Source organism: Thiomonas islandica (assembly GCF_055383445.1).
In genome coordinates, this window is record NZ_AP042391.1 from 397,969 (window position 1) to 508,596 (window position 110,628).

Here is a 110,628-nt window from a genome sequence, read left to right on the forward strand (position 1 = left end):
CCATGCGCTTGCCCGGCGGGGCGGTGACTCCGGCGATGAAACCGACCACCGGCTTTTTCATGTGCTCCTTGCACCACAGCGCGGCATCGGCTTCGTCGGAGCCACCGATCTCGCCGATCATGATCACCGCGTCGGTGTCGGGGTCGTCATTGAAGGCCTGCATGATGTCGATGTGTTTGAGGCCGTTGATCGGATCGCCGCCGATGCCCACTGCGCTGCTCTGCCCGAGCCCCAGTTCGGTGACCTGCGCGACGGCCTCATAAGTCAGCGTGCCCGAGCGCGAGACGATGCCGATGCGCCCCTTGCGGTGGATGTGACCGGGCATGATGCCGATCTTGATCTCGTCGGGCGTGATCAGCCCGGGGCAGTTCGGCCCGAGCAGCAGGGTCTTTTTTCCGCCAGCGGCTTCCTTGGCCTTCATGCGGTTGCGCACCAGCAGCATGTCCTTGACCGGAATGCCCTCGGTGATGCAGACGACCAGATCGAGATCGGCCTGCACCGCCTCCCAGATCGCGTCGGCTGCGCCTGCCGGGGGCACATAGATCACCGACACGGTCGCCCCGGTGGCCGCTTTGGCTTCGGCCACGGTGCCGTAGATCGGAATGCCCTCGAAATCCTCGCCGGCCTTTTTCGGGTTCACACCGGCGACGAAGCAGTTCTTGCCGTTGGCGTAGTCGCAGCACATGCGGGTGTGAAACTGTCCAGTCTTGCCGGTGATGCCCTGGGTGATGACTTTGGTGTTTTTGTCGATCAGGATGGCCATGTTGTCCTCGTGTTCTGTGGGAGTACGGCTCAGGACTGCGCAGCGCGAACTGCGGCCTGCGCCGCCTCGCCCATGGTGTCGGCACTGATGATGGGCAGCCCGGAATCGGCCAGCATTTTGCGGCCGATGTCCTCGTTGGTGCCCTTCATGCGCACCACCAGCGGCACCTTCAGTCCCACCGCCCGGCTGGCGGCGATCACGCCTTCGGCGATGGTGTCGCAGCGCATGATCCCGCCGAAGATGTTGACCAGGATCGCCTTGACATGCGGGTTGCGCAGCATGATCTTGAACGCCTCGGTCACTTTCTCGGTGGTGGCGCCACCGCCTACGTCCAGAAAGTTGGCAGGCTCGCCGCCGAACAGCTTGATCGTGTCCATCGTTGCCATCGCCAGCCCGGCGCCGTTGACCAGGCAGCCGATATTGCCGTCGAGCTGGATGTAGGCGAGGTCATACTTGTGCGCCTCGACCTCGGCCGGGTCCTCCTCGTCCAGATCGCGCAGCGCCTCGATGTCGGGGTGACGCAACAGCGCGTTGTCGTCGATATTGAATTTGGCATCCAGCGCCTTGATGCCGCCGTTGCCTTCCAAAATCAGCGGGTTGATCTCGACCAGAGAGGCATCGGTGTCCATGTAGCACTGGTAGAGCCGCTTGAACACTTCGACCGCCTGCGGCTGCGAGGCCAGCGGGATGCCGATGCCGGCGGCCAGTTCCTGCGCCTGCACGTCCTGCAGCCCGATGAGCGGATCGACGAACACCTTGAGGATTTTCTCCGGCGTCTTCGCGGCGACGTCCTCGATGTCCATGCCGCCCTCGCTCGAGGCCATGACGGCGACCTTCTGCGTCGCGCGGTCGGTGAGCACGGCGACGTAATACTCCTTGCGAATGTCGGCGCCGTCCTCGATCAGCAGCCGCCGCACCTTCTGCCCCTGCGGCCCGGTTTGATGGGTGATCAGCTGCATGCCCAGAATCTGTCCGGCGAGCTGCCGCACTTCGTCGAGCGAACGCGCGAGCTTGACGCCGCCGCCCTTGCCGCGCCCTCCGGCATGAATCTGCGCCTTGACCACCCACACCGGCCCGCCGAGCTCCTGCGCAACGGCCACGGCCTCGTCGAGCGTGAACGCCGGCTTGCCGCGAGGCACCGGCACGCCGTGTTCGCGCAACAGTTGCTTGGCCTGATATTCGTGGATTTTCATGTCGTCTCGTCCTCGATTTGGGGAATGGGGATTTTGCCTGTGGCGCGCTGCGGCGCCGCGGACTGCGCCCATCGTGGATAGAACCGGGCAACCGCCTGGCCGTCGAGCCGCAGAGCGTGGCAACGGTTGAGCTGATAGGGCATCTGCGGCGGGCGATCTGGTTCGTTCAGTGGGAGTGAGATCTGCACCATCCCGGCCAAGCCCTGAATGGCCGCGGTCGGCAGCACCTGCGTCAGTTCGGTGAGATGGGTGCAGCCGAGCACGCCGCCGAGGCGCTCGCGCACCGCGGCACGGAAGCCGCGCAGCAGATTGAGGCCAACCAGCCGCTGATAGGCATCCTCGTGATCGCCGCAGGTCGCATAGGGACTGGCCAGAGTGTGCGAGCGCGCAGCAACGATGTCGAGCGCGCTGTCGATGGTCACCACCAGCAACAGGTCATGTACCGGAGTTCCCGCGGGTCGCAACTGCTCGGACAGGGTCATGTCGCGGGTTTTCACATCGCGCAGTTGCGCCTGCAGATCCCACAGCCCGTCGTCGCGTGCATAGCACTCGATCTCGATGCTGCGGCGGTGAACGAGACGGCGGATAGGCGCAGGGGAATCGGCAGAGAGTTCGCGCATGAAACGGAGTTTTTTTGATATGGCGCAAGAATCAGTGTAGCAAGCGCGCTGCGCTGCAGCAAATCAGGCATCGACGTCTAGCTCATCCTCAGGAGCCGCCACACCGCGCAGCACGGCGCGCACCGTGTCACTGCTGAAGCCGCGCTGGGTGAGAAAGCGCGCTTGGCGCGCCCGCTCGGCGACATCCCTTGGCAGGGCGTGGAATTTGCGTGCCCAGGCGGCCTGCGCCCGCGCCAGCTCGTCGCCCGCCATCGCCTGCAATGCCGCCGCGGCAGTTTCAGCGTCCAGACCATGACTGCCGAGTTCCTGCGCGATGCGCAGATTGCCGTAGCGCTGCCGGCGTCTGTGGATCAGTGACTGGGCAAACCGCTCGCTGCTGAGCAAGCGGGCCCGCTCCAGCTCGTCGAGCAGCGCGTCGATCGTCTCCGGCTGGTCGCAGTCGCGTGCCAACTTGCGGCGCAGTTCGAGGCGGCTGTACTCGCGCTGCGCCAGATAGCGCAGCGCGCGAGCGCGCAGCGAAGGTTGCGGGCGGGGCATGGGCATGGCGCAATACGCCGGCCGGGCTCTGCCGCACCGCGCGTCAGTCCTGCATGTCGTCCGCCGTGCTGGCGGCCAGGGTTTCGTTGGCCTGCGGCACCCCCAGATTGACGCGGATCTTGTTCTCGATCTCGCGCGCGACCTCGGGATTGGCCTTGAGAAATTCCCGCGCATTGTCCTTGCCCTGGCCAATCTTCTCGCCGTTGTATGCGTACCAGGCGCCGGACTTTTCGACCACTTTGGCCAGGACGCCCAGGTCGATGATCTCGCCCTCGCGCGACACACCTTCGCCGTAGAGAATGTCGAATTCGGCCTGCTTGAACGGCGGTGCGACCTTGTTCTTGACCACCTTGACCTTGGTCTCGGAGCCGATGACCTCCTCACCCTTTTTGATCGAGCCGACGCGACGGATGTCCAGCCGCACCGAGGAGTAGAACTTGAGCGCGTTGCCGCCGGTGGTGGTTTCCGGGTTGCCGAACATCACGCCGATTTTCATGCGGATCTGGTTGATGAAAATCACCAGGCAGTTGGTGCGTTTGATATTGGCAGTGAGCTTGCGCAAGGCCTGGCTCATCAGTCGCGCCTGCAGTCCGGGCAGCGCGTCTCCCATCTCGCCCTCGATCTCGGCCTTGGGCGTGAGCGCGGCGACAGAATCGACCACGATCATGTCCACCGAGCCGGAGCGCACCAGCGCATCGACGATTTCCAGCGCCTGCTCGCCGGTGTCCGGCTGCGAGATCAGCAGATCGGGCAGGTTCACACCGAGCTTGGAAGCATATTGCACGTCTAGCGCATGTTCGGCGTCGATGAACGCGCAGGTGCCGCCGAGCTTTTGCATTTCGGCGATGACCTGAAGGGTCAGCGTGGTCTTGCCCGACGACTCGGGCCCGTAGATTTCCACCACCCGGCCGCGCGGCAAGCCGCCCACACCCAGCGCAATGTCCAGACCCAGCGAGCCGGTGGACACCACCTGAATGTCGCGCTGCGCCTCGCCGTCGTCCATGCGCATGATGGTGCCCTTGCCAAACTGCTTTTCGATCTGCGACAGCGCGGCGGCAAGCGCCTTGGCTTTTTCCGGATTCACAACGGTTTTTCCCTGTTCCATGATGCGAGGCGATGAGCGACGGATGGCGGCACTGTAGCACGACTGGTCAAAAAAACAGATGTCGGGCACAGGGCGACGGCAAAAAAGGGGAGCCGAAGCTCCCCTGTGGACTGCGGGTTGCGGGCGTTCAAAAACTATAGCCGATCGCCAGGGTATAGATCACCGGGTTGAATTTGATCGTGGTCTTTGCCTGGCTGGTGATGACCGAACGATCTGGGGTGTACGAGGTCGAGGTCAGGTCGCTGCGCACATCGGCATAGGCGATGGTGCCCACCACCGACCAGCGCGAGTTGAAGCGGTAGATCATGCCGGCGTGAGCGGCGAGCGCCCAGTCGCTCGACAGATGGATGTCGGTCGGCCCCTGCAGATTGGTCAACGGCGGCAGTGCCTTGGTGTTGCGAAACCAGGTGTAGTTCAGCCCCAGGCCGACAAAGGGATCCCAGGTCGCCTCCTTGCCGCGGATGTGATAGTTGATGAAAGCGGTGGGCGAGTAGACATCGACATCGGTCAGACCCACTCGCGCCAACCTCCCCCAACCGCTGCCTTCGGCGTAGGTGCGCACCCGGGGCGGGTAGCCAAGCGCGAGTTCGAAGCTCCACGGCCCCGGCAGATTGCGCACATAGCCCAGACCCAGGGTGGTGGCATTGCCCACCGCGAGGTTGAGGTTGGGCGGCGTGTTGTAGCCGCTCAGATCAGGCAGGCTGGAGTGGTTGTTCAGATAGGCGGCGCCAAGGTAGATGATGTTTTTCGGAAACTCGTCGGCATGCGCTGCGGCAGGCAAGGCCAGGCAGCCCAGAGCCAGTGCGCTGGCAAGCGCGGTGCGGTGCAGTGTGGTCATCTCGGATCTCCTGTGCGCTTATTGCGAAATCCAGCCAAACCCCTTCATGGCCTGCAGGGTAGCGTTTGCAATCACCTGGTAGCCGGCGGGCGTGGGGTGCAGGGTGTCGGCAAACAACCAGCTGCCCAGATTGGCCGCGCTTGCGCCTGCGACGGTGTAGGGTGTGTTCACATTGCACAGCAGGGAGCTGGTGGTTGCCGGGTTGCACCACGGGGTGGTGACGTTGGTGAAGCCGAACTGCGCGGGGTTGGTGATTTCCTGGTTGAGCAGGCTGTAGCCGTCGAGCACCTTGACCGGCTGGCCTTGCAGGTCGTTGAGCAAGCGCTGGTTGAACAGTTGCACCAGGTTGGACAGCAGGTAGCACGGTGTCGAGGTCACGGTGTTGTCGCACACATACCCGGACGGCGGGCTCTGCGGCGGATTGGCCGCGGTGTAAGGCAGGCCGCGACCAAACGGCGTCAGCGACGAATCCGGCAGGGTGTAGACCAGCACATATTTCGCACCCTTGCTGGTGATGAGGTTGACCTGGGCCGCCAGGGCATCGGCGGTCTGCGCGATGGTTTGCTGCGCTTTGGTCACTGCCGCGGTCGTGGCATTTTGCTGCGCCGAGGCAGAGATGGCAGCAAGCTGTGCCTGCGTGAGGTTAGGGTTCTGCTGCAGCGCACTGGTCACGGCCTGGGTCACCGCCTGGGTCACCGAGGCGCTCACAGTCGCCAGCGCGGCGAGAATATCGTTGTTCCCTGCCAGCACGGTCACCAGCTGGTTGCCGTTGAAACTTCCGCCGAACTGGGTGAGGTAGTTCTGTACCTGCTGGGTCACCGGCAGGGTGAGCGCACCGCCGCTGTGGCCGATGCCGTTGGCGTCGCTGACCCGGGAGCCGCCCTGGGCGAAGTTAGTGCAGTTGGCCAGACCGGATGACGGCGGGGCGCTAAAGGCGCAATATGCCGGGGTGGTCGTCACCCCGGTCGCGCCAAAATATTGCGTGCCATAGCCGATCAAGTTGGGTGTCAGGCTCAGGTTCAGGCTCTTGGCCAGGACATTGGTCCAGTTGCCGGTGGGCGCGCCGTTGACGGTGAATTGGCCGCCGGCGGGGTACGGCAGGCCGGTAAACGGAATGTTTGCGGCCGTGCCGGGGCCGTAGACACTCAAGGCCGCCAGGGTGTATGCCCCATCATCCGACAGACTGTCGCCGAATACAACGACCTGCTTGAATCCTCCGTTGGGCGGCGTGTTCGGCGCGGTGCTCTTGGCATTGACACTGCTGACCGTCGCCAGTGTGGGCGGCGAGGGGTTGCCTCCCCCGCCGCAACCGGCCAAACCCAGCGCACTGGCCAGCGCCAGCACAATCCAGACACGTTTGTGCATGAACATCTCCTCGAACGTTGTGACGCGCCTGCTAACAGGCCGTTGAAAAACTACTGCGGTGGGCCATCTGCGGCGTTGCACGGTGCTCGCTCCCTCGCCTATCTATTTGATATGTCTCGGTCGCTGCGCGCCGTGCGCCTTGCATCTGGCCATCCTCGCGACGTTTTTCAACGGCCTGCTAAGCCACAGGCTGGCCGGCCCCAAAAAAGAACGACCGTTCGCTTCAGCATAGCCGAGGGAAAATCGCCTCACAAGTGCGGGTTAACGCGGGGATGCCGGTTTTCACTGCAGCAACGCATGTGCGGTGCAGCGCGGCCCTCACGCCCCTGCCGCGCCGGAACCCCGCGCCGCGCGGCCCAGACGGTCGCGCAGCGCCAGCCAGGAGGGCGCTGGCGGCAGGGCTTCGACCCAGATCTGGTCGAGTCCAGCCTGATCGAGCGCCCGCAGCTGTGCATACAGCCCTTGCGCATACGCTGCCGGATCGTCTGGCATCTGCACCCACAGCGCGGTCTGCCCCGCCGGGGGCGCCTGCCGCGCGAGCACACCGATGCGCGCTGGCGTGGCGTGAGCCCGCTGCAACGCGCTGCAGATTTGCTCCCACGAACGCAGCAGCAGCGGGGTGCGCGGCGCGTAATGCGCGGGCAGCGCTCCGGCGACCCGCGGCGCGTCATCGGCTGCGCGCAGCAATTGGTCGGGCGCGATCCCCAGCACTGTAGCCAGCTCGATGGCCTGCAGCAGACCCGGGCGCAACAAGCGCGCCGGCTGCGCGGTGCAGTCGACGATGCTGCTTTCGATGCCCAGGGCGCAAGCGCCCCCGTCGAGCACCAGCAGATCGTCACCGAGTTCGGCGTGCACATGCGCCGCGGTGGTCGGGCTGATGCGGCCGAAGCGGTTGGCCGAGGGGGCTGCCAGCCCGCCTTGCCCGCCCTTGAAAATCGCCAGCACCGCCTGCGCGACCGGATGGGCGGGACAGCGCAGGCCGATGGTGTCCTGCCCCCCGGCGCAAGCTTCGGCCACGCCGCGCCGGCGCGGCAGGATCAGCGTGAGCGGCCCGGGCCAGAACGCAGCGGCGAGCCGGCGCGCGGCCTGCGGCACCTCGGAGGCCCAGCGCAACAGGTCGGCGTCGCGGTGCAGATGCACGATCACCGGATGGTCTGCCGGCCGACCCTTGGCCGCGTAGATTTTGGCCACCGCCTCGGGATTGTCGGCGTCTGCAGCCAGGCCGTAGACCGTCTCGGTCGGCAGGCCGACGAGTTCGCCCGCCTCCAGCCGCCGAACCGCTTCGATGATCTCGCGGGGACGCACCTGGGCGTCGGTGTTCACTTGCGCCATTTTTATCAGAACGGCTCCAACCCCAGCACGCCGCACAGGTGCAGCGCGATGCGGCGTGCCTCGGCCTCGGTTTCTGCGGTGCAGGTGAGATGCCCCATCTTGCGGCCAGGACGTGGGGCGTGCTTGCCGTAGAGGTGCAGATGCGCGCCGGCTTGGGCGAGCACCGCAGCCCAGTCCGGCTCGCGCTGCCGGCCCGCGGCATCGAACCACAGATCGCCGAGCAGGTTGAGCATGACCGCAGCGCTGTGCTGCCGCGGCGGCAGGAGTGGCGCGTTCACCAGCGCGCGCCACTGCAGCTCGAACTGCGACACAGTGCAGGAATCGATGGTGTGATGGCCGGAGTTGTGCGGACGCGGCGCGATTTCGTTGGTCAGCAGTCGGCCGTCGCGCAGCACGAAAAATTCCACGCACAGCACACCCACGTAATCCAGCCCCTGCGCCACACGGCCCGCGGCATGCTGCGCCGCCTGCGCGATGTCCGGTGTAACCTGTGGCCCGGGCGAAAAACTGGCGAATAAAATACCGTTGCGGTGCAGGTTCTGCTGCGGCGCGAACTGCACCACGCTGCCGTCGCGGCCGCGCGCCAGCACCACCGACAGTTCAAACGCCAGATCGAGCTTTTTCTCCAGCACACAGTCCACCCCGCCCAGCGCGGCCCAGGCCGCGGGCAGGTCGGCTGCGCTGTGCACCGTCAGCTGCCCCTTGCCGTCGTAGCCCAGCCGCGCGGTCTTGAGAATGCCCGGAAACAGACCGGAGTCGATTACGCCGGCGTCGCTGCCCGCTGTCAGCACCGCATGCGGCGCGCAGGGCACGCCCAGCCGCTGGAACAGCGCCTTTTCCTGCACCCGGTCCTGGCACACCGCCACGGCCTGTGGCGCGGGTGCGAGCGGCACGTGCGACTGCAGCCAGTGCATCGACTGCACCGGGATGTTCTCGAACTCCACGGTCACCGCGGCGCAGTCGCGGGCGAGCTGTTCGAGCGCCAGCGGATCGTCATAGCGCGCGGCCAGATGGATGCCGGTGACCTGCGCCGCGGGCGCGGCCTCGTCCGCCTCGAGCACCGCCACGCCGTAGCCCGCGCTCTGCGCCGCCTGCGCAAACATGCGCCCCAATTGCCCGCCGCCGAGCACGCCCAGCGTGGCGCCGGGCGCGATGAAGGTCGCCGGCGTGCTCATGCCGTGTTGCCCACCCGCATCGCCCGCGCCGCGGCGGTCTGCTCGGCGCGAAAGGCGTCGAGCCGATCGCGCAGATCCGGGTCGTGCGCCGCGAACATGGCCACGGCAAACAGCGCGGCGTTCGCCGCCCCGGCCTCGCCGATGGCAAACGTGGCCACTGGAATGCCCTTGGGCATCTGCACGATGGACAGCAGCGAATCCTCGCCGCGCAGGTATTTGCTCGGCACCGGCACACCGAGCACCGGAACCAAAGTTTTGGCCGCGAGCATGCCCGGCAGATGCGCCGCGCCACCCGCCCCGGCAATGATGGCGCGCAGACCCCGGGCCTGCGCCTGCTCGGCGTAGGCGTACAGGTCGTCGGGCATGCGGTGCGCCGAGACCACCCGGCATTCGTGCGCCACCCCGAAAAGCGTGAGCATGTCCGCCGCGTGGCGCATCACCTCCCAGTCGCTTTGCGACCCCATCACCACGCCGACTGCGGTCATCTGCCCTCTCCTGTGCCGTTCGATCAGCGGTCGATTTTAAGAAGCGTCCGGGCATGCTCTGCCGTTATGCTCCACCTCAACCGCTTGTCGCGCGCCACGATACCCCCCTTGGTATGGCGCCGAACGTCCTTATCTGCCTTGTTTTCCGGAGCCCAACATGATTGATGTCACCGTCGCCAATTTCGAAACCGAAGTCATCGAAGCCTCGAACACCGTCCCCGTGCTGGTCGACCTGTGGGCGCCGTGGTGCGGCCCGTGCCGCGCGCTCGGTCCGATTCTCGAAAAGCTCGAAGTCGCGTACGCCGGGCGGTTCAAGCTGGTGAAGATCAACACCGAGGAAGAGCAGGAACTGGCCGCCGCGTTCGGTGTGCGCAGTATTCCGATGGTGATGCTGCTCAAGAACGGCCAGCCGGTCGACGGTTTCGTCGGCGCCTTGCCGGAGGGGCAGATCCGCGCCTTCCTCGACAAGCATCTGCCAGAAACCGCCCCGCAAGCCGATGCCGCGGAAGGCGCCGATGCCGACACGCCAGCCGGCCCGGCACTGCCGACGCTGGAGAAGCTGCAGCAGGATCTGGCCACCAACCCGGCCAACGACACTGCGCGCAAGGCGTATGTCGAGCTGCTGCTCAAGGACGGTCGCACCGCGGACGCCAAGCTCGCATTCGAACCGCTGGCCGGCAAGGCCGCAGGCGATGCACGCATCCAGGCCCTGGCCGACTGGCTGGCGGCTGCGCAGGCTGCGACCGACCTGCCCCCGGTCGACACGCTGCAGGCGCGCATCGCCGCGAACAAGCGTGATTTCGACGCCCGCTACGCCCTGGCGCAGCAACACATGGCCGCGCAGCGCTGGACTGAGGCGCTGGACGAACTGCTCGAGATTCTGATGCGCGACAAGAACTGGAGCGAAGATCGCGCACGCAAGACCTATGTCAACATTCTCGAACTGATGACCCCGGCAGACGCGCCCAAGCCCGCGCCGGGGCAGCCGCCGGTAACCGACCCCACGGTGGAGAGCTACCGCCGCCGTCTGAGTATGACCGTGCTGAGCTGACACAAAAACGTCGACCGCAGGTCGGCGTTTTTTTGCACACCCGAACCGCGTTCACAGCACGATCTGCGTCCCCAGCAGCTTGAGAAACTGCGCCAGCCACGCCGGGTGTGCAGGCCAGGCCGGGGCGGTTACCAGATTGCCCTGCGTCACCGCCTGATCGACGGCAATGTCGGCATAGTCGCCGCCAGCTGCGCGCACCTCCGGGCCGCAGGCCGGGTAGGCCGAGCATTGGCGACCTCTGAGCACCCCGGCAGCCGCCAGTACCTGCGCGCCGTGGCACACCGCGGCCACCGGCTTGTCGGCGTCGAAAAAGTGACGCACCATCTCGAGCACCCGCGGGTTGAGCCGCAGGTATTCGGGCGCCCGCCCGCCGGGGATCAGCAGCGCGTCGTAGTCCTCGGCCTTGACCTCGTCGAAGGTGGCGTTGAGCGTGAAGTTGTGGCCGGGCTTTTCGGAATAGGTCTGCGCGCCCTCGAAATCGTGGATCGCGGTTTTCACCTGCTCGCCGGCCTTCTTGTCCGGGCAGACCGCATGCACGGTATGGCCCACCGCCATAAGAGTCTGGAACGGCACCATGGTTTCGTAGTCTTCGGCGTAATCGCCTGCCAGCAGCAGGATGCGTTTTGCAGCCATGTCAAGTCTCCGTTATCGCCGCACATGCGGCAGGCACATTGTGGGACGGCGCCTGGGCAAAACTCAACCCTGCGGGCGCGGATTCCTACAATCGGCTTTTCCGCGCTAGTGCCTGCCCATGACCACCGCCCTGCTGCAATCCTCCCTGCATTCGCTGCCGCTGCTGTCGCGCGGCAAGGTACGCGAGAACTATGCCGTCGGCAGTGACCGGCTGCTGATGGTCGCCACCGACCGCATCTCGGCGTTCGACGTCATCATGGCCGAGCCGATTCCCGGCAAAGGCGAGATCCTCACCCGCATGGCGCGGTTCTGGTTCGGGCTGCTGCACGACGTGGTGCCGAACCATCTGCTCGATGTCGATCCCGAGACCGTCGTCGCGCCCGACGAGCGCGCGCAGGTGCGCGGCCGCGCGATGGTGGTCAAGCGCCTGCGGCCGCTGCCGGTCGAGGCGGTGGTGCGCGGGTATCTGGCCGGCTCCGGCTGGAAGGACTATCAGGCCAGCGGCGCGGTGTGCGGCGTCAAGCTCCCCGCGGGGCTCAAGCTCGCGAGCAAGCTGCCCGCGCCGATTTTCACCCCGGCCACCAAGGCGGCGCTCGGCGCGCACGACGAGAACATCAGCTTCGACCGCATGACGCAACTGATCGGCAGCGCGCTTGCCGAGCGCGTGCGCGATCTCAGCCTCACCCTCTACCAGCGCGCCGCCGACTATGCCGCAGCGCGCGGCATCCTGATCGCCGATACCAAGTTCGAATTCGGCCTCGATGCGCACGACACGCTCACGCTGATGGACGAGGTGCTCACCCCCGATTCCTCGCGCTTCTGGCCGGTGGATGGCTGGGCCGAGGGCAGCTCGCCGCCGAGCTTCGACAAGCAGTTCCTGCGCGACTGGCTCGAGACCGTCCCGGGCTGGAACAAGCAGCCGCCACCTCCGGCGCTGCCGGCCGAGGTCGTCGCGCAGACCGCGGCGCGCTACCGCGAGGCGCTCGCGCGACTCACGGCCTGAGCGCGTACGCCGCGACCACCCCGGCGAAGATCGACAACCCCAGGTAGTGATTGAGCCGGAAGGCGCGAAAGCACCGCACCGGATCGCGCGCGCGGATCAGGGTGTAGTGATACCCCGCCTGCGCGGCTGCGCCGGCCACGCCGACAACATACGGCCAGCCCAGGTGCAGCGCCCAGCCCACCGCGGCCCAGATGGCGATGAACGCGGCGTAGCTGGCCATCACCGCAGCGACGTCGGCATGGCCGAAGGTGATCGCCGAGGTCTTGATGCCGACCTTGAGGTCGTCCTCGCGGTCGACCATCGCGTACTCGGTGTCATACGCCAGCACCCAGAACAGATTGCCGAGCAGCAGCACCCAGGCCAGCAGCGGCACCTCGCCGCGTGCTGCGGCAAACGCCATCGGGATGCCGAAACTGAACGCCACGCCGAGATACGCCTGCGGCAACGCCAGCCAGCGCTTGGTCCACGGGTAGGCGATGGCGATCAGCAGCGCGGCGACCGACATCTGGATGGTCAGCGCATTGGTGGTGAGCACCAGGCCGAACGCCACCAGCGCCAGCGCCGCGCCGACGGCGAGCGCCTCGCGGGTCGAGAGCTTGCCCGAGGTCACCGGCCGCTGCGCGGTGCGGCGCACGGCGCGGTCGAAGTCCTGGTCGGCCACGTCGTTGACCGCGCAGCCGGCCGAGCGCATCAGAAAGGTGCCGGCGGTAAAGACGACGACCAGCCACCAGTTCGGGCGGCCGTCGCTCGCCATCCACAGCGCCGACAGGCTCGGCCAGAGCAGCAAGAGAGAGCCGACCGGCTTATCCCAACGGATCAAGTCCAGCCATAGACGCAGACGTTCCATGCGCGAATGATCGCATGCGCTCGGCAGTCGGCCGCGTCGCGGGCATGCACGTGCACGCAAGGCGGCGGCCCGCTGCGCCTTCAGCCGCCGTAGCCCTGCGGGTTGTTCTGCTGCCAGCGCCAAGCGTCGGCGCACATCTGCGCCAGCCCCCGCCTGGCGCTCCAGCCGAGTAGTTCGCGCGCCAGCGCCGGGTCGGCCCAGCACGCGGCGATGTCGCCGGGGCGACGTGCGACGATCTCGTACGGGATCGCGCGGCCGCTACTGTCGCTGAACGCCCGCACCATCTGCAGCACTGAATAGCCCTGCCCGGTGCCGAGGTTGACGGTCAACATGCCGGGATGCGCGAGCAGCCGGCGCAGCGCGGCCACATGCCCTTCGGCCAGATCCATCACATGGATGTAGTCGCGCACACCGCTGCCGTCGACCGTGGGCCAGTCGCCGCCGAACACGCGCAGCTTGTCCAGGCGGCCGACCGCCACCTGCGTGATGTATGGCATGAGGTTGTTCGGGATACCGCGCGGGTCTTCGCCAATCAGCCCGCTTTCGTGCGCGCCTACCGGGTTGAAGTAGCGCAGCCGGGCAATGCGCCAGTGCGGCTCGGCGCGGTGCAGATCGGCGAGGATTTCCTCGATGATCAGTTTGCTGCGGCCGTAGGGGTTGGTCGCGCTGAGCGGAAAATCCTCGCGGATCGGCACCGAAGCCGGGTCGCCGTACACCGTGGCCGAGGAAGAAAAGATGATGTTGCGCACGCCTGCGCGCTGCATCGCCTGCAGCAGCGTGACCGTGCCGCCGACATTGTTGTCGTAATACAGCAGCGGTTTGTCCACCGACTCGCCGACGGCCTTGAGCCCGGCGAAATGGATCACCGCGTCGATGCGCTGCTGCGCAAACACCGCGTCGAGCCGCGCCGCGTCGCGAATGTCGGCCTGCACCAGCGCCGGGCGCTGGCCGGTGATGCGCCCCACCCGCACCAGTGACTCGGCGCTACTGTTGCACAGATTGTCATAGACCAGCGGGGTATAGCCCGCCTCGATCAGCGCCACACAGGTGTGCGAGCCGATGTACCCGGCACCGCCGGTGACGAGAATGGTGGGATTGGTGGACATGCGATCAGGATCGAAGTGGAAGAATCGTGTTTGCATTTTGCCTTGCCCGTCCGCCGTGATCGATTTGGCACGCCGAGTCCCGAGGCCGTCGCCAAAGCCTAACCTCCCACTCCCATATCGCAGCAGTCATGCCCCACCATGGGATGGGACAGGTTGCAAGGATGCAGCGCAAACCGCTGCATGCCGGATCGATAAGCCCTAGGATGCAGTCCCATGGACCTGCATGACCTGCCCGCACCCTCTACCTGGATCGTCCGCCATGCGCACCTGCTGCGCCCGGGCGGCAGCGTGCTCGACGTGGCCTGCGGCAGCGGGCGCCATGTGCGCTGGCTTCATCAACGCGGCTTTTCGCTGTTCGCCGTGGACCGCAACGCCCAGGCGCTGGCCCCGCTGCGCGATATTGCGCAAGTGCAGGTGGCCGATCTGGAATCCGGCCCCTGGCCGTATGCACGGCAGACTTTCGACGCAGTGATCGTGACCAACTACCTCTGGCGCGCGCTGCTGCCGCGGATCGTGCAGGCGGTGGCGCCGGGCGGCGTGCTGCTTTACGAAACCTTCGGCCTCGGCCAGGCCAGCCTGGGCAAGCCGTCGAATCCTGATTTTCTGCTGCGCCCCGGCGAACTGCTCGACGCGGTGCGGCCGACGCTGCGCGTGCTGGCCTATGAAGACGGTTTCGTGCCCGCGCCGCAGCCGGCCTATGTACAGCGCATCGCCGCAGTGCGCGAGGCCGCAGGCGCCAGCGCGGCAGACCGATACAATCTGCCGATCTGAATCGCAGCACTCGCAGAACAATGTCCTCCCCCACCCCGGTCATCCGCGGCAGCATCGTCGCGCTGGTGACACCCATGCATCCTGACGGCAGCGTGGACTTCGCCGCCCTGCGCAAGCTGGTCGACTGGCACATCGAACAAGGCACGGACTGCATCAGCCCGGTCGGTACCACGGGCGAGTCGCCCACCCTTCCGGTCGACGAGCACATCGAGGTCGTGCGGGTGGTGGTCGAGCAGGCGGCCGGGCGGGTGCCGGTGATGGCCGGGGCCGGGGCCAACTCCACCCGCGAGGCCATCGAACTGTCGCAGCGCTGCCAGGAAGTCGGCGCCGACTGCGTGCTCAGCGTCGTGCCGTATTACAACCGGCCCACGCAGGAGGGCATGGTGGCGCATTTCAGCGCCATCGCCGCAGCGATCGACATCCCGGTGGTGCTCTACAACGTGCCGGGCCGCACCGTCGCCGATATGAGCGTGGACACCGCGCTGCGGCTGGCGCAGGTGCCCGGCATCATGGGCATCAAGGAAGCAACCGGCAACATCGATCGCGCCGCGCAGCTCATCAGACGCGCGCCCGAAGGGTTTTCCATCTACTCCGGCGATGACCCGACCGCCGTGGCGCTGATGCTGCTGGGCGGCCATGGCAACATCAGCGTGACCGCCAACGTGGTGCCGCGCCACATGCACGACCTGTGCACTGCGGCAATGGCTGGCAACGCCGCACTGGCGCGCGAGCTGCACTTTGCACTGATCGACCTCAACCAGGCGCTGTTCAGCGAGCCCAACCCTATTCCAGTGAAGGAGGCGCTGCGTCTGATGGGCCGCATCGACGCCGGTCTACGCCTGCCCCTGACCCCGCTGCAGCCGGTGCATCTGGCCTCCCTGCGCGCCGCGATGCAGGCCCTGGGCCTGCCCATCGTCTGCTGAACCCCGACCACACGAAACCTCTTGCGTATGAATCCTTCCACATCCTGGCGACTGAGCGCCCTGGCCCTGCTTCTGGGCGCCGCGGGTTTCCTGGGCGGCTGTTCCTCGCTGAGCACTGTGGTGCAAAGCAAGAGCGTCGACTACGAAAGTGCCAAGCAAGGCAATCCGCTCGAAGTGCCACCCGATCTGACCCAGCTTGCCCGACAGGAGCGCTATGTCATTCCCGGCAGTCCGAATGCTCCTGTCAGTGCAATGGCCTATGAACGCGGCGTGCAGACCGCCGAGCAGATGGCCAAAACCAATGCAGTGCTGCCGCAGTTTCCGGGCATGCACATCGAACAGGCCGGCGGGCAGCGCTGGCTGGTGGTGAATGCCCCGCCCGACCAGCTGTGGGACAAGGTCAAGTCCTTCTGGCAGGAAAACGGCTTCTATCTGACCCAGGCCGACCCGGCCACCGGGGTGATGGAAACCGACTGGGCGGAAAACCGCGCCAAGCTGCCGCAGGACTTCATTCGCAAATACTTGGGCAAGGTATTCGACAGCCTGTACGACACCGGCACGCGCGACCGCTTCCGCACCGTGTTCGAACGCACGCCAGACGGCAAGGGTACGCAGATCTACATCACCCACCAGACCATGAAGGAGGTCTACAACTCCAACGACAAGTCGACCACCGCCTGGGAGCCCGCCACGCCCGACCCAGGACTGGACACCATTTTCCTGCGCAAGCTGATGGTGTCTCTGGGCATGAACGAGGAAGCAGCCAAGCAAAGGCTGGCGCAGCCACAGCAGCTCGCGCCGCCGGTGCCGGCCAAGCTGATCGACAACGGCCTGGCGCTGGAGTTGCAGGAAGGGTTCGACAACGCCTGGCGCAAGGTCAGCCTAGCGATCAATACCGCGGGCTTTACCGTGCTCGACCGCAACCGCGCCGCAGGCCAGTTCGATGTGCGCTATATCAGCGCCGAAGAGGCGCTCAAGGCCGCGCAGGACAGCACCGGATTTTTCGGCAGATTGTTCGGCAAGAAACAATCCGAACCCAAGCCGGCCGACTACCGCATTGCCCTGCAGTCCTCCGGCACGCAAACCCTGGTGTCGGTGCAGTCAGCCGACGGCAAACCGCTGCAGACCGACGACGCACGCAAGATCCTGCAGATCCTGCAGCAGCAGATTCAGTGAGAAGTTTGAAGATGCCGTCGCGAGCGGCCTGCCGCCCAGGTGCACGGCGCGCAGGGTCGAGACAGATCGACCAGACCCGAGCACCGCGCTTTACGGCCAGCGGGCCGCGCAGCAGAAAAATTCACAACCTCTGAAACTTCGCTGCGCCGGTTTCGCGCCGACTGGCAGATGGGCAACAAAAAAGCCGACTCGCGTCGGCTTTTTTGCATCTGCAAAGCGCAGATTACTTCTTGGCAGCGCTGGCGCCAGACGCCGGGGCAGCCGGGGCCGAAGCCGCAGCAGGAGCCGAAGCCGCAGCAGGAGCCGAAGCCGCAGCAGGAGCGGCGGGAGCCGAAGCCGCAGCGGGAGCGGCAGGAGCCGAGGCAGCAGCAGGTGCCGAAGCGGCGGGAGCAGCTTCTTCCTTCTTGCCGCAAGCGGCCAGGGCGAGAGCGGCGATCATCGATGCCAGCAGAATGGACTTTTTCATTACTTTCCTCTAAGCGTCAGTCAAATGGGCGGAGCCCGAAAAAATTCCTTACCGTCCTGATCGAACCTAACTGCAACCAGATCCGGTTTGCATATCAAGCTCACCACATAGTATAAGGGGGCTTCGGGTAATCCCCGTGTTGCAAATCGGCGCAGCAAAAGTCAACTGTGGTTTATTTGTCACAATCCCAGGGTCGTCGCAGGAAAGGCAGGCGTTGCCTGCTGCCAGGCCTGTTCGAACCGCTGGTACAAGGCCTGTAGCCGCGTGGGGCTGCGCACCCATTCGCCCGACATCCAGGTGGCAGTGTGGGCGTAGAGCGCGGCCTGCGGAGTCCAGAGCATTTCCTCGAGCCCCTGCGCTTGCCTCTGGGCAAGCTGCCGGCACTCGATCCGGTGGGAAAAGTCGCGACGCCAGGCCGAAAAGCGTGCCTGATTCTGGCGCACGTCGCTCCAGTCGATCGCCAGCATGCGCAGTGCGGCCGGCCGCCTGGGGTCGCGCAAGCCCCACTGTTGCAGTTGCCGGATGAATCGCGATTGCTGCAAAGGCCAGGCGGAAAAATCGGCGCTGAACCATGACATGACCGGGCTTTGATCGCACACAAGCGCAAGCATCGCGGCATGTGCTTGGCTGCGCGTGTCAAACGGCGCGTCCGGTGCGGTGCCAGGCGACGGCTCAATCCGCATGTCGTCCTCGGCGCGCAGGCGGCGCAGGCTCGGCCCGCTCACCGGGCTGCAGCCATCCCAGCTGGCACCACTGGACCAGCGCGGCAAGCTCGGCTCTGCTCGCCTGCGCGATCTCTTCGGCGCCAAGCCGTTGGCGATCGGCCAGACGGCGCAGCAGGTTGGAAGATGCCAGTTCCGCCGGTACGGCTTCGCCGTTGAAGAACACCGCGTTTGCGGTGTAGAGCATGCGACTGCGTCGGTCCAGCCGGCAGCCGTGTTGCCGGCAGCTGCGCCGCAGGCTGGCCGCACTCTGATCGGCGCTGTCGAACCAAACCTGCGGCTTTGGCGTGGTGAGATGGCTGCCCAGCACCGACTCGAACAGGGCGGCGTCGGGCTTGAGCCGGGCAAACGCCTGCGCGGCGAATGTCACCATCTCGGGCGGCAGCAAGGCCGGGGCGGCGCCTTGCCGCAGCGGCGGATCGACATAGATCGGCCCATCGGGCTGCGTTTCTGCCAGTTGCCAAAGCACTTCCCTGAGCAGTTCGCCCTGCGGCGGCGCCCGAAAGCCGATGGAATAGGTCATGCAATCGCCGCCCACGGCAATGCCGTCGTGCCCCCAGCCAGGCGGCAGGTAGAGCATGTCGCCGGGTTCGAGGATCATGTCCTCCTCCGGGGTGAAATGCGCCAGCAGCTTGACCGGCTTGCGCGGCTGCAAGGTCGGGTCGGTCACGGGGCCGATGCGCCAGCGCCTGCGGCCGGCGGCCTGCAGCAAAAACACGTCATAGGCATCCTGATGCGGCCCGACCCCGCCACCGTCGCTGGCCCAGGAGATCATCAGATCGTCCAGGCGCGCATCCGGGATGAAGCGAAATCGCGACAACAACGCGCTGGCCGCGTCCACATGCAGGTTCACCCCCTGCACCAGAAGGGTCCAGTTGCGCTGCTCAACCGGGGGAAGCTGCCGGCGCGAGAACGGACCATGCTCGAGCTGCCAGCGCCGCCCGTGGCGTTGCAGCAGGCGCGATTCGACCTCCTCCCGCCCGGCCAGCGCAAACAGCTGGGCCCGGCTGAGCAGCGGGGTGAAGCCAGCAAACGCCTGGCGCAGCAGCAGGGGCTTGCGCTGCCAGACTTCGCGCAAAAAGCGCGCAACGGTGAAATGCCCCCAATCGATGTGTGCAATTGACATGCTGGTCATGTTTCAATGTGGTGAACTGTTCCGCTCTGAGCCGAGTGATTCCCCTTTCCGAACCCCTGCGAGCATACCCATGAAAATCACCGAAGGCCTTGTCGCCACCCTGTCCTGGCGCATGACGGACTCGCAAGGCGAGTTGATCGACCAAAATCTCGAAGGCGACGACTTTTTCGTCGGCGGCGACGATCTGCTGCCGCGCATGGCCGAGCAGATGATCGGCAAGGGGCCCGGCGACAAGGGCGACATCTACCTGCAGCCCGAAGACGCCTTCGGCGACTACGAACCCGATCTGCTGCTGGTCGAAGACCGCAAGCTGTTCCCGCCCGATCTGGAGGAGGGCATGCTGTTCGAGCAGTTGCCCGAGGGCTGCTCGCCCGGCCAGGCCGATGTGTTCTACACCGTGACCGAGATCCACGACGACAAGGTGCTGCTCGACGGCAACCATCCCCTGGCCGGATTGGCGCTGCGCATCGAATACACGGTGCTCGACGTGCGCGAGCCCGACCCGGACGAAATCGAGGCCAGAAGCGCCCTGCTCGACAGCGCCGATGCTGGGCTGTTCCTTGCGGGCGACAAATAGGCCCGTTTCAGCGCGTATCGTCCTGCGCGAGTTCGCGCTGCTTTCTGGCCTGCTTGCGCGCACGCCATTCCAGGCGCAGATGCAGGCTCCAGCCTAGACGGGTGACGAGATAGCCGCAAAGCGCCAGAATCAGCGCCAGCAGCGGCACGCCGACGAACAGTGGCGTGCCCAGGTTCCAGGCCCACTGCGCCAGCGCCACGGTCGAATCCCACAGGTGCAGCCAGTCGAAATCCGGCGGCGCGCTCAGGGGTTGCAACCTGTGTGACGGACTCACCGACGTGCCCAGCTTGTACGCCAGCAGATACAGCGGCACGATGGTGACCGGGTTGCTGTAGAGCGTGACCACCAGCGCGATTGGCACATTGCAGCGCATCAGCATCGCCAACGCGCCTGCGGTGAGCATCTGGAACGGCCCGGGAATCAGCCCGCCAATCATCCCCGCAGCAACCGCCAGCGCAACGCTGCGGCGGTTCAGGCTCCACAGCGCCGGATGACCGATGTGCCGGGTGAACGGCCGCAGCCAGCGATTGTGCTGCATCGCCTCGAACTTGCGCACCAGCAGCTTGGCCCAGCGTCTTGCCATATTGGTGCTCCGCGTGCGTGTTCAGTGCGCGCCGGTCGATCCGAAGCCGCCGCTGCCGCGCGTAGTGGCGGCAAAATCGTCCACCACCTGCCAGCTTGCCTGCACCACCGGGACGATGACCATCTGCGCGATGCGCTCCATCGGCTGCACGGTGTAGGGCTGGGTGCCGCGGTTCCAGCAGCTCACCATCAGCGGGCCTTGGTAGTCGGAATCGATCAGCCCGACCAGATTACCCAGCACCACGCCGTGCTTGTGGCCTAGGCCGGAGCGCGGCAACAGCATGGCGCACAGTTTGGGGTCAGCGATGTGCATCGCCAGCCCCGTGGGAATGAGCTCGGCCTGCCCAGGCTGCAGCACCAGCGGCGCATCGATGCAGGCGCGCAAATCCATGCCGGCGCTGCCCGGGCTCGCATAAGCGGGAAGCTGGTCGCGCAGGCGCGCATCGAGCAGGCGGACAGCGATGGTCGTCATGATTGCATCCTTTTGCGCAAACGGGAGCCGCAGAGTCCTCTCATGCCGCAGGCGGTGTCTGCAGCGGGTTGTCCGCAGCGCAGAGCCGCTGCGCGATCTCGGCGATCAGCTTGCGCGCCAGGTCGATCTTGCGGCCTGCGCCCAGCGGGTGATGCCCGATGGCGTCAAACAGCATCAGCGCGTTGTCGTCCCGGCCGAAGGTATCGGGGCCCAGATTGCCCACCAGCAGCGGCACCTTCTTGCGCGCGCGCTTGGCTGCGGCATGCGCGATCAGGTCTTCGCTCTCGGCGGCAAAACCCACGCAATATGGCGGCTGCGGCAGCGCAGCCACGCTGGAGAGGATGTCGGGGTTGGTCTGCAGCGCGATCGTGGGCGGCTGCGCGCCCGGGGATTTTTTCTGCTTGTGCGGCGCGACCTGTGCGGGCCGCCAGTCGGCCACCGCGGCGGTGGCGATGAACACTTGCGCCTGCGCGACCTGCGCCATGACCGCGTCGAACATCTGCTGCGCGGTTTCCACGTCGATGCGCTGCACGCCGAACGGCGTGGGCAGCGCAGTCGGACCGCTGACCAGCAGCACCTGCGCGCCCGCTTCGCGCGCGGCGCGCGCCACGGCATAGCCCATCTTGCCGCTGGAGCGGTTGGTCAGGCCGCGCACCGGGTCGATCGGCTCGAAAGTCGGCCCGGCGGTCACCAGTACAGTGCGGCCTCGCAGGCTTTGCGGCATGAGTGCGGCGACAATGTCCTGCAGCAGGTCTGCCGGCTCGACCAGCCGACCTTCGCCCACGTCGCCGCAGGCTTGCTCGCCGGATGCCGGGCCACAGATGCGCGCGCCGTCGGCGCGCAGGGTGGCGACATTGCGCTGCGTGGCCGGATGCCACCACATTTCGCGGTTCATCGCCGGGGCGAACAGCACCGGCTTGCCCGCAGCGAGCAGCAAGGTGGACAGCAGATCGTCGGCAAGGCCCTGCGCCGCACGCGCCAGGGTATGCGCGGTGGCCGGTGCGACCACGATGAGATCGGCCGCGCGCGCCAGCTCGATGTGCGCCATAGCGTTGGGCACGCGCGCATCCCACAAATCGGTGTACACCGGCCTACCCGACAGCGCCTGGAAGGTGGCAGCGCCGACGAAGCGGCTGGCTGATGCGCTCAACACCACCTGCACCTGGGCGCCTTCCTTGACCAGCAGCCGACACAGTTCGGCCGCCTTGTACGCCGCCACCCCGCCGGTGACGGCGAGCAGGATCGAGCGGCCTTGCAGGTCCATCGCGCGGGCCCGCCTTGGTTCAGGCGCCCAGACGCTGCCGCAGCAGACTGTGCGCCTGCGCCAGCGCCGCGTCGATCTGCGCGGGCTGGGTGCCGCCGGCCATGGCGAAGTCCGGCCGACCACCGCCCTTGCCGCCCACGGCCTGCGCCGCGGCGCTGACCAGATCGCCCGCCCTGATGCTGCCGGTGCGGTCTGCGCTCACCCCGGCAGCGAGCTGCACCTTGCCGTCCTCGGCACTGGCCAGCAGCACCACCGCGGTCTTGAGCCTGGACTTGATGCGATCGACCGCCTCGCGCAAACCCTTGGCATCCAGACCATCCACACGGGCGAGCAGCACCTTGGTGCCCGCGATGTCGATGGCCTGCGACAGCAGCGCATCGCCTTGTGCTGCAGCCTGCTGCGCCTTGAGCTGGGCCATTTCGCGTTCGAGCTGGCGCTGCTGTTCCAGCAGTTGTTCCACCTTGGCAACCGATTCCTCTGCCGGCGCCTTGAGCGTGCGCGCCAGCTTGTGCAGCAGCGCGTCTTGCTGTTGTACGAAACGCAGTGCATTCAGCCCGGTGACCGCCTCGACCCGGCGAATGCCCGCAGCCACGCCCCCCTCGAACACGATCTTGAACAGCCCGATGTCGCCGGTGCGCGCCACATGCGTGCCGCCGCACAGCTCGCGCGAGTTGCCGATGTCGAGCACCCGCACGCTGTCGCCGTATTTCTCGTTGAACAGCATCATCGCGCCCAGATTCCTGGCCTGATCGATCGGCATGACCCGCGCCTCGGTGGGCTGGTTGCGCAGGATCTGCTCGTTGACCATCTGCTCCACGCGGCGGATCTCGTCGTCGCTCATCGGCGCGTCATGTGCAAAGTCAAAGCGGGTCTTGTCGGCATCGACCAGCGAACCCTTTTGCTGCACATGCTCGCCAAGCACGACACGAAGCGCCTTGTGCATGAGGTGGGTCGCGCTGTGGTTGCGCATCACAGCCTGACGGCGCGCGGCGTCCACCTGCGCGGCCACCACTTCGCCGACCTTGAGCGTGCCCGACTCCAGCGTGCCGTGATGACCAAACACCTCGGCCTGCACTTTCTGCGTGTCGTGCACCACAAAGCGCAGCGCGCAGGAGTCGCCCTCGAACAGCACGCCGCTGTCGCCGACCTGACCGCCGGACTCGGCGTAAAACGGTGTGCGATCGAGCACGACCACGCCGCTCTGCCCGGTCTGCATGGCCGGCACCGAAGCGCCATCGACATACAGCGCCACCACCCGCGCTTCTTTGACCAGCAGATGGTCATAGCCCTCGAAACGGGTCTTGTCCCCGGTGTAGTCGAGCGCGGCCTGCATCTTGAACTTGCCCGCAGCGCGCGCCTGCTCACGCTGTCGGTTCATTGCGGCGTCGAACGCGGCTTCGTCCACCTCCACCCCGTGTTCGCGGCAGACGTCCTGCGTGAGGTCGAGGGGAAAGCCGTAGGTGTCGTGCAATTTGAACGCCAGCTCACCGTCGAGGATCTTGACAGCGCGCGATTGCAGCGCGACCAGCTCGGTATCGAGGATGGACATGCCGTGTTCGATGGTCTCGAAAAAGCGGGTTTCCTCGGCCTGCAGCACCTCGGCCACGCGGCCCTGCGCCTGCGCCAGCTCGGGATAGGCTGCACCCATCTGCGCGACCAGATCCGGTACCAGCCGGTGAAAGAACGGGGCGCGCACGCCGAGCTTGTAGCCATGCCGGATGGCGCGGCGCACAATGCGACGCAGCACATAGCCGCGGCCCTCGTTGCCCGGAATCACGCCGTCGACGATAAGAAAGCTGCAGGCGCGGATGTGGTCGGCGATGACCTTGAGCGAGGCGTGCGCCAGATCGCTGCAGCCGGTCTCGCGCGCGGCGGCGCGGATCAGCGCCCGGAACAGGTCGATGTCGTAATTGCTGTGCACGCCCTGCAGCACCGCGGCGATACGCTCCAGCCCCATGCCGGTGTCGACGCAGGGCTTGGGCAGCGGCTTTTGCCGGTAAATGGCGAGCTTGTAGCCGCTGCCGTCCTTATTGATCTGGCCGATGCCGCCGTCGCGCTCGACCTCTGCCTTGCGTGCCTGCGCCTGCGCCTCGGTGTCGAAGCGTTCGTCGCCGGCGTGGAAGCGCTCGAACTGCATGAACACCAGGTTCCAGATCTCGATGTAGCGGTCGCCGTCGGCCTCGGGTGAGCCCGGTGGCCCGCCCCAGACCTCGGGGCCGTGGTCGTAGAAGATTTCGCTGCACGGGCCGCAGGGGCCGGTGTCGGCCATCTGCCAGAAGTTGTCCGAGGCGTAGCGCGCGCCCTTGTTGTCGCCAATGCGCACGATGCGCTCGCGCGGCACGCCGACTTCGCTCGCCCAGATGTCGTAAGCCTCGTCGTCCTCGGCATAGACCGTGACCCAGAGCTTGTCCGCCGGGAGTTTGTAGACCGTGGTCAGCAGCTCCCAGGCATACCGGATCGCCTCACGCTTGAAATAGTCGCCGAAGCTGAAATTGCCCAGCATCTCGAAAAAGGTGTGATGCCGTGCGGTGTAGCCGACGTTTTCCAGATCGTTATGCTTGCCGCCGGCGCGCACGCAGCGCTGCGCCGTGGTGGCGCGGGTGTAGGGACGCTGATCCTGGCCGAGAAACACGTCCTTGAACTGCACCATGCCGGAGTTGGTAAACAGCAGCGTGGGGTCGTTGCTTGGCACCAGAGACGACGACGCCACGCGGGTGGAGCCTTTCGACTCGAAATAGGCCAGAAATTTTTCGCGGATGTCGGAGACGTTCATGGGGGAGTCGGTGGCTGGTGCGCTGGCGCGAAACTGGCTCTGGCGCGCCGCAGTGCAAAGGGCTAGATTTTAGGGCTTGCGCGGCTGCTGCACCGCGCGCTCACCTTTGCTGTTCACACCCACCATGACCGCCATGAACCGGCCCGCCAATCCCCTCTGCCTGCTCAAAGACCCCTCCCTGCTCAAGACGCTGGCCTACATCGACGGCACCTGGATCGATTCCGCCCGCCGCTTTGCGGTCACCGACCCGGCGACCAACGCCGAACTGGCACGGGTGCCCGCACTGGAGCCGATGCACGCGCAGCTGGCGATCGACGCCGCAGACGCCGCCTGGCCCGCCTGGCGTGCGCGCACGGCCAAGGAGCGCGCCGCCATTCTGCGCAGGTGGTTCGACTTGCTGGTGGCCAACGCGGACGATCTGGCCCGACTGATGACCGCCGAGCAGGGCAAACCGCTGGCAGAAGCCAAGGGCGAGGTGCTCTACGGTGCCAGCTTCGTCGAATGGTTCGCCGAAGAGGCCAAGCGCGTCTACGGCGAGACCATCCCCAGCCCCGATGCCACCAAGCGCCTGCTGGTGCTCAAGCAGCCCGTGGGCGTGTGCGCCGCGATCACGCCGTGGAATTTCCCGCTGGCGATGATCACCCGCAAGGTGGCTCCGGCGCTGGCCGCAGGCTGCCCAGTGGTCATCAAGCCGGCCGAGCAGACCCCGCTGACCGCGCTGGCCGCTGCCGAACTGGCGCACCGCGCCGGCATGCCGCGCGGCGTGCTCAATGTGTTGACCGCAGACGTGCAGGGCTCGATCGAGATCGGCAAGCTGCTGTGCGCATCAAAGGTGGTGCGGCACCTGTCGTTCACCGGATCGACCGAGGTCGGGCGCATCCTGATGGCGCAATCGGCGCCGACCATCAAGAAACTGTCGCTCGAACTCGGCGGCAACGCGCCGTTCATCGTGTTCGACGACGCCGATCTCGACTCGGCGATCGCCGGCGCGATGGCGAGCAAGTACCGCAATTCCGGCCAGACCTGCGTCTGCGCCAACCGGCTGTATGTGCAGGACGGTATCTACGACCGCTTCGTCGACCGTCTGGCGCAGGCCGTCAGCAGCCTGAAAGTGGGCGATGGCTTCGAGGAAGGTGTCAACCTCGGCCCACTGATCGACGACCAGGCGCTGGCCAAGGTAGAAAAGCACATCAGCGACGCCACCGCCAAAGGCGCGCGCATGGTGGTGGGCGGCAAGCGCATCGACAGCAGCCCCAACGCCGGCCGGTTCTTCCAGCCCACGGTGCTGGCCGATGTGACTGCAGACATGCTGTGCGCCAGAGAAGAAACCTTCGGCCCGGTCGCCCCGGTGTTCCGCTTCAAGACCGAGCAAGAGGCCATCGCCGCAGCCAACGCCACCGAATTCGGTCTAGCTGCCTATTTCTTCAGCCGCGACGTGGGCCGCATTTTCCGCGTGACCGAGGCGCTGGAATACGGCATGGTGGGCATCAACACCGGTCTGATGTCCAACGAGGTTGCACCCTTCGGTGGCGTCAAGCAATCCGGCCTCGGCCGCGAAGGTTCGCGCCACGGCATCGATGAGTATGTGGAGATGAAATATCTCTGCCTCGGCGATCTGGACAAATAACAGGCCGTTGAAAAACGTCGCGAGGATGGCCAGATGCAAGGCGCACGGCGCGCAGCGACCGAGACATATCAAATAGATAGGCGAGGCAGCGAGCACCGTGCAACGCCGCAGATGGCTCACCGCAGTAGTTTTTCAACGGCCTGATAACGCAGCCTCAGTCCAGCCCGGCAAGTACCCGCACATGCTCGGCCACGCTGCGGCCCAGGGCGCTGAGGTTGTAGCCGCCTTCCAGGCACGAGACGATGCGGCCTTCGCACTGGGCTTGGGCAAAGTCCACCAGCGCGCGGGTGATCCAGGCATAGTCGGCTTCGACCAGGCCCATCTGGCCCAGGTCGTCTTCGCGGTGGGCGTCGAAACCGGCGCTGATGAACAGCATCTGCGGGGCAAAATCGCGCAGGCGCGGCAGCCATTGTTCTGCGACGATACGGCGCACCGCATCGCCCTTGGTGTAAGCAGGCACCGGCACGTTGAGCATGTTCGGCTCGGCGCCCAGGCCGGTGTAGGGATAGAACGGGTGCTGGAAAAAACTGACCATCAGCGCCCGCGTGTCGCCGCGAAAGATGTCCGCGGTGCCGTTGCCGTGGTGAACGTCGAAATCGACGATGGCCACGCGCTCAAGGCCGCGCACATCCAAGGCATGCCGGGCGGCGATCGCCACGTTGCCGAGAAAGCAAAAACCCATGGCCCGGTCGCGGGTGGCATGATGACCGGGCGGGCGGATGGAGCAGAAGGCGTTGTGCAGATGGCCGTCGATCACGGCGTCAGTGGCGCTGATCGCTGCACCGGCGGCCCGCAGCGCGGCCTGCCAGGTGTGCGGATTCATCAGGGTGTCGGAATCGATCCACTCGTAGCCCTCGTCGAAATCGCCGCGCTGCTCGAGTGTGCTGACGTAGAGCGCGGAGTGCGCACGTTCCAGGGCCTCGCGCGTCGCCAGCGGCACGTCGTCATGGCGCTCCAGCCACGGGGCGATCTGCGCGGCGATCAGCCGGTCTTCGATCGCGGCGAGGCGCTGCGGACATTCGGGGTGGCCTGCGCCCATTTCGTGCAGGCTGCAGTCGGCATGGGTGTAGAAGCCGGTGATCATGGTGGGTCTTGTCTCCTACGTCATGCCCCCGAAACCAGGGGGATCAGGTCGCCCTCGTAGCATAGTGCGCTGACACCCCTTCGCCTGCGCGCACGTGAAACCCGACATCCTGCCCAGTCTGATCGACCAGCTCGACACCATCATCCAGGGCAAGCGCCCGCAACTGGAACTCGCCGTGTGCTGCTTGCTCGCCAGCGGCCATCTGCTGATCGAGGATCTGCCCGGCGTGGGCAAGACGACGCTGGCGCATGCGCTTGCCGCGGCGCTGCGCCTGCACTATGCCCGCGCCCAGTTCACCGCCGATCTGATGCCGGGCGATCTGCTGGGCGTCTCGGTGTTCGACCGCAACCGCAGCGAGTTCGTGTTCCACCCGGGTCCGGTGTTCTCGCAGGTGCTGCTGGCTGATGAGATCAACCGCGCCGGCCCGAAGGTGCAGAGTGCGCTGCTCGAAGCGATGGAGGAGCGCCAAGTCAGCGTGGACGGCCTGACACGCAGGCTGCCCGAGCCGTTTTTCGTCATCGCCACGCAGAACCCGTTCGATCAGCTCGGCACCTACGCTTTGCCCGAGTCGCAGCTCGACCGCTTCCTGCTGTGCATCTCACTGGGCTATCCCAGCCGCGCCGCCGAGCGCGCGCTGCTCGAAGGCCGCGACCGGCGGGAGCTGATCGCCGAACTGCGCCCCGTGCTCAGCCCCGAGGGGCTGATCGCGCTGCAGCGGCAGGCGCAGTCGGTCCACGCCGCCCCGGCGCTGCTCGACTATCTGCAGGAATTGTTGGCGCAGACGCGCAATGGCCGCTGGTTCGTCGAGGGCCTGAGCCCGCGTGCCGGTCTGGGGCTGCTGCGCGCAGCGCGCGCCTGGGCATTGCTGCAGCAGCGCGATTACCTGATTCCGGACGATGTGCAGCAGGTCCTTCCCGCAGTTGCCGGGCACCGACTGCGCACCCTGGACAGCCCGGTGGTCAACCGCGTGGCCTCGCTGCAGGCGGTGCAGTCGCTGCTGCAGCAGGTGCCGGTATAGGTCTGCCACGCCGCCGCCATGTCCACCTCGGTCGATTCCACCGTGCCTGGGCGGGCTGCTGCTGCGTCGGCGCGCACCGGCAATGCCTGGTCGCGGCGCTTCGATGCCTGGGCCGCATCGCGCCACCCCGCCGGTGCCAGCACACGGCTGACGCATCGCAATGTCTACATCCTGCCCACCCGCGTCGGCTGGTTCTTTGGCGTCTTGCTGCTGGTGTTACTCGTACTGAGCATCAACTACCAGCTCAACCTCGGCTACCTGCTGACCTTCCTGCTCGCCGGCAGCGGCATGATGGCCATGCATGTCACCCACAACAATCTGCGCGGCCTGCATCTCACCGCCCGGCCACCCGAAGTGCTGGTGCATCAGGGCCAGAGTGCGCGGCTGGGTCTGCTGCTGCAAGGGGGCACGCGCGAGCGCTGGGGACTGGCGCTGCGGCCCGATGGCGCGGTGCTGCGTCCGCCCACGCCCGGCGCCCCGCGAGGCAGGCGCGCCAAGGCGGCAGTCGTGCCCTCCCCCTGGCTCTACACCGACTGCCCGCGCGAGGACGACACTCTGGTGACGCTGAGCTGGACGCCGCCGCAGCGCGGCCTGCTGCCCTGGCCTTTGCTCACCATCGAGAGCAACTACCCGCTGGGCGTGTGGACTGCGTGGAGCCGCTGGCGGCCGCAGGGCGAGCTGCTGGTGCTGCCGGCAGTGGAATACCCTGCGCCGCCATTGCCGCCCGCCCGCCCCACTCCCGGCAGCGGCCCAGCGCTGGCGCGCGGCGGCAGTGAAACCGACGGCGTGCGTGCCTACCGCAGCGGTGACTCCATGCGCCATGTGCTTTGGAAAAAATTTGCCCGCAGCGATGAACTGGTCAGCCGCGACACCGCGCAGCCGCAGGCACAGGCCGAGCTGTGGCTGGACTTCGCCGCCCTGCCAGCGGCCCTCGACACCGAGGCGCGGCTGTCGCGGCTGTGCGCCTGGGTGCTGGCCGCAGACCGCGCCGGTCTGCCCTATGGCCTGATACTGGGCAACCAGCGCATCGCCCCGACCACCGGCGCCGCGCACCGCCAGCGCTGTCTGCGCCTGCTGGCGCTGCACCCCGGCCCGTTGCGGGCGGGCAGCCGCACATGAACACCGTGCCCGTGTCGCGCCGCGCGCTGCAGGCCCGCCTGCAGCAGCGCATCGATGCGCTGCCGCGCGATGCCCGCGACACCTTGTTTCTGCTCGCGGTGTCGCTGCTGCTGATGCTGCCGCTGTTCCTGCACCTGCCGCTGTGGACCAGTGCCCTGGTGGTCGCGCTGCTGGCGTGGCGGGCAGTGCTGGCCTGGCGCGGCGCGCCACTGCCGCGGCGCTGGGTGCTGGCGTTGATTTTGTTCGCATCCGCCGCGCTCACGCTGTGGGAATTTCACACCGTGGTCGGGCGCAATGCCGGGGTTGCGCTGCTGTGCGTGCTGCTCGGTCTCAAGTCGCTGGAAATGCGCTCGCGGCGTGATGCGCATGTTCTGTTCTTTCTCGGCTTTTTCACCATCGCAGCCAATTTTCTGTTCTCGCAGTCGCTCAGCACCGCGCTGGTCATGGTGCTGGCGACCTGGGGGATGCTCGCCGCGTTGGTCAACGCCAATCTGCCCGCCGGGCGCCCGCCACTGCGCCAGCCGCTGTTGACCGCACTGCGCATGATGGCGCTGGGTACTCCGGCAATGATTGCGCTGTTCATGGTGTTCCCGCGTTTTTCCGCGCCGCTGTGGGCGCTGCCGCAAAGCAGCGCGCAGGTGATCACCGGTCTGTCGGGCAGTATGTCGCCGGGACAGATCGCCGAACTCGCGCGCGATGATTCGGTGGCCTTCCGCGTGGTGTTCGACAGCCCGCGCCCACCCGACCGGCTGCTGTACTGGCGCGGCCCGGTGCTGTCCCGCCTCGAGGACGGCGTGTGGCTGCCCGACCCGCACCAGCGCGACCGCGCCACCCTCACCCCGCCGACCGAGTTGCGGTTCAGCGGCCCGCCAGTGCGCTACACCGTCACCCTACAGCCCACGCAGCAACCCTTCGTCTTCGCCCTGGACGCCCCGATGGCCGCGCCCCGGATCGACGGCTATCGAGTGCAATGGCTGCCCGATCTGCAACTGGTCACCGGTCGGCCGCTCGACCATCTGACGCGCTATACCGTCGAGTCATCCCCGCAGTTCCGTTACGGCCCGCAGCAGTTCACTGCGGCGCTGCGCGCGGACGAGGCGCTGCCCGCCGGATACGACCCGCGCAGTGTCACGCTGGGGCGCAAGCTTGCCGCGCAGGCCCGCGCTGCCGGGCAGGACGGCAGTTTCGTCGCGCAGGCGCTGCTGTCCATGTTCCGCAGCCAGCCCTTTCGCTACACCCTCAACCCCGGCACCTATGGCCGCCGCGACGGCGTGGACCAGTTTCTGTTCGACCGCCGTGCGGGGTTTTGCGAGCACTACGCGCAGGCCTTTGTCGTGGTCATGCGCGCAGCCGGCATTCCGGCACGCATCGTCACCGGCTATCAGGGCGGGCGCTACAACCCGATCGACGGCACCTGGGTGGTGCGCCAGAGCGATGCCCACGCTTGGGCCGAATACTGGCTGCCAGAGCGTGGCTGGGTCCGCGCCGATCCCACCGCCGCGGTCGACCCGGCGCGCATCGACCGCAGCGGCGCCACACTGGCCGGGCGCGAGCCGCTGCTCGGCATGGCCGCACTCGGCCCGCGCGACGCCGCGTTCATCCTGCAACTGCGCAACCGCTGGGACGCGCTGAACAACGCCTGGAACCAATGGGTGTTGAACTACGGCAGCAACCGCCAGCAGGATCTGCTACGCAAGCTCGGTCTGCAGCAGCCCGACACGGCCACCCTGGCCGCACTGGCGATTGCCGCGCTGGTGGTGGCCACTGCGGTGCTTGGTGCGCTGCTGGCGCTGGAACGCCGCCGGACCGATCCGTGGACGCAGACCTACGCCCTGCTGCGAGTGAAGCTGCAACAGGCCGGGATCGACAGCACTGGATCGACCCCGCCGCGCGCGCTGGCGCGCCGTCTGCAGAGCCTGCGCCCGGATGCGAGCGCACTGCCGCCGCAGTCGGTGCAGACCGCGATTGCGCTACTGCTGCAGCTCGAACGCTGGCGCTACGCGGCAGACCGCACCCCGCACCAGCGCAAGGCGCGCTGGGCCGAGCTGCGCAGCGCGGTGCGGGCCTGGCGTGCCTGATGAGGCAGCTGCGCCAGCCCCGGCGACGATTCACCCGGACACACAAAAGCCCGTCGCAAGACGGGCTGTGCAGCACGGGGCTTGCGCGGACATCAGGCGAATGCCGCGAGCGACTTGCGCATCTTTTTCATTGCCGCCGCCTCGATCTGGCGGATACGCTCGGCCGATACGCCATACTCCGCTGCAAGGTCGTGCAGCGTCTTACCCCCGCTGCCGTCGTCGGCCACGTTGAGCCAGCGCTGCTCGACGATGGCCCGGCTGCGCGGATCGAGCTGGTCGAGCGCAGCCTCCAAACCTTCGACCTGCAGCCGGTCGTGGCTGCGCGCCTCGAGCACGGCCATCGGCTCCTGAGTGGTGTCGGCCAGATACGCGATCGGCGCGAAGTTTTCTTCTCCGTCCTCGACCGTGGGATCGAGCGCAATATCGGCACCGCCCATGCGGCTTTCCATCTCGATCACATCCTCACGCTTGACCGACAGCTGCCGCGCCATGTCGTCGATCTGCGCGTCGTTCATGCCACCGCTGGCGGTTTTCATCGAGCGCAGGTTGAAGAACAGCTTGCGCTGCGCTTTGGTGGTCGCCACCTTGACCAGCCGCCAGTTGCGCAGGATGTATTCGTGGATCTCGGCTTTGATCCAGTGCAGGGCGTAGCTCACCAGCCGCACGCCGTGCGCGGGATCGAAGCGTTTGACCGCTTTCATCAGGCCGATATTGCCCTCCTGGATCAGGTCGGCATGCGGCAGGCCATAGCCTAGGTATTGTCGCGCGGTGGACACCACCAGTCTCAGGTGCGACAGCACCAGCTTGGCAGCCGCGTCCTTGTCGCCCTGCTCGCGCCAGCGGCGCGCCAGGCGGGTTTCTTCCTCGGCGCTGAGCATCGGCAGGCGGTTGACTGCGCTGATGTAAGCATCGAGATTGCCCAGGCTGGGCAGGGTGAGCGGAAATGCGCCATCGACCTGAGCCGGGCGCAGGGCAAACGCGGCGGACGGTGTTTGGGTCATGGTTGAATTCCTTTCTCGAATCATGGTCAATTTTAGCACTCCCGGGTGGAGAGTGCTAAAGCCAAAAAGTTCCGCAAACCGCAGGACGACCTGCCGATGTCGCGCGATTTTTCGCGCACAAAGCGGGTCTGTCAGCCCATGATGCCACCAGAATCTGAAACTAGGGTTAGACTTGCGTCAATGTCTCGCATTGTGCGTCCTATCCTGATTCTGCTGCTCGCCCTGCTGCCGCTGCGCGGCTGGGCGCAGGCGGGCATGGTCGTGAGCGATTGCACCGCTGGCGTCGCAGCAGCAGTGGTGCAGCAACAGGAACATGCGTCTGCACCGGCCGACATGGACGCGATGGACATGGGGCACACCGCCTGCCACGACCCGGCCGGCGGTAACTGTTCCGCGCACGATCACCAGCACTGCGTGATCTGCCATTTGGCCGTCGGCCAGCCACCGGGCGTCAGCCTGCTGCTGGCCAGCGCGGTGCAACATCCTTGCCCGCAGGCGGCAAACACCGCCTGGCACAGCGCCGACCCGCGCACCCTGCAGCGTCCTCCCAGAGCCTGACCCGCGTTCGATCTCCGGTCGCAGCGCCTCCAACCGGCGGTGCTGCATCTCGCTTTGCCGCGCGTGGTCGCGGCTCGAATGAGGTGTCCTCTGATGTCCAACAACCCCCTTGCGTGCCCGCCAGCGCTGCGGCTGGGCGCGCTGGCAACTTGTGCCCTGCTGGCGGCATGCGCGCCACTGCAAACCCGGCAGACGCTGCGGGCTGCCAATCAGCTGACCGAACCCCACACTGGCGTTGCGCTGCAGCTTGCACGCGATGAGGCCGAGCGCGCGCAGGCGCAGGCGCGCATCGATACGCTGCTGTCCAAGCCGCTCGGCGCGGACGATGCGGTGCGCGTCGCGCTGCTGGGCAGCCCGGCGCTGCAAGCGCTGCTGGCGCAGGCGCAGGCCGACTCCGCCGCCTCGACGCAAAGCGCGCGGCTGGCCAATCCACGGTTGGCCTTCGAGCGCCTGTTAATCGGCGGTGGCGGGGTCGAGATCACGCGCTCGCTGAGCCTCGGCCTGCTCGACCTGCTCACGCAACCGACACGCGCGCGCCTGGACGCCGCGCGGCAGCAGCAAATCCGCCTGCAACTGGCGCGCGCCGTGCTGCAGACCGCCACACAGGCGCGACTGGCCTGGGTGCGCGCGGTCGCCGCGCAGGAGATCGCCGCGTACGCGCGCGACGCGCACGACGCCGCGCAGGCGACAGCGACGCTGGCTACGCGGATGCAACAGGCCGGCAACTTCACCAAGCTCGACGCAGCGCAGCAGGCGCTGTTTGCCGCAGACACCCGACTGCGGCTCGAGCGCGCCGAGCTTGCCGCGCAACAGGCGCGCGAGGCGCTGGTGCGCGCGCTGGGCCTGTCGCCCGCGCAGGCGGCGTACCTGACCCTGCCCAAGCAGCTTCCGCCGCTGCCGAAGACCCTGCCCACCAGTACCGCGCCGCTGCAGAGCGCAATCGACGCACGGCTCGACGTGCAGCTCGCCCGGGACGAGGCAATCGCCGCGGCGCAAGCGGCAGGCCTGGTGCGCGCGAGCAGTGTGGTCGAGCATGTCGAGCTTGGCGGCGTGCGCAAGACCTTCAGCGACGCCGCGGCGCAAAACGGCGCCGAGCTCAGCCTGCCGCTGCCGATCTTCGACCTTGGCGATGCGCGCCGCAGCGCGGCGGCGGATGCAGCGCTTGCCGCACGCGAGCGCGCCGTGGCGGTGGCCCGCAACGCCACCTCACAGCTGCGCGCCGCTGACGCGCAGCGCCGCAGCGCCTGGGAGCAGGCGCGGCTGCTCGGCGAGCAGGTCGTGCCGCTGGCGCAGACCGTCCTCGACGAAAGCCAGCTTCGCTACAACGGCATGCTGATCGGCACCTTCCAGCTCGTCGCCGCGGCGCAGACGCAGGTGCAGGCGGTGCGTGCGGCGATCGCCGCGCAGCGCGACTACTGGCTCAGCGACGCCGCCTGGCAGGCCGCGCAGCTCGGCGTCGATGCCGATCCGCCGCCTGCGCCCGAGGCCGCCGCAGCCGCCCCGGCCACCGCCGGTCATTGACCCCTCACTCTCGAAGGATGATCGACATGAACACCCGACGTCGTTTCCTCGGCGCGGCGGCGCTGCTTGCCGCCGGCGCCGCCAGCCGCTCGGCGCTGGCTGCCGCGCCTGAGCCGCACAGCCGCAGCAGCGCCGACACCGCCGCGCCGCTGCACCCCACTGCCGGCCGCCCGTACAACCCGGTGGTCACGCTCAACGGCTGGAGCCTGCCGTTTCGCATGAAGGATGGAGTGAAGGAATTTCACCTCGTCGCCGAGCCGGTGCTGCGCGAAATCGCCCCCGGCATGACCGCCAGACTCTGGGGCTACAACGGATCGAGCCCCGGGCCGACGATCGAGGCGGTCGAGGGCGACCGCGTGCGCCTCTTCGTCACCAACAAGCTGCCCGAGCACACGACCATCCACTGGCACGGCATCGTCCTGCCCAACGGCATGGACGGCGTGGGCGGGCTAACGCAGCCGCAGATCGCGCCCGGCCAAACCTTCGTCTACGAGTTCGAGCTGCGCAAAAGCGGCACCTTCATGTACCACCCGCACGCCGACGAAATGGTGCAAATGGCGATGGGGATGATGGGCCTGTTCATCGTCCACCCCAAAAACCCGCGGCAGATGGCGGTCGATCGCGACTATGCGTTCCTCATCAATGCCTACGACATCGACCCCGGCGCGAGCGTACCGCGGGTCAACACCATGCTCGACTTCAACCTGTGGACCTGGAACAGCCGCGCCTTCCCCGGCATCGCCCCGCTGGTGGCGCGCACCGGCGAGCGCGTGCGCATCCGCATGGGCAACCTCACCATGACCAACCACCCCATCCACCTGCACGGCCATGTGTTCGAAGTGGCCGGCACCGACGGCGGCTGGGTGCCCAAGAGCGCGCGCTGGCCCGAAGTGACGGTCGACATTGCCGTGGGGCAGATGCGCGCCATCGAGTTCATCGCCGACAACCCTGGCGACTGGGCCTTCCACTGCCACAAATCGCACCACACCATGAACGCGATGGGGCATAGCGTGCCGACGATGATCGGCGTGCCGCAGGACGACCTCACCCCGGCGCTGCAAAAACTGCTGCCCGATTACATGGCGATGGGCAGCAAAGGCATGGCCGAGATGGGCGATATGGAAATGCCGCTGCCCGACAACACCCTGCCGATGATGACCGGCCGCGGCCCTTACGGCCCGATCGAGATGGGCGGCATGTTCACCATCTTCAAAGTGCGCGACGACCTTCCCCGCGGCGACGACGCCGACGCCAGCTGGTACCGCATGCCGCCTGGCACGCAGGCGCATGCCGTAAGCACCGGCCTGCCGCCGGCGGCGAGTGACCCGAGAGAACCGCAGGCCGCAAGCGGCCAGACGCTGCAGGTGCGCAAGCCCAGGCACGACCACGCGCATTGACCCGTTTTTCACCACGAGCGAAGGAGCAAACCATGAACACCTCGACCAAACCGCTGATCAGCCTGTGCGCGCTGCTGCTTGCCGCAGCGCTTGCCAGCCCCGTGCGCGCCGCGGGCAGCCACGCCGACCACGACCATGCGACACCCGAGGGTATGGCGCAGCACATGCAAATGCTGCAGGACGCAGGCAACTCGTCTGCCGAGGCGCATCAGGCCGAAGGACTGGTGCGCAAGATCGACGCCGCGCAGGGCAAGATCACGCTGCGCCACGGCGCGATCGGCGACATGCCAGCGATGACCATGATCTACCGCGTCAAGGACAAGGCGATGCTCGACGGTCTCAAACCCGGCGACACCGTGCTGTTCAGCGCGGAAAAGATCGACGGCTACGACACCATCACCTCGATCTCGCGCAAGCCTTGACGGCGCGAGGGGACGATCGCACAGCGGCTCGCCCCCTCCCCGCCTCCCCACGCGGCGGGGGAGGCGCCGCCGCTGCCGGCAACGCGCTTTTCAGCGCAGGCGGCTTGACCGCCGCAGCCGGCCGCAGCGCGTGAAGCGCTCGCGCAGCGCCTGCGCGAGCGGCACCGGGTCGACCCGCGCGGACGGCGTCTGCCCGCCGCGGTAGAGCTGCGCCTGCAACGCCTTTGCTGCGGCGTGCAGCGTGGCGTCGTCCGGCGCGTGCGAGGCAAGCCAGGCGACAAGCGTCGGCTGCGGTGCGCCCACCGGCAGCGCCAGCCAGGCGCGGCGCAGCGCGTCGGCGCTGGTGGCCGCCCGCAGCGCATCGAGCCCGTGCGCAAGCCTCCGCCTGCACCGCAGGCAAAGGATGAGCGTGCGCAGCGCAGCGAGCAGCACAAGCAGCGCGAGCACGCTGCCGGTGGCGATTGCGATCCGTCTGGGCCGCGGGTCGTCCACCTCGACCGTCGGCAACCGCAGCGACAGCGCCGCCGGCAGCAGCTGCTGCGGGTCGAGGTAGTCGAGCCGCAGCAGCGGCGGCTGCAGCAGGCCGCCATGCCTCGGCTGAAAGAACAGAGTCACGTCCCACACCGGCGCGACGGCGTCTGCCGACTCGCCACGGCGCAGCTCGACCGCGGCGATCGGCACGCGCGCTTGCAGCCGCTCGCGCCAGCGCTGCGCCAACTGCTGCAGTTGCGCATGGTCGAGGCCGGCAGCGCGCAGGCGCAACCGCCACACCCCGGTCTGCCCGAGCGCCAGGCGCTGCGGCGCCTGCACGATCTGCACCTGGGGCCGGCCGACCAACCCCTGCGCCGGCCACCACTGCGGCAGCGGCGCGACCGTGAACGCAAGCCTGGGCGGCGCGTACACCCGCAGCGCGCCAAAGGCATGCGCGCGCACGAGACCGAAGTCCACCGTCAGCTCGCCAGCCTGCAGCGGCAGCGCGCGCCAGGCGAACACCTGCACGAGTTGCGGTGTGCCTTCGAGGGTCTCGCGGCGCGTGTCACCCGGTAGCGGCTCGAGCAGCGCCTGCGCGCTGTGCGCCTGCGGCGGCTCCCACACCAGATTGCCACCACCTGCCACCTGCAGCTCGACGCGCACCGGCTGCAAGCGCAGCGGCTGCGACGGGACGAGCCGGGTACGCCATTGCAGCGGCGCCTCGCCGGGTGCGGCGGCGGCCACCTGCACCGTTTGCGCCGGACAGACCCGATCACCGAGCTGCACCGCCGGCAGACGCAGCGCCCCGGCGCGCAGCGGGACGAGTTCTAGGCGCAGCGACTGCTCGCGATGCCCGCGCGCGTCGCTGCCGCTTGCGCCTTGCTGGCCCTGCAGCAGCCAGTCCGGGGCGAACTGCGCCGCAGTGAACGCTGGCAGCGGCTGCACGGCGTCGCGCGCGGTGATGGTCCATGCGAGCGAGTGGCCGAGCACGGCAGGCGTAGGTGCGAGCGTGCACTGCAGGCTTTGCGCCCAGACCGGCGCAGCGAGCAGCCAGAGGCCGAGCGCGCAGGCGCAGCCAAGGCGATGGCGTATTACCGCCATCATCACGGTGCTCCGGCGGCGGTATCGCGGGCGGCGCGCGTGTCGATCTCGGCGCGGCGCTGCCACAGCAGGCTGGTGGCGTCTTGTAGCAGTTGCGCACGCTTTTCCGCCGCGTCCCAGTCGAGTGCGGGCGGCTGCCAGGCGCTGGCCGCACCCTGCGGCTGCGCGCTCTGTGCGAGCCTGCCCTGCGCCGGCAGCGTCGCCTCGGCTTGCAGCGGGGCGGAGCCTTCAGGCGGCGGCTTGCGCCGCAGTTGCGACGGGGTGTCCGAGGTCTGCTGGCCAAAACGCGAGTGATGGATCGCCGGGGCGCGTTTGGCGATGCCGGTCAGCGCCTCGCTCGGATGTTCGATTTCGTCCTGCCGCCGCGCCAGGCGGGCGTTGCGCAGCGCGCGGGCGTCGTGCGGGCGAATGCGCAACGCCGCATCGTAGGCCTGCACCGCCTCGCGCGTCTTGCCCGGCAGGTGCATCAGCGCATTGCCAAGGTTGTAAAACGCCACGAAGCGCTGCGCCGGCGTGTCGGCAAGCAGCAGTGCGCGCTCGAACGCCTGCGCCGCCTGCTGGTCAGCACCGCGGCGGTACGCGGCGTCGCCTTCGCCAATGCGCGCATCGAAACCGGGCAAGGCGGCGTAGAGCGCCTGAGCGCGGGTGAAATCGCCGGCCTGCCAGGCCGCCCAGGCCGCCTGCGGCGTGGCCTGCGCTGCGTGCGCGGGCTGCGGCGAAGCCAGCGCGCCGAGCAGCGCCAGGACGAGCATCGAGGCCGCAGCGCGTGGCGCGCAGACAAGCGTCGAGCGCGCAAGCATGAGCAGTAGCGCAGGCACGAGGAACAGGCCGAACAGCTCGCGCCACTGCGTTTGCGGCCCGCGCCTGGGCGAGGCAGCCGCCAGCTGCGCGAGGCGCGCATCGATCCCGCCCCAGACGCTGCGACCGGTCTGCCCCGGCGGTGCCGTGCGCATCGCCCCGCCGCTGGCCTCGGCAAGGACGCGCAGCGCCTTGGCACGATCGGCGTCCAGCCCGGGCAGCGCGAGCACGAACAGCGGCTGCTGCGCCGCGCGCAGCGCCTGCCCCAGCGTCAGCGCCTGCGGCGCGGCAAGCGGCGGCGTGTCACCGGCAGCAAGCAGCAGCAGCGCCCGTCGTGCGCCCTCGCCCTGCTCGCCAAGCCGCTGCTGCGCAAGCTGGAGCAGTGCGGCAAGCGACGCGCCGGGGCCCTCGCCGCCGAACAGCGCCGGCTGCGCGAGCGCAGCGAAGTGGCGGAACATCGCCGCGTCATCGGTTGGCGGCAGCAGTTGCACGAGCTGTCGCGGCGCGTCCTCGCGCGGCGCCCCGAAGGCAATCAGCCCGAGGCGCGCGCCGTGCAGCCGCGGCCACAGCGCGTCGATCAGCAGCCGGCCCTGTTCGAGCGCACTCGGCCCGGCCTGCGGCTGCGCGGCGCGCGCGCCAGCGTCGAGCAGCACCATGAGCGAGGCGCGATCCGCGCCGGGCATGCCGGCGGCGTCTCCCTCGATCGCCTGCCGCGGCCCGCCAGCGGCGCAGGCGAGCAGCAGCCACAGCATCGCATCGAAAGCAAGCGCACGCCAGCGCGCCGCGGCCGGCATCATGCGCGCGGCGTAGCGCAGCAGATCGGCATCCGCATAAGCGAGCGCGAGCGCGCGCTGCCGCCGTGCCTTCACGCGCCGCCACAGCGCAAGCGCGATCGGCACGAGCAGCAGCGCAAACGCCCAGGGCCGCGCCCAGTTCCAAGGCGGCAACCACGGCAGCCAATCGCTCATGCCGCGCCCTCCCGCCGGCGCGGGGCAGGCCTGCCGCCGCCGAGCGCGATCACTTCGGCGAGCAGCCAAAGCGCCGCGCCGAGCAGCAGCGGCGCAAGAAACAGCGGCTGCACCGCGCGGCGCGTCGGCGGCGGATGCAGCCGGGGGTTGAGCGCGCCGATGTCGCGTACCGCGGCCTGCTGCGCGCCGGCGCTGGCCGCAAAGTAGAACTTGCCGCCGGTGGCCTGCGCGATCAGCCGCATGTCAGGCTGCGGCCCGGCGTAAGCGGACACGGTGTAGGGCTGGCCGGGATCGGGTGTGCCGCCGACCTCGACGCAGTAGATCTTGACGCCCAGATGCCGCGCCAGCGCCACCGCCTCGGCCGGGCTGATGCGGCCGACGTTGCTGTCGCCGCCGTCGGAGTAGAGGATGAGGATCGGCCGCAGGCCTCGGCGCGGCTGCACCTGCCGCAGCGCCAGCGCGACCGCGTCGCCCAGCGCCGTGTCCTGCCCGAGTTGGCCGACGCTCGACAGCGCGGCCATGTCGCCGACCAGGCGGGCGTCGAAGGTCGGCGGCAGCAGCGTTGCGGCATGGCTGCCGAAGGCGATCAGCGCGAAGCGGTCGCCACGGCGCGCGCGGGCGAAATCGGCCAGCACCCGCTGCGCCACCGCCAGGCGGCTCGCCGGCTTGCCGTCCCAGCGTAGATCATGCAGGCTCATCGTCAGCGAGGTGTCGAGCAGCACAACGATGTCGCGGCCCAGCGGTGCCGGCGCGATCCAGCCGCCGAACTGCTGCGGCTGCGCCAGCGCGACGATGCCAGCAGCCAAGGCCAGCGCGCGCAGCAGCGCCGGCAGCCACGGTGTGCGCGGCGGCGGTGGCGCGTGCAGCAGGCCGTGCAGATCGGGGTGCAGCAGCTCGACGCCGGGTGCTGCCGGCGCACAGCCGCCACGCCAGGCCGCGCGAAGCGGCAGCAGAGCCAAGGGCAGCGCAAGCAGCACCATCGGCTGCGCCCAGTGCAAGGTGGACGCGGCGGCGCCGAGTTCGGCCAGCACGCTCATGCCTGCGCTCGCCCCGGGCGCGTCGGCTTGGCACCCGCATGCCGTGCCGCGCGCAACACCGCCGCGGCGCGCACCGGCTGCCACCACGCCGTGCGCAGCGCCTGCGCGCTGGCCGCGGCAAGCTCGCTGGCGAGCTGCTGCAACTGCATCCGCGCCTGCGCATCGCTCAGCGGTGCAAACCGCAGCGCATCCAGCCGCGCGCGTAGTTCCAGCGGCCAGTCCGTCTCGGGCAGCAGCGCGCGCAGGCATGCGGCAAGCTCGGCGGCAGCGGACGCCGTCTTGCCCCCCGACTGCAGCGCCTGCTTTGCCGCGGCACGCAGCGCACGCCAGCCACGGCTGCGGCGCAGCCACAGCAGCATCCATCCCACGAAAATGGCAACGAACGCTGCGACGAGCCACACGGCAGGCTGTGTCCACCACGGCGACGGCGGGGCCGGCGGCGGCGGCGCAGGCGGCAGGATGTCAGCCAGTGCAGCGATGCGGTCCATGCCTTCAGCCCAGCCCGAGCGCCAGCAGCAGCGCCGTCTCGTCCTGCCCGACGCTGGCCTCGATCGTCCTGATCCCACGCGCCCGCCAGCGCGCCAGCAGCGTGGCGCGGCGCTGCTGCGCATGCTGCGCGAACGTCGCCCGCGCCGAGGCCGTATCCGGCAATATGCCGCCGCGCCGCTGCGCCAGATCGTGCATCCGCACCGCAGCCAGCGGCAGGCCTTCGGGCAGCGCGCGCTCGACCAGGTCCTGCACGAGCACGATCCGCAGCTCGGCGCGGCTGCGCAGCGTCCACAGCGCGGCGTCGATGTCCGGCGCATCGCAGCCCGCGCCATCGGTGACGAACAGCACGCGCGAGCCCTCCGGCAGGCGACCCACCAGCCGCTGCGCCCAGGCCACGAACGCGGCGAGGTCGGCGTCGCGCGCTAGGTCACCGGCGGGTGCGACCCGCTCCTGCTGCAGCGCAATCGCCAGCCGCCGCAGTGCAGCCAGCCCGCGGCCGAGATCGACCGTCTGCGGCGACTCGCGCCACAGGGTGAGCGCCATCGCCCCCGCCGCGCCGTCCGCGGCCAGGGCCTGCGCTGCGCCAGCGAGCAGCACCACACGCGCAGCCTGCTCAGCTTTGGTGCGCAGCCGGGTGCCAAAGCGCATGCCCGCGCGCAGATCGAGCAGCGCATGCCAGGCGGGGGCGTGCTCGTCTCGGTACAGCTTGACGAAGGGCTTGCCGGTGCGCGCAAGCAGACGCCAGTGCAGATCGCGCAAATCGTCCCCGGCCTGGTAGAGGCGGCTTTCCAGGTAGTCCAGTCCGCGCCCACGCCAGACCGCGGTTTGGTCGCCAGCGGCGCGCAGGCCGACCGGCCGCGCCTGCGGCGTCACGCGTCGCCCGCGCGCCAGAGCGATCAGCGCGCGCGCCTCCCCCGCGCGCAGCAGCGGACGCGGCGCCTCGCCCGCCGCCGGCAGCGGCAGATCGAGTCGCACGGCAAAAGACGGCAGCGCCACGCCTGCCTCCGCGCTCAAGGCCAGACGGTTGCCGCCAGCAGCTCGGCGATCAGCGCGTCGGCATCGATTTCCTGCAAGGCAGCGTCGAGCGACAGCACGATGCGGTGGCGCAGCACATCGGGCGCAAGCGCGATCACATCGTCCGGCAGCACGAAGTCGCGCCCGCGCAGATATGCCAGCGCCCGCGCCGCATGCGCCAGCGCCAGCACCGCCCGCGGCGAGGCCCCGGCAGCCACCGTGCCTTCCAGCCGGGGCACGCGCTGCTGCGGTGCGCGCGTGGCGCGCACCAGCTCGACGATCGCGCGCTGCAGGCTCTCGGCCACATGCACCTGCAGCACCTCCTGCCGCGCGGCCAGCACCGCGCTCGGGTCGATCGCCGGCGTTGGCTGCGGCGGTGCGCCGGCGCGCACCGCATCGCCGGCCTGCAGATGCAGCTGCAGGATGCGCAGTTCCTCGTCGGCTGCGGGATAGTCCAGCCGCACATGCAGCAAAAAGCGATCGAGCTGCGCCTCGGGCAGCGGGTAAGTGCCGGCCTGCTCGAGCGGGTTTTGCGTCGCCAACACCAGGAACAGCGGCGGCAGCGCGTGCGTGACGCCGCCGACGGTGACCTGTCGCTCCTGCATCGCCTCGAGCAGCGCCGACTGCACCTTGGCTGGGGCGCGGTTGATCTCGTCGGCAAGCACGATGTCGTGGAACAACGGGCCGCGCACAAAGCGCACGCTGCCGTCGGCCGGATTGAACACCTCGGTGCCGGTGAGGTCGCCGGGCAGCAGATCGGGGGTGAATTGCACCCGCTGGAAGCTGGCATGCACGCGGCCGGCCAGCGCCTTCACCGCCGTGGTCTTGGCCAGGCCCGGCAGACCTTCGAGCAGCAGATGCCCGCCGGTGAGCAAGCCGACGACCAGCCGGTCGAGCAAGGCGGTCTGGCCGACGATGTCGTTGCCGAGCTGCGCGCGCAGCGCGGCCGTCTCGGTCTGATGCGGGAAGGTCATGATGGGCAGGGAGGGCGTCTGTTCTGACGCGCACCGCGATATGTGCGCATTCGAATACATTCATATTAGAGGCGCCGCCTTGTCCATCCCAGGGAACAAACCCGGATAATCGCTTCACCACATCCCGTCTTGCACGCCATGAACTCCCTGCCCCCCATCCCGCCGGAGCAAAGCCTGATCGACTATCCGAGCGACTTCCCGATCAAGATCATGGGCGCAAATGTCGATGGCTTTGCCAATGCCATTGCCGAAGTGGTGTTGCAGCACGCTCCCGACTTCGACCCCGCCAGCATGGAACTGCGCTCGTCCAGCGGCCGCAACTATCTGAGCTGCACCTGCACCATCCGCGCCACCAGCCGCGCCCAGCTCGACGCACTGTACCGGGCGCTCACTGCGCATCCGATGGTCAAGGTCGTGCTGTGAGCGCGACCAGGCCCGGGCTGCTCCCCGGTTGAATTGCAGACTGCGAAGATGACAAAATCCACTTGCCAAACAATCTAACGATCGTTAGATTGTTTGGCATGAACGCACGGGAACTGAAAAATCATCTCTACGAACAGGTCGCCCGCATCGGGCGGGCCGTGTCCAGCCCCAAGCGGCTGGAGTTGCTCGAAATCCTGGCGCAAGGGGAGAAGTCGGTGGAGGCGCTGGCACGCGAGGCGGCGATTGACGTCAAGCTCGCCAGTGCGCATTTGCGCGTGCTCAAGGGTGCGCAGCTGGTGCAGGTGCGACAAGACGGCAAGAGCCGCCTCTACCGCATCAGCGGCGCCGACGTGGCGGCACTCTGGGTAGCACTGCGCAGCGTGGCCGAAGCGCATGTGGCCGATCTGCAAATGGTGATGCAGCGGCTGTTTTCCGGCCCGGAGCGCCTCACGCCAGAGAGCAGTCAAAGTCTGCTCGACAAGGTGCGGTCCGGGAACGCGGTGCTGATCGACGTGCGCCCCGAGGCGGAATACCGGACCGCGCACCTACCCGAGGCCCGCTCGCTGCCTTTGGCCGAGCTGCAGGCACGGTTGCGCGAACTGCCGCACGACAAAGAGATCGTCGCCTATTGCCGCGGGCCGTTTTGCGTGATGTCCGACGCCGCGGTCAAGCTGTTGCTGCAGCACGGTTTTCGTGCACGCAAGATCGCCGAGGGTGTACTGGAATGGCAGGCGGCCGGGCTACCGCTGGCGCGGGGCGGTTCGCACTGAAGCGATGCGCGTTCCAGACATTTCGACTTCGGCGACTGCGCACGAACGCGCAATCCCCCCGCTGGAGCCTTATCAGCAAGGCATCCGCATCAACCTGCACCAGTTCATCTGGCAAGCGGTGCAGGTGGGTTTTGTCGGCCTGGTCATCGGCATGGAACGCAATGTGCTACCGGTGGTGGCACAGCAGGATTTCGGCGTGCCCAAGTCCTCGTTCGTATACCTGATGAGCTTTGTCATCTCCTTCGGGCTGGTCAAGGGTATGCTCAATGTCGTCGCCGGGCGGCTGTCCGAGCACATCGGGCGCAAGCCGGTGCTGGTGATGGGGTGGCTGGCGGCCATTCCCATTCCGCTTTTGATCGATTTCGCGCCGAACTGGTGGTGGGTGGTCGCGGCCAATGTGTTTCTTGGCATCCACCAGGGATTTGCCTGGAGCATGACCGTCACCAGCAAGGTCGATATCACGCGCGCCGAACAGCGGGGTCTGGCCACGGGGATCAATGAATTCGCGGGTTATGCAGCGGTGGGCACTGCAGGCGTGGTCACTGGCTATTTGGCGCAGCGCTTCGGCGCACGCGAGGCCCTGCTCGGCTTTGCCCTGCTGGTGATTGCCGCAGGACTCGGCACCGCGCTGCTCTTTGTGCGCGAAACCCTGCCCTGGGCGCAAGCCGAGAGCAGACGACACGCCGACGGCACGCATCGGGGTTTGAAACCACGGTTTGCCCACGGCCTGTCGGTGCACCCCACCGCGATGCAGGTGTTCGCCTTCGTCTCCTTCGGCCACCCGACGTTTTCCGCGCTGTGTCAGGCCGGGGTCGCGAACAAGGTGGCCGATACCCTGCTGTGGGTGCTGTGGCCGCTCTACCTGCACAGTCACGGCCTGAGCGTGGTGCACATCGGCTGGATCACCGGGGTCTACGGGCTGAGCTGGGGCGCTTCACAACTGTGGACCGGGCCGCTGTCCGATCGCATCGGCCGCAAGCCCACCATCGTTGCCGGGCTGTGGTTGCTGGCCGCCGGTGTCGGTGCGGTCGCACTGGTGACGGGGATGGTGGCGCAGCTCATTGCCGCCGTGATCATGGGCGTGGGCATGGCGCTGCTCTACCCCAACCTGATTGCCGCAGTGGCAGACATTGCGCACCCGAACTGGCGCAGCTCGGCGCTCGGCGCATATCGCTATTGGCGCGACACCGGCTACGCGCTGGGCGCGCTGGTGCTGGGCGCCATTGCCCAGGTCGCCGGGCTGATCGCCCCGACGTTCTGGTTCACCGCGGCGCTGCTGCTGGTGTCTGGCTTGTGGGTGTTGGTGCGGGCACAAGAGACGCTCCCCGGCGCGCAGCCGCCCAGCGCTGCCTGACTGCGCAGCGGTCGCGGTGCGGTGCTGTTCACATGGGCGCAGACCGCGCGGAGATATCGCTACCGGCATGCAGCGGTTTACCCCTCCCAGCCTTCCTCACCGTGAGGAGGGAAGGCAGCCGCACTCGCTGCGCTTCTAGGCAATGTGAGCGTTTTGGCGGACACCGTCCATGCATCGGCGTGCCGTATCCATAGAATTCAGCGGCAATCATCACGCGCTCGATCGCCCCCCGCTGATGCCCCATTCCCCCACAGCGCGCCGCACCGAGACGAGCTGGCCGATTTTTCTCGCTTTTTTGCGCCTGGGACTCACCGCATTCGGCGGGCCGATTGCGCATCTGGAATTCTTCCGCCGTGAGTTCGTCGAGCGGCGCGGCTGGCTCTCGACGCAGGCTTACGGAGATCTGGTCGCGCTGTGCCAGTTTCTGCCCGGCCCGGCGAGTTCGCAGGTCGGTATCGGGCTCGGCCTGATGCGCGGCGGTCTGCGCGGTGCGTTGGCTGCCTGGCTGGGTTTGACCCTGCCCTCGGCGCTGGCGATGACGGTCTTTGCCCTACTGCTCACCCATGTTGCCGGACTGGCGCAAGGCACCTGGCTGCATGGCCTCAAACTGGTTGCCGTCGCGGTGGTGGCGCAGGCCCTGTGGGGCATGGGCCGCAGCCTGTGCCCGGACAGGGAGCGCGCCAGTCTCGCCGTGGCGGCCGCAATGCTGGTCGCGCTGATGCCCGGCGTGACCGGGCAGCTGGCGGTCATCCTGCTGGGCGCGGTGGTCGGGCGCTGGTTACTGCGTGCGCCAGTAGAAGCGGTACATGCGCCGCTGCAGGTGCCGCTGCGCCATCGCAGCGCGGTGGCCTTGCTTGCGGCGTTCGCTGCGCTGCTGGTCGGCCTGCCACTGCTCGCCGCGGCGCTGCATCAGCCGGGGCTGACACTGTTTGCAGGGATGTACCAGTCCGGGGCGCTGGTGCTCGGCGGCGGACATGTGGTGCTGCCGCTGCTGCAGGCCAGGGTGGTTCCGGCGGGCATGGACAACTCCACCTTTCTCGCGGGCTATGGTGCGGCGCAGGCAGTGCCCGGGCCGCTATTCACCTTTGCCGCCTTTCTCGGCGCTGCGGCGCACGACGGGCCCGGCGGCTGGCTGGGCGCGGGTGTGGCGCTGATCGGCATTTTCCTGCCGGGCTTTTTGCTGGTGGCCGGCGCGCTGCCGCTATGGGCCGGGCTGCGCCACCTTCGGGCCATGCGCAGCGCGCTGCAGGGCATCAACGCGGCGGTCGTGGGCCTGCTTCTCGCGGCGTTCTTCGACCCGGTGTGGACCGCGTCCATCCACACCCCGCGCGACTTCGCTCTGGCCTTGGCTGCGCTGTTGCTGCTGCAGGTATGGAAAGTGCCGCCGTGGGCCGTGGTGATCGGCGGCGGGGTGCTCACCGGGCTGCTGGGCTGAGGCGCGGCGCGGTCACTCGCCCACCAGCGCCCGCGCAAACGCCTTGGCATCGAAAGGCTGCAGATCCTCCAGCCCTTCGCCGACGCCGATGAAATAGACGGGAACCGGGCGCTCGCGGGCAATCGCGGCGATCACCCCGCCCTTGGCGCTGCCGTCGAGCTTGGTGATGACCAGCCCGGTCAGGCCCAGTGCGTCGTCGAACGCGCGCACCTGCGCCAGCGCGTTCTGGCCGTTGTTGGCGTCGATCACCAGCAGGATGTCATGCGGCGCGCCGTCCATGGCCTTGGCCACCACGCGCTTGACCTTTTTCAGCTCCTCCATCAGGTGAAGCTGGGTGGGTAGCCGCCCGGCGGTGTCGACGATGACCACGTCCATACCGCGCGCCTTGCCGGCGCTCACTGCATCGAACGCCACCGCTGCCGGATCGCCCCCCTCCTGCGCAATCACCTGCACCTGATTGCGCTGCCCCCAAGCGACGAGCTGCTCGCGTGCCGCGGCGCGAAAGGTGTCGCCAGCGCCGAGCAGCACCCTGGCATTCGCCTGCAGCAGATGCTGGGTGAGTTTGCCGATGGTGGTGGTCTTGCCCGCGCCGTTGACGCCCACCATCATCAGCACGGTGGGCTGCTGGCGGCCGATGTCCAGCGGCTTTTGCAAGGGCATGAGCAGGTCGGCCAGCGCGTCGGCCAGCAGCGCGCGCACCTGCTGCGGCGTCTCGGCCCGCGCGGCCTTCACGCGCTTGCGCAGATCGGCCAACAGCGCGGTGGTCGCCGGCATGCCGGTGTCGGCCATGATCAGTGCGGATTCGAGCTCCTCATACAGCGCTTCGTCGATCTTGCTACCGCCGAACAGCCCGGCGATGCCCGAACCGGTCTTGCGCAGTCCAGAGCGCAGGCGGTTGAACCAGCCGGCGCCGGACAGCTCCTGGACGACCACCGGCTCGCTCGGCGCCGAAACGGGCGCAGCCTGCGGTGCGGCTGCCTCGGCAGCGGCTGCAGGCGCGCTTGCCACATCGGGCGCCGACGCGGACCGCGCTTCGGGCGCGGCGGTTTCCGGGACGGACTTGCGTTTGAAAAAACGAAACATGGGGGGCGATCGAAAAAAAGAGACCGCGGTCTCCCGTGGAGTGGGAGCCGCCTCCCTACAATTTACCTGCCCATGAACAGATCCTCCTGTGGCCGTCCGGCCAAAACCCCGCAAACCCACTCCCGCCTTGCGCCTGCCGGTGAAGTGCGCATCATCGGCGGACTGTGGAAACGCAGCAAACTCGCCGTGCCCAGTGTGCCCGGGCTGCGCCCCACTCCCGCCCGGGTACGCGAGACCGTGTTCAACTGGCTCGGACAGACGCTTTTAGGGCGGCGCGTGCTCGATCTGTACGCCGGCAGCGGGGCGCTCGGCCTGGAAGCTGCCTCGCGCGGCGCGGCCTCGGTGCTGCTGGTCGAGCAGCATCCGCGCTGCACCGCAGCCATCTCTGCCACAGCGCAACGACTCCAGGCCAAGCAAGTGCAGGTGCGCACCGCCGACGCCCTGGCCGCGGCGCATGCACTGGCACGGCTGGGCGAGCACTTCGATGTGGTGTTCATCGACCCCCCGTACGCCAGCGCGCAACAGCTCCAGGCGCTGCAGGCGGCGCTGCCGCTGCTGGATGCCGAGGGACTGGTCTATGTGGAAACCGACGACCCGGCGCTGTTCGACCTGCTCGATCCCGGCACCTGGGCGGTCTGGCGGCGCGCCCGCGCAGGCCAGGTGCACTTTGCTTTGCTGCGGCGCAACAGCGCGGGTACACCGATAAAGCAAAACGCCTAAACTGCGGCTTTCCGCTGTGCGCCCGCCACCATGCTGCTTGCCATCTACCCCGGCACCTTCGACCCGCTGACCCGCGGCCACGAGGATTTGGTGCGCCGCGCCAGCAAGCTGTGCGACCGGCTGGTGGTGGCGATCGCCGCCGGGCATCACAAAAACGCCATGTTCACGCTGGACGAACGGCTGGACATCGCCCGCGAGGTGCTCTCGCCTTACCCCAACGTCGAGGTCAGCGGCTTCACCGGGCTGCTGCGCGATTTTGTGGTGGGACGCGGTGCGCAGGTGGTGGTACGCGGCCTGCGTGCAGTCAGCGACTTCGAATACGAATTCCAGATGGCCGGAATGAACCGCCAGCTCATGCCCGACGTGGAAACTCTGTTCCTCACTCCGGCGGATCAGTATCAGTTCATCTCCGGGACGTTCGTGCGGGAAATCGCCATGCTTGGTGGCGACGTGAGCAAATTCGTGGTGCCATTGGTCATGGAGCGCCTGCAGGCCAAGGTGGCCCAGCGGCGCACGAACTGAAGACCGGAATCGATCATGGCGCTGTGGATCACCGACGATTGCATCAACTGCGATGTGTGCGAGCCCGAATGCCCGAACGAGGCGATTTTCATGGGCCCGGAAATCTATGAAATCGACCCGGACCGCTGCACCGAATGCGTCGGGCATTTCGACACTCCGCAGTGCGTGCAGGTCTGCCCGGTGAACTGCATCCCGGTGCGCCCAGATCGCGTGGAAAGCCGCGAGCAACTGCTGGCCAAACATCACTGCCTGACCGCAGCCAAAAGTTTGACCTCCTAGGGTCTGCGCTCAGCGCGCCGCAGCACTGGCCGGCGGTGCAGCCATTGCCTTGCGCCGGGCGGCAGGCAGGTGATGATGCCGTCTGCGCACGGTCTGCGCGGCTTGTGCCTGACGTGTGGCCAGGCGCTGCAGGCGCAGTGCATCGCGTTGCGCCCGCAGCGCGTCGGCTTGTTCCCGGCGTTGCCGGGCCTGCTCTGCGGCGCGCTGTGCCTGACGCGCGGCGAGCAGTGCATCCAGACGACGTTGCTGCTCCAGCGCCTGCTCCCGCTGCTGCGGGGTGCGCGCATCCTGCGTGTCCACCGGCTTGCCGGTTGCGCAAGGTTGGTGGGAATAACTGTTGCCGCAGCGCCAGACCGGCGGCTCCTGCGACGGCGCGATCTGCGCCATCGCGCTTCCCATTGGGCACAGAGCCCATGCAATCCACAGCGTGCGCTTGAATCCCTGCATGGTTATTTCCCGGAGTTGTCGGCCCGGCTGGCGGTGCGGCGACTGCGGTGCAGCCGCATCATCGCCGCCTCGAACTCGCCGGCGAGCAGTAGCGGCAGCACCGCGCGCGCCTCGTCCATTGCCTGCTCGATCAGGACCAGCTCGGACTGCGGCGGCTTGCCCAGCACAAAGCCGACCACCGCCGAGCGATCGCCCGGATGGCCGATGCCGATGCGCATCCGCCAGAAATTGGGCGTGCCCAGATGAGCGATGAGATCGCGCAGGCCGTTGTGTCCGGCATGGCCGCCGCCCAACTTGAGCTTGGCCTGACCTGGCGGCAGGTCGAGCTCGTCATGCGCCACCAGGATGTGCTCGGGGGCGATCTTGTAAAAACGCGCCAGCGCACCGACCGACTGGCCAGAGCGGTTCATGTAGGTGCCGGGCTCGAGCAGCCACAGTTCGCGGCCGTGCAGCCGCACGCGGGCGACCTCGCCGAAGAATCCGCGCTCGGGCTTCAAGCGCACGCCTGCGGCCGCGGCAATCTGATCGACGAACCAGAATCCGGCGTTGTGCCGGTCCAGGGCGTGTTCTGGCCCCGGGTTGCCCAGACCGACGAGGAGCTGAATCATGCCATCGATTCCTCGGCGCAGCCGCCTCACTCGCGGCGCGGCTGGCGTTGCAGCAGGCCGCCCAGCGCCTCGCGCGGGGTGAGCTTGCCGTCGAGCAGTCGGCTGACCGCCTCGGTGATCGGCATGGACACGCGGTGCGCGCGGGCGAGCTGCAGCGCAGTGTGCGCAGTGTGCACGCCTTCGGCCACATGGCCCAGGCCAGCGACGATGCGATCCAGACTCTGCCCCTGCGCCAGCGCCAGGCCGACACGGCGGTTGCGCGACAGCTCACCGGTGGCGGTGAGCACCAGATCGCCCAGGCCGCTCAGCCCCATGAAGGTCTCGGCCTGCCCGCCCAGCGCCACACCCAGACGCGAGAGCTCGGCCAGGCCACGGGTGATCAGTGCGGCGCGTGCGTTATGCCCCAGACCCATGCCGTCGCTCACCCCGGTGGCAATCGCCAGCACGTTTTTCACCGCGCCGCCCACCTCCACGCCAATGACATCGGGCGTGGCGTAGATGCGCATCGCGCCGTGGTGCAGCGCCGCCACCGCAAAGCTGCGCAGCGCCGCATCTGCGCTGGCCAGCGCGAGCGCCACCGGCAGGCCGCGCGCCACCTCTTGCGCAAAGCTCGGGCCCGACAGCGCGCCGATGGCCGGGGCGGCGTCCATCCCCGCGAACACCGCGTCGAGCACCGCATGCGGCAGCAGCCCGCTGCCCTGCTCGAAACCCTTGCACAGCCACAGCACATGCTGCACCCGCGCGCCTTTGGGCTTGTCGGCGTTGAAAATGCGCACCGCCTGCGCCGTGGCGCGCAGGGCCGATGTCGGCACCGCAAGCAGCAGCAGACCGTGCGGCCCGGCAGCATGGCGCAGCGCGGCGTCCAGATCCGCCGTAGGACTCAGGCGCGGCGGCAGGCTGATGTCGGGCAGATAGGCGGCATTGACCCGCTCGGCCTGCAACCGCTGCATCTGCGCCGCGTCGCGTCCCCACAGCACTACGGGATGGTGTGACGCGATCTGGCAGGCGATGCCCGTTCCCCAGGCACCGGCGCCCAGCACAGCGATGGAGCAGGCAACAGACTGCGCCATGAGCAGCCCGCGTGGTTCAGTTCAGCTGACCCGGCGCCTGGTTGGCCGCTTGCAGTTGCTGTGCCTGCTGCTGCTCGTACATCGCCTGGAAGTTGATCTCGGCCAAATGCACCGGCGGGAAGCCCGCGCGGGTGATGGCATCGGCCAGGTTGGCGCGCAGGTAAGGATAGACCGTCTGCGGGCAGGCGATGCCCAGCAGCATGTCGGCATGCTCCTGCGGAATATTGCGCAGCTCGAAAATGCCGGCCTGCTTGCCCTCGACCAGAAACAGCACCCGCTCCTGCATGCGCGCTGTGATGGTGGCCGCCACGGTGATTTCGAACAGGCCTTCGACCACCGGCTTGGCCTCGACGCTCATCTGCACGTCCACGGTGGGTTGCTGCTGCTCGAGCAGGATTTGCGGCGAATTGGGCTGCTCCAGCGACAGATCCTTCAGATAGCAACGCTGCAGCATGAAAACCGGATCGGTGGACTGGGTGCTCTCGGGTGTGGCGCTCATCAAGGCTCTCCATGGAAAAAAGCCCGCAGGGTGCGGGCATCGATTGATTGCAGCGGATTCTAGGCCGGTCGTGTGACACGGCCTGCGCGACCGGGTTGGAGCCGATGGTGCGGTGCCGCCCGGACCGCGCTCAGGCGGCGCCGCGCAGCAGTTCCGTCAAGCCGCCCCTGGCGTCGAGCGCGTACAGATCGTCGCAGCCGCCGACATGGGTATCGCCGATGAAAATCTGTGGCACGGTGCGTCGTCCGGTGGATTCCATCATCTGGTGGCGTTGCTCCGGATCGAGGTCGATCCGGATTTCCTCGATCGCAGTGACCCCGCGCTTTTGCAGTAGCGCCTTGGCGCGGATGCAGTACGGGCACACCGCCGTGGTGTACATGCGAACCTTGTTCATTGCGGGCTCATCCTTTTTCCACCGGCAAGCCGGCCTCGCGCCAGGCGCGCATGCCCCCGGCGATCGCCGCAGCGTTCACATAGCCCTGCTTGCGCAATTGCGCGGCTGCACGCTTGGCCCGCATGCCCGAGGCACACATCACCAGCACCGGCGTGTTCTTGTCCTTGGGCAGTTCGCCCAGGCGCTTGTCGAGCTGGCCCAGCGGGATGCTCTTGCTGCCCACCGCATGACCGGCCTGGTATTCGGCAGGCTCGCACACGTCGATCATCACGCCCTTTTCGCGGTTGATCTTGAGCACCGCCTGCGCGGCACTCACCCCGTCGGCCCCGCTGCTGCCGCCGTAAGAGCTCCACAACAGCATGCCGCCAGAGGTCAGGGCAATCAGAATGAGCGCCCAGTTGTCGATGATGAACTGCACTTGGTTTTCTCCTTGGAATCCCGAATTTTAAAAGACCCATGCACAGATGTTGATCTGTGGTTTTCGTCCCCGCTGGTTCGCTGCGGTCATTGCTGCACCGCAACGTGACGACCATCCTCGACTACTATTCTGCCTGGGCAGCATCTTGCCGCATTCCGACAAAGAATTTCGCATCCCGAGATCTCCATGCACAAACTCGTCCTGCTTCGCCACGGTGAATCCACTTGGAACCAGCAAAACCGCTTCACCGGCTGGACCGATGTGGATCTGACCGAGCAAGGCATCCGTGAAGCCCGTGCCGCCGGGCGGCTGCTCAAGGAACTGGGCTACGGCTTCGACCTGACCTATACCTCTGTGCTCAAGCGCGCGATCCGCACCTTGTGGCTTACCCTGGACGAGCTCGACGCCATGTGGCTGCCGACCGTGCACACCTGGCGGCTCAACGAGCGGCATTACGGCGCGCTGCAGGGGTTGAACAAGGCCGAGACCGCGGCCAAGTACGGCGACGAGCAGGTGCACATCTGGCGGCGCAGCTACGACATCCCGCCGCCGCCGCTGGACGAGGCGCACCGCAGGGAACTGGCTGCCGACCCGCGTTACGCCCGCGTACCGCTGGCCGAGCTGCCACTGACCGAATGCCTGAAAGACACCATCGCGCGTGTGCTGCCGTTCTGGCACGAGGCACTGGCGCCGGCGATCAAGGCGGGCAAACGCACGCTGGTGGTCTCGCACGGCAATTCGATGCGCGCCATCATGAAATACTTGGAGAACATCTCCGACGAGGACATCACCCAGGTCAACATCCCCAACGGCATTCCGCTGGTCTACGAACTCGACGCCGAACTGCAGCCGCTGCAGCGCTACTACCTCAGTGCCACCGGGGCCAAGACCTGATCGCACGGCAAGCCGGTCGTCCCGCGCGCGCCCGGGTGATGTCCTGCGCTGCCGACGCGGTCTTGACGGGCCCGCCTATACTGCGCGCACTTTGCAGATACTCCGCTTGACCCACCATGGCCAGTAAATTCCGAGTCGCAGCCTGGATCGCCATTGGTGCCATCACTGGCATCATGGCCACCCTGCAAGTGCAGGCGTTGGCGCGCGGCGCCGTCTCGCCGCTCCCGCTGGAGGAGCTGCAACAGTTTGCCGCGGTGTATGGCCTGATCAAGGCCGATTATTTCGAGCCGGTCGAGGGCAAGAAGCTGATTGAGAATGCCATCAACGGCATGGTCAACAACCTCGATCCACATTCGGAATACCTGGACAAGAAAGCATTCAAGGACTTCAAGGAAAGCACCAGCGGCAAGTTCGTCGGCGTTGGCATCGAGATCGCCTCTGAAGACGGCCTGGTCAAGGTGGTCTCGCCGATCGAGGGGTCCCCGGCGGCGCGGGCCGGCATTCACGCTGGCGACCTGATCACCCGCATCGACAACACTGCGGTCAAGGGCCTGAGCCTGAACGAGGCAGTCAAGCTCATGCGCGGCAAGCCCGGCACCAAGGTCACGCTCACAGTGCTGCGCAAGGCGGAAAACCGCGTCCTTACCTTCACCATCACCCGCGAGCTGATCCAGGTGCAGAGCGTCAAGGGCAAGATGATCGCTCCGGGCTACGGCTGGGTGCGCATCACCCAGTTCCAATCGGACACGCTCAACAGCTTTGTCAACAAGATCAACGCGCTGTACAAGGAAGACCCGAACATGAAGGGTCTGGTGCTTGACCTGCGCAACGACCCAGGCGGGCTGCTCGAGAGCGCGGTCGGCGTGGCATCCGTATTCCTGCCCCCTGACGCGGTGATCGTCTCCACCCGCGGCCAGATGCCCGAGGCGAATGCGACCTACCGCAACACCCCGAGCGATTACCTCAGCCGCCCGGGCGACAACCCGCTCGACACCCTGCCCGCCGCAGTGAAGACGGTCAAGCTGGTGGTGCTGGTCAACGGCGGCTCGGCCTCGGCCTCCGAGATCGTCACTGGCGCGCTGCAGGACTACAAGCGCGCCGTGGTCATGGGCACGCTGACCTTCGGCAAGGGCTCTGTGCAGACCGTGCTGCCGTTAGGCCCGGACACCGCGCTCAAGCTCACCACCGCGCGCTACTACACCCCCAACGGCCAGTCGATCCAAGGCAAGGGCATCACCCCGAACTACGAGGTCGATCCGCTGGAAAGCGGCGACCCGTACGCCGCGCTGCGCATGCGCGAGATCGACTACAAGAACCAGATCGGCACCGGCAGCGAATCGGCCGACGCCAAGCGGGTCGAGGAGGAGGTGCGCAAGCAGGACGAGGCGCGCCGCCTGCTCGAGGCCGAGCTGCAGAAAGACCCGAACAAGTTTCCCAAGCTGCCTGAATACGGCAGCAAAGAAGACTGGCAGCTCACCCAGGCGCTGAACTACCTCGAAGGCAAGCCGGTGATCACGGCCAAGCACGCGTCAATCGCGGCCCAGACCAAGGCGCCGACGTCGTCAGCAGCAGCCAGCAGCCCCGGGCCGGACAGCAGCAGCGCAGTCAAGAGCAAGTAAGCAGACCCAACCGCCACCACCGCGCGGCCCGCCTGACATGCCGCTCGACGACGCCCAGCTGCTGCGCTACTCAAGGCACATCCTGCTCGACGAAATCGGCATCGAGGGCCAGGAACGCATCTGCGCCGGACATGCGCTAATCCTTGGCGCTGGCGGGTTGGGCTCACCCGTAGCGCTCTACCTGGCCAGCGCCGGCGTGGGCCGCATCACCCTGGTCGACGACGACACGGTCGATCTGACCAATCTGCAGCGGCAGATCGCGCACACCGAGGCCAGGGTCGGCCAGCGCAAGGTGGATTCGGCCCGCGAGGCGATGCGGCAGATCAATCCGCAGGTCGATGTGCAGGTCGTTGCCGAGCGCGCAGACGCTGCGTTGCTCGATGCACTGGTCGCTGCTGCTGATGTCGCCGTCGACTGCAGCGACAATTTCGCCACACGGCATGCGCTGAACCGCGCCTGCGTGGCGCACGGCGTGCCGCTGGTCAGCGGCGCGGCGATCCGCCTGTCCGGGCAGGTCAGCGTGTTCGATCCCCGGCCCGATGCCCAGGGACAGCCTGGCCCGTGCTATGCCTGCCTGTTTCCACCGGACATCCCGGTCGAGGAGGTGCGCTGCGCCACTATGGGGGTGCTTGCACCGCTGGTGGGCATCGTCGGCAGCCTGCAGGCCACCGAGGCGCTCAAGCTCCTGGCCGATACCGGCACCTCGCTGCGCGGCAGGCTGCTGCTGATCGACGCCCTTGACAGCAGCTTCCAGACCATCGCCCTGCAGCGTCATCCGCACTGCCCGGTGTGCGGTGAGCCTGCACAGCGCGGTGCATCGCCGGGCTCGACAGGCACATGACATCGGGCCTGTTCAACCCGGCTGGCTGCATCTAGACTGAAAAAATTTGTCATTCAGGCGGCAGACTGATGCTGCCACGCATTCCAGCAGGAGCACAGCATGGGCGCACACCCTGCCTTTACCCGTACCGACACGGTGGGACATTTCATCGGCGGCCGGCGCATACCGGGCGCCGTACAACGCCGCCAGCCGGTGTTCAACCCGACCACCGGTGCGGTGGCGCGCGAAGTGGTCCTGGGCGAGGCGGCGGATGTGCATGCAGCGGTCGCCGCAGCGCAAGACGCCTTTGCGCAATGGGCCGACACCCCGCCGCTACGCCGCGCGCGGGTGCTGTTCAAGTTTCTGGAACTGATGCACCGGCACCGCGACACCCTGGCGGCCATGATCACCGCAGAGCATGGCAAGGTGTTCTCCGACGCGCAGGGCGAGGTCACGCGCGGCATCGAGATCATCGAGTTCGCCTGCGGCATTCCACAACTGCTCAAGGGCGACTACACCGAGCAGGTCTCCACCGGCATCGACAACTGGACACTGCGCCAGCCGCTCGGCGTGGTCGCCGGCGTGACCCCGTTCAACTTTCCGTGCATGGTGCCACTGTGGATGTTTCCACTGGCGATCGCCGCGGGCAATACCTTCGTGCTCAAACCCAGCCCGCTGGATCCCTCGCCCAGCCTGCTGCTGGCCGAACTCCTTCAGCAGGCCGGTCTGCCGGACGGCGTGTTCAACGTGGTGCAGGGCGACCAGGCCGCAGTACAGGCGTTGCTGGAGCACCCCAAAGTCAAGGCGATCAGCTTCGTCGGCTCGACCCCGGTGGCACAGCACATCGCGCTGGAAGCCGCACGACACGGCAAGCGCGTGCAGGCGCTGGGCGGGGCGAAAAATCACATGGTGGTGATGCCCGACGCCGACATGGACCAGGTGGTTGACGCGCTCATCGGCAGCGCCTTTGGCTCGGCTGGCGAGCGCTGCATGGCCATCTCCGTGGGCGTGCTGGTCGCAGACGTGGCCGACCGCATCATGCCTGCGCTGGTCGAGCGCACTAGGGCACTGAAAGTGAACGACGGCATGGAGCCCGACGCCGAAATGGGCCCGGTCATCACCGCTGCGGCGCGCGAGCGCATCAGCGCGCTGATCGACTCCGGCGTGCAGCAGGGCGCAACGCTGCGGGTCGACGGCCGCGGGAAGACGGTGCCGGGCCATGCACAGGGTTTCTGGCTGGGCGGTACGTTGTTCGACCATGTCACGCCGCAGATGCGCATCTATCAGGAGGAAATCTTCGGCCCAGTGCTCAGCTGCGTGCGCGTACCCGACTTCGCCAGCGCGCTCGACCTGGTCAACACCCATGCCTACGGCAACGGTGTGGCCTGCTTCACCCGCGACGGCCACACCGCACGCGAATTCGGCCGCCGCGTGCAAGCCGGCATGGTGGGCATCAACGTGCCGATTCCGGTGCCGATGGCCTGGCACGGCTTCGGCGGCTGGAAGACCAGCCTGTTCGGCGACATGCATGCCTACGGCGAGGAAGGCGTGCGCTTCTACACCAAGCAAAAAAGCATCATGCAGCGCTGGCCGCAGAACACACCCAAGGGCGCCGAGTTTGTCATGCCGACGGCGAAATAGAGCCTGATTACACGGCCGCTGTGCTGCGGACGCAGCGGCGGCCACACCCTCCACAGCCACCTGCGCACTGCGGTGCAGGATGATATGGTCAACCGGTCGCCGTCACAGCGCCTCAGCGCTGTAGCGCACGCGCAGAGTGTGCGTTTCTCCGGGCCGCAGGGTCAGCGTGTCGTCGGCCGCGTTGGCCGATTCCACACACAACATCCGGCGCCAGCCCTGCGCAGTGAAATCCCCCATCGCCGCGGCCTTGTCGGCCCAAGGCGTCCACACCACGGTGGACGCACTACCCTGCTTGTCGATGCGAATGCGCCGTTGCAGCAGCGGATCCTGGATGACGCAGGCGCTTTCCGTGCCGACATACACGCGGTCGGTCTCGGCAGCAAAGCGCAGCGGCCCCTGCTGCCACCTGCGCGCAAACCCCTCGGTCTTGTCGAGGTAGGCGCAGCCATCCAGACCTTGCAGTTCCACCTCGGCGATGTCGCCGACCTGGAAATAGGTGTGCAGCGCCTCGCTCAGCGGCAGGGCCTGCGCGGTGGCATTGTGCGTGGTCAGTTCCATTTCCAGCACATTGCCCACGCTGATGCGCAGGATGACCGGCGTGTCGTGCGGCCACTGGGCCAGCAAGGCCGCCGCCGGTCGCAGCCGCAGGTCGATCTGCGTGGCACCATGTGCCACCGAGGTCTCAACCACATCCCACGGCACGGTGCGGGCAAAGCCATGCGCAGGAAAACTGCTTTCGCTGGGATGGGCGCCAAACCACGGCCAGCACACTGGCACGCCGCCACGGATGGACTTGCCCGGGCAGTAGCGGGCCGCCCCCGACACCCAAACCACCGGCTCGGGCTGCGCCTTGGGACGAAAGGTGATCAGATGTGCGCCCTGCAGGCAAATGCTGGCGATGCCCGCAGGATTGTCGATGTCTACAAATACCAGGCCGGACGGGCTGGCGCGGAACTGCAGCTGTCCGGCAATGGCATGGCGCTGGAGCGCGGCGAGATCGTGCATGAGCGTGCGAAGCGACGAGGTGGTCGGTCCGGGCAACGTTTTGCCCGGGACGTCCGGATATTGCGCAAAGGCGCCGCATGCGGTTAGCAGCAGGTCTGTGCCGCTGCGCACGAATCCGGTCACCATCTTACGCAATGCGCCGCAGGCGGTTCGTTCTCGGCCGAGCGGCTAACATTGGCTGCCTGTCTTGCCAGCCCCTTCCCGGGCCGCGCCAAACCGTCAAGGGCCGTTAGCTCAGTTGGTCAGAGCAGAGGACTCATAATCCTTTGGTCGTTGGTTCAAGTCCAACACGGCCTACCAAAAAACATCATTGCGTTTCATTGCCTTAGACAATTTTTTGCCCGCTCTCCTGCGCCCCTTTGACTCAAAATTGTCGGCGTGTGCAAACGTGAGCAACAACAGGGCACTTCGAATTAGCCGGTTTTTGAGCTGGTCTGGCCATGATGACGCCGCAATCGAGCCCAGCTCGGGGCCCATGAAGGGCAGCGCAAGGCTCTTTGTGTCCCCTGGTGCAATGGCTTGCGCTGACCAGTAGTCCGCGAGCATGCCTTTATTCGGTCACGCTGGATTTGCGCAGTTTTCGGTAGAGGGTGCGCTCGCTGATGCCCAGCAACTGCGCCGCTCGGCTGCGGTGGCCACCGCAGCGCTGCAAGGTGGCAAGGACTTCACCCGTGCTATGGGCTTCGCGCCTGCGCGGGCCCAGGTTCGCGCGCGCGGCAGGTTGCATCGAGACCGCCTTCGGCTGCGCTGCTTCAGCGAGCGACGGACGCGTGGCCGCTGAGGTGAACGTTTGCGGCCCGCTCGGCAGGCGGCTTTGTATGTCGTGGCTGGTTTGCGGCAGCAAGATGTCGTTAGCGTCGATCAAGCCGTTGTGATTGGCCGCAGCGGCTGCGGCGGCGGCGCGCGCCAGCACGTTGCGCAGTTCGCGCACATTGCCGGGGAAGTTGTAGTCCGTGAGCTTGGCCAAGGCCTCGGTAGTAATCTGCCAGCGCGGCGAGCCGCAGGCGCAACTCGGCACCAGTTTTGGCTTGCCGCCCAGGCGGTTACGGGACTGGGTCGCCACGGGCGTGGCGGTGACAGTTTGGGTATCCCCGGCCCCACCGTTACGCGCCAGGTCCCCCGAGGCGGCAAGCAACGCTTGATGCGATCTGGCTTGTGGCAAGGCCATGCGCGACAGCAGGTGTTCGGCGAGCAGGCCGATATCTTCGCGGCGCTCGCGCAGCGGCGGCAGGTTGACGAGAAACACCGAAAGCCTGAAGTACAAGTCGCTACGGAACTGCCCGTCCTGCACCATGCGGGCTAGGCTGCGGTTGGTGGCGGCCACCACGCGCACATCGGCTTGCAGCAGGGTGTTGCCGCCGACGCGGCGGAACTCGCCCGACTCTAGCGCGCGTAGCAGCTTGCATTGCTGCGGCAGAGTCAGTTCGCCAATTTCGTCCAAGAACAGGGTGCCGCCGTTGGCCTGCTCGAACAGGCCAACCCGGCGGCCGCTGGCACCGGTAAAGGCGCCGTTCTCGTGGCCGAACAGCTCGGACTCAAACAGCGACTCGGGGATGGTGGTGCAGTCGAGCACGACGAAGCGCGCATTGGCGCGGGGCGAAGCCTCGTGCAGGACCCTCGCCGCAAGTTCCTTGCCGGTACCGCTCTCGCCTTCAATCAGCACCGGCTCGTCGGTCTGCGCCGCCACGCAAAGCTGCCGCTTGACTTGCAGAAAGGTTGGCGAGCGCCCCAGCATCGGGGAGCTTGCATCCAGCAGCCCTTGTTGCATGGGTTCGAGGCGGTGGATTTCCTCTCCGAGCAGCAACTGGCCCTGCGCGTCGATCACCGGGTAGCCCTTGAGGAGCACATGCTCGGGTTGGCCCTGGGCGTCGAAGTGCAAATGCAGGGTTTCGTCGGGCTCGCGCGTGCGCATCACCTGCAAGTGAGGGCAATGCTCACCCTTTATATGGCAGGGCACGGCGGAGCGATGCGAGAGTTCGTGGCATTTGCGCCCGGTGATTTCGTTGTCGCGCAAGCCATAGGCCAGCTTGTAGGCACGGTTGGCCGCCACCACGGTGTAGTTGCGGTCGATTATCACGAACGGTTTTTCGCGCGCGTCGATCAGTGACTGGGTGTTCAAGTCCATCGTTTGTCTCCTCTGCCGCTCGGGCTCCGTCAGTGCGGAAACCGTGTCTCGGTTTGTGTGGATGCCATTGTGGCACTGTCATGACAAGGTTAGTCTGTCAGCCTGCCAAACATGAAACAAAATGTGACAATCCTATAAAAAACAACAACTTACGCTTGGCACGCCGCTTGCATTCAGAAGAGCTGATAGGTCGTGCAAGCGCGTTTTCTGGCAACGGGAGACGCAATCGCAATGCCGGTCAAACCTGACACCCGGCTACCCCGCTGGCCGAGGTCCATAAACTTAAACGGAGGATGACATGCATTCGGATTCATTGGACAAACCCGCATCGAACCCGTCTCGCCGCCGCTTCATGCGTGATACCACTCTAGCTACGGCCGCCGCCGCAGCCACCGGCCTCGGCGCCGCCTTGCCGCAAACCGCCATGGCCGCGCCCATGATTGGTGGCGGCAACTGGCTGCCCGTTCCCAAGGCCAAAGGCCCGCGCGTGGTCGTGGTGGGTGGCGGCACCGCCGGCCTGACGCTGGCCAAGTATTTGAAAAAGGAAAACCCCAAGTTCGACGTCGTGCTGCTGGAAAAACGCAGCCAGTATCAGAGTTGCTTCTGCAGCAACCTCTGGTATGCCGACGTGGTGAACATGGAGTACTTGGCTAACTACAGCTATATCGACGCCGCACAGAACAACGGCTACACCTACTACAACTGCACCGTCACCGGACTCGACCAGACAGCCAAGCGGGTGTACACGAATATGGGGCAGTTGCAATACGACTTTCTCGCCATTTGCCCCGGCATCGACTATGACTTTACCCGTTTCGGCATTCCTGCCGACGACTACGACACCCAGTTCGCCATTCGCCAGATGTATCCGGGCGGATGGATTCAGCCCACCGAACAGATCTCGGTGCGCAACAAGATCCAGGGTTTCGCCGGGGGAACGTTCGTGATCACCGTGCCTACGGGCAACTATCGGTGCCTGCCGTCGCCCTACGAGCGCACCTGCATCGTCGCCGGTTGGATGAAAAAGACTGGCGTAAAGGGCAAGGTGCTGCTGATCGACCCGAACCCCGACATCATCATCAAGGCCAAGGGCTTTCACGCGGCTTTCGACGAGCTCTACAAAGACATCGTCGAGTATCGGCCTAGCAGCACCATCCGCGGTGTCGATCCGTGGAAGAAGATCATCAAGACCGAGACCGACGACATCAAGTTCGACGATGCCACGCTTTATCCAGGTGTGCAGGGCGGCTACATCATTCAGCAAATGGGATTGGTATCGCCCAACAGCACCCAGCGCGAAGCGAATATCGACCCCTTCCACTACAACATCAAGGGCGATCATTACGTCTACGCTTGCGGTGACGTGCGGCCCATGCCCTATTCCAAGAGCGGCAACACCGCCAACACCGAAGCGCATTACGTCGCCAAGGTCATCGCCTCACGCGCCAAGGACAAGGACGCCAAGATTTCCTGGGAGAGTCCCGAGACCCTGTGCTACTCCATGGTGGATCTGCAGCCCAACAAGGCCATCTACGTGGACGCCCATTACAACCCCAAGACCTTCGGCTTCGCCAACGTAAAGGAGGACGATACCCGCAGCAAGGCCAATGCCGCGGCCTATCTGGCCTGGGGCAAGGGACTCTACACCGACATGTTCACCTGATGCATGTGCAGCCCGTGCGGCATGCCGCACGGGCTGCATGGCAACGATCGTGAGCGGTACGGTGCAGTGGCAAGCTCGCCGTATCGTCTCTTCGGGGGTCGATGTCTCCTCTCCCCCTTTTTTATTCCTAGGACTTTTCCAAGCATGCAACGTCGTCGATTCATTCAAATCTGCTCAACCGCAGCCGCTGGCTGTACAGCGCTGGATCTAACGACCCTGAGCCTGCCAGCATGGGCCGCGGAGATGCCCGATACAGCTGACATCCCGCACCCCAAAGTCCTCCTGACGGACACCCAAGGTCAGCCCCTCAAGGCCAGCAGCCTGGGCACGACCGAGGCTTATGTTTTCACCTACCCCTACGCCAGCACACCCTGCTTCCTCATCCGCCTGAAGGCTGCGGCCCAGCCCACCAAGCTTGATGCCAGCGGCCAAAGCTACGACTGGCCCGGCGGCGTGGGCGCCGACAAGACCGTGGTGGCCTATTCCGCCATCTGCGCCCACCAGCTCTCCTACCCCGAGAAAGACAGCAGCGTGATTGCCTACGACCCGGGCAAGAGCGAAGTGGCCGGCAAAGCCGGCATGATCGTGTGCTGTGCCCACCAGAGCGTGTACGACCCGGCCGAAGGCGCCAAGGTCATGGGCGGCCCGGCCCCCAATCCGCTCGCAGCCATCACCCTAGAGCACGACGCGGCAGCTGACACCCTCACCGCCACGGGCGTCATGGGCCATCCCATGTTCATGCACTTCTTCAAGCTCTACCGCCTGCATCTCATGCGCCAATACGGCGCGGCCAAATTCCAGCAACTCGCTGCCCCCCAAGCCGTGGCAGTGCCGCTGAGCCAGTACTCGGCCTACGTCGCGCACTGCTGAGACGAGCCTCCCAGCAGCACCCGCTTCACCCGCCCACCCACAACAGGAGACGCCACCCACATAGCCCCAGGATAATCTGCAACCCCCAACCCATCGGCACATGACGTGAGGCGGCTCGAACCCTCGAAACCGAATCGCAAGAAGCAAGTAGCAGATTGTGTCGGAAGTGACTGGATTTGCGAAGAGATTGCGCAACGGTAGACGAGATCCAGATCATCTTGGGCACGGCGGGCGGCGCCGTGCTCGCGCGGGTCATCGAGCGCACCCTGCCACGGGTGCGCGCCCTGGTGGCCGCCGCCGGCAATGGCGGCCCCAAGCAGCCCGTGCCGCAACCTGCCGCCCTGCCCGGCGTGATCGCAGTGGCGGCGGTAGACGCCGACGGGCAACCCTATGCCCGAGGTAGCCGGGGCCAGGCCATCGCCCTGGCCGCGCCTGGGGTGGACGTCTGGCTACCGGTCTCGGGTGGACGTTATGTCACCGGCACCTCCGACGCCACCCCCTTCGTCAGCGCAGCGCTGGCTTGGCACATTGCCAACGGTCAACCCGCCACCGTGGCCGCCTTGTGCGCACGGGCACGCGCCCCCCCCCGAGGGACGAGACGACGCCACCGGCTGCGGGCTGCTGCGCTGGCCGGCACCCCCCTGAACCCTGGATCGTCATGGACCGCCCCATGCCACGGATTGAAGAAAAATCGGCGCCGATACGACTCAGTCACGAATGCCCCACACGAGGCATTCCGTGAGAAACCCCAACCTCGAAAGGAGAAGCGAATGAAACACCAACCATCCCCCATTCACTCCGTCCTGCTGGCCGCCCTGCTGCTCGGCGGCTCATTGGTGGCCAGCGCCGCCGAAAACACCGGCGGCCAACCCAATCCGCCCGCCACGCCCACCTGGACCGTGGGAGCGACGCCCGCCCCGAGCAATCTCACCATCAAGAATAAAAGCACGCCGCGCGACCGGGTCGCTGCGCCCGAGTCTAATGGAATCGAGGACCGGAAAGTTGCGCCCGTTCCAGCACGGCCCAAGAAACCCGTTCCGGTTCCAGATCCGGCGGATTGCAGGTATGTAAAACCTTATCCGACTTGCTAAATCAGCCGTAAGCCGGCGTACCGAAGGAGAACACAGCGCTCACTCCGGGCGCCGCTGAAGCGCCCGGGGTTTTCCTGAAGCCTCCCGCCTGCGGCGGGTTGACCACGATGCCGAGGAGATCGCGTCATGAACCGAGTGCATTTCAAACGTCGGGCCCTGGCAACGCTCGTCGGTGCCCTGCTCGGCGCTGCCGCCGCGCAAGCTTGGGCCGCGCCGACGATTGTGTCCATCGCGCACACCGGCCCCGTGCCGGGCACGCCCACCCTCACCGCGCAAATGGCGTGCACGTCCAACAACGTGATGCTGACCGCCTACTATCAAAAGCAGATCGCCAGCGGCTGGGGGCCGACCACTTACCTCGATAAGTTCTACTGCAAGCCGCCGGCCAACACCGGCGGGGTCCTCACCGTGACCAAGAGCAAAACCTTCATCCCCGTCAGTCCCGGGGAGAAATTCTGCTTCAGGGTGCAACAGAGCGGCGCGATGTCGCCTTGGGTCGTGCATCAGTTTTAAGGGGGCGCGACGATGCGGAAAGGGGCTTTGCTCTACCTTGCCATGGGCACTTGGCTCACGGGCTGTGCCACCGCGCCACAGCTCGGCGGGGATATGTCGATCTCGAATGCCAACACATCGCAGTGGCGGCGGTAGACGCCGACGGGCAACCCTATGCCCGAGGTAGCCGGGGCCCGGCCATCGCCCTGGCCGCGCCTGGGGTGGACGTCTGGCTACCGGTCTCGGGTGGACGTTATGTCACCGGCACCTCCGACGCCACCCCCTTCGTCAGCGCAGCGCTGGCTTGGCACATTGCCAACGGTCAACCCGCCACCGTTGCAGGCGTGTGGCCAGTCTCACTGAAGCATCTCCTTGTAATGCCCATCGTGCAGCCATGCAGTGTGTTGCGAATCAGCGGGTAAAACGACAGACCCGACCGGACGTACGCAGGCAACGTCCGCCTGTTTGCCCAGAACCGTGCGCGTGACCCGCACGGGCCGTCCAAATTGTGGATTTTTCACGCCAACTCTCCTGAGCGTTGGTAGACAAGGATTTACAAAAGGCCCATGTCACAAGCATCATGAATGGCCTATCCTCGAAGCATCATGTCTGCCACGTCGATCGCCGTTTCTGCATCCACTCCGTCCAGAGCCCTGCCGGGACTTGCGCATGCCTTGGCGCAGGCCGAAATGTTGCCGCGCACGCTGGTCGAGCAGATTCATCAGCGCGCGCAGGAAAGTCGCAGCAGCTTCATCGCCACGCTGATCGGCAGCGGGTCGATGAATGCCGCCGATCTGGCGCACTGGGTCAGCAGGACGTTTTCGCTGCCTTTGCTCGATCTGGATGCATTCGACCCGACCCGTCTAGCCACCGGTGCGATCGACGGCAAAATCATCCAGACCTACAAGGTCCTGCCGCTGCTCAAGCGTGGCAACCGGTTGGTGGTTGCCACCGCCGATCCTGCTGATCAGGAGGCAGAAGACAAGATCAAGTTCCAGTCGCAAGCGCAGATCGAGCTGGTGGTCGTCGAGTACGACAAGCTCATGCGCATCATCGAACAGGCCGGACAGTCGGCCAACGCCCAGATTTCCGCGCTGGTGGGCGAAGAGTTCGATCTGGGCGACCTCAGCGACGCCACCGAACCAACCGAGACCAAGGATCTGGCCAGTGAGGTCGACGACGCGCCAGTGGTGCGCTTTCTGCAGAAAATGCTGATCGACGCGATCAACATGCGCGCATCTGACTTGCATTTCGAGCCGTTCGAGCATTTCTACCGCATCCGCTTCCGTGTGGACGGCGAATTGCGTGAAATCGCGCAACCGCCGGCCTCGATCAAGGAAAAGCTCGCCTCGCGTATCAAGGTGATCTCCAAGCTGGACATCGCCGAACGTCGCGTGCCGCAGGACGGCCGCATGAAACTGCGCATCAGCCCGGAAAAATCGATCGACTTTCGGGTCAGCACCCTGCCCACGCTGTACGGTGAAAAAATCGTCATGCGGATTCTCGATTCCTCGGCGGCCAAGCTGGGGATCGACGCGTTGGGCTATGAGCCCGAGGAGCGCGACAAGCTGCTGCGCGCGATTCATCGCCCCTACGGCATGATCCTGGTCACCGGCCCGACCGGCAGTGGCAAGACTGTCTCGCTGTACACCTGCCTGAATCTGCTCAACCAGCCCGGGGTCAATATTTCCACGGCCGAAGATCCCGCGGAAATCAACCTGCCCGGGATCAACCAGGTCAATGTCAACGAGAAGGCTGGCCTGACCTTCGCCAATGCCCTGCGCGCGTTCCTGCGCCAGGATCCGGACATCATCATGGTTGGCGAAATCCGCGATCTGGAGACCGCCGACATCGCGATCAAGGCCGCACAGACCGGTCACCTGGTGCTGTCCACGTTGCACACCAACGATGCCCCGACCACGCTGACCCGGCTCATGAACATGGGTGTACCTGCGTTCAACATCGCCTCCAGCGTCATCCTCATCACGGCGCAGCGTCTGGCGCGCAAGCTGTGCACGCAGTGCAAGACGCCGGTCGATCTGCCGGCGCAGACTTTGCTCGAAGCCGGCTTCCGCGAGGAATACCTTGACGGCAGCTGGAAACCCTACAAGGCGGGCAAGTGCAACGCCTGCGGCGGCACCGGCTACAAAGGGCGGGTCGGCATCTATCAGGTCATGCCGATTTCCGAAGAGATCCAGCGCATCATCCTGAATCACGGCACCGCCATGGACATCGCCGAGCAGGCGCGCAAGGAAGGCGTGCGCTCACTGCGGGAGTCTGGGCTGATCAAGGTGAAGCAGGGAGTCACTTCCCTGGAAGAAATCATCGCCGTGACCAACGAGTAAAACGGGGGAAGCAGCATGGCTAGGACCGCATCGCAAACAGCGAAGGAAGCGCTGTTCCAGTGGGAAGGCAAGGATCGGCAGGGCAAAGTGCAACGCGGTGAACTGCGCGCTGTCAGTGAGGCCATCGTCTCGGCCTCGCTGCGCCGACAGGGCATTCTGGTCACCAAGGTCAAGAAGCGCCGGCTAAGCAGCGGCAAGGCGATCAAGGCCAAGGACATCTCCACGTTCACCCGCCAGATGGCCACGATGATCAAGGCCGGGGTGCCGCTGCTGCAGTCGTTCGACATCGTCGGCCGAGGCCATCCCAACCCGAACATGGCGCGGCTGATCATGGATATTCGCAGCGACGTGGAGACCGGCACCAGCCTGTCCAACGCGTTTCGCAAGCATCCCAAATACTTCGACGCGCTGTACTGCAACCTGATCGAAGCCGGGGAGACCGCCGGCATGCTCGAGCTGGTGCTCGACCGCCTGGCCACCTATCAGGAAAAGTCGCTGGCCATCCGAAGCAAGATCAAGAGCGCACTGACCTACCCCATCGCCGTGCTGGTAGTGGCGTTCGTAGTCGTGTCGATCATCATGCTGTTCGTCGTGCCGGTGTTCACCGAAGTGTTCTCACAGTTCGGTGCCAGCCTGCCGGCGCCCACCCTCATGGTGGTGGCGATCTCCAACTTTTTCGTCCACTACTGGTACATCCTGTTCGGCAGTATTTTTCTCGGCGGCTACTTCTTTCTGCAGTCTTGGAAAAAATCGGTCAAGATGCAGGAGGCCATGGACCGGCTGCTGCTGCGCCTGCCAGTGTTCGGCAAGCTAGTGCGTCTGGGCGCACTGGCACGCTGGACGCGCACCCTGTCGACCATGTTCGGCGCCGGCGTCCCGCTGGTGGAAGCGCTGGACGCGGTGGGCGGTGCCTCGGGCAATATCGTCTACCTGCGGGCCACCGAAAAAATCCAGCAGGACGTCTCCACCGGCACCAGCCTGACCACGTCGATGCAGACCCAGGGGGTGTTCCCACCGCTCGTGATCCAGCTTACCTCGATCGGTGAGGAGTCCGGCTCGCTCGACTCCATGCTGAGCAAGGCCGCAGACATCTACGAGGCCGAGGTCGATGAGCTGGTGAAAAACCTCTCGGCGCTGCTCGAGCCGATGATCATCGTATTTCTCGGGGTGATCATCGGCGGGCTGGTAGTGGCGATGTACCTGCCCATCTTCAACCTCGGCAAGGTGGTCGGTTGATGTCCGACCTCGGCGCGCTGCCGTTGGGCTTTTGGATGCTCGGCGCCGGGCTGCTCGGCCTGGTGGTCGGCAGCTTTCTGAATGTGGTGATCCATCGCCTGCCGCTGATGATGGAACGGCAGTGGCAGGCCGATGCCCACGCCACCCTGCACCCGGACGCGCCGAGCGCGCTGCAAGAGCGTTTCGACCTCATCGTGCCGCGCTCGCGCTGCCCCGCGTGCGGGCACCCGATTGCCTGGTGGGAGAACATTCCGCTTCTCAGCTATGCACTGCTGCGCGGGCGCTGCTCGGCCTGCGGCACGCCGATTTCGCTGCGCTACCCGCTGGTGGAACTGATCACCGCGCTGCTCAGCGCCGCCGTGGTCTTGCGCTGGGGGCCGGGCTGGGACAGCGCAGCCTACCTCGCTTTGCTCTGGGCGCTGATCGCACTGGCGCTGATCGATTTCGACACCACCTTGCTGCCCGACAGCATCACCCTGCCGCTGCTGTGGCTGGGTTTGATCTGGCAAGCCGGGCTGCACCCCGAACGGCTGCCCGGTGCGGTCTGGGGGGCGGCGGTCGGCTATCTGTCGCTTTGGTCGGTCTATCAGATGTTCAAGCTGCTGACCGGCAAGGAGGGTATGGGCTTTGGCGACTTCAAGCTGTTTGCCGCGCTGGGCGCGTGGTTCGGTGTGGCGGCGCTGTTGCCCATCATTCTGCTGTCGAGCGTGTGCGGCGCGGTGATCGGCATCGCCCTGCAACTGCTCGGGCGCACCGAGCGCGGTCGGCCTATTCCTTTCGGCCCGTTTCTCGCCGCCGCAGGCATGGTGCTGCTGTTGATCGGCCCTGCCACGCTGGTCTCCCTGATCCTGCCCACGTCAGGCGCATGATGGCGGCGCCGCGCCTGCGCATCGGCCTGACCGGGGGCATCGGCTCGGGCAAGTCGGCGGTCGCCGATCTGCTGGCGCAACAGGGGGCAGCGATCATCGACGCAGACCAGATCGCGCACCGTCTCACCGCAGCGGGTGGACAGGCGATGCCCGCGCTGATCGAGGCATTCGGCCCGCAGATCTGCGCCGTCGATGGTGCCCTCGACCGCGCAGCGATGCGCGAACGGGCGTTTCGCCAGCCGCAGGTGCGCCATCGGCTCGAAGCTATCCTGCATCCCCTGATCGGTCAGGCCATGCGCGAAGCGGCATCGCAGGCGCGCGGCACTTACCTGGTGCTGGTCGTCCCGCTGCTGGTCGAGCATCTGGCGCGCTGGCGGCCGCAGATCGACCGGCTCTGCGTGGTGGACTGCCCAGAGGCCTTGCAGATCGATCGGGTCAAGGCCAGGTCTGGTCTTCCCCCCGAGACGATTGCTGCCATCCTCGCCGCGCAGGCCACGCGCGCCGAGCGTCTGGCGGTGGCCGATGACGTGATCGACAACAGCGCCGACCTGCAGGCGCTGGCAGCGCAGGTGCGTGCACTGCATGCAAAATATGCGGCTTTGACGCATCAAAATTGAGTTCGAACCCGGCTTGCAGGACAATGGACCGTGCCCTATGCCGGGCCGTCGCGCAACGCGCCGCATCCCAGTTGCGCCTTGTGTCGAACTGCCCCAACCGGATCGCCCCGTGATTCTGTACGAATACCCCCTGCACGAACGTGTGCGAACCCTGCTTCGCCTGGAACACCTGTTCCGGCGCGCCGACGTGCTGCAGCAAGGGTCGCAGGCCGAGCATCACCATTTCGCGCTGGTCACCTTGTTCGAGCTGATGGACGTGGCCGCCCGGCAAGACTTGAAATCGGAAATCCTCAAGGAACTCGAACGGCAGCGCCAGACCTTTCTGGGCTATCGGGGCAATCCCGCAGTGGCCGAGGCCGCGCTGGACGCCGTGCTCGACGAGACCGAGCGGGCATTTGCCGCGCTGAGTCAGCAGCAGGGGCGCATCGGCCAGAGCCTGCTCGAAAACGAGTGGCTCATGGCCATCCGCAGCCGAGCCAGCATTCCTGGGGGCACCTGCGAGTTTGACCTGCCCGCTTATTACGCCTGGCAGCACCTGCCGCCGCAACAGCGCCAGGCCGATCTGCTGCGCTGGATCGGCGTGTTCGCGCCGCTGGCCGGAAGCGTGGAACTGTTGCTGCGTCTGTTGCGCGACGGCGGCAGCACACGCAAACTACAGGCCGTCAGCGGGGCGTACCAGCAGCAGCTCTCGGGCAAGAGCTATCAGCTGCTGCGGCTGCGCATCGACGGTACATTGGGTCTGGTGCCGGAGATCACCGGCCATCGCCTGATGGTGTCGGTGCGTTTCATGCAACCCGACGTGGACTGGCGCATGGCGGTCTCGGCAGAGACTGTGCCGTTCGAGATGACCCTGTGCCCCTAGCCCGACGCATCATGGATCCCAAGCAAAACCCGGTTCCCCACCGCCAGGTGCGCTGTCCGCAATGCGGCGCACTCACGGTCTACAGCACCAGCAATCCCTGGCGACCGTTTTGCAGCGAGCGCTGCAAATCCATCGATTTCGGCGCCTGGGCCAGCGAGCGCTACCGCGTGGAACAAAAGCCCCACCCCGACGAGATCGACGCAAACGACCTTCAGCCCTCCACGCCCGGACAGGCCAGCCGGCCGCACTGAGCAGCGCTGCGGCACGGAGCAGGTCAGCCGCTGCCAGCGCATTCCTCACGCAGCCAGTCGAGCACGGGCAGCGCGCCGGGCAGCACCGGAGACACCGCAACCGGCAGAGTCTGCCAGGCGACCTCCTGGCCTTCGAGGCCCCGAGGCTCGCCCTGCCACGCGGTGATTCGGCAGAACTGCAGATCGACCAGCGCATGCGGGTAGTCCATGCGCAGGCTGCGCCAGTAGTGCGCGTTGCGCACGGTCACGCCCAGTTCCTCGGCGAACTCGCGGGCGAGCGCAGCCAGCAGCGATTCTCCGGCCTCGACCTTGCCTCCCGGGAACTCCCAGTACCCGGCGTACGGCTTGCCCTGCGGCCGCGACGCCATCAGAAAGGCGCCATCTGCGCGCAGCATCAGCCCCACCGCCACAGCAATGGGCGTGCGCGACGCGGTCATCTGCCGCCGCGGCCGGCAAAGTCGCGCGCGAACTGCCAGGCCACGCGGCCCGACCGCGAGCCACGCTCGAGTGCCCACACCAGCGACTCCTGCAGCGCTTTGTCCATCTGCTTGTCGGCCACGCCGAACGCCGCGAGCCAGTGCGCGACGATGCGCAGATAGTCGTCCTGGCTGTAGGGGTAGAAACTCACCCACAGCCCGAAACGCTCGGACAGCGAAATCTTTTCCTCCACCACCTCCGCCGGATGGATTTCGCCGTTGTCCAGGTGTTTGTAGCCCAGGTTTTCCTGCAGGTACTCGGGCATGAGGTGGCGACGGTTGGACGTGGCGTAGATCAGCACGTTGTCGGCGGTGGCGCTCACCGAGCCGTCGAGCACCGACTTGAGCGCCTTGTACCCCGGTTCGCCTTCCTCGAATGACAGATCGTCGCTGAACACGATAAAACGCTCAGGCCGCTGCGCCAGCAGCTCGGTGAGCTCGGGCAGGTCGACCAGATCGGCCTTGTCCACCTCGACCAGCCGCAGGCCCTGGCGCGCAAACCTGTTCAGGCTGGCCTTGACCAGCGAGGACTTGCCGGTGCCGCGCGCGCCGGTGATGAGCACATTGTTGGCCGGTTTGCCCTGCACGAACTGGCGGGTGTTGCGCTCGACCTTTCGGCGCTGCTCGTCGATGCCGATCAGATCGTCATAGGTGATGGGCGAGAGATTGCGCACCGGCACGAGCTGCTTGCGTCCGCCCTTGCCGACCCAGCGGAAGGCAACCGAGGCGCTCCAGTCCGGCTCGGCTGCGGGCGCGGGCAGCACGGCCTGCAGCCGGTCGAGCAGGCCGTGCGCGCGGGCAAGCAGCGCTGCGAGCTGCTGCGACAGATCAACCGCAGGCGTGGCGGCTGCCGGCGGCACGGCTGGCTTGGACTCTGGGGCTGCGTCAGGGTGCTTGCGGCGGGTCGGCATGTCAGGAACGGTAGTCGGCATTGATGGACACATAGTCGTGCGACAGATCGCAGGTCCATACCGTGGCGCCTGCATCTCCGCGCCCGAGCACGATGCGCACCGTGATCTCGGCCTGCTGCATCACCCGCTGGCCGTCCTCTTCGCGATAGGCCGGATGGCGCCCGCCGCGGGTGGCCACATGCACATCGTCCAGATAGAGATCGACCCGGTCCACATCCAGGTCGGCGACCCCGGCGTAGCCGACCGCGGCCAGAATGCGGCCGAGGTTGGGATCGCTAGCAAAAAACGCGGTCTTGACCAGCGGCGAATGCGCAACAGCATACGCCACCAGCCGCGCCTCGTCGCCGCTGCGCGCGCCGTCGACCCGCACGGTGATGAATTTGGTCGCGCCTTCGCCGTCGCGCACAATGGCCTGTGCCAGTTCCTGGGCCAGCGCGGTAAGCGCAGCCTGCAATGCCTGCGCCTGCGGGCTCGAGGCGCTGGCGATCGGCGGCAACGCCGCCTTGCCGGTGGCGATCACGACCAGCGCATCATTGGTCGAGGTATCGCCATCGACCGTGATGCTGTTGAATGAGGCGTCCGCTGCGGTGCGGGTGAGCTGCTGCAGCACCTCGGGGCTGACCGCGCAATCGGTGGCGATGAAGCCGAGCATGGTGGCCATGTTCGGCCGAATCATGCCCGCGCCCTTGCTGATGCCAGTAAGGGTGATGGTCACGCCGTCGATCACGACCTGGCGGCTGGCCGCCTTGGGCTGGGTGTCGGTGGTCATGATGGCCTGCGCGGCCTGCGCCCAGCCGTCGCTGCGCGCGGCGGCGAGCGCACCGGGCAGCCCGGCGAGCAGCCGCTCCAACGGCAGCGGCTCGAGAATGACTCCGGTAGAGAATGGCAGCACCTGCTGCGGCTGCACCCCCAGTAGCGCGGCGAGCTCCACGCAGGTCTGCCGCGCATCGGCCAGACCCTGCGCACCGGTGCCGGCATTGGCGCAGCCGGTGTTGATGACCAACGCGCGCACATCCTGTCCGCCGGTGGCCTGCAGATGCTGGCGGCACACCTGCACCGGCGCGGCGCAGAAGCGGTTCTGCGTGAACACCCCGGCGACGCTGGCGCCCGCGGTGATCTGGATCACGGTGAGATCCTTGCGCCCGGGCTTGCGGATCCGGGCTTCGATCACCCCGAGGCGCACGCCCTCCACAGGGTGCAAGGCGGCGGGGTCGAGGGCGGGCAGGTTCACGGCCATGATGGACTCTCCGGGAAAAACGGGCATCGGGTGCGCAACCCGGCACTGTTAGCTCAGTTTGCCGTGGCAATGCTTGTATTTCTTGCCACTGCCGCAGGGACAGGGATCGTTGCGTCCGACCTTGGGATAGGGCGAGTCCTCCTGCGCGGCGCCGGCAGCGGCGGCGGGCACTGCGAGCGCGGCCAGCGCGGCTTCGGAGCTGTCGAGTACCGAAATACCCGAAGCGGCATCGGCATGCTGGAAATTGACATGGATGCGCTGCGCCTGCTGTTCCATGCTTTGGGCGGCCTGCTCGGCTTGCTCGGGACTTTGCACCTGCACGGTCATCAGCACGCGGGTGACTTCGGTCTTGATCGAATCGAGCATCATGCCGAACAGCTCGAACGCCTCGCGCTTGTACTCCTGCTTGGGCTGCTTTTGCGCGTAGCCGCGCAGATGGATGCCCTGGCGCAGATGATCGAGCGCCGACAGATGCTCGCGCCATTGCTGATCGAGGGTCTGCAGCAGCACCACGCGCTCGAACTGCGCGAAGTTCTGTTTGCCGATCAGCTCGACCTTGGCTGCATAAGCGGCGTCAGCCGCCTCGAGCACGCGCGCCAGCACGTCCTCGTCGGTCATGTTCTCGTCGGAATCCAGCCACTGTTTGAGCGGCAGATCGATCTGCCATTCCTCACGCAGCACCTTCTCGAGCCCGGGGATGTCCCACTGCTCTTCCATGCTCTGCTCGGGAACGTAGCTGCGCACCAGATCGGTGAACGCGCCCTGCCGCAATGCGTTGATCTGCTCGCTGACATCGGCGGCGTCGAGCAGTTCGTTGCGCTGCTGGTAGATGATCTTGCGCTGCTCGTTGGCGACATCGTCGTATTCGAGCAGTTGCTTGCGGATGTCGAAGTTGCGCGCCTCGACCTTGCGTTGCGCCGATTCGATCGAGCGCGTGACCATGCCGGCTTCGATCGCCTCGCCCTCGGGCATTTTCAGCCGCTCCATGATGGCCTTGACCCGGTCGCCGGCGAAAATGCGCATCAGCGCATCGTCGAGCGACAGGTAAAAGCGGGTCGAGCCCGGATCGCCTTGACGGCCAGCGCGGCCGCGCAGTTGGTTGTCGATGCGACGGCTTTCGTGGCGCTCGGTACCGATGATGTGCAGGCCGCCGGCGGCAATTACCTGGTCGTGCAGCGACTGCCACTCGCTCTTGAGGGTCTGCACCTTGGCGACCTTCTCCTCGTCGGACAGGTTGGGGTCGGCCTCGATGAGCTCGCACTGCTTTTCCACATTGCCGCCGAGCACGATGTCGGTTCCGCGGCCGGCCATGTTGGTGGCAATGGTGATCATGCCCGGCCGCCCGGCCTGCGCAACGATCTCGGCTTCGCGCGCATGCTGCTTGGCGTTGAGCACCTGATGCGGCAGCTTTTGCTGCTGCAGCAGCTGCGAGAGCTTTTCGCTCGCCTCGATCGAGGTGGTGCCCACCAGCACCGGCTGGCCACGCATGTGACAGTCGCGAATGTCCGCGACCACGGCCAGGTCACGTTCGTGCGCGGTCTTGTAGACCTTGTCCTGCAAATCCTTGCGGCGGATGGGCTTATTGGTCGGAATGACCACGGTTTCCAGGTTGTAGATTTCCTGGAACTCGAACGCTTCGGTGTCGGCGGTGCCGGTCATGCCACCGAGCTTGGCGTACATGCGGAAGTAGTTCTGGAAGGTGATCGACGCCAGTGTCTGGTTTTCGCTCTGGATCTGCACGCCTTCCTTGGCCTCGACCGCCTGGTGCAGACCGTCCGACCAGCGCCGCCCAGCCATGATGCGGCCGGTGAATTCGTCGACGATAATGACCTCGCCGTTCTGCACCACATAGTGCTGGTCGCGGTGGTAGAGGTGATGCGCACGCAGCGCCGCGTACACATGGTGCATCAGCAGGATGTTGGCCGGGTCGTACAGCGTGGTGCCCGGCGGGATCAGTCCCATTTCGGTGAGAATGGCCTCGGCCTTTTCATGCCCCGCCTCGGTCAGAAACACCTGGTGTGCCTTCTCGTCCACGGTGAAGTCGCCCGGTTTTTCCACGCCCTTGCCGGTGATCGGGTCTTCCTCGCCAATCTGGCGCTGCAACCGCGGCACGATGGCGTTGATGCGGCGGTACAGCTCGGTGTTGTCGTCGGCCTGGCCGGAGATGATCAGCGGGGTGCGTGCCTCGTCGATGAGAATAGAGTCGACCTCGTCGATCAGCGCGTAGTTCAGCCCGCGCTGTACCCGCTCGGCCGGCTCGTACACCATGTTGTCGCGCAGGTAATCGAAGCCGTATTCGTTGTTCGTGCCGTAGGTCACATCGGCGGCGTAGGCCGCCTGCTTTTCCGCCTTGGTCATGTTGGGCAGGTTGATGCCCACGCTCAAACCCAGGAAGTTGTAGAGGCGGCTCATCCACTCGGCGTCTCGGCGGGCGAGGTAGTCGTTGACCGTCACTACGTGCACGCCCTTGCCGGTCAGGGCATTGAGGTAGACCGGCAGTGTGCCCACCAAGGTCTTGCCTTCGCCGGTGCGCATTTCCGCGATCTTGCCCTGATGCAGCGCAATACCGCCAATCAGCTGCACATCGAAGTGCCGCATCTTCAGTGCGCGCTTGCCGCCTTCGCGCACCACGGCGAACGCCTCGGGCAGCAGATCGTCGAGGCTGCGGCCGTTGGCGACCTGCTGGCGGAACTCGGCGGTCTTGGCCTTGAGCTGCTCATCCGTGAGTTTTTCGAACTGCGGCTCCAGGGCGTTGATGCGCTCGACCACGCGCCGGTACTGGCGCAACAGCCGCTCGTTGCGGCTGCCGAACAGACTGGTGAGGAACTTGACTGGCATGGGAGGGCGGGCTCGCGGCCCGCTGACTTGAATGTTTGGAGGAACCCGGCTGCGGCACATCGCGCCTTGCGGCTTCCGGAATTTTTCATTGTATGCGTGCGGTTTTGCACCGCCGCGCTGGCACAATGTCGATGGATTCACCCACGTCCAACTGGTTCCGCTGCGCGCATGTCCCGCCCTCGCCCCTCGTCTTCCGCATCGCTGTTGCCCAGTGGTTGGGGATCGCTGTCGGCCTGGGCCCAAGTCACGCTGCCGATCGCCGCGCTGCGCGAGACCGCACTGCTGTCGCGGCGCATGTGGGATGCGGGACGGCAAATCCTGCCCGCACCGCTATGCAGCGCCATCCAGCCTGGCCGGCTGCACGACGGGGTGTGGAGCCTGACCGCGGGTTCTAGCGCGGTGGCCGCCAAGCTCAGCCAGTTCAAACCGGTCTTGCTGCAGCACCTGCAGCAAGCCGGCTTTGCGCTGCGAGACATCCGCATCCGGGTGCAACCGCAGGGACAGCGCCACGACGCCGCGGCGCGCCTGCTGCCGCAAGGCGCAGCTTGCCCGGCCGAGGTGCTGGCCCGGCTGCGCGCGCTGCGCAAAGGCTAACAGGCCGTTGAAAAACGTCGCGAGGATGGCCAGATGCAAGGCGCTCGGCGCGCAGCGACCGAGACCTATCAAATAGATAGGCGAGGCAGCGAGCACCGTGCAACGCCGCAGATGGCCCACCGCAGTAGTTTTTCAACGGCCTGCTAAGGCCTGGGCCTGACGCGGTCAGAATGCGAAGGTCGGCACCGCACGGAACGCAGCCGGCGCACGCGCGGCGTCATCGAAACTGACGATTTCATACGCGCTCTGGTCGGCAAACAGCTTGCGCAGCAGCATGTTGTTAACCGCGTGTCCGCTGCGAAACGCGCTGTAGGCGCCGATCAACGCCTTGCCCGCCACGTACAGGTCGCCGATGGCGTCGAGTATCTTGTGCTTGACGAACTCGTCGTCCAGGCGCAGGCCCTCCTGGTTGAGCACACGGTACTCGTCCATCACGATAGCGTTTTCCATGCTGCCGCCCAGCGCCAGGCCGTTGCTGCGTAGGGTTTCGACATCGCGCATGAAACCGAACGTGCGTGCGCGCGCGATGTCTCTGACATACGAATCGCGCCCGAGCTCGAACATGGTGGACTGCGCGGTCTGATCGACCGCGGGGTGGTCGAAATCGATGTCGAAGCTGAGCTTAAAACCATCGAAGGGCTCGAGCCGCGCCCATTTGAGGTCGTTGCCCTCGCCCAGCCGCAGTTCCACCGCCTTGCGCACCCGGATGAAGCGCTTGGGCGCGTTCTGCAGCGCGATTCCGGCGGACTGCAGCAGATAGACGAAAGACGAGGCCGAGCCATCGAGGATGGGAATCTCCTCGGCGGTGACGTCGATGTAGAGGTTGTCGATCCCCAGTCCAGAGCAGGCCGACAGCAGGTGCTCGACGGTGTGGATTTTCACGCCGTCCCGCCCCAGGGTGGTGGCCATGCGCGTGTCGACCACGGCAAAGGGGCTGAGCGGAATTTCGACCGGCTGGCTCAGATCGGTGCGGGTGAACACGATGCCGGTGTCCGGCGGTGCCGGGCGCAGCGTCAGTTCCACCCGTTCACTGCTGTGCAGACCCACGCCCACGGCGCGGTTGACGGATTGGATGGTGCGTTGCGCCAGCATGATTTTTTATGAACGGTTGTTTTTCGATTGGTCTTGGCTATGCATTCTAGAGTCTTTGCGGCATGCCCGCCGCGCGGGCGCTCGGTGGTCGGGCCCACCCGGGCAGGGAGGTGATCTGCCGGGGTGGGCCTGGGTGCGCTTGCCCGTGCTGCGGCGACATGCCCGCGCGGAGTCGGGTCACTCCGTCGGGGGAGGCGGTTTTCGCGCGCGCTCGCGCCGCGCGCGGCCGCAAGCGGTCGCCGAGCGCTTTGGCGCGGGCGCGTCAGTCGGCCTGCTTGCGCAGGAAGGCCGGAATTTCGACCTCGTCCATGCCTCCCTGCATCAGCGCGCTAACATGCGCCGAGGGCGCGCCGCGCCCGTTGCGCCAGATCGCCGGGCTCTGGTAGGGGTCGGCGCTGGCCGGGCCAAAGGAGGCAGTGCGCAGCGGCACATTGTCGGTGCCGGTGCGGATGACCGTGAGTTCCGGGGCGACCTTTTCGGCCCTGCCGCTCAGACCCGTGGCCAGCACGGTCACGCGCAGCGAATCACCCATGCTCGGATCGTTGACCGTGCCGAAAATGATGTTGGCATCGGGCGCAGCATAGGCGCGGATCGCGTTCATCGCCTCGCGGGTTTCGCCCAGGCGCAGCGAGTCGTCGGCGGTGATGTTGACCAGTACGCCCTTGGCACCGGAGAGGTCCACGCCGTCGAGCAGCGGGCAGACCACCGCCTGTTCGGCAGCCAGCCGGGCGCGGTCGGGGCCGCTGGCCACCGCGGTGCCCATCATCGCCTTGCCCGGCTCGCCCATCACGCTCTTGACGTCTTCGAAGTCGGCGTTGATCAGGCCAGGCACGTTGATGATCTCGGCAATGCCACCGGTGGCGTTTTTCAGCACGTCGTTGGCCTTGGCAAAGGCTTCTTTCTGGCTGATGTCGTCACCGTACACCTCGAGCAGCTTTTCGTTGAGCACGACGATCAACGAGTCGACATTGGCCTCGAGTTCGGCCAGGCCCTGCTCGGCATTGGCCATGCGCTTGGAGCCTTCGAACTCGAACGGGCGGGTGACCACGGCCACGGTGAGAATGCCCATCTCGCGCGCGATCTTGGCAATCACCGGCGCGGCGCCGGTGCCAGTGCCGCCGCCCATGCCCGCGGTGATGAACAGCATGTGCGCGCCTTCGAGTGCGTCGCGGATCTGCGCGCGGGCCTGATCGGCCGCCTCGCGCCCGACCACCGGCTTGCCGCCGGCACCCAGACCGGTCTTGCCCAGTTGCAGGAAGCGGTGCGCGCTCGAATTTTTCAGCGCCTGCGCGTCTGTGTTGGCGCAGATGAATTCCACTCCGCGCACGCCCGAGGCGATCATGTGTTCGACCGCGTTGCCGCCGCCACCGCCAACACCGATGACTTTGATGTTGGTTCCCTGGTTGAACGCGCTGTCGGCGTCGTTCTCGATCATTTCAAAAGCCATGTCACACCTCCGTTGAATACCGGCTGGCGCACCCTACGCCGGCCGAACACACCCTGCGCCGCCGCACCCGGACCCTCCGGACGCCGCTGCACAGAACTCAAAAATTCCCTGTAAACCACTCCTTCAGGCGGCCCAGCGATCCCTTGACCGAGCCGCCCTTGTGCGCAATGCGCGCGCCGCGCTGGCGCTGGTGCTGTGCTTCGGCGAGCAAACCCATGACGGTCGCCATGCGCGGGTTGCGCACCATGTCGGCCAGCGGCCCGCTGTAGCTGGGCACGCCCACGCGCACCGGCTTGAGAAAAATGTCCTCGGCCAGTTCGACCATGCCAGGCAACTGCGCCGATCCGCCGCACAACACCACCCCGGAGGACAGCACGTCCTCGAATCGCGAGTCGCGGATGACCTGTTGCGCCAGGGCGAAAATCTCTTCGGCGCGCGGCTCGATCACACTGGCGAGCACCTGGCGCGAGAGCATGCGCGGGCCGCGGTCGCCCAGCCCGGGCACCTCCAGCGTTTCTTCTGGATTGGACAGCACCTGCTTGGCGATGCCGTGTTCGATCTTGATGTCCTCGGCGTCGCGCGTCGGGGTGCGCAGCGCCATGGCGATGTCGCTGGTGATCAGCTCCCCGGCCACCGGAATGATGGCGGTGTGGCGGATCGCGCCGCCGGTGTAGATGGCGATGTCGGTCACCCCGGCGCCGATGTCCACCACCGCCACGCCGAGCTCCTTCTCGTCGGCAGTGAGCACTGCATGACTGGACGCCAGCGGATGCAGCACCAGTTGCTCGACCTCCAGGCCACAGCGGCGCACGCACTTGAGCACGTTCTCGGCGGCGGTCTGCGCGCCGGTGACGATGTGCACGTTGACCTCCAGCCGAACGCCGCTCATGCCCACCGGTTCCTTGACTTCCTGGCCGTCGATGATGAATTCCTGCGGCTCGACCAGCAGCAGGCGCTGATCGGCGGGAATGTTCACCGCCTTGGCGGTTTCGATCACGCGGTTGACATCGGCCTGCGTGACCTCGCGATCCTTGATCGCCACCATGCCGTGCGAGTTCTGCCCGCGGATATGGCTGCCGGTGATGCCGGTGATGACATGAGTGATCTTGCAGTCGGCCATCAGCTCGGCCTCCTTGAGCGCGGCCTGGATGGACTGCACCGTGGCCTCGATGTCCACCACCACCCCGCGGCGCATGCCCGCAGTCGGCGCCTGGCCCATGCCGACGATCTTGAGCCCGGCTGCCGGGTTGTCGCGCTCGGCCAGCATTTCGGCAACGACCACCAGCACTTTGGAGGTGCCGATGTCCAGCGCCACCACCAGATCCTTGTAGTCCTTGTTGGCCATGTCAGTCTTTCCTCCCCGCGGTTTGCGGCGTCGTCTTGTCCTTCATCCCCGGAAGCTCAACGCCTTGCAGATGCACCGCAAAGCCATTCGGGTAGCGCAGGTCTGCGCTGTCGATGGGCCGGCCGTAGCGGGCCTGCAGCTGCGGCATGAGTTGCAGGAATTGCCGCAGGCGCTGCCGAGTTGCCGGGCTGTCGGGCGCGCTACCCAGGTCGATGCGCAGATTGCTGCGGGTCTGCAGGCTCCAGTTGCCTGCGCTGCCCAGCGTCAGTGCGGCCAAGGTTTGGTCGAACGGCTGCAGCAGGCTTTGCAGCCAACGGCTCATCTGCAACACCTGCGCGCCGCTGCCTGCAGGCCCGCTGAGCTGGGGTAGATCCAGGCCCTGCACCTCGCCGAGGTTGGCATTGAACGGTTGCCCCTCGGCATTGAGCAGTTGAGGCGTGCCGCCGCGGTCGCGCCACAGCGCCACGGGCTGCTGCGTCTGCAGCGTCACCAGCAGCTCCATCGGCCACAGCCGCTGCACCACCGCGGAGCGTACCCAGGGCAGCTGCTCGAACACGCGCTGCGCCTGCGCCAGGTTGATGGTGAGGAAATTGCCCTGCAGCTGCGGCAGGGCCTCGGCCCGTACCGTGACCGGGCTGATGCGTTGCAGATCGCCCTGCAGCCGCACCGCGCGGATGTCCCACCAGCTGCGCTGCATCAGCCAGTGTCCGGCGGCGAACAGGCAGCCCAGCGCCAGCAGCCAGTACAGCGCACGCGTGGTGCCCTGCATCAGACGGATGTCGAGCGGCAGCTCAGACGCGGCGGTGCGGCTCATCGGCTCGAGCTCCGGTGCGGTTGATCGAGGGCGGCCAGGCTCAGGATGAGCAGGCACAGGTCGGCATAGTCCAGCCCGGCCACGCGTGCAGCCATCGGCACCAGCGAGTGCCCGGTCATGCCCGGCGAGGTGTTGATCTCCAGCAGGAAGGGCTGGCGGTCGGCGGCGCGGATCATGATGTCCGCACGCGCCCAGCCGCGGCAGCCCAGGCTGCGGTAGCTGCGCATCACCAGGTCCTGGATGCGCGCCTCCTCGTCTGCGGGCAGCCCGCTCGGGCAGATGTAGCGGGTGTCGTCGCTGAAATACTTGTGCTCGTAGTCGTAGTTGCCGCCAGGGGCGACGATGCGGATCAGCGGCAGCGCGCGCGCGGCAGCGCCCGTACCGATCACGCTGCAGGTCACCTCGTCACCGACGATGAACTGCTCGACCAGCACCTTGCTGTCGTAACGCGCCGCCTCGCGGTATGCGGCCTCGACCTCGGCGGCGGCGTCGGCACGCTTCAGGCCCAGGGTCGAGCCTTCATGCGTCGCCTTGAAAATCAGCGGAAAGCCCAGCGCCGCAGCAGCATCCTGCGCCTCGGCCAGCGAACCGACCTCGCGCCACTGTGGGGTAGGCAGGCCGTCACATTGCCACAGCCGCTTGGTCATGGCCTTGTCGATCGCCAGCGCCGAGGCGAGTACGCCCGGGCCGGTGTAGGGAATGCCTAGTAGTTCCAGCGCGCCCTGCACCGTACCGTCCTCGCCCCAGCGGCCATGCAGGTTGATGAACGCGCGTTGCGCGCCAAACGATTTGAGCGCGGCCAGATCATCCACCGCCGGATCGAAGGCGAAGGCATCCACCCCGCGAGACTGCAGCGCGGCGAGCACGCCCTTGCCCGACATCAGCGAGACCTCGCGCTCGGCGGACATGCCGCCCATGAGCACGGCCACGCGGCCCAGACTGCGCGGGTCGATCTGCGGCCAGGGTGTCATGACCTTCCCTCCCCGGCCAGTGCGACCACCTGCGCCGGCACACCGCCAATCGAACCTGCGCCCATGCAGATGACCACATCGCCGTCGTGCGCCTGGTCGAGGATGGCGCGTGGCAGGTCGGCGATCGACTCGACGAACACCGGCTCGGCTTTGCCAGCCACGCGTACCGCACGCACCAGGCTGCGGCCGTCTGCAGCCACCAGCGGGGCTTCGCCTGCGGCGTAGACCTCGGTGAGCAGCACGGCATCGGCCTGGCCAAGAACCTTGACAAAGTCCTCGAACAGGTCGCGGGTACGGGTGTAGCGGTGCGGCTGAAAGGCCAGCACCAGGCGACGCCCAGGAAATGCGCCGCGCGCTGCGGCCAGCGTGGCAGCCATCTCGGCCGGATGGTGGCCGTAGTCGTCGATCAGGGTGAAGCGCCCGCCGTCTTTCGCCGGCAGCTCGCCACAGCGCTGAAAACGCCGGCCCACGCCGTGGAAACCCGCCAGCGCCCGCTGGATCGCCGCGTCGTCCACATTGAGTTCGGTGGCCACGGCAATCGCTGCCAGTGCATTTTGCACGTTGTGTCGGCCGGGCAGGTTGAGCACCACGGGCAGCGGGGGCAGATGCACCCCGTTGCGCCGCAGGGCGGTAAAGCGCATCTGCGTGCCGTCGGCCTGCACGTCGACCGCGCGCACCTGGGCATCCTCGGCAAAGCCGTAGCTGGTGATGGGCTTGGAGATGAACGGCAGGATCTGGCGCACTGCCGCATCGTCCACGCACAGCACCGCGGCGCCGTAGAACGGCAGACGCGAGAGAAAATCGACAAAGGCATGGCGCAGCCGCGCGGGGTCATGGCCGTAGGTGTCCATGTGGTCGGCGTCGATGTTGGTGACCACGGCCATGACCGGCAACAGGTTGAGGAAGGAGGCGTCGGATTCATCGGCCTCGACCACGATGTATTCGCCCTGCCCGAGCTTGGCGTTGACCCCGGCGCGGTTGAGCTTGCCGCCGATGACAAAGGTCGGGTCGAGCCCGCCCTCGGCCAGCACACTGGCGACTAGGCTGGTGGTTGTGGTCTTGCCGTGCGTGCCGGCAATCGCGATGCCGCGCTTCAGGCGCATCAGCTCGGCAAGCATCACCGCTCGCGGCACCACTGGAATATGACGCGCACGCGCAGCGAGCACCTCGGGGTTGTCGGCGCGCACCGCGGTGGAAACGACCACGGCGTCGGCATCCTGCACATGCGCCGCGTCGTGGCCGATGGCCACACGCACACCCAGCGCGCGCAGCCGCTGCACCGCGGCGCTCTCGCTCAGGTCCGAGCCGCTGATGCCGTAGCCCAGGTTGTGCAGCACCTCGGCAATGCCGCTCATCCCGGCGCCGCCGATGCCGACGAAATGAATATGGTGAATGGCGTGTTTCATCGCCCTTGTCCTTGCATCGAGCTGCGCCCGGGCAGCAGTGCGTTGCAGCCATCCACCATGGCCTGCACCGCATCGGGGCGCGCAAGCGCGCGCGCGGCGCGGGCCAGTTGCAGCAGGCGCTTGCGATCCAGGCGCTGCAGCAGATCGGCCAGCGCCTGCGCGCTGAGGTCGCGTTGTTGGATCAGCAGCGCCGCGTCGCGGCCTGCAAGAAATTGCGCATTGGCGGTCTGGTGGTCATCGACCGCATGTGGAAACGGCACGAACAGCGCAGCCACCCCGGCGCAGGCCACTTCGGTCACGGTCGAGGCGCCGGCGCGGCAGATCACCAGATCGGCCTGCGCATAAGCCGCGGCCATGTCGTCGATGAAGGCCACGCAGTCGGCTTGCACCCCGGCGTCGGCATAAGCCTGTTGCAGGATCGGCAGATGCTTGGCCCCGCTTTGATGACGCACCTGCGGGCGAACGCCCGCAGGTAAAAGCGCCAGCGCCTGCGGTACCAGCGAGTTGAGCGCCTGCGCGCCCAGACTGCCGCCGACCACGAGCACCTGCAGCGGCCCGCTGCGATCGGCGTAACGCTGCTCGGGCGAGGGCAAGGCGCAGATTTCCGCACGCACCGGATTGCCCACCCACTGCGCACCCGGCAGCACGTCGGGAAACGCGGTGTAGCTGCGGTCGGCCAGGCGCGCGAGCACCTTGTTGGCCAGCCCGGCAACGGCGTTCTGCTCATGCACCACCAGCCTGGCCCCAGCCCACACGCTCATCAAGCCACCGGGAAAGGCGATGTAGCCGCCCATGCTCACCACCACGTCGGCCTTGATGCGGCGCAGGCCGCGCAGCGCCTGCCAGAAGGCACGCAGCAGATTCACCGGCAGCAGTAGCTTGGTCAGCAGCCCCTTGCCACGCAGACCGCCAAAGCGCACCCACAGCATGTCAAAACCGTGCTGCGGCGCAAGCTGCGCCTCCATGCCAGTAGGCGCGCCCATCCAGTGCACCGTCCAGCCCACAGCGCGCAAACCCTCGCCCACGGCAATGCCCGGAAAGATGTGGCCGCCGGTGCCTCCGGCCATGATGACGGCGACAGGTTGGCGGATGGTCATACATGTCCTCCGCGCATCAGCACCCGGTTTTCAAAATCGACGCGCAGCAACACGGCGATGGCCATACAGTTGAGCAGCAGCGCCGAGCCGCCATAGCTCATCAGCGGCAGCGTCAGGCCCTTGGTGGGCAACAGACCGAGGTTCACGCCGATGTTGATGAACGCCTGCCCGCCGATCCATACCCCCACGCCCTGGGCGACCAGCGCGCTGTACATGCGGTCGAGCACCAGCGCCTGACGGCCGATGTCGAAAGCGCGGCGCACGATCCAGAAGAACGCAAAAATCACCGCGCCCACGCCGACCAGCCCGAGCTCCTCGCCGATGATGGCCAGAAGAAAATCGGTGTGCGCTTCCGGCAGGTAGTGCAGCTTTTCGATGCTGCCGCCCAGCCCGACGCCGAACCACTCGCCGCGCCCCATGGCGATGAGCGCGTGCGAGAGCTGGTACGCGCTGCCCAGCGCATTCGCCTCGGACCAGGGATTGAGGTAGGCGAAGATGCGGTCGCGCCGCCAGGGCGACAGCACGATCATCAGCACGAAGGCGCCGATCACCGCCACGCTAGACAGCGCGAACAGCTTGCCGTTGGCACCGCCGAGGAACAGGATGGCCATGGTCAGCGAGGCGATCACCAGAAACGCGCCCATGTCCGGCTCGGCCAGCAGCAACACGCCCACCAGCATCATCACCGCCATCATCGGCAAGAAGGTCTTGACCAGACTCTGCTTGACCTCCTGCTTGCGCACCATGAAGTCTGCGGCGTAGAGCAGCGCGGTGAGCTTGACCAGCTCGGATGGCTGGAAGTTCAGCCCACCCGGAAACACCACCCAACGCTTGGACCCGTTGACATCCTTGCCGATGTGCGGCAGCAGCACCACGACCAGGCCGATCAGCGAGAGGAAGAACAGCCGCATCGACCATCTCTGCAGCTCGCTCATCGGAATCTGCACCACGATCCAGCTCGCCAGCAGCGCCGCAGCGATGGAAAACAGATCGCGCACGAAATAGTGATACGGCGACCACTGCGCATAGCGCGGCGAGTCGTGGAAGGAAATGGTGGCCGAATACACCATGACCAGGCCATAGGCCAGCAGCAGCAGCGTGACCCAAACCAGGTTCTGGTCGTAGTCGAGCATGCGCGACTGCCGCGGCGCGACATGGCCCACCCGCACCGGCAGTTCGGCTGCGGCCTTGTCGCGCTTGCGACCGAGGAAGGGCAGCATGCGCTCAAACATGATCGGCTCCCTCGGTCCACACTTGGCCGCGCTGTTCGGCCAGGTCGCGCACCGCGGCGATAAAGACTTCGGCGCGGTGGGCGTAGTTGCGGAACATGTCCAGGCTGGCGCAGGCGGGAGACAACAGCACCGCGTCGCCGGTCTGCGCCAGCGTGGCGGCGTGCTGCACTGCCTGCTCCAGGGACTGCGTGAACGTGATCGGGACGAGCCCTTGCAGTGCGTCGGCAATGGCCTGCGCATCGCGGCCGATCAGCACCGCGGCCCGCAGCCGCGCGGCCTGCGCGCACAGCGGCGAAAAGTCCTGTCCTTTGCCGTCGCCGCCGGCGATCAGCACCACCGGGCAATCCATGCCGGCCAGCGCCGCGACCGTGGCGCCGACATTGGTGCCCTTACTGTCATCGATCCAGCGCACACCGTCGATCACCGCGACCGTCTGCATGCGGTGCGGCTCGCCGCGGTAGTCACGCAGCGCATGCAGCATCGGCGCCAGCGGCGCGCCCACCGCGTCGCCCAGCGCCAGCGCGGCCAGGGCATTGGCGATGTTGTGCGCCCCTTGGATGCGCAGCGCCTCCGCAGGCATCAGACGCTGCAGCTGCAGCGCCGCCTCGGGCTGCGCAGACTGCTTGCCGCGGCGCGCGGGTTTACCCGACAGCAGCGCCTCCTCGGCCTGCCGATCGGGCAGCGCACGCGCCAGCCAGTCGATCCCGCCCTCGCGTACCACGCCCCAGTCGCCGGCCTGCTGCGGCACGCCAAGACCAAAGCGCCGCACGCGCCGACCGGGTCGCAGCATCGCCAGCACAGCCGGATCGTCGCGGTTGAGCACCATGACGCCGCTTCCAGTCTCTTGTCCAAAGATATGCGCCTTGTCCGCGGCGTAAGCGGTCATGTCGCCGTGCCAGTCGAGATGATCCTGGGTGATGTTGAGCACGGTGGCGGCATCTGCGGCGAGGTTGGTCATGCCGTGCAGCTGAAAGCTGGAGAGCTCCAGCACCCAGGCCTGCGGCAGCGTGCGCTGCGCCATGCGCTGGCGCAGGACGTCGAGCATCGACGGCGAGATGTTTCCAGCCACCGCCACACTCCAGCCGGCACGCTCGAGCATCAGCCCGGTCAGACGCGTGACCGTGGTCTTGCCATTGGTGCCGGTGATCGCGACGACCTTGGGGGCGTAGCCGATGTCCGCGCGCAGCGCATCGAGCGCCCACTGAAACAGATGCAGTTCGCCCGCAATCGGCACACCACGCGCAGTGGCCGCATCCACGATCGCGGCGAACTCGGTGGCATGCGGCGCAATGCCGGGGCTGCGCAGTAACAGTTGCGCATCGCCCAGTGTGTCGGCGCTCAGCCTGCCGCAATGCGTGCTCACCTCGGGCAGTTCCTGCGCAAGCGCGGTCAGCCCGGGCGGTCGTTCGCGACTGTCGGCCACGCGCACGCACGCGCCCTGCCCGGCGCACCAGCGCGCCATCGCCAGGCCGGATTCGCCCAGGCCGAGCACGAGAACGGACAGGTTGCGCAGTTTCATCGCAGCTTCAAACTGGCCAGCCCGACCAGACAGAGAATCATGGTGACGATCCAGAACCGCACCACCACCTGCGATTCCTTCACCCCGAGTTGCTCGAAGTGATGGTGCAGTGGCGCCATTTTGAAAATCCGCCGCCCCACTCCGTACTTTTTCTTGGTGTACTTGAAGTAGCTGACCTGGATCATCACCGACACGGTTTCGGCAACGAACACCCCGCCCATGATCGCGAGCACGATTTCCTGCCGCACGATCACCGCAATGGTGCCCAGCGCGCCGCCCAGCGCCAGCGCGCCCACATCGCCCATGAACACCTGCGCCGGGTAGGCGTTGAACCACAGAAACGCCAGCCCCGCGCCGACCATCGCGCCAACGAAGATCAGCAGTTCTCCGGTGCCGGGAATGAAGGGGAACAGCAGGTATTTGGAATACACAGCGTTGCCGGTCACGTAGGCGAACACGCCGAGCGAACTGCCCACCATCACCACCGGCATGATGGCCAGACCGTCGGCGCCGTCGGTGAGGTTGACCGCGTTGCTGCTGCCCACGATCACCAGATAGCTCAGCACAATGAAGCCGGCGACGCCCAGCGGATAGCTGACCGACTTGAAAAACGGCACGATCAGGTCGGATGCTGGCGGCAGCGGCATCGTCATGCCGCTGCGCAGCCATTCCACGAACAGATGCCACACCTGCGCATTGCTCTTGCCCGACACGGCAAACGCCAGATAGAAGGCTGCGGCCACGCCGATCACAGTCTGCCAGAAATACTTGTCGCGCGAACGCATGCCGTTGGGGTCGCGGTAGACCACCTTGCGATAGTCGTCGGCCCAGCCGATGGCGCCAAAGCCCAGCGTCACCAACAGCACCAGCCAGACAAAGCGGTTGGACAGATCCATCCACAGCAGCGTGGACATGGCAATGGCCAGCAGGATGAGCACGCCGCCCATGGTCGGCGTGCCGGTCTTGATCAAATGGGTCTGCGGGCCGTCCTGACGCACTGCCTGCCCGACCTTCATCGCGGTGAGCTTGCGGATCACCGCAGGTCCGGCGAGCAGGCCGATGATCAGCGCGGTCAGCGTGCTCATCACCGCGCGGAAGGTGATGTAGTTGAACACCCGGAAAAAGCCGAGTTCGGGTGACTGCGACATCAGCCACAGCGCCAGGCTATGCAGCATGGGGCGCCTCCTGGGTGGATGCGTCATGGCCACCCGTGGCCAGCGCGGCAATGGCCTGCACCGCCCGCTCCATGCGCATGAAGCGTGAGCCTTTGACCAGCACGGTGTCAAAACCGCGCAGTCTGTCCGCCCGCAGCGGCAGCGCGTCCGGTTCGCCGATGTGCAGCACCTCGGCCAAGCCAGCAGCGCCCGCCGCCGTGGCGGCATGCGCCGTCAGCGCGCCGCAGGCCCACAGCGCCACAACGCCACGCTGCGCTGCATAGGCACCGACCTCGGCATGGAACGCCGGGCCGTTGTCGCCGACCTCGCCCATGTCGCCGAGCAGCAGCAGGCTGCGGCCCGGCAGCTCGGCGAGCACGTCGATTGCGGCGCGCACCGAATCCGGGTTGGCGTTGTAGCTGTCGTCAATCAGCAGCACAGAGTGTCCATCCGCAAGCTGCAGGCGATGCGGCACCAGCCGTCCCGCAACCGGCGCAAACGATTCGAGCCCGCGGCAGATCGCATCGAGCGGCGCGCCCGCGGCCAGCGCTGCGGCAGTTGCTGCCAGCGCGTTGCGCGCGTTGTGCCGCCCAAGCAGCCGCAGGCCGATGTCGGCATGTCCAGCCGGGGTGTGCAGTTGCAGCCGCAGCTGGCCCTGGCGGTAGAACGCCACACCGCTGACCTCGGCATCAATGCTTGCTGCATCAGCCTTGCGCAAGGCAAACCGCAGGCAGCGGCGGCGGCCTGCGAGTTCGGCCCAGATCGGGCTATGCGCGTCGTCCGCCGGGAATACCGCCATGCCTTGCGGCGGCAACGCGGCGAGTACCGCGCCGTTTTCGCGCGCCACCGCCTCGACGCCGCGCAGGAATTCCTGATGTTCGCGCTGCGCGTTGTTCACCAGCGCCACGGTCGGCTCGGCCAGGCTGGCAAGCCAGGCGATCTCGCCCGGATGGTTCATGCCGAGTTCGACGACCGCGGCCTGATGCTGCGGCCGCAGACGCAGCAGGGTCAGCGGCAGGCCGACGTCGTTGTTGAAGTTGCCCTGCGTGGCCAGCCGCGCGTCCTCGCCCAGCCATGCGGCCAGGATGGCGGCGAGCATCTGCGTCACCGTGGTCTTGCCGTTGGAGCCAGTCACGGCGATCAGCGGCAGGGTTTGCTGCCGCCGCCAGCCGCGCGCCAGCAGACCGAGCGCGCGGCGGGAATCGGGCACTTCGATGCCCGGCAGGCCGCAGGCGGGGATGTTCCCCTCCCGACCCGCCCCGCCGTGTGGGTGCGTGTCTGCTGTCTCCCCTCCTGAGGGGAGGGCCGGGATCAGGAAGGTGCCCCCTGGAGTCCGCACCGCCCCATCGCCCTGGCAAACCCCACGCTCGGCCAGCAGGGCCGCCGCCCCCGCGGCTGCGGCCTGCGGCAGAAAGTCATGCGCATCGAAACGTTCGCCGCACAGCGCGACGAACAGCGCGCCCGGCGTGAGCTTGCGGCTGTCGGTCTGCACGCTGGCAACCGCGGTGTTCGGGTCACCGCAAAGCCGTGCCCCGGCACCGATCCAGTCCTGCGCCTCGCCCAGGGTGAACAGCCCGGCGCCGCGCGCGGCCAGCGCCATGCGGGCGTGGAACAGGTCGCTAAACGCCAGCCTGCGCCCGGCGATGTCCTGCGTGGCCTCATGCCCTTTGCCAGCGATCAGCACCACGTCGTGCGCGGCGGCGTGCGCCAGCGTCTGCGCGATGGCCACGGCGCGATCTTCGATCAGCAACGCCTGCGCTGGTTGCTGCAAACCGGCGAGCAAATCCTGCAGGATCGCGCCCGGCGGCTCGCTGCGCGGGTTGTCGCTGGTGAGCACGATGCGGTCGGCGCGGCCCTCGACCGCCTGCGCCATCAGTGGGCGCTTGCGCGCATCGCGGTCGCCGCCAGCACCGAAAATGCACCACAGCTTGCCCTTGCGCGCTGCGGCGACAGGGCGCAGCGCCTGCAGCGCCTTGTCCAGCGCGTCGGGGGTATGCGCGTAGTCGATCACCGCCAGAGGCGCACCCTGGCCGCCGAGCGTCTGCATGCGACCGGGCACCGGGCGCACGGTGCGCAGCGCGGCGAGAATCTGCGCATCCTCCAGCCCGGTGGTGTGCAGCAGCGCGGCAACCAGCAGCAGATTGTTCAGGTTGAACGCGCCGAGCACCGGCAACTCCAGGGCATGACGCTGGTTGTGGTGCACCAGGGTCAGGCGCTGGCCGATTGCGGTCTGCGCCAGGTCTTCGGCCTGCCAGTCGGCCTCGGCCTGCAGCGAGGCGGTCTGTACCTGCAGGCCGCGGGCGCGGCAGTCGGGCAGCAGGGTCTGCGCAGCAAAGGCGTCGTCGCGGTTGAGCACCGCATGGCGCAGCCCAGGCCAGACGAACAGCCGCTGCTTGGCCCGCGCGTATGACGCCATGTCGCCGTGGTAGTCCAGATGGTCCTGGGTGAGATTGGTGAACGCCGCAGCAAAGATGCTGCAGCCATCCAGACGATGCTCGTCCAGACCGATGCTCGATGCCTCGATCGCGCACCAGCGCGCGCCCTGGTCGCGCAGCATCGCCAGCATGGCCTGAAGCCGGACCGGGTCGGGGGTGGTGAAGCCGGTGGGACGCAGGGCATCCGGCCAGCCGGCGCCCAGGGTGCCGATCACGCCGCAACGCTGTCCGGCGGCGTTCAGCGCCTGCGCGGCCCATAGCGCGCAGGAGGTCTTGCCGTTGGTGCCGGTGACCGCCAGCAGCCGCACGGTCTGCGACGGATGTCCATACCACGCGGCGGCCAGCGGCCCGGCCAGTGCCTTCAGCCCCGCGACCTTGACGATGCGCGGGTCGGTCCAGCCAAAATCCTGCGCACCGTCGGCCTCGACCAGCGCCGCGGCTGCCCCGGCAGCGAGCGCCTGCGGCACGAAGCGGCGCGGGTCGCGCGTCGCGCCCGGCCAGGCGACGAATACCTCGCCGGCGGTCAGGTCGCGGGTATCAGTCGACCAAGGCGCGGTGGGCGGCACGCCCAGCGCGCGCAGGGCATGGAGCACCGTGTCGACCGAATCGAGCGCCGCGCTCATGCTCCCCCCTTGGCCCGGTCTGCGGACGCTTGCAGCGCCTGCGCGGTCTGCGCCGGCACCAGATCGGGTTTGACCGGCAGGTCGGGCTGCACGCCCAGAATGCGCAGGGCCTGCGGCACCACGGCCGCGAACACCGGCGCCGCCACCTGCCCGCCGAAATGCTTGCCCGCAGACGGCTGATCGATCGACACCGCCATCACCAGCATCGGGTGGTTGATCGGCGCAAGGCCGACGAACTGGGCGCGGAACAGCTTCTTGTCATACCGGCCGTTTCTGGCGATCCACGCGGTGCCGGTCTTGCCGCCGGTGGAATAGCCCGGCACGGCCGCAGCCGGCGCGGTGCCGCCTGGCTGGGTGACCAATGCCAGCATGCCGCGCATTTCGCGTGCTACGGTGGGCGAGACCACCTGCACGCCCTCGGGCGCCTGGTCTTGCTTGAACAGCGTGACCGGGAAGATGCGGCCGCGGTCGGCGAAGATCAGATAGGCATGCGCCAGTTGCAGGGTGGAAATGCCCAGCCCATAGCCAAAGCCCATGGTGATGCGGTCGATCGGACGCCAGCGCTTGAGCGGCCGCATCAGCCCGCTGGTGGCGCCGGGAAACTCGATCTGCGGGCGCTGGCCGAAGCCCACCGCGGTGTACATATTCCACTGCACCTGCGCCGGCATTTTGCTCACCACCTGCGAGGTCGCGACATTGCTCGAATACTGGATGACCTGCGGCAGCTCGATGTCGCCATTGTTGCTGTCGTCGCAGATGTTGGCGCCGTAAAACTGCTGGCAGCCCGGCGCAGTGTGAAAGACCGTGGTCGGGGTGATGATGCCGGCCTGTAGCGCCGCGCTCAGGGTGATGGGCTTGAGCACCGAGCCCGGCTCGAACGCATCGGTCACGGCAAAGTTGCGGATGTCCGACTCGCTCATGCGCTTGCGGCTGTTGGGGTCGAAGCTGGGATAGTTGGCCATCGCCAGGATTTCGCCGGTGTGCGCATCGATCACCACGGCGCTGCCGTTCTTCGCCTTGTTGTCCTCCACTGCCTGCTTGAGCGCCTGATAGGTGAGATACTGGATCTTGCTGTCGATCGACAGCACCACATCCTGCCCGTCCACCGGTGGCACGCCGCCCGAAACATCCTCGATCACATTGCCCAGACGGTCCTTGACCACCTTGCGCACGCCCGGGTGCCCGGCCAGGCGCGACTGCAGCGCCAGTTCCATGCCGTCCTGCCCCTGACCATCGATATTGGCAAACCCGATGAGCTGCGCCGCCGCCGCGCCTTCGGGGTAGTAGCGCCTGTAACTGGGCGACTCATAAATGCCCTTGATGCCCAGCGCCTTGACCTGCCGCGCCACGTCGATGTCGACCTGCCGCTTGAGATAGACGAACTGCTTGTCCGAGTCCAGACGACGCTGCAGATCGGCGGCATTCAGACCGAGCAGGGTGGCAAGGCGCTGCACCTTGTCGTCGCTGATATCGACCTGCGTGGGGTCGGCCCAGATGGTCTTGGCCGGGATGCTCGAAGCCAGGATGTTGCCATGACGATCCAGAATACGGCCACGCATCGCCGGCAGCTCGATGGTGCGCACGAAGCGCAGTTCGCCCTGGTTCTGATAGAACTGCGTGGTCCACACCTGCACCCAGAAGGCCCGCAACGCCAGCAGGGCGAACACGGCGAACAGCAGCCATTTCACCAGCCAAGCACGTCCCGGCGGCAGCTTGACATGCAGCAGCGGGCTTTTGACGGAGGTGTCAGCAGCTGCGGACAGGCGCAGCGCGGGATTTTTCATCGCTGCCCCCCCTTTTTGTTCGCCGGGGCAGTCTGAGGCAATACCGGCAGCGGCGGCAGGACCGTCGCCCCTTCGGGGACGTAGATGGTGCGCGCCGGAGTGATCGGGCGCATGTCGAGCTGGGTGCGTGCGATCTGCTCGATCCGGCCCGGTGCGCTCATCGCGCGGTATTCCACCTGCAGGCGATCGCGCTCCATCTGCAACTGCTCGGCTCGCTGCTGCGCCACGTCCAGCGCGGCGAACAGCCGCCGGCCCTGATACTGTGCGCGCACGACCGACATGGCGCACAGCACCACGGCCAGCAGCAGGAACAGGTTGATGCGCGTCATCATGGCAGCTCAGACCCGTTTGGCCACGCGAAGCATGGCCGAGCGCGCGCGCGGATTGCTGCGCACCTCGACCTCGGATGGTCGCAGGCGGGCCACTTCTTCGAGCGCAGGGACGAATGCCTGCGACATCCCGGGCACGTAAGGCTGGCGTCGGTCGACCGCAGGCGGACGGGCGTGCGACTGGATGTAGCGCTTGACCAGCGCATCTTCCAGTGAGTGAAAGCTGATCACCACCAGTCGCCCGCCCAGCTGCAACACCGGCAGCACCTGGCTCAGCGCCGCCTCGATTTGCGCAAGCTCGGCATTGACGTGAATCCGAAGAGCTTGAAACGTGCGGGTGGCCGGGTCCTGCCCCGGCTCGCGGCTCTTGACGGCTGTGGCCACCAGTGCGGCAAGTTCGCCGCTGCGCGCCACTGGCGATCCGGCGCTGCGGCGAGCCACAATCTTCTTTGCAATCTGGACAGCCGCCCGTTCGTTTCCATAATCCCTCAGCACGGTTGCAATTTCGTCCACGCTGGCCTTGGCCAGGAATTCAGCGGCGGTCTGTCCGCTGCTGGTGTCCATGCGCATGTCCAGCGGCCCGTCGCCGCGAAAGCTGAAGCCGCGCTCGGGTTGATCCAGCTGCGGCGACGACACGCCCAGGTCGAACAACAGACCGGCGACCTGCTGCACCCCCTGCGCGTGCAGCACCCGAGCGAACTCGGCGAACGCAGCATGCACCATGACGAAACGCGCATCCTGGATCTGCGCCGCCGCTGCCACGGCCTGCGGATCGCGATCGATGGCAATCAGCCGACCGCGCGGCGACAGACGCCGCAGGATTTCCCGGCTGTGCCCGCCGCGGCCGAAGGTGGCGTCCAGATACACGCCGTCCGGGTCGGTCAGCAGGTGATCGACCGCCTGGTGCAGCAGCACGGTGCGGTGCGCCGGTTCGGCGCTGGGGTTGGGGGCAGTCTGGCGCATGCACGGTCACAGCACGATGTCGCGCACGGCATCGGGCATGCCTGCCTCGATCACCGACGCCTCCTGCGCCTGGTGGCGGGCGCGATCCCAAATTTCAAAATGCCTGCCCATGCCGATGAGGTCGACATCACGCTCCAGCCCAGCGGCCTGCCGCAGTTCGGGCGAAATCAGCACCCGGCCGGTGGCATCCATTTCGGTTTCGGTGGCGTGGCCGAGGTAGATGCGCTTCCAGCCCTGCGCGGACATCGGCAACTGCAGCACCTTGTCGCGAAAGGTCGTCCACTCGTCGTCGGAGAACATCAGCAGACAGCCATCCGGGCTCTTGGTCAGCGTGAGCTTGCCCTGCGCGCGGGCCAGCAGCAGATCACGATGCCGGGCAGGCACGGTCATGCGACCCTTGCCGTCCAGAGTGAGTGCCGAAATGCCGATGAACATGAAGTTGCCCGCGGTTGCCGTGCTGCTGTGGGTAGCGGTGAAATTGCACAGTCTCCTGCACAATTTCCCACTTTTTTGCACTGGCTGCCACTTTAGGGGACGGCGCAGCCCGCGGTCAAGCCTGCAAACCAGAAATCTCTTTTACAAAACAACGACTTGCATACTGTTCATGAGAACAGTATGCAACAAACTTTTCCATGAAAATGAACGGGTTAGAGTTACTCTTCAAAGTCGTTTCGAGATTTGCCCAGCGCGGCCAGCGCATGCCATCCGACCATAGGGTGTCAGATCCGTCGGGGGCGGCAAAAGAGGTGGGGAAAGTGCGAAGCGGGGCTGTAGGCCGGATTCTGTGCAGCGCGGGCTGAGCACCCGCGCCGTGGCAGCCATTCCTCTAGGCCGCACATTGCTGCGCGGCTCAAGCCACCTACCCGCAGACTCGCGCGGGCCACGCTGTGCCAGCGTTACCGCTGACGCGTCTGCCTATTTGGTGTTGCTCCGGATGGAGGTTGCCGCGTTTCACGTCCACGCCGGTGGCCCGGCGTTTACTCGTCTCTGTGGCCCTGTTCGTCACGTCACCGTGCACGGCCGTTAGCCGTCATCCTGCCCTGTGGAGTCCGGACCTTCCTCGATGCGCGCAGCGCACCGCGGCTGCCCACCCCGCTTCACACAGAACATTATGCGCGCCTGTGCGCCGTCGCACTGCGGCCACGTCCTGCGCGGAGCACATGGGCGGGCCTTGACCAGAAACAAATGGCCAACGCATTCAAAAGGCTAGATTCTTGGCTTTTCATTTTTTGCAAAGCACAGGAGACACCAGTGGCGACGGAACTGTTCAACGACGGCAAACATTTGTGCCTGATGTTCAGCGATCTGGTCGAAGAAGGCGGGGACGCGGTGCAGGCCAACCAGTTCCTGATCATCGACCACGGCCAGGGCGCGATCATCGATCCGGGCGGCAATATGACCTTCAACGAGCTCACGCTGACCATGCGCAAATACATGGCGCCGCAAGACTTGCATTACCTGCTGGCCTCGCATGCCGATCCGGACATCATCGCCTCGCTCGATCGCTGGATGACCGCGTCGAAGGCCGACCTGGTGATCTCACGTCTGTGGGCGCGTTTTGCTCCGCATTTCTGCAAGCTGGGCAAGACCGACAAGCGCATCATCGCGGTACCCGACGCCGGTGGCACACTGCGGCTGGGCCAGAGCGATCTGATCCTGCTGCCTGCGCATTTCATGCACGCCGAAGGCAATTTCCAGTTTTACGACCCGATCAGCAAAATCCTGTTCTCTGGCGATCTGGGCGTGTCGATACTCAGCGGCGCGCAGGCCGCGCGACCATACACCGAGCTGGCCGAGGCGCTGCCGCACATGGAGGCCTTTCACCGCCGCTACATGGTGTCGAACAAAATCCTGCGCTACTGGGCGAACATGGTGCGCGGGCTCGACATTGCGATGATCGTGCCGCAGCACGGCGCACCACTGCGCGGCAAGGCCGCGGTGACGCAATTCATCAACTGGATCGAGGGCCTGAGCTGCGGCATCGATCTGATGACGGCAAATAACTACCGCATACCCGATCAGCCGATCGCGCTCACGGCGTAGCGCCGGGCGCGCCGTCCACCAGGCGCCACTGCATCACCTCGCCGGCGTGCAGCGGAACGATCTGCGCATCGGCGTAGGGCAGTACAGATGGCACCTGCCAGGCGCTGCGCTGCAGGGTGATGGTGCCCGTATTGCGCGGCAGGCCGTAAAACGCGGCGCCAAATCGGCTGGCGAAATCGTCCAGGCGGTGCAGCGCAGCGCGCTGCTCAAACGCGGCGCAATACAGCTCGAGCGCATTCGCCGCAGTGAAACAGCCGGCGCAGCCGCAGGCAGATTCTTTCGCATGCCGGGGGTGGGGTGCCGAATCGGTGCCGAGAAAGAACTGCGGCTCGCCGCTGGTTGCCGCGTCGAGCAAGGCCTGGCGGTGCGTTTCGCGCTTGAGCACGGGCAGGCAGTAATAGTGTGGTCGGATGCCGCCCTGGAACATGGCGTTGCGGTTGTGCAGCAGATGGTGCGCGGTGATGGTGGCGGCAAGCCGCGGCACGCCTTGCACGTCGAGCTCGCTGGCTTCGCGCACATACGCCACCGCCTGCGCCGTGGTGATGTGCTCGAGCACGATTTTCAGCTCGGGAAAGGCACGGCGCAGCGCGATGAGGTGACGGTCGATGAACACGGCCTCGCGATCGAACACATCGACCGCCGGGTCGGTGACCTCGCCGTGGATCAGCAGCGCAAGCCCCTCGCGCTGCATCGCCTCGAGCACCGGATAGATGCGCCTGAGCTCGGTCACGCCGCTGTCAGAGTTTGTCGTGGCGCCTGCCGGGTAGAGCTTGAAGGCATGCACCACGCGGCTTTGCCTGGCCTCGCGCACCATGTCCGGCGTGGTGTCGTCGGTGAGGTAGAGCGTCATCAACGGTGTGAAGCTGCTGTCCGCGGGCAGCGCGGCGAGGATGCGGTCGCGGTAGTCGATCGCCTGTTGCACCCGCACCACCGGCGGCTTGAGATTGGGCATGACGATGGCGCGGGCGAACTGCCGCGCCGTCCACGGCAGTGCATCACGCATGGCGGCGCCATCACGCAGATGCAGGTGAAAGTCGTCGGGGCGGGTCAGGGTCAACGTATGCATGGCCGTCTTGTTGGCATGTGTCCAAATCACACCATGCTACGCCCCACTAGAGGCATCATGCTGCGGTCATCCCATGCGGCAGTATGTTGGCAAGAAACTGCGCCGCACGCTCGCTGCGCTGCCCAGTGGAGGAAAAAAACTGCGCGGTCGGACAGTCCTCGACGATGCGCCCGCCGTCCATGAACACCACGCGGTGCGACACCTTGCGGGCAAAGCCCATTTCGTGCGTGACCACCATCATGGTCATGCCATCCTCGGCGAGCTTGACCATGACCTCGAGCACCTCGCCGACCATTTCCGGGTCGAGTGCGGATGTGGGTTCGTCGAACAGCATGGCGATCGGATCCATCGCCAGCGCGCGGGCGATCGCCACGCGCTGCTGCTGTCCGCCGGAGAGTTGCCCTGGATACTTGTCGCGATGCGCCGACAGCCCCACCCGGTCGAGGTAGAACAGCCCCTTGTCGCGCGCCTCGGCCTTGCTGCGCCCGAGCACCTTGATCTGCGCCAGCGTCAGGTTGTCGGTCACGCTCAGGTGCGGAAACAGCTCGAAATGCTGGAACACCATGCCCACGCGCGCGCGCAGCTGCGGCAGGTTGGTCTTGGGGTCGGCAACCGAAATGCCGTCCACCACCACATCGCCCTTCTGGAACGGCTCGAGCGCGTTGACACACTTGATCAGCGTGGACTTGCCCGAGCCCGACGGCCCGCACACCACCACCACCTCGCCGCGTGCGACCTGCGTGGAACAATCGCTGAGCACCTGGAAGTCGCCATACCATTTGCTGACATGGCGAATGTCGATCATCGGCGCAGCGGCGCCATTTGCAGAGCTTGGGTTCATCGAACGATCCCTTGAATATCGATCACCGCTGGATGGCGATGCGCTGATGCAGCCGCTTGACGCTCTGCGACAGCACGAAGCTAAGCACGAAATACACCACGGCCACCAGGGTGTACATCTCGACCACGCGACTGTCGCGCTGCGCGATTTTCATCGCCGCGCCGACGAAATCGGTGACATTGAGCAGCGCCACCAACGACACGTCCTGAAACAGCACGATGGTCTGCGTCAGCAACACCGGCAGCATGTTGCGCAAAGCCTGCGGCAGGATGACCTGCCGCATCGCCTGCGCATAGCTCAGCCCCAGCGCATACGCCGCGCTGAGCTGCCCCTTCGGGATGCTCTGGATGCCGGCACGCACGATCTCGGCAAAATACGCCGCCTCGAACAGAATGAAGGTGAAATAGGCCGAGCGCTCGGCGCCGAGCTTAGGCGGATAGTCCGCGCCGGTGAGCGACTGCACCATCACCGGCACTAGAAAGTAGAACCAGAAAATCACCAGCAGCAGCGGCACCGAACGCATCAGATGGATGTAGCCCGCAGCCAGCATCGACAGCCACTTCAGATGCGACAGCCGCGCCAGCGCAAGCACGATACCCAGCAGCGTGCCGCCGATCGCCGCAACCACGGTAAGCTTGATGGTGTAGGCCAGTCCCCCGAGCAAAAACGGCAGGACCGCAACGATGGAGCCAAAGTCGAAGCCACCCATCACCTGCCCCTGCCCAGATAGCCAGGCACTGCCGTGGCGCGCTCGACCCAAGCCATGATGCGATTGATCGCAAACGCCACGGCCACATACAGCACCGTGGCAGCGCCGAACGCGGCAAAGTAGCGGAAGGTCATTTCGCCCATTTCACGGGTGCGGAAAAACAGCTCGGTCAAACCGATTGAGTACGCCACCGCCGAATTCTTGACCAGGTTCATCGACTCGGAGGTCAGCGGCGGGAGGATGATGCGATACGCCATCGGCAGCAACACATGGCGGTAGGTCTGCAACGGCGTCAGCCCAAGCGCGAGCCCGGCCAGCATCTGGCCACGCGGCAGCGACAGGATGCCCGATTTCACCTGTTCGGCAATGCGCGCAGCGGTGAACAACCCGAGGCAGACGATTGCGGTGATGAGCTGAAAGGTCGATGGATCGACCGCGTTGGCAAAACGCTTGAGCGGCGCAACCACGCTCGGCAGTACGAAATACCACAGGAAAAACTGCACCAGCAGCGGGATGTTGCGGAACAGTTCGACATAGGTATTGCCCAGCGTCACCCAGAACCGGCTTTTTGTGGTGCGCACCACACCGAGCACCGAGCCCAGCGCCACCGCAATGACCCAGGCGCACACCACCAACAGCAGGGTGTACTTCAGCCCCGACAGCAGCGACATCGCCCAGGTCATATCCCCGTCGGGCGTGTCTTGCAAAAAGATTTCCAGGCCCAGCATGTCATCTCCTCGATGCGATGGGATGGCCGCGTGGGAAAAAGCCGGCAGGCTGCCGGCTTCCTACAAAGTCAGCAAGGCCGGACTTATTCGACGCCCTTGTCGTTCGGGTGGGCAAAGGCTTCCTTGATCGCCGGGGTTTCCGGGAAGTTGAGGTTGATGCCCTTGGGCGGAATCGGGCTGGTGAACCATTTGGCGTAGATCTTGTTGATCTCGCCGGACTTCATCACCTCGCCCACGGTCCTGTCGACCAGCGCCTTGAACTGCGGATCGTCCTTGCGCAGCATCATGCTGTAGGGCTCGCTACGCAGCGAGCCGGGCAGGATTTTGTAAGCACCCGGGTCTTTGGAGTTGGCGATCTGCCCAGCCAGCAGAATGTCGTCCATCACGAACGCCGCGGCGCGGCCATCGACCATCAGCAGAAAGCTCTCGGCGTGATCCTTGCCGTAGATTTCCTTGAACTCCATGTCCTTGGTCTTTTCATATTTTTTCAGCAGCGGCACCGATGTGGTGCCCGAGGTGGTGACGATGGTCTTGCCGGCCAGCTGCTCGAAGCTGTTGATCCCCGAGTCTTTCTTGACTGCGGCGGTGACGTTGATGACAAAGTAGGTCGGGCCGAAAGCAACCTGCTTTTGCCGTGCGACGGAATTGGTGGTCGAGCCGCACTCCAGGTCGATGGTGCCGTTTTCCAGCAGCGGGATGCGGTTGCTCGACGTGACCGGCGCGTAGTTGACCTTCAGGTTGGGCATCTTAAGCTCGGCCTTGACTGCATCGACCACTTTGCCGCACAGCTCCATCGCGTAGCCGATGGGCTTGCCGTTGTTGTCGAGGTAGGAAAACGGGATCGACGACTCTCGGTAGCCGACGGTGATGGTCCCGGTCTCCTTGACTTTTTTCAGCGTGCCGGTGAGCTCGGTTGCCTGAGCGCAAGACATTGCGGCCGCAACCAGGATGGTCAAACCAAACAGTTTTTTGATCATGCGAATCTCCGTGAATGTAGGAATGGGGTGAACGAATCGCGCAAGTGTAACCGTGGGTCACAAATGCGCAATAGGTGTATGCAAACTCCGTTCCAGCATCAGGCCATCGCCGCAGACGCTTCGGGGTGAGCCGCCCTATCCTGCTGCAGATTCCACATGCGGGCGTAGAGGCCATTGGCCTGAAGCAGCTGCGCATGCGTGCCGCGCTCGACCACACGCCCCTTGTCGATCACCAGGATCTGGTGTGCATCGACCACGGTGGACAGGCGGTGCGCAATGACCAGTGCGGTGCGGTTACGCGCGGCGGCGCGGATTTCGGCCTGGATCGCCTTTTCGTTGTGCGAGTCGAGTTGCGAGGTGGCCTCGTCGAAAATCAGAATGGGCGGGTTTTTCAGCAACGCGCGGGCGATCGCCACGCGCTGCTTCTCGCCGCCGGAGAGCTTCAACCCGCGCTCACCGACCTGGGTGTCATACCCGCGCGGGGTGCTGATGATGAAATCGTGGATGTGCGCAGCGCGCGCCACCGCCTCGACCTCCGCGGCAGTCGCACCCGGCTTGCCATAAGCGATGTTGTAACCAATGGTGTCATTGAACAGCACGGTGTCCTGCGGCACGATGCCAACGGCCCGACGCACACTGGCCTGCGTGACCTGGGCGATGTCCTGCCCGTCGATCAAGATGCGACCCGACTGCGGCGCGTAAAACCGGAACAACAGCCGAGCCAGCGTGGACTTGCCCGCCCCGGAAGGGCCGACGATGGCTACCGTCTCCCCCGCGGGGACGGTGAAATCCAGCCCGTCCAGGATGAGCCGATCGGGATCGTAGCCAAAGCGCACCTGCTCGAAGCGCACTTCGCCGCGGGTTACCTGCAGCGCGGGCGCACCCCGCGCATCGCGCACTTCCTGATGCTCCTGCAGGATGTTGAACATGCGCTCCAGATCGGTGGTCGCTTGCCGGATCTCGCGGTAAATCACACCAAGGAAGTTCAGCGGCACATAGAGCTGCAGCATGAAGGCATTGACCAGCACCAGATCACCCAGGTTCATGCTGCCGTTGACCACACCGACCGTGGCACGCCAAACCAGCAACGTGACCGCAGTGGCGATGATCAGGCTCTGCCCTAGGTTGAGTAGCGACAGCGAGTTCTGCGACTTGATTGCAGCCTGCATCCAGCTCTTGAGGTTGTCGTCATAACGTGTGGACTCCAGCGCTTCGTTGCCGAACATTTTCACCGTCTCGTAGTTCAGCAGCGCGTCGATCGCCCGCTGGTTAGCGCGCGAGTCCTGCAGGTTCATCTCGCGGCGCAGCTGGGTGCGCCACTCGGTCACGGTGATGGTGAACACGACATACGCCAGTAGCGCGGCCAACGCGATGCCAGCAAACCAGATGTCGTACTTCACCAGCAGGATGCCGATGACCAGCACCATTTCGACCAGCGTGGGCAGGATGGTGTAGAGCGTGTACGACACCAGGCTGGAGATCGCCCGCGTGCCCCGCTCGATGTCGCGCGACATGCCGCCAGTCTGCCGCTCCAGGTGATAGCGCAGACTCAGGCTGAACAGGTGATCGAACACCTGCAGCGCGATCTTGCGCACCGCGCCCTGTGTCACCCGCGAGAACACGATCTCGCGCAATTCGGTGAACAGCGACACGCTCAGCCGCAGCAGACCATAGGCCACCAGCAACGCCACCGGCACGACCAGCACGCTGCGCGGATCGCCCGGTTTGAGGTCGAGCGCGTTGACAATGTCCTTGAGCACGATGGGCACGCCCACGTTGGACACCTTGGCCGCAACCATCATCAGCAGGGCCAGCACCACGCGCACGCGGTATTCCCACAGGTAAGGCCACAGAGCGGACAACACCGCCCAGCGCGAGCGCTGCAGCGCCGGGCGCGGGGCACTCTGGGATTGCGGCAAGTCAGAGGAGGTTCGGGCGTGCATGGAGGAGATCGGGCGCAGCAAGCGCGGCTTGCCATCGGGAAGAACGGCGCGCAGCCTCGGCGACAACAGACCCTAAACTACGCGCATCAGTCAATTCATTATCCGCGCCGCAGCGGCGCCGTGCATGGAGGCCTCGATGACCCGCGTTCCCGAACTTCCCAACCGTGTGCCCACCCTGCGCACCCAGGCCCGCCCGTCCGACGTGAACATGCACGGCGACATCTTCGGCGGCTGGATCATGGCGCAGGTGGACGTTGCTGGCGGCATCGCCGCGGCCTGGCGTGCCCGCGGGAGGGTAGCCACGGTGGCGGTCAAGGAGTTCGTGTTCAAGCAGCCCGTGCTCGTCGGTGACGTGCTGTCGTTCTTCACCGAGATCGACCATGTGGGCACGACCTCGATCACTGTGCGTGTGGAGGTCTACGCGCAGCGCACGCCATCGAATGTCGAGGTGATCAAGGTCACCGAGGCGCTGCTGACCTATGTGGCGGTGGGGGAAGACCGCCGCCCGCGCCCGGTAGACCAACCCTGAGCGCGCCGCGCAAAAATGACGAAGCCGCCCGAAGGCGGCTCGATCCATCCCCACCGTGTGGGGATTTCAAACCAGTGCGTGCCGGATCATGAATCGATGCCGACGCACACAGCGGCTGGCTTACTGCCCTTCTCCTTCGGTGCCAGCAGCGCCCTCCTCGCCCACGCCACCCGGCGGCGGGCTGACCGTGACCACCGCGGGATTGTCCACGCCGTGGGTCAGCACGCTCACGCCCTTGGGCAGCACCAGATCATTGACATGCACGCTTTGGTGCAGGGTCAACTTGCTGAGGTCGACCGTGATGAACTCGGGCAGGTCTGCCGGCAGGCAGGACACTTCCAGCTCGGTCATCACATGGTTGACCATTCCGTGACTGAGCTTGACCGCGGGCGATTCTTCCGCGCCGACGAAGTGCAGCGGCACCTTGGTCGAAATCTTGTGCCCGGCCTCCACGCGCTGGAAGTCCACATGTAGCACCAGGGGTTTGTAGGGGTGCATCTGATAGTCGCGCAGCAAAACCTGGCTGGTCTTGCCGGCCACTTCGATCTCCAGCACCGAGGAGTGGAACTGCTCTTTCTTGAGGGCGTGAAACAGCGCGTTGTGATCGAGCTCGATCATCTGGGGCGGCTGTTGCCCACCGTAAATGATGCCGGGGGTCTTCCCGGCGCGACGCAGGCGGCGGCTCGCACCGGTTCCCTGCACTTGACGTTCGAATGCGACGACTTTCATGTCGACTCCTGAAAAAAGGGGCGATGCCCCGTGATGAACGGCGCCTGCGACCAGCGCCGGGACAGCCCGTCGGAACTTCCAGCGGGCGAGAACTTCAGAACAGGGTTTCCTGTTCGTTGAACAGTTGCAGCACCGAACCGCCGTAGGCGATGCGCTGGATGGTCTGCGCAATCAGCGAGGCGGCGGAGAGCTGGCGGATCTTGGTGCACTCGCGCGCTTCCTGGCGCAGCGGAATGGTGTTGGTGACGACCAGCTCGTCGATCGCGCTGGCCTGCAGGCGCTGGATCGCCGGGCCGGACAGCACCGGATGCGTACAGTAGGCCATCACCCGCCTGGCGCCGCGCTCCTTGAGCACTTCGGCGGCCTTGGTCAGCGTGCCGGCAGTATCGACCATGTCGTCCATGATGATGCAGTTGCGTCCCTCGATCTCGCCGATGACGTTCATCACCTCGGAGACATTGGGCTTGGGGCGACGCTTGTCGATGATCGCCAGATCGCAGTCCATCAGCTTGGCCAAGGCACGAGCGCGCACCACCCCGCCGACGTCGGGCGAGACCACGATGAGATCGCTGTAATTCTTTTCGCGCAGGTCGCTGAGCAGGATAGGCGAGGCGTAGATGTTGTCGACCGGAATGTCGAAAAACCCCTGCACCTGATCGGCATGCAGATCCATCGTGACCACCCGCGCCACTCCCGCGGCCTGCAGCATGTTGGCCACGACCTTGGCGGTGATGGGCACGCGCGCAGACCGCGGACGGCGGTCCTGACGCGCATAGCCGAAATAGGGAATGACCGCCGTGATGCGCTCGGCAGATGCACGCTTGAGCGCATCGACCATGATGATCAGCTCCATCAGGTTGTCATTGGTCGGCGCGCAGGTGGACTGCACGATGAACACTTCGCGGGCGCGAACGTTCTGCTGGATTTCGACCGTGATTTCTCCGTCGGAGAAGCGCCCGATGTAGGCCTGACCGAGGTCGATGCCAAGCTGTTGCGCAACTTCCTGGGCAAGCGCCGGGTTGGCATTGCCGGTGAACAGGATGAAGTCCGCCGGATTGGGTGTCATAGTGGGATGTTGCGCGCTGGTTGCGCCAGAAGCGCCGTGAGCTCGTGGCCCTGGGGAGCCCGCGGACGACAGCGCCGCAGGCGAAACGCTGTTCAGTATGGATGGAGGAAACACTGGCTGGGGAGGAAGGATTCGAACCCTCGAATGCCGGAATCAAAATCCGGTGCCTTAACCAACTTGGCGACTCCCCAACACCATTCGCCCTAGGCGAATGAAACCCTGTCAAACTGCCTCGCACGGCAACGACCGCCGCCCGAGACTGCACATTATGCGTCAACCCAGTGCAGCAGCGGATGTCGATCCAGCCCGCGACACAGCCGGCCTTGCCAGCCCTGTGGCAGCGCACTGGCGATCTCGGCGTGCTTTAGCGGCTCGCAGATCATGGCAAACACCGCACTGCCCGACCCGCTCATGCGCACATCGAAACACGGCCGCAGACCCTGCTGAACCAACACCTGGCGCAATAGCTCCATTGCCTGACAGACCGCAGGCGACAGCGCGGTTGCACCCTGCTGCAAATCATTTCTGCCCCACATGGCCCTTGCCCACCCGCCACCTGCAACCCCGTACAAGTCATGCGCCTGTGCTTGCAAAAGCCATTTAGCAAAGCCAGAAATTGTCTCTGCTGGTTTTGTGGTTGTCAAGTCAACTGCACCAAACACGGCGCGGGTCGACAGGCCCTGTGCGGGGTGCACCACAGCGAACCAGGGCGTGGGCAGCGCAATGGCCTGCAGCTCTTCACCGACGCCCTGCGCCCAGGCGTTGCGTCCGAACAGAAACACCGGCAGGTCGGCGCCGAGTTGCAGCCCAAGCCGCATCAACGCCTGACGCGACAGGCCGAGCTGCCAGAGCCGGTTCAGACCGATGAGCACGGTCGCGGCATCGGAACTGCCGCCGCCCAGCCCGGCCTGCTGTGGAATCGATTTGCGCAGGTGGATGTCGACACCAAAGCGGCTTTGCGTGGTCTGTTGCAGCAGCCGGGCCGCGCGCACGCACAGATCGTCCTCGGGCAGATCGTCCGCGCCGAGGCGACGGATCGCGCCATCGTCGCGCCGCACCAGGTCGATGCTGTCGCACCAGTCGATGAACTGGAACGCGGTCTGCAGGGTGTGGTAGCCGTCTGCCCGCCGGCCAGTGATGTGCAGGAACCAGTTGATTTTTGCCGGCGCCGGCAGGTTGAACAGCGCACGCATGGACTGGCCGTGCCGTGCTCAGTCGGCGCGCGCCGCTGCAGCCGCACCGTCCTGCGCCGCACGCGACTCGATGACCATGCGCAGCTGCGCCGGATCGGCACCCTGACGCTGCGCGCGCAGTTGTGCCAGTTGCCCGTCGCGCCAGACCGGCTGCACCTGCCAGCCGAGCTGCTCGAAGCCGCCGTCCGGCAGCGGGCGCACCGGCAGGCCAGAGGCGGGCTGGCCGCGCACCCAGTCCTGCAACGCGGCCTGCGGCAGGGCGACGCCGAGGGCGGCACGGGTCATCGCGGTGAACGAGGGGTAGGTCTGCGTCTGTCTGCCATCGTCCAGGCTGGCCTGACCCGCGCTCCAGCGCGCGCGTGCCAGCATCTGTCCGAGCGGCGAAAACACCTCGAACTCGCCGGCGTCCTCGCCGCGCAGTTCCAGCCGGAATCCGCCGTAGAGCGCCTTTTGCGCATCCGATGGGCCGCTAACCAGAGACAGCCGGCCGCTGAGCTGCACGGTGCCCACAGCGGCGGTGGGCGACGCCAGCCGCGGCGCCGCGCACCCGCCGAACGCAAGAAGCGCGAGCGCGGGCGCCACGCGGACGATGTTGCGACGCCGCATCAGAAGGTCACACCGAATTTGCGTAGTATCGCCTGCACCATGGCGTCATGCGGGGCGCGTTCGATCGCCTCACGCCAGATCGCACGCGCCTTGTCATGCTGGCCGAGCTGCCACAGCACTTCGCCCAGGTGGGCGCCGATTTCCGGATCGGGTCGGGCGTCCCAGGCTTGCTGCAGGTCGTCGAGCGCCTGCGCGGTATGCCCCATGCGGTATTCCACCCAGCCCATGCTGTCGAGCACGAACGGGTTGCCCGGCGAGAGTTCGAGAGCACGGGCGATGAGCCGCCGCGCCTCGGGCAGGTGCTCTCCCCGGTCGGCCAGGGTGTAGCCCAAGGCGTTATACGCGGGCTGCGACTGCGGATCGACCGCAATCGCCTTGCGCAGCAAGCGCAGCATGTCCTTGGTGTGGCCGCTCTTATCGGCCATCATCGCGGCCTCGTACAGCAGGTCGACATCTGCAGGCATCTGCTTGAGCCCGTCCTGCAGCAGTTTGTACGACGCCTCGAACTGCCCGGCCCCGCGCAGGATCTGAGCGCGGGTGAGCAGCTTTTCCTTGCGCTGCTCGGCAGTGGCCTGCGGCAGGGTGTCGACCAGTTTCAGCGCCTGATTGACCTTACCCTGCCGCACCAGGATCAGCGCGCGACTGCTGACAACCGCGAGCTGATTGGCGGCATCGGGCGCGATTCGGTCGAGCCAGCGATTGGCCTGATCGAAATCGCCGAGCTTGCGTGCCGCCTCCGACAACGCGATGTAGGCCGGCGTGAGTACCGGCGGCTCGGGCTGCGCCCGGGCCAGGCGCAGATAGGTCTGTAATGACACCACCGCCTTGGCCGGCTCGCCGAACTGCGATTGCAGGCTGCCCAGCAGCAGCCAGGCCGGCGCCAGGTCGGGGGCATCGGCGACCAGACGGTCGAGCGCGCGCAGGGCGATGCCGTCGCGCTGCTGGCCTAGCGCCGCCTGCGCCCAGGCCAGCCGCAGCCCGGTGTCCTTGGGTTGCGCCGCAGAGAAGGTCTGCATCGCGGCATCGGCCGCCTGCGGGTTGACCGTGTAGAGCTGCAGCAGCAAGGCCGCCGCCGGCGCCAGGCCGGGCTGAATGCCCAGGGCATGCAGCGCATCGGCAAACCCGCCCTTGCGATCGCCCGCGCGCGCGCGCAGCAGCCCCAGCACCACATCGGTCTGTGCAAACTGCCGCTGCCCGGCCAGCGCGGTGCGCATCATCGCCAGGGTTGCGGCGGGGTCGCTGGCCTGCGCGGCCAGCGGCAGCAGATCGGCGATGGCCTGCCCGCGCTGCGGCTCCGGGGTGGCGGCCAGATCTTGCGCGATGGTCGCGCCCGCCTCGCTGGTGCGCCCCGTCATCAGCTGCAGCTGCACCACCCAGGATCCGGCTTCGCGCGATTCCGGCATGGCCTTGCGCCAGGCCTGCGCCGCAGCCAGCGCCTTATCAGGCGCCCCAGCGCGCAGAGCGATTTCCGCGGCGCGACGAAACAGCGGCGCAGAGTCGAGCTCGGTGGCCGCCTTGAGCAGTTCGGTGTAGGCCACGCCGGGGTGTCCGGTGTTGGCGGCGATCTCCCCGACCAGCACGGCAAACACCTGACGCGCGGTCTCCTGCGCATTGGCGCGCGCAGCAGACTGCTGTGCCTGCGCGGCGGGCGCAAGCAGGGACATCGCCGGAAACAGCAGGGCCGACACCAGAACGGCAGCGCGCATGGACATCCTCGAAGAGTGGCCGAAGGGCGGGAGGGTGCGATTGTAGAAGTGCCGCATTGCCCCTGCGGCACAATGTCGGCCCCTGCTCGCACCCCACCGTCATGCCTGAACTGCCCGAAGTCGAAGTCACCCGCCTGGGGCTGGAGCCTGCGCTGTCTGGCGCACGGCTGACCGGCCTGCGGCTGGGCAAGCCGCTGCGCTGGCCGCTGGGC

General features: G+C 66.5%; 106 protein-coding genes, 2 tRNA genes, 1 other RNA gene and 1 pseudogene (2 of these 110 cut by a window edge). 42 read left to right on the top strand and 68 right to left on the bottom strand.

Annotation, left to right across the window (positions count from 1 at the left end; translation table 11 throughout):
• The 10 genes from sucD to purE form a co-directional block, all read right to left on the bottom strand.
• Window positions 1-763 carry the 5' portion of a succinate--CoA ligase subunit alpha gene (gene sucD / locus ACZ47F_RS01850; protein WP_464925615.1) on the bottom strand. Its footprint begins 137 nt before the window's first position, so only the first 763 of its 900 coding nucleotides appear in the window; its start codon is at window positions 761-763; the stop codon falls past the left edge of the window.
• Between the two features lie 29 nt (window positions 764-792).
• Window positions 793-1,956, bottom strand: coding sequence for an ADP-forming succinate--CoA ligase subunit beta (gene sucC / locus ACZ47F_RS01855; protein ID WP_464925616.1), 1,164 nt, complete (start codon window positions 1,954-1,956; stop codon window positions 793-795).
• On the bottom strand, window positions 1,953-2,576 hold the full coding sequence (locus ACZ47F_RS01860) for a DUF2889 domain-containing protein (RefSeq protein ID WP_464925617.1): 624 nt from the start codon (window positions 2,574-2,576) through the stop codon (window positions 1,953-1,955). The genes sucC and ACZ47F_RS01860 overlap by 4 nt, the downstream gene beginning before the upstream one ends.
• Window positions 2,577-2,639: 63 nt before the next feature.
• Window positions 2,640-3,119, bottom strand: coding sequence for a recombination regulator RecX (gene recX, locus ACZ47F_RS01865; protein WP_464925618.1), 480 nt, complete (start codon window positions 3,117-3,119; stop codon window positions 2,640-2,642).
• Between the two features lie 37 nt (window positions 3,120-3,156).
• Window positions 3,157-4,218 (bottom strand): recombinase RecA, encoded by a 1,062-nt coding sequence (gene recA, locus ACZ47F_RS01870; protein WP_464925619.1) that lies wholly within the window; start codon window positions 4,216-4,218, stop codon window positions 3,157-3,159.
• A 127-nt stretch (window positions 4,219-4,345) separates the two neighbouring features.
• Window positions 4,346-5,056, bottom strand: a complete 711-nt coding sequence (locus tag ACZ47F_RS01875; RefSeq protein WP_464925620.1) for an OmpW/AlkL family protein — start codon at window positions 5,054-5,056, stop codon at window positions 4,346-4,348.
• 18 nt (window positions 5,057-5,074) lie between these two features.
• Window positions 5,075-6,421, bottom strand: a complete 1,347-nt coding sequence (locus ACZ47F_RS01880; protein WP_464925621.1) for an SGNH/GDSL hydrolase family protein — start codon at window positions 6,419-6,421, stop codon at window positions 5,075-5,077.
• A 318-nt stretch (window positions 6,422-6,739) separates the two neighbouring features.
• Window positions 6,740-7,753, bottom strand: coding sequence for an L-threonylcarbamoyladenylate synthase (locus ACZ47F_RS01885; protein WP_464925622.1), 1,014 nt, complete (start codon window positions 7,751-7,753; stop codon window positions 6,740-6,742).
• Between the two features lie 5 nt (window positions 7,754-7,758).
• Window positions 7,759-8,928: a 5-(carboxyamino)imidazole ribonucleotide synthase gene (locus ACZ47F_RS01890; RefSeq protein ID WP_464925623.1), complete on the bottom strand. Its 1,170-nt coding sequence runs from the start codon at window positions 8,926-8,928 to the stop codon at window positions 7,759-7,761.
• Window positions 8,925-9,413, bottom strand: a complete 489-nt coding sequence (gene purE, locus ACZ47F_RS01895) for a 5-(carboxyamino)imidazole ribonucleotide mutase (protein ID WP_464925624.1) — start codon at window positions 9,411-9,413, stop codon at window positions 8,925-8,927. The genes ACZ47F_RS01890 and purE overlap by 4 nt, the downstream gene beginning before the upstream one ends.
• A gap of 157 nt (window positions 9,414-9,570) precedes the next feature.
• Between purE and trxA the strand changes: the two genes are divergently transcribed.
• On the top strand, window positions 9,571-10,464 hold the full coding sequence (gene trxA / locus ACZ47F_RS01900; RefSeq protein WP_464925625.1) for a thioredoxin: 894 nt from the start codon (window positions 9,571-9,573) through the stop codon (window positions 10,462-10,464).
• Between the two features lie 51 nt (window positions 10,465-10,515).
• On the opposite strand, the gene ACZ47F_RS01905 is transcribed toward trxA, so the two are convergent.
• A complete protein-coding gene (locus ACZ47F_RS01905) occupies window positions 10,516-11,097 on the bottom strand; it encodes a DJ-1/PfpI family protein (protein ID WP_464925626.1) in 582 nt (193 codons plus the stop codon).
• A 118-nt stretch (window positions 11,098-11,215) separates the two neighbouring features.
• Here ACZ47F_RS01905 and ACZ47F_RS01910 point away from each other — a divergent pair, with 118 nt between their 5' ends.
• The gene (locus ACZ47F_RS01910) at window positions 11,216-12,100 is read left to right on the top strand and encodes a phosphoribosylaminoimidazolesuccinocarboxamide synthase (protein ID WP_464925627.1); all 885 of its coding nucleotides are present in this window, start codon (window positions 11,216-11,218) and stop codon (window positions 12,098-12,100) included.
• Here the strand turns inward: ACZ47F_RS01910 and ubiA are convergent.
• Window positions 12,090-12,947, bottom strand: coding sequence for a 4-hydroxybenzoate octaprenyltransferase (gene ubiA / locus ACZ47F_RS01915; RefSeq protein ID WP_464925628.1), 858 nt, complete (start codon window positions 12,945-12,947; stop codon window positions 12,090-12,092). The genes ACZ47F_RS01910 and ubiA overlap by 11 nt on opposite strands.
• Window positions 12,948-13,027: 80 nt before the next feature.
• Window positions 13,028-14,053, bottom strand: a complete 1,026-nt coding sequence (galE, locus tag ACZ47F_RS01920) for a UDP-glucose 4-epimerase GalE (RefSeq protein WP_464925629.1) — start codon at window positions 14,051-14,053, stop codon at window positions 13,028-13,030.
• A 213-nt stretch (window positions 14,054-14,266) separates the two neighbouring features.
• On the opposite strand from galE, the gene ACZ47F_RS01925 reads away from it, so the two are divergent.
• Genes ACZ47F_RS01925 through bamC form a run of 3 tightly spaced genes read left to right on the top strand, consistent with a single transcriptional unit; the run spans window position 14,267 to window position 16,923 of the window.
• Entirely contained in the window at window positions 14,267-14,824 is a 558-nt protein-coding gene (locus ACZ47F_RS01925; RefSeq protein ID WP_464925630.1) for a class I SAM-dependent methyltransferase, read from the top strand.
• A gap of 20 nt (window positions 14,825-14,844) precedes the next feature.
• Complete coding sequence (dapA, locus tag ACZ47F_RS01930) at window positions 14,845-15,747, top strand: 4-hydroxy-tetrahydrodipicolinate synthase (RefSeq protein WP_464925631.1); 903 nt, start codon at window positions 14,845-14,847, stop codon at window positions 15,745-15,747.
• Between the two features lie 27 nt (window positions 15,748-15,774).
• Window positions 15,775-16,923, top strand: coding sequence for an outer membrane protein assembly factor BamC (bamC, locus tag ACZ47F_RS01935; protein ID WP_464925632.1), 1,149 nt, complete (start codon window positions 15,775-15,777; stop codon window positions 16,921-16,923).
• A gap of 645 nt (window positions 16,924-17,568) precedes the next feature.
• Here bamC and ACZ47F_RS01940 read toward each other — a convergent pair.
• Together ACZ47F_RS01940 and ACZ47F_RS01945 are read right to left on the bottom strand one after the other, a co-directional pair.
• Window positions 17,569-18,072, bottom strand: coding sequence for a DUF7931 domain-containing protein (locus ACZ47F_RS01940; protein WP_464925633.1), 504 nt, complete (start codon window positions 18,070-18,072; stop codon window positions 17,569-17,571).
• Entirely contained in the window at window positions 18,062-19,237 is a 1,176-nt protein-coding gene (locus ACZ47F_RS01945) for a JmjC domain-containing protein (RefSeq protein ID WP_464925634.1), read from the bottom strand. Before ACZ47F_RS01945 ends, ACZ47F_RS01940 begins: the two co-directional genes overlap by 11 nt.
• Window positions 19,238-19,316: 79 nt before the next feature.
• On the opposite strand from ACZ47F_RS01945, the gene ACZ47F_RS01950 reads away from it, so the two are divergent.
• Window positions 19,317-19,823: an FKBP-type peptidyl-prolyl cis-trans isomerase gene (locus ACZ47F_RS01950; protein WP_464925635.1), complete on the top strand. Its 507-nt coding sequence runs from the start codon at window positions 19,317-19,319 to the stop codon at window positions 19,821-19,823.
• A 7-nt stretch (window positions 19,824-19,830) separates the two neighbouring features.
• On the opposite strand, the gene ACZ47F_RS01955 is transcribed toward ACZ47F_RS01950, so the two are convergent.
• Genes ACZ47F_RS01955 through alaS form a run of 4 tightly spaced genes read right to left on the bottom strand, consistent with a single transcriptional unit; the run spans window position 19,831 to window position 24,914 of the window.
• Window positions 19,831-20,406 (bottom strand): DUF2062 domain-containing protein, encoded by a 576-nt coding sequence (locus ACZ47F_RS01955; RefSeq protein WP_464925636.1) that lies wholly within the window; start codon window positions 20,404-20,406, stop codon window positions 19,831-19,833.
• A 21-nt stretch (window positions 20,407-20,427) separates the two neighbouring features.
• Window positions 20,428-20,877 (bottom strand): dUTP diphosphatase, encoded by a 450-nt coding sequence (gene dut, locus ACZ47F_RS01960; RefSeq protein WP_464925637.1) that lies wholly within the window; start codon window positions 20,875-20,877, stop codon window positions 20,428-20,430.
• A 40-nt stretch (window positions 20,878-20,917) separates the two neighbouring features.
• Complete coding sequence (gene coaBC, locus ACZ47F_RS01965; protein ID WP_464925638.1) at window positions 20,918-22,141, bottom strand: bifunctional phosphopantothenoylcysteine decarboxylase/phosphopantothenate--cysteine ligase CoaBC; 1,224 nt, start codon at window positions 22,139-22,141, stop codon at window positions 20,918-20,920.
• A 19-nt stretch (window positions 22,142-22,160) separates the two neighbouring features.
• Complete coding sequence (gene alaS, locus ACZ47F_RS01970) at window positions 22,161-24,914, bottom strand: alanine--tRNA ligase (RefSeq protein WP_464925639.1); 2,754 nt, start codon at window positions 24,912-24,914, stop codon at window positions 22,161-22,163.
• Window positions 24,915-25,047: 133 nt separating this feature from the next.
• On the opposite strand from alaS, the gene ACZ47F_RS01975 reads away from it, so the two are divergent.
• On the top strand, window positions 25,048-26,541 hold the full coding sequence (locus ACZ47F_RS01975; RefSeq protein ID WP_464925640.1) for an NAD-dependent succinate-semialdehyde dehydrogenase: 1,494 nt from the start codon (window positions 25,048-25,050) through the stop codon (window positions 26,539-26,541).
• Between the two features lie 154 nt (window positions 26,542-26,695).
• On the opposite strand, the gene ACZ47F_RS01980 is transcribed toward ACZ47F_RS01975, so the two are convergent.
• On the bottom strand, window positions 26,696-27,625 hold the full coding sequence (locus ACZ47F_RS01980; RefSeq protein WP_464925641.1) for a histone deacetylase family protein: 930 nt from the start codon (window positions 27,623-27,625) through the stop codon (window positions 26,696-26,698).
• A 94-nt stretch (window positions 27,626-27,719) separates the two neighbouring features.
• Here ACZ47F_RS01980 and ACZ47F_RS01985 point away from each other — a divergent pair, with 94 nt between their 5' ends.
• From ACZ47F_RS01985 to ACZ47F_RS01995, 3 genes are read left to right on the top strand one after another with little or no spacing between them, the layout of a single operon-like run.
• Complete coding sequence (locus ACZ47F_RS01985) at window positions 27,720-28,643, top strand: AAA family ATPase (RefSeq protein ID WP_464925642.1); 924 nt, start codon at window positions 27,720-27,722, stop codon at window positions 28,641-28,643.
• Between the two features lie 18 nt (window positions 28,644-28,661).
• Window positions 28,662-29,762 (top strand): DUF58 domain-containing protein, encoded by a 1,101-nt coding sequence (locus ACZ47F_RS01990; protein ID WP_464925643.1) that lies wholly within the window; start codon window positions 28,662-28,664, stop codon window positions 29,760-29,762.
• Complete coding sequence (locus tag ACZ47F_RS01995; RefSeq protein WP_464925644.1) at window positions 29,759-31,840, top strand: transglutaminase TgpA family protein; 2,082 nt, start codon at window positions 29,759-29,761, stop codon at window positions 31,838-31,840. Before ACZ47F_RS01990 ends, ACZ47F_RS01995 begins: the two co-directional genes overlap by 4 nt.
• Window positions 31,841-31,932: 92 nt before the next feature.
• Here the strand turns inward: ACZ47F_RS01995 and rpoH are convergent, their stop codons facing one another.
• Window positions 31,933-32,841: an RNA polymerase sigma factor RpoH gene (gene rpoH / locus ACZ47F_RS02000; protein WP_464925645.1), complete on the bottom strand. Its 909-nt coding sequence runs from the start codon at window positions 32,839-32,841 to the stop codon at window positions 31,933-31,935.
• Between the two features lie 180 nt (window positions 32,842-33,021).
• On the opposite strand from rpoH, the gene ACZ47F_RS02005 reads away from it, so the two are divergent.
• From ACZ47F_RS02005 to ACZ47F_RS02020, 4 genes are all read left to right on the top strand, one after another.
• Entirely contained in the window at window positions 33,022-33,399 is a 378-nt protein-coding gene (locus ACZ47F_RS02005; RefSeq protein ID WP_464925646.1) for a hypothetical protein, read from the top strand.
• Between the two features lie 93 nt (window positions 33,400-33,492).
• Window positions 33,493-34,920 carry a TolC family protein gene (locus ACZ47F_RS02010; protein ID WP_464925647.1) on the top strand — a complete coding sequence of 476 codons (1,428 nt, stop codon included), beginning with the start codon at window positions 33,493-33,495 and terminating at the stop codon, window positions 34,918-34,920.
• Between the two features lie 26 nt (window positions 34,921-34,946).
• Window positions 34,947-36,317: a multicopper oxidase family protein gene (locus ACZ47F_RS02015; RefSeq protein WP_464925648.1), complete on the top strand. Its 1,371-nt coding sequence runs from the start codon at window positions 34,947-34,949 to the stop codon at window positions 36,315-36,317.
• 32 nt (window positions 36,318-36,349) lie between these two features.
• Window positions 36,350-36,739, top strand: a complete 390-nt coding sequence (locus ACZ47F_RS02020; RefSeq protein WP_464925649.1) for a copper-binding protein — start codon at window positions 36,350-36,352, stop codon at window positions 36,737-36,739.
• Window positions 36,740-36,829: 90 nt separating this feature from the next.
• On the opposite strand, the gene ACZ47F_RS02025 is transcribed toward ACZ47F_RS02020, so the two are convergent.
• The 6 genes from ACZ47F_RS02025 to ACZ47F_RS02050 are packed head-to-tail and all read right to left on the bottom strand — an operon-like array spanning window position 36,830 to window position 43,591.
• Window positions 36,830-38,314, bottom strand: a complete 1,485-nt coding sequence (locus ACZ47F_RS02025) for a hypothetical protein (protein WP_464925650.1) — start codon at window positions 38,312-38,314, stop codon at window positions 36,830-36,832.
• Window positions 38,314-40,077 carry a tetratricopeptide repeat protein gene (locus tag ACZ47F_RS02030; protein WP_464925651.1) on the bottom strand — a complete coding sequence of 588 codons (1,764 nt, stop codon included), beginning with the start codon at window positions 40,075-40,077 and terminating at the stop codon, window positions 38,314-38,316. Before ACZ47F_RS02030 ends, ACZ47F_RS02025 begins: the two co-directional genes overlap by 1 nt.
• Entirely contained in the window at window positions 40,074-41,114 is a 1,041-nt protein-coding gene (locus ACZ47F_RS02035) for a VWA domain-containing protein (protein ID WP_464925652.1), read from the bottom strand. Before ACZ47F_RS02035 ends, ACZ47F_RS02030 begins: the two co-directional genes overlap by 4 nt.
• Window positions 41,111-41,602: a hypothetical protein gene (locus ACZ47F_RS02040; protein WP_464925653.1), complete on the bottom strand. Its 492-nt coding sequence runs from the start codon at window positions 41,600-41,602 to the stop codon at window positions 41,111-41,113. The genes ACZ47F_RS02035 and ACZ47F_RS02040 overlap by 4 nt, the downstream gene beginning before the upstream one ends.
• Before the next feature lie 4 nt (window positions 41,603-41,606).
• Entirely contained in the window at window positions 41,607-42,599 is a 993-nt protein-coding gene (locus tag ACZ47F_RS02045) for a DUF58 domain-containing protein (RefSeq protein WP_464925654.1), read from the bottom strand.
• Window positions 42,600-42,613: 14 nt separating this feature from the next.
• Window positions 42,614-43,591, bottom strand: coding sequence for an AAA family ATPase (locus ACZ47F_RS02050; protein ID WP_464925655.1), 978 nt, complete (start codon window positions 43,589-43,591; stop codon window positions 42,614-42,616).
• 147 nt (window positions 43,592-43,738) lie between these two features.
• Here ACZ47F_RS02050 and ACZ47F_RS02055 point away from each other — a divergent pair, with 147 nt between their 5' ends.
• The 4 genes from ACZ47F_RS02055 (at window position 43,739) to chrA (ending at window position 47,573) form a co-directional block, all read left to right on the top strand.
• On the top strand, window positions 43,739-44,014 hold the full coding sequence (locus tag ACZ47F_RS02055) for a YbeD family protein (RefSeq protein WP_464926555.1): 276 nt from the start codon (window positions 43,739-43,741) through the stop codon (window positions 44,012-44,014).
• A gap of 98 nt (window positions 44,015-44,112) precedes the next feature.
• Window positions 44,113-44,784: an ArsR/SmtB family transcription factor gene (locus ACZ47F_RS02060; RefSeq protein ID WP_464925656.1), complete on the top strand. Its 672-nt coding sequence runs from the start codon at window positions 44,113-44,115 to the stop codon at window positions 44,782-44,784.
• Between the two features lie 4 nt (window positions 44,785-44,788).
• Window positions 44,789-46,138, top strand: coding sequence for an MFS transporter (locus ACZ47F_RS02065; protein WP_464925657.1), 1,350 nt, complete (start codon window positions 44,789-44,791; stop codon window positions 46,136-46,138).
• Window positions 46,139-46,373: 235 nt separating this feature from the next.
• Window positions 46,374-47,573 carry a chromate efflux transporter gene (gene chrA, locus ACZ47F_RS02070; RefSeq protein ID WP_464925658.1) on the top strand — a complete coding sequence of 400 codons (1,200 nt, stop codon included), beginning with the start codon at window positions 46,374-46,376 and terminating at the stop codon, window positions 47,571-47,573.
• Between the two features lie 12 nt (window positions 47,574-47,585).
• On the opposite strand, the gene ftsY is transcribed toward chrA, so the two are convergent.
• The gene (ftsY, locus tag ACZ47F_RS02075; protein ID WP_464925659.1) at window positions 47,586-48,656 is read right to left on the bottom strand and encodes a signal recognition particle-docking protein FtsY; all 1,071 of its coding nucleotides are present in this window, start codon (window positions 48,654-48,656) and stop codon (window positions 47,586-47,588) included.
• 72 nt (window positions 48,657-48,728) lie between these two features.
• Between ftsY and rsmD the strand changes: the two genes are divergently transcribed.
• Genes rsmD through ACZ47F_RS02090 form a run of 3 tightly spaced genes read left to right on the top strand, consistent with a single transcriptional unit; the run spans window position 48,729 to window position 50,177 of the window.
• Window positions 48,729-49,376 (top strand): 16S rRNA (guanine(966)-N(2))-methyltransferase RsmD, encoded by a 648-nt coding sequence (gene rsmD, locus ACZ47F_RS02080; protein WP_464925660.1) that lies wholly within the window; start codon window positions 48,729-48,731, stop codon window positions 49,374-49,376.
• 30 nt (window positions 49,377-49,406) lie between these two features.
• Complete coding sequence (coaD, locus tag ACZ47F_RS02085; protein WP_464925661.1) at window positions 49,407-49,898, top strand: pantetheine-phosphate adenylyltransferase; 492 nt, start codon at window positions 49,407-49,409, stop codon at window positions 49,896-49,898.
• A gap of 15 nt (window positions 49,899-49,913) precedes the next feature.
• Window positions 49,914-50,177 carry a YfhL family 4Fe-4S dicluster ferredoxin gene (locus ACZ47F_RS02090; RefSeq protein ID WP_464925662.1) on the top strand — a complete coding sequence of 88 codons (264 nt, stop codon included), beginning with the start codon at window positions 49,914-49,916 and terminating at the stop codon, window positions 50,175-50,177.
• Between the two features lie 9 nt (window positions 50,178-50,186).
• On the opposite strand, the gene ACZ47F_RS02095 is transcribed toward ACZ47F_RS02090, so the two are convergent.
• From ACZ47F_RS02095 to ACZ47F_RS02120, 6 genes are all read right to left on the bottom strand, one after another.
• Window positions 50,187-50,624, bottom strand: coding sequence for a hypothetical protein (locus ACZ47F_RS02095; RefSeq protein ID WP_464925663.1), 438 nt, complete (start codon window positions 50,622-50,624; stop codon window positions 50,187-50,189).
• Window positions 50,625-50,626: 2 nt separating this feature from the next.
• Entirely contained in the window at window positions 50,627-51,232 is a 606-nt protein-coding gene (pth, locus tag ACZ47F_RS02100; RefSeq protein WP_464925664.1) for an aminoacyl-tRNA hydrolase, read from the bottom strand.
• A 26-nt stretch (window positions 51,233-51,258) separates the two neighbouring features.
• Window positions 51,259-52,302, bottom strand: a complete 1,044-nt coding sequence (locus ACZ47F_RS02105; RefSeq protein WP_464925665.1) for an NAD(P)H-dependent glycerol-3-phosphate dehydrogenase — start codon at window positions 52,300-52,302, stop codon at window positions 51,259-51,261.
• 16 nt (window positions 52,303-52,318) lie between these two features.
• Window positions 52,319-52,801 (bottom strand): protein-export chaperone SecB, encoded by a 483-nt coding sequence (secB, locus tag ACZ47F_RS02110; RefSeq protein ID WP_464925666.1) that lies wholly within the window; start codon window positions 52,799-52,801, stop codon window positions 52,319-52,321.
• 130 nt (window positions 52,802-52,931) lie between these two features.
• Window positions 52,932-53,195: a glutaredoxin 3 gene (grxC, locus tag ACZ47F_RS02115; RefSeq protein WP_464925667.1), complete on the bottom strand. Its 264-nt coding sequence runs from the start codon at window positions 53,193-53,195 to the stop codon at window positions 52,932-52,934.
• A 7-nt stretch (window positions 53,196-53,202) separates the two neighbouring features.
• Window positions 53,203-53,613, bottom strand: coding sequence for a rhodanese-like domain-containing protein (locus ACZ47F_RS02120; RefSeq protein WP_464925668.1), 411 nt, complete (start codon window positions 53,611-53,613; stop codon window positions 53,203-53,205).
• 186 nt (window positions 53,614-53,799) lie between these two features.
• On the opposite strand from ACZ47F_RS02120, the gene gpmA reads away from it, so the two are divergent.
• The 4 genes from gpmA to ACZ47F_RS02140 all read left to right on the top strand — a co-directional run bounded on the left by gpmA (window position 53,800) and on the right by ACZ47F_RS02140 (window position 58,587).
• Complete coding sequence (gpmA, locus tag ACZ47F_RS02125; RefSeq protein WP_464925669.1) at window positions 53,800-54,507, top strand: 2,3-diphosphoglycerate-dependent phosphoglycerate mutase; 708 nt, start codon at window positions 53,800-53,802, stop codon at window positions 54,505-54,507.
• A gap of 116 nt (window positions 54,508-54,623) precedes the next feature.
• Window positions 54,624-56,126 (top strand): S41 family peptidase, encoded by a 1,503-nt coding sequence (locus ACZ47F_RS02130; protein WP_464925670.1) that lies wholly within the window; start codon window positions 54,624-54,626, stop codon window positions 56,124-56,126.
• A 37-nt stretch (window positions 56,127-56,163) separates the two neighbouring features.
• Window positions 56,164-56,967, top strand: coding sequence for a HesA/MoeB/ThiF family protein (locus ACZ47F_RS02135; protein ID WP_464925671.1), 804 nt, complete (start codon window positions 56,164-56,166; stop codon window positions 56,965-56,967).
• Between the two features lie 99 nt (window positions 56,968-57,066).
• Entirely contained in the window at window positions 57,067-58,587 is a 1,521-nt protein-coding gene (locus ACZ47F_RS02140) for a CoA-acylating methylmalonate-semialdehyde dehydrogenase (RefSeq protein WP_464925672.1), read from the top strand.
• Between the two features lie 102 nt (window positions 58,588-58,689).
• Here ACZ47F_RS02140 and ACZ47F_RS02145 read toward each other — a convergent pair whose 3' ends face one another.
• Window positions 58,690-59,592 carry a D-hexose-6-phosphate mutarotase gene (locus ACZ47F_RS02145; RefSeq protein ID WP_464925673.1) on the bottom strand — a complete coding sequence of 301 codons (903 nt, stop codon included), beginning with the start codon at window positions 59,590-59,592 and terminating at the stop codon, window positions 58,690-58,692.
• A gap of 223 nt (window positions 59,593-59,815) precedes the next feature.
• Between ACZ47F_RS02145 and ACZ47F_RS02150 the strand changes: the two genes are divergently transcribed.
• Window positions 59,816-59,892: transfer RNA gene (locus ACZ47F_RS02150), tRNA-Ile, on the top strand.
• 250 nt (window positions 59,893-60,142) lie between these two features.
• Here ACZ47F_RS02150 and ACZ47F_RS02155 read toward each other — a convergent pair.
• A complete protein-coding gene (locus ACZ47F_RS02155; protein ID WP_464925674.1) occupies window positions 60,143-61,717 on the bottom strand; it encodes a sigma-54 interaction domain-containing protein in 1,575 nt (524 codons plus the stop codon).
• Window positions 61,718-62,069: 352 nt separating this feature from the next.
• Here ACZ47F_RS02155 and ACZ47F_RS02160 point away from each other — a divergent pair, with 352 nt between their 5' ends.
• The 12 genes and pseudogenes from ACZ47F_RS02160 to ACZ47F_RS02215 all read left to right on the top strand — a co-directional run bounded on the left by ACZ47F_RS02160 (window position 62,070) and on the right by ACZ47F_RS02215 (window position 72,013).
• Window positions 62,070-63,380, top strand: a complete 1,311-nt coding sequence (locus tag ACZ47F_RS02160; RefSeq protein ID WP_464925675.1) for an FAD-dependent oxidoreductase — start codon at window positions 62,070-62,072, stop codon at window positions 63,378-63,380.
• A gap of 243 nt (window positions 63,381-63,623) precedes the next feature.
• Window positions 63,624-64,250, top strand: a complete 627-nt coding sequence (locus ACZ47F_RS02165) for a Rieske 2Fe-2S domain-containing protein (RefSeq protein WP_464925676.1) — start codon at window positions 63,624-63,626, stop codon at window positions 64,248-64,250.
• Window positions 64,251-64,573: 323 nt separating this feature from the next.
• Window positions 64,574-64,753 (top strand): annotated as a pseudogene (locus ACZ47F_RS02170) (S8 family peptidase); the annotation flags it as partial.
• Window positions 64,754-65,020: 267 nt separating this feature from the next.
• Entirely contained in the window at window positions 65,021-65,341 is a 321-nt protein-coding gene (locus ACZ47F_RS02175; RefSeq protein WP_464926661.1) for a hypothetical protein, read from the top strand.
• 126 nt (window positions 65,342-65,467) lie between these two features.
• Window positions 65,468-65,854 (top strand): hypothetical protein, encoded by a 387-nt coding sequence (locus ACZ47F_RS02180; protein ID WP_464925677.1) that lies wholly within the window; start codon window positions 65,468-65,470, stop codon window positions 65,852-65,854.
• 122 nt (window positions 65,855-65,976) lie between these two features.
• Window positions 65,977-66,255, top strand: a complete 279-nt coding sequence (locus ACZ47F_RS02185; protein ID WP_464926556.1) for a S8 family serine peptidase — start codon at window positions 65,977-65,979, stop codon at window positions 66,253-66,255.
• 183 nt (window positions 66,256-66,438) lie between these two features.
• On the top strand, window positions 66,439-68,178 hold the full coding sequence (gene pilB / locus ACZ47F_RS02190; protein ID WP_464925678.1) for a type IV-A pilus assembly ATPase PilB: 1,740 nt from the start codon (window positions 66,439-66,441) through the stop codon (window positions 68,176-68,178).
• A gap of 15 nt (window positions 68,179-68,193) precedes the next feature.
• Entirely contained in the window at window positions 68,194-69,414 is a 1,221-nt protein-coding gene (locus ACZ47F_RS02195) for a type II secretion system F family protein (RefSeq protein WP_464925679.1), read from the top strand.
• Window positions 69,414-70,283: a prepilin peptidase gene (locus ACZ47F_RS02200; RefSeq protein WP_464925680.1), complete on the top strand. Its 870-nt coding sequence runs from the start codon at window positions 69,414-69,416 to the stop codon at window positions 70,281-70,283. The genes ACZ47F_RS02195 and ACZ47F_RS02200 overlap by 1 nt, the downstream gene beginning before the upstream one ends.
• Window positions 70,280-70,900, top strand: a complete 621-nt coding sequence (coaE, locus tag ACZ47F_RS02205) for a dephospho-CoA kinase (protein ID WP_464925681.1) — start codon at window positions 70,280-70,282, stop codon at window positions 70,898-70,900. The genes ACZ47F_RS02200 and coaE overlap by 4 nt, the downstream gene beginning before the upstream one ends.
• A gap of 109 nt (window positions 70,901-71,009) precedes the next feature.
• Entirely contained in the window at window positions 71,010-71,762 is a 753-nt protein-coding gene (gene zapD / locus ACZ47F_RS02210; protein WP_464925682.1) for a cell division protein ZapD, read from the top strand.
• An 11-nt stretch (window positions 71,763-71,773) separates the two neighbouring features.
• Window positions 71,774-72,013: a DNA gyrase inhibitor YacG gene (locus ACZ47F_RS02215; protein ID WP_464925683.1), complete on the top strand. Its 240-nt coding sequence runs from the start codon at window positions 71,774-71,776 to the stop codon at window positions 72,011-72,013.
• A 23-nt stretch (window positions 72,014-72,036) separates the two neighbouring features.
• On the opposite strand, the gene ACZ47F_RS02220 is transcribed toward ACZ47F_RS02215, so the two are convergent.
• The 4 genes from ACZ47F_RS02220 to secA form a co-directional block, all read right to left on the bottom strand.
• Window positions 72,037-72,450, bottom strand: coding sequence for an NUDIX domain-containing protein (locus tag ACZ47F_RS02220; RefSeq protein WP_464925684.1), 414 nt, complete (start codon window positions 72,448-72,450; stop codon window positions 72,037-72,039).
• A complete protein-coding gene (locus ACZ47F_RS02225) occupies window positions 72,447-73,316 on the bottom strand; it encodes an ATP-binding protein (RefSeq protein ID WP_464926557.1) in 870 nt (289 codons plus the stop codon). Before ACZ47F_RS02225 ends, ACZ47F_RS02220 begins: the two co-directional genes overlap by 4 nt.
• An 85-nt stretch (window positions 73,317-73,401) precedes the next feature.
• Window positions 73,402-74,637, bottom strand: a complete 1,236-nt coding sequence (gene argJ / locus ACZ47F_RS02230) for a bifunctional glutamate N-acetyltransferase/amino-acid acetyltransferase ArgJ (RefSeq protein WP_464925685.1) — start codon at window positions 74,635-74,637, stop codon at window positions 73,402-73,404.
• Between the two features lie 48 nt (window positions 74,638-74,685).
• Window positions 74,686-77,475 carry a preprotein translocase subunit SecA gene (secA, locus tag ACZ47F_RS02235; protein WP_464925686.1) on the bottom strand — a complete coding sequence of 930 codons (2,790 nt, stop codon included), beginning with the start codon at window positions 77,473-77,475 and terminating at the stop codon, window positions 74,686-74,688.
• Between the two features lie 168 nt (window positions 77,476-77,643).
• Here secA and ACZ47F_RS02240 point away from each other — a divergent pair, with 168 nt between their 5' ends.
• Window positions 77,644-78,069, top strand: coding sequence for a DciA family protein (locus ACZ47F_RS02240; protein ID WP_464925687.1), 426 nt, complete (start codon window positions 77,644-77,646; stop codon window positions 78,067-78,069).
• Window positions 78,070-78,234: 165 nt separating this feature from the next.
• On the opposite strand, the gene lpxC is transcribed toward ACZ47F_RS02240, so the two are convergent.
• The 16 genes from lpxC to rnpB all read right to left on the bottom strand — a co-directional run bounded on the left by lpxC (window position 78,235) and on the right by rnpB (window position 97,379).
• A complete protein-coding gene (gene lpxC, locus ACZ47F_RS02245; protein WP_464925688.1) occupies window positions 78,235-79,161 on the bottom strand; it encodes a UDP-3-O-acyl-N-acetylglucosamine deacetylase in 927 nt (308 codons plus the stop codon).
• A gap of 262 nt (window positions 79,162-79,423) precedes the next feature.
• The gene (gene ftsZ / locus ACZ47F_RS02250; RefSeq protein ID WP_464925689.1) at window positions 79,424-80,608 is read right to left on the bottom strand and encodes a cell division protein FtsZ; all 1,185 of its coding nucleotides are present in this window, start codon (window positions 80,606-80,608) and stop codon (window positions 79,424-79,426) included.
• Window positions 80,609-80,705: 97 nt separating this feature from the next.
• Window positions 80,706-81,953: a cell division protein FtsA gene (gene ftsA / locus ACZ47F_RS02255; protein WP_464925690.1), complete on the bottom strand. Its 1,248-nt coding sequence runs from the start codon at window positions 81,951-81,953 to the stop codon at window positions 80,706-80,708.
• 1 nt (window position 81,954) lies between these two features.
• Complete coding sequence (locus ACZ47F_RS02260; protein ID WP_464925691.1) at window positions 81,955-82,767, bottom strand: cell division protein FtsQ/DivIB; 813 nt, start codon at window positions 82,765-82,767, stop codon at window positions 81,955-81,957.
• Window positions 82,764-83,738 (bottom strand): D-alanine--D-alanine ligase, encoded by a 975-nt coding sequence (locus ACZ47F_RS02265; RefSeq protein ID WP_464925692.1) that lies wholly within the window; start codon window positions 83,736-83,738, stop codon window positions 82,764-82,766. Before ACZ47F_RS02265 ends, ACZ47F_RS02260 begins: the two co-directional genes overlap by 4 nt.
• Window positions 83,735-85,144, bottom strand: coding sequence for a UDP-N-acetylmuramate--L-alanine ligase (murC, locus tag ACZ47F_RS02270; RefSeq protein ID WP_464925693.1), 1,410 nt, complete (start codon window positions 85,142-85,144; stop codon window positions 83,735-83,737). The genes ACZ47F_RS02265 and murC overlap by 4 nt, the downstream gene beginning before the upstream one ends.
• Window positions 85,141-86,241, bottom strand: a complete 1,101-nt coding sequence (gene murG / locus ACZ47F_RS02275) for an undecaprenyldiphospho-muramoylpentapeptide beta-N-acetylglucosaminyltransferase (RefSeq protein WP_464925694.1) — start codon at window positions 86,239-86,241, stop codon at window positions 85,141-85,143. The genes murC and murG overlap by 4 nt, the downstream gene beginning before the upstream one ends.
• Window positions 86,238-87,473, bottom strand: coding sequence for a putative lipid II flippase FtsW (gene ftsW, locus ACZ47F_RS02280; RefSeq protein WP_464925695.1), 1,236 nt, complete (start codon window positions 87,471-87,473; stop codon window positions 86,238-86,240). The genes murG and ftsW overlap by 4 nt, the downstream gene beginning before the upstream one ends.
• Complete coding sequence (murD, locus tag ACZ47F_RS02285) at window positions 87,466-88,992, bottom strand: UDP-N-acetylmuramoyl-L-alanine--D-glutamate ligase (protein ID WP_464925696.1); 1,527 nt, start codon at window positions 88,990-88,992, stop codon at window positions 87,466-87,468. Before murD ends, ftsW begins: the two co-directional genes overlap by 8 nt.
• Window positions 88,989-90,167 (bottom strand): phospho-N-acetylmuramoyl-pentapeptide-transferase, encoded by a 1,179-nt coding sequence (gene mraY, locus ACZ47F_RS02290; protein WP_464925697.1) that lies wholly within the window; start codon window positions 90,165-90,167, stop codon window positions 88,989-88,991. Before mraY ends, murD begins: the two co-directional genes overlap by 4 nt.
• Window positions 90,157-93,204, bottom strand: a complete 3,048-nt coding sequence (murF, locus tag ACZ47F_RS02295; RefSeq protein WP_464925698.1) for a bifunctional UDP-N-acetylmuramoyl-L-alanyl-D-glutamate--2,6-diaminopimelate ligase MurE/UDP-N-acetylmuramoyl-tripeptide--D-alanyl-D-alanine ligase MurF — start codon at window positions 93,202-93,204, stop codon at window positions 90,157-90,159. Before murF ends, mraY begins: the two co-directional genes overlap by 11 nt.
• The gene (locus ACZ47F_RS02300) at window positions 93,201-94,988 is read right to left on the bottom strand and encodes a peptidoglycan D,D-transpeptidase FtsI family protein (protein WP_464925699.1); all 1,788 of its coding nucleotides are present in this window, start codon (window positions 94,986-94,988) and stop codon (window positions 93,201-93,203) included. Before ACZ47F_RS02300 ends, murF begins: the two co-directional genes overlap by 4 nt.
• Complete coding sequence (gene ftsL, locus ACZ47F_RS02305) at window positions 94,985-95,317, bottom strand: cell division protein FtsL (protein ID WP_464925700.1); 333 nt, start codon at window positions 95,315-95,317, stop codon at window positions 94,985-94,987. Before ftsL ends, ACZ47F_RS02300 begins: the two co-directional genes overlap by 4 nt.
• A gap of 9 nt (window positions 95,318-95,326) precedes the next feature.
• Window positions 95,327-96,280, bottom strand: coding sequence for a 16S rRNA (cytosine(1402)-N(4))-methyltransferase RsmH (rsmH, locus tag ACZ47F_RS02310; RefSeq protein WP_464925701.1), 954 nt, complete (start codon window positions 96,278-96,280; stop codon window positions 95,327-95,329).
• Window positions 96,281-96,286: 6 nt separating this feature from the next.
• Window positions 96,287-96,715, bottom strand: coding sequence for a division/cell wall cluster transcriptional repressor MraZ (gene mraZ / locus ACZ47F_RS02315; RefSeq protein WP_464925702.1), 429 nt, complete (start codon window positions 96,713-96,715; stop codon window positions 96,287-96,289).
• Between the two features lie 320 nt (window positions 96,716-97,035).
• Window positions 97,036-97,379, bottom strand: an RNA gene (rnpB, locus tag ACZ47F_RS02320) — RNase P RNA component class A.
• Window positions 97,380-97,531: 152 nt separating this feature from the next.
• Here rnpB and ACZ47F_RS02325 point away from each other — a divergent pair.
• A complete protein-coding gene (locus tag ACZ47F_RS02325; protein ID WP_464925703.1) occupies window positions 97,532-98,323 on the top strand; it encodes an oxygen-binding di-iron domain-containing protein in 792 nt (263 codons plus the stop codon).
• Here the strand turns inward: ACZ47F_RS02325 and pyrC are convergent.
• From pyrC to ACZ47F_RS02355, 6 genes are all read right to left on the bottom strand, one after another.
• Complete coding sequence (gene pyrC / locus ACZ47F_RS02330; protein WP_464925704.1) at window positions 98,313-99,389, bottom strand: dihydroorotase; 1,077 nt, start codon at window positions 99,387-99,389, stop codon at window positions 98,313-98,315. The two genes, ACZ47F_RS02325 and pyrC, sit on opposite strands and share 11 nt — an antisense overlap.
• 55 nt (window positions 99,390-99,444) lie before the next feature.
• Window positions 99,445-100,194 (bottom strand): amino acid ABC transporter ATP-binding protein, encoded by a 750-nt coding sequence (locus ACZ47F_RS02335; protein ID WP_464926558.1) that lies wholly within the window; start codon window positions 100,192-100,194, stop codon window positions 99,445-99,447.
• A gap of 58 nt (window positions 100,195-100,252) precedes the next feature.
• Window positions 100,253-100,939, bottom strand: a complete 687-nt coding sequence (locus ACZ47F_RS02340) for an amino acid ABC transporter permease (protein ID WP_464925705.1) — start codon at window positions 100,937-100,939, stop codon at window positions 100,253-100,255.
• Window positions 100,939-101,667, bottom strand: coding sequence for an amino acid ABC transporter permease (locus ACZ47F_RS02345; RefSeq protein WP_464925706.1), 729 nt, complete (start codon window positions 101,665-101,667; stop codon window positions 100,939-100,941). Before ACZ47F_RS02345 ends, ACZ47F_RS02340 begins: the two co-directional genes overlap by 1 nt.
• An 83-nt stretch (window positions 101,668-101,750) precedes the next feature.
• Complete coding sequence (locus ACZ47F_RS02350; protein WP_464925707.1) at window positions 101,751-102,644, bottom strand: transporter substrate-binding domain-containing protein; 894 nt, start codon at window positions 102,642-102,644, stop codon at window positions 101,751-101,753.
• 98 nt (window positions 102,645-102,742) lie between these two features.
• The gene (locus ACZ47F_RS02355; RefSeq protein WP_464925708.1) at window positions 102,743-104,587 is read right to left on the bottom strand and encodes an ABCB family ABC transporter ATP-binding protein/permease; all 1,845 of its coding nucleotides are present in this window, start codon (window positions 104,585-104,587) and stop codon (window positions 102,743-102,745) included.
• Between the two features lie 136 nt (window positions 104,588-104,723).
• Between ACZ47F_RS02355 and ACZ47F_RS02360 the strand changes: the two genes are divergently transcribed.
• The gene (locus ACZ47F_RS02360) at window positions 104,724-105,116 is read left to right on the top strand and encodes an acyl-CoA thioesterase (RefSeq protein WP_464925709.1); all 393 of its coding nucleotides are present in this window, start codon (window positions 104,724-104,726) and stop codon (window positions 105,114-105,116) included.
• A gap of 120 nt (window positions 105,117-105,236) precedes the next feature.
• On the opposite strand, the gene ACZ47F_RS02365 is transcribed toward ACZ47F_RS02360, so the two are convergent.
• The 6 genes from ACZ47F_RS02365 to ACZ47F_RS02390 all read right to left on the bottom strand — a co-directional run bounded on the left by ACZ47F_RS02365 (window position 105,237) and on the right by ACZ47F_RS02390 (window position 110,416).
• Window positions 105,237-105,845, bottom strand: coding sequence for a 50S ribosomal protein L25/general stress protein Ctc (locus ACZ47F_RS02365; RefSeq protein ID WP_464925710.1), 609 nt, complete (start codon window positions 105,843-105,845; stop codon window positions 105,237-105,239).
• 94 nt (window positions 105,846-105,939) lie between these two features.
• The gene (locus tag ACZ47F_RS02370; RefSeq protein ID WP_464925711.1) at window positions 105,940-106,911 is read right to left on the bottom strand and encodes a ribose-phosphate pyrophosphokinase; all 972 of its coding nucleotides are present in this window, start codon (window positions 106,909-106,911) and stop codon (window positions 105,940-105,942) included.
• A 114-nt stretch (window positions 106,912-107,025) separates the two neighbouring features.
• Window positions 107,026-107,102, bottom strand: a tRNA-Gln gene (locus ACZ47F_RS02375).
• A 75-nt stretch (window positions 107,103-107,177) separates the two neighbouring features.
• Entirely contained in the window at window positions 107,178-108,104 is a 927-nt protein-coding gene (ispE, locus tag ACZ47F_RS02380) for a 4-(cytidine 5'-diphospho)-2-C-methyl-D-erythritol kinase (RefSeq protein ID WP_464925712.1), read from the bottom strand.
• Between the two features lie 18 nt (window positions 108,105-108,122).
• Complete coding sequence (locus tag ACZ47F_RS02385; RefSeq protein WP_464925713.1) at window positions 108,123-108,710, bottom strand: lipoprotein insertase outer membrane protein LolB; 588 nt, start codon at window positions 108,708-108,710, stop codon at window positions 108,123-108,125.
• Entirely contained in the window at window positions 108,710-110,416 is a 1,707-nt protein-coding gene (locus tag ACZ47F_RS02390; RefSeq protein WP_464925714.1) for a tetratricopeptide repeat protein, read from the bottom strand. The genes ACZ47F_RS02385 and ACZ47F_RS02390 overlap by 1 nt, the downstream gene beginning before the upstream one ends.
• A 101-nt stretch (window positions 110,417-110,517) precedes the next feature.
• On the opposite strand from ACZ47F_RS02390, the gene mutM reads away from it, so the two are divergent.
• Window positions 110,518-110,628 carry the 5' portion of a bifunctional DNA-formamidopyrimidine glycosylase/DNA-(apurinic or apyrimidinic site) lyase gene (mutM, locus tag ACZ47F_RS02395; protein WP_464925715.1) on the top strand. It continues 729 nt past the right edge of the window, so the window shows 111 of its 840 coding nt (coding positions 1-111); the start codon lies at window positions 110,518-110,520; the stop codon falls past the right edge of the window.

What these genes read in the sequence shown, in the direction of transcription:
- lpxC (WP_464925688.1), bottom strand. Translation starts at nt 79,161, where the DNA reads ATGCTGGCGCAACGCACCATCCAATCCGTCAACCGCGCCGTGGGCGTG.
- ACZ47F_RS02300 (WP_464925699.1), bottom strand. Translation starts at nt 94,988, where the DNA reads ATGAAAAATCCCGCGCTGCGCCTGTCCGCAGCTGCTGACACCTCCGTC.
- gpmA (WP_464925669.1), top strand. Translation starts at nt 53,800, where the DNA reads ATGCACAAACTCGTCCTGCTTCGCCACGGTGAATCCACTTGGAACCAG.
- ACZ47F_RS02370 (WP_464925711.1), bottom strand. Translation starts at nt 106,911, where the DNA reads ATGACACCCAATCCGGCGGACTTCATCCTGTTCACCGGCAATGCCAAC.
- ACZ47F_RS02135 (WP_464925671.1), top strand. Translation starts at nt 56,164, where the DNA reads ATGCCGCTCGACGACGCCCAGCTGCTGCGCTACTCAAGGCACATCCTG.
- purE (WP_464925624.1), bottom strand. Translation starts at nt 9,413, where the DNA reads ATGACCGCAGTCGGCGTGGTGATGGGGTCGCAAAGCGACTGGGAGGTG.
- ACZ47F_RS02365 (WP_464925710.1), bottom strand. Translation starts at nt 105,845, where the DNA reads ATGAAAGTCGTCGCATTCGAACGTCAAGTGCAGGGAACCGGTGCGAGC.
- ACZ47F_RS02345 (WP_464925706.1), bottom strand. Translation starts at nt 101,667, where the DNA reads ATGCTGGGCCTGGAAATCTTTTTGCAAGACACGCCCGACGGGGATATG.
- murG (WP_464925694.1), bottom strand. Translation starts at nt 86,241, where the DNA reads ATGACCATCCGCCAACCTGTCGCCGTCATCATGGCCGGAGGCACCGGC.
- ACZ47F_RS02035 (WP_464925652.1), bottom strand. Translation starts at nt 41,114, where the DNA reads ATGAGCGTGCTGGCCGAACTCGGCGCCGCCGCGTCCACCTTGCACTGG.
- ACZ47F_RS01905 (WP_464925626.1), bottom strand. Translation starts at nt 11,097, where the DNA reads ATGGCTGCAAAACGCATCCTGCTGCTGGCAGGCGATTACGCCGAAGAC.
- ACZ47F_RS02335 (WP_464926558.1), bottom strand. Translation starts at nt 100,194, where the DNA reads ATGATCGACATTCGCCATGTCAGCAAATGGTATGGCGACTTCCAGGTG.
- mraZ (WP_464925702.1), bottom strand. Translation starts at nt 96,715, where the DNA reads ATGTTCATCGGCATTTCGGCACTCACTCTGGACGGCAAGGGTCGCATG.
- ACZ47F_RS01875 (WP_464925620.1), bottom strand. Translation starts at nt 5,056, where the DNA reads ATGACCACACTGCACCGCACCGCGCTTGCCAGCGCACTGGCTCTGGGC.
- ACZ47F_RS02060 (WP_464925656.1), top strand. Translation starts at nt 44,113, where the DNA reads ATGAACGCACGGGAACTGAAAAATCATCTCTACGAACAGGTCGCCCGC.
- galE (WP_464925629.1), bottom strand. Translation starts at nt 14,053, where the DNA reads ATGTCCACCAATCCCACCATTCTCGTCACCGGCGGTGCCGGGTACATC.
- pyrC (WP_464925704.1), bottom strand. Translation starts at nt 99,389, where the DNA reads ATGCATACGTTGACCCTGACCCGCCCCGACGACTTTCACCTGCATCTG.
- ACZ47F_RS02105 (WP_464925665.1), bottom strand. Translation starts at nt 52,302, where the DNA reads ATGGCGCAGTCTGTTGCCTGCTCCATCGCTGTGCTGGGCGCCGGTGCC.
- ACZ47F_RS02360 (WP_464925709.1), top strand. Translation starts at nt 104,724, where the DNA reads ATGACCCGCGTTCCCGAACTTCCCAACCGTGTGCCCACCCTGCGCACC.
- pilB (WP_464925678.1), top strand. Translation starts at nt 66,439, where the DNA reads ATGTCTGCCACGTCGATCGCCGTTTCTGCATCCACTCCGTCCAGAGCC.
- ACZ47F_RS02030 (WP_464925651.1), bottom strand. Translation starts at nt 40,077, where the DNA reads ATGAGCGATTGGCTGCCGTGGTTGCCGCCTTGGAACTGGGCGCGGCCC.
- ACZ47F_RS02145 (WP_464925673.1), bottom strand. Translation starts at nt 59,592, where the DNA reads ATGCACGATCTCGCCGCGCTCCAGCGCCATGCCATTGCCGGACAGCTG.
- coaD (WP_464925661.1), top strand. Translation starts at nt 49,407, where the DNA reads ATGCTGCTTGCCATCTACCCCGGCACCTTCGACCCGCTGACCCGCGGC.
- ACZ47F_RS01940 (WP_464925633.1), bottom strand. Translation starts at nt 18,072, where the DNA reads ATGCGGATTGAGCCGTCGCCTGGCACCGCACCGGACGCGCCGTTTGAC.
- ACZ47F_RS02200 (WP_464925680.1), top strand. Translation starts at nt 69,414, where the DNA reads ATGTCCGACCTCGGCGCGCTGCCGTTGGGCTTTTGGATGCTCGGCGCC.
- ACZ47F_RS02180 (WP_464925677.1), top strand. Translation starts at nt 65,468, where the DNA reads ATGAACCGAGTGCATTTCAAACGTCGGGCCCTGGCAACGCTCGTCGGT.
- ftsW (WP_464925695.1), bottom strand. Translation starts at nt 87,473, where the DNA reads ATGTTTGAGCGCATGCTGCCCTTCCTCGGTCGCAAGCGCGACAAGGCC.
- ACZ47F_RS01980 (WP_464925641.1), bottom strand. Translation starts at nt 27,625, where the DNA reads ATGATCACCGGCTTCTACACCCATGCCGACTGCAGCCTGCACGAAATG.
- ACZ47F_RS01955 (WP_464925636.1), bottom strand. Translation starts at nt 20,406, where the DNA reads ATGGCAAGACGCTGGGCCAAGCTGCTGGTGCGCAAGTTCGAGGCGATG.
- murF (WP_464925698.1), bottom strand. Translation starts at nt 93,204, where the DNA reads ATGAGCGCGGCGCTCGATTCGGTCGACACGGTGCTCCATGCCCTGCGC.
- rsmH (WP_464925701.1), bottom strand. Translation starts at nt 96,280, where the DNA reads ATGCGCCAGACTGCCCCCAACCCCAGCGCCGAACCGGCGCACCGCACC.
- ACZ47F_RS02155 (WP_464925674.1), bottom strand. Translation starts at nt 61,717, where the DNA reads ATGGACTTGAACACCCAGTCACTGATCGACGCGCGCGAAAAACCGTTC.
- ACZ47F_RS02130 (WP_464925670.1), top strand. Translation starts at nt 54,624, where the DNA reads ATGGCCAGTAAATTCCGAGTCGCAGCCTGGATCGCCATTGGTGCCATC.
- sucC (WP_464925616.1), bottom strand. Translation starts at nt 1,956, where the DNA reads ATGAAAATCCACGAATATCAGGCCAAGCAACTGTTGCGCGAACACGGC.
- alaS (WP_464925639.1), bottom strand. Translation starts at nt 24,914, where the DNA reads ATGAACGTCTCCGACATCCGCGAAAAATTTCTGGCCTATTTCGAGTCG.
- ACZ47F_RS02050 (WP_464925655.1), bottom strand. Translation starts at nt 43,591, where the DNA reads ATGACCTTCCCGCATCAGACCGAGACGGCCGCGCTGCGCGCGCAGCTC.
- recX (WP_464925618.1), bottom strand. Translation starts at nt 3,119, where the DNA reads ATGCCCATGCCCCGCCCGCAACCTTCGCTGCGCGCTCGCGCGCTGCGC.
- ACZ47F_RS01945 (WP_464925634.1), bottom strand. Translation starts at nt 19,237, where the DNA reads ATGTCAATTGCACACATCGATTGGGGGCATTTCACCGTTGCGCGCTTT.
- ftsA (WP_464925690.1), bottom strand. Translation starts at nt 81,953, where the DNA reads ATGGCCAACAAGGACTACAAGGATCTGGTGGTGGCGCTGGACATCGGC.
- ACZ47F_RS01995 (WP_464925644.1), top strand. Translation starts at nt 29,759, where the DNA reads ATGAACACCGTGCCCGTGTCGCGCCGCGCGCTGCAGGCCCGCCTGCAG.
- ACZ47F_RS02010 (WP_464925647.1), top strand. Translation starts at nt 33,493, where the DNA reads ATGTCCAACAACCCCCTTGCGTGCCCGCCAGCGCTGCGGCTGGGCGCG.
- chrA (WP_464925658.1), top strand. Translation starts at nt 46,374, where the DNA reads ATGCCCCATTCCCCCACAGCGCGCCGCACCGAGACGAGCTGGCCGATT.
- ACZ47F_RS02175 (WP_464926661.1), top strand. Translation starts at nt 65,021, where the DNA reads ATGAAACACCAACCATCCCCCATTCACTCCGTCCTGCTGGCCGCCCTG.
- bamC (WP_464925632.1), top strand. Translation starts at nt 15,775, where the DNA reads ATGAATCCTTCCACATCCTGGCGACTGAGCGCCCTGGCCCTGCTTCTG.
- ACZ47F_RS01880 (WP_464925621.1), bottom strand. Translation starts at nt 6,421, where the DNA reads ATGCACAAACGTGTCTGGATTGTGCTGGCGCTGGCCAGTGCGCTGGGT.
- ACZ47F_RS02090 (WP_464925662.1), top strand. Translation starts at nt 49,914, where the DNA reads ATGGCGCTGTGGATCACCGACGATTGCATCAACTGCGATGTGTGCGAG.
- ACZ47F_RS02195 (WP_464925679.1), top strand. Translation starts at nt 68,194, where the DNA reads ATGGCTAGGACCGCATCGCAAACAGCGAAGGAAGCGCTGTTCCAGTGG.
- ACZ47F_RS02065 (WP_464925657.1), top strand. Translation starts at nt 44,789, where the DNA reads ATGCGCGTTCCAGACATTTCGACTTCGGCGACTGCGCACGAACGCGCA.
- ACZ47F_RS01925 (WP_464925630.1), top strand. Translation starts at nt 14,267, where the DNA reads ATGGACCTGCATGACCTGCCCGCACCCTCTACCTGGATCGTCCGCCAT.
- ACZ47F_RS02265 (WP_464925692.1), bottom strand. Translation starts at nt 83,738, where the DNA reads ATGACACCCTGGCCGCAGATCGACCCGCGCAGTCTGGGCCGCGTGGCC.
- ACZ47F_RS02220 (WP_464925684.1), bottom strand. Translation starts at nt 72,450, where the DNA reads ATGACCGCGTCGCGCACGCCCATTGCTGTGGCGGTGGGGCTGATGCTG.
- coaBC (WP_464925638.1), bottom strand. Translation starts at nt 22,141, where the DNA reads ATGGACCTGCAAGGCCGCTCGATCCTGCTCGCCGTCACCGGCGGGGTG.
- ACZ47F_RS02260 (WP_464925691.1), bottom strand. Translation starts at nt 82,767, where the DNA reads ATGAGCCGCACCGCCGCGTCTGAGCTGCCGCTCGACATCCGTCTGATG.
- ACZ47F_RS02350 (WP_464925707.1), bottom strand. Translation starts at nt 102,644, where the DNA reads ATGATCAAAAAACTGTTTGGTTTGACCATCCTGGTTGCGGCCGCAATG.
- recA (WP_464925619.1), bottom strand. Translation starts at nt 4,218, where the DNA reads ATGGAACAGGGAAAAACCGTTGTGAATCCGGAAAAAGCCAAGGCGCTT.
- ftsZ (WP_464925689.1), bottom strand. Translation starts at nt 80,608, where the DNA reads ATGGCTTTTGAAATGATCGAGAACGACGCCGACAGCGCGTTCAACCAG.
- ACZ47F_RS02215 (WP_464925683.1), top strand. Translation starts at nt 71,774, where the DNA reads ATGGATCCCAAGCAAAACCCGGTTCCCCACCGCCAGGTGCGCTGTCCG.
- ACZ47F_RS02385 (WP_464925713.1), bottom strand. Translation starts at nt 108,710, where the DNA reads ATGCGGCGTCGCAACATCGTCCGCGTGGCGCCCGCGCTCGCGCTTCTT.
- murD (WP_464925696.1), bottom strand. Translation starts at nt 88,992, where the DNA reads ATGAAACTGCGCAACCTGTCCGTTCTCGTGCTCGGCCTGGGCGAATCC.
- ACZ47F_RS01860 (WP_464925617.1), bottom strand. Translation starts at nt 2,576, where the DNA reads ATGCGCGAACTCTCTGCCGATTCCCCTGCGCCTATCCGCCGTCTCGTT.
- dapA (WP_464925631.1), top strand. Translation starts at nt 14,845, where the DNA reads ATGTCCTCCCCCACCCCGGTCATCCGCGGCAGCATCGTCGCGCTGGTG.
- dut (WP_464925637.1), bottom strand. Translation starts at nt 20,877, where the DNA reads ATGACGACCATCGCTGTCCGCCTGCTCGATGCGCGCCTGCGCGACCAG.
- grxC (WP_464925667.1), bottom strand. Translation starts at nt 53,195, where the DNA reads ATGAACAAGGTTCGCATGTACACCACGGCGGTGTGCCCGTACTGCATC.
- rsmD (WP_464925660.1), top strand. Translation starts at nt 48,729, where the DNA reads ATGAACAGATCCTCCTGTGGCCGTCCGGCCAAAACCCCGCAAACCCAC.
- ACZ47F_RS02005 (WP_464925646.1), top strand. Translation starts at nt 33,022, where the DNA reads ATGTCTCGCATTGTGCGTCCTATCCTGATTCTGCTGCTCGCCCTGCTG.
- ACZ47F_RS01975 (WP_464925640.1), top strand. Translation starts at nt 25,048, where the DNA reads ATGAACCGGCCCGCCAATCCCCTCTGCCTGCTCAAAGACCCCTCCCTG.
- ACZ47F_RS02095 (WP_464925663.1), bottom strand. Translation starts at nt 50,624, where the DNA reads ATGCAGGGATTCAAGCGCACGCTGTGGATTGCATGGGCTCTGTGCCCA.
- ACZ47F_RS02140 (WP_464925672.1), top strand. Translation starts at nt 57,067, where the DNA reads ATGGGCGCACACCCTGCCTTTACCCGTACCGACACGGTGGGACATTTC.
- secB (WP_464925666.1), bottom strand. Translation starts at nt 52,801, where the DNA reads ATGAGCGCCACACCCGAGAGCACCCAGTCCACCGATCCGGTTTTCATG.
- ACZ47F_RS02160 (WP_464925675.1), top strand. Translation starts at nt 62,070, where the DNA reads ATGCGTGATACCACTCTAGCTACGGCCGCCGCCGCAGCCACCGGCCTC.
- ACZ47F_RS02390 (WP_464925714.1), bottom strand. Translation starts at nt 110,416, where the DNA reads ATGCGCGCTGCCGTTCTGGTGTCGGCCCTGCTGTTTCCGGCGATGTCC.
- ubiA (WP_464925628.1), bottom strand. Translation starts at nt 12,947, where the DNA reads ATGGAACGTCTGCGTCTATGGCTGGACTTGATCCGTTGGGATAAGCCG.
- pth (WP_464925664.1), bottom strand. Translation starts at nt 51,232, where the DNA reads ATGATTCAGCTCCTCGTCGGTCTGGGCAACCCGGGGCCAGAACACGCC.
- ACZ47F_RS01950 (WP_464925635.1), top strand. Translation starts at nt 19,317, where the DNA reads ATGAAAATCACCGAAGGCCTTGTCGCCACCCTGTCCTGGCGCATGACG.
- mraY (WP_464925697.1), bottom strand. Translation starts at nt 90,167, where the DNA reads ATGCTGCATAGCCTGGCGCTGTGGCTGATGTCGCAGTCACCCGAACTC.
- argJ (WP_464925685.1), bottom strand. Translation starts at nt 74,637, where the DNA reads ATGGCCGTGAACCTGCCCGCCCTCGACCCCGCCGCCTTGCACCCTGTG.
- coaE (WP_464925681.1), top strand. Translation starts at nt 70,280, where the DNA reads ATGATGGCGGCGCCGCGCCTGCGCATCGGCCTGACCGGGGGCATCGGC.
- ACZ47F_RS01890 (WP_464925623.1), bottom strand. Translation starts at nt 8,928, where the DNA reads ATGAGCACGCCGGCGACCTTCATCGCGCCCGGCGCCACGCTGGGCGTG.
- rpoH (WP_464925645.1), bottom strand. Translation starts at nt 32,841, where the DNA reads ATGACCCAAACACCGTCCGCCGCGTTTGCCCTGCGCCCGGCTCAGGTC.
- ACZ47F_RS02020 (WP_464925649.1), top strand. Translation starts at nt 36,350, where the DNA reads ATGAACACCTCGACCAAACCGCTGATCAGCCTGTGCGCGCTGCTGCTT.
- ACZ47F_RS02240 (WP_464925687.1), top strand. Translation starts at nt 77,644, where the DNA reads ATGTCCCGCCCTCGCCCCTCGTCTTCCGCATCGCTGTTGCCCAGTGGT.
- ACZ47F_RS02015 (WP_464925648.1), top strand. Translation starts at nt 34,947, where the DNA reads ATGAACACCCGACGTCGTTTCCTCGGCGCGGCGGCGCTGCTTGCCGCC.
- ACZ47F_RS02040 (WP_464925653.1), bottom strand. Translation starts at nt 41,602, where the DNA reads ATGGACCGCATCGCTGCACTGGCTGACATCCTGCCGCCTGCGCCGCCG.
- secA (WP_464925686.1), bottom strand. Translation starts at nt 77,475, where the DNA reads ATGCCAGTCAAGTTCCTCACCAGTCTGTTCGGCAGCCGCAACGAGCGG.
- ACZ47F_RS02340 (WP_464925705.1), bottom strand. Translation starts at nt 100,939, where the DNA reads ATGGGTGGCTTCGACTTTGGCTCCATCGTTGCGGTCCTGCCGTTTTTG.
- trxA (WP_464925625.1), top strand. Translation starts at nt 9,571, where the DNA reads ATGATTGATGTCACCGTCGCCAATTTCGAAACCGAAGTCATCGAAGCC.
- ftsY (WP_464925659.1), bottom strand. Translation starts at nt 48,656, where the DNA reads ATGTTTCGTTTTTTCAAACGCAAGTCCGTCCCGGAAACCGCCGCGCCC.
- ACZ47F_RS01885 (WP_464925622.1), bottom strand. Translation starts at nt 7,753, where the DNA reads ATGGCGCAAGTGAACACCGACGCCCAGGTGCGTCCCCGCGAGATCATC.
- murC (WP_464925693.1), bottom strand. Translation starts at nt 85,144, where the DNA reads ATGAAACACGCCATTCACCATATTCATTTCGTCGGCATCGGCGGCGCC.
- ftsL (WP_464925700.1), bottom strand. Translation starts at nt 95,317, where the DNA reads ATGACGCGCATCAACCTGTTCCTGCTGCTGGCCGTGGTGCTGTGCGCC.
- ACZ47F_RS01910 (WP_464925627.1), top strand. Translation starts at nt 11,216, where the DNA reads ATGACCACCGCCCTGCTGCAATCCTCCCTGCATTCGCTGCCGCTGCTG.
- ACZ47F_RS02165 (WP_464925676.1), top strand. Translation starts at nt 63,624, where the DNA reads ATGCCCGATACAGCTGACATCCCGCACCCCAAAGTCCTCCTGACGGAC.
- ACZ47F_RS01990 (WP_464925643.1), top strand. Translation starts at nt 28,662, where the DNA reads ATGTCCACCTCGGTCGATTCCACCGTGCCTGGGCGGGCTGCTGCTGCG.
- ispE (WP_464925712.1), bottom strand. Translation starts at nt 108,104, where the DNA reads ATGCGTGCGCTGTTCAACCTGCCGGCGCCGGCAAAAATCAACTGGTTC.
- ACZ47F_RS02025 (WP_464925650.1), bottom strand. Translation starts at nt 38,314, where the DNA reads ATGATGGCGGTAATACGCCATCGCCTTGGCTGCGCCTGCGCGCTCGGC.
- ACZ47F_RS02355 (WP_464925708.1), bottom strand. Translation starts at nt 104,587, where the DNA reads ATGCACGCCCGAACCTCCTCTGACTTGCCGCAATCCCAGAGTGCCCCG.